This window comes from Ruegeria sp. BE10 (genome assembly GCF_056538905.1).
This window is the reverse complement of the sequence record NZ_JBQFTX010000003.1, coordinates 330,939-429,549: the sequence shown is the minus strand read 5'-3', so window position 1 is coordinate 429,549 and position 98,611 is coordinate 330,939. Positions and strand designations below refer to the sequence as shown.

88 protein-coding genes, 2 tRNA genes and 1 pseudogene (1 of these 91 running past the window's edge) are annotated in these 98,611 nt (G+C 57.1%); 42 read left to right on the top strand and 49 right to left on the bottom strand.

Annotated features, from left to right (window positions below):
• Positions 1-163: 163 nt before the first annotated feature.
• From ACR0M2_RS10325 to pdxR, 4 genes are all read right to left on the bottom strand, one after another.
• Positions 164-1,165, bottom strand: coding sequence for a HupE/UreJ family protein (locus tag ACR0M2_RS10325; RefSeq protein ID WP_480704945.1), 1,002 nt, complete (start codon positions 1,163-1,165; stop codon positions 164-166).
• Entirely contained in the window at positions 1,162-1,983 is an 822-nt protein-coding gene (locus ACR0M2_RS10320; RefSeq protein ID WP_480704944.1) for a peptidyl-prolyl cis-trans isomerase, read from the bottom strand. The genes ACR0M2_RS10325 and ACR0M2_RS10320 overlap by 4 nt, the downstream gene beginning before the upstream one ends.
• Before the next feature lie 126 nt (positions 1,984-2,109).
• Positions 2,110-4,029, bottom strand: coding sequence for a DUF3604 domain-containing protein (locus ACR0M2_RS10315; protein WP_170359372.1), 1,920 nt, complete (start codon positions 4,027-4,029; stop codon positions 2,110-2,112).
• A 140-nt stretch (positions 4,030-4,169) separates the two neighbouring features.
• A complete protein-coding gene (gene pdxR / locus ACR0M2_RS10310; protein ID WP_480704942.1) occupies positions 4,170-5,573 on the bottom strand; it encodes a MocR-like pyridoxine biosynthesis transcription factor PdxR in 1,404 nt (467 codons plus the stop codon).
• A 93-nt stretch (positions 5,574-5,666) separates the two neighbouring features.
• Here pdxR and ACR0M2_RS10305 point away from each other — a divergent pair, with 93 nt between their 5' ends.
• The 3 genes from ACR0M2_RS10305 (at position 5,667) to ACR0M2_RS10295 (ending at position 10,419) form a co-directional block, all read left to right on the top strand.
• On the top strand, positions 5,667-6,317 hold the full coding sequence (locus ACR0M2_RS10305) for a pyridoxamine 5'-phosphate oxidase family protein (RefSeq protein ID WP_480704940.1): 651 nt from the start codon (positions 5,667-5,669) through the stop codon (positions 6,315-6,317).
• Between the two features lie 9 nt (positions 6,318-6,326).
• Positions 6,327-7,097, top strand: a complete 771-nt coding sequence (locus ACR0M2_RS10300; protein ID WP_480704938.1) for a pyridoxine 5'-phosphate synthase — start codon at positions 6,327-6,329, stop codon at positions 7,095-7,097.
• Positions 7,098-7,233: 136 nt separating this feature from the next.
• Positions 7,234-10,419 carry an ATP-binding protein gene (locus ACR0M2_RS10295; protein WP_480704936.1) on the top strand — a complete coding sequence of 1,062 codons (3,186 nt, stop codon included), beginning with the start codon at positions 7,234-7,236 and terminating at the stop codon, positions 10,417-10,419.
• An 18-nt stretch (positions 10,420-10,437) separates the two neighbouring features.
• Here ACR0M2_RS10295 and ACR0M2_RS10290 read toward each other — a convergent pair whose 3' ends face one another.
• Both ACR0M2_RS10290 and ACR0M2_RS10285 read right to left on the bottom strand, forming a co-directional pair.
• The gene (locus tag ACR0M2_RS10290) at positions 10,438-12,672 is read right to left on the bottom strand and encodes a CHASE2 domain-containing protein (protein WP_480647817.1); all 2,235 of its coding nucleotides are present in this window, start codon (positions 12,670-12,672) and stop codon (positions 10,438-10,440) included.
• 106 nt (positions 12,673-12,778) lie between these two features.
• Positions 12,779-13,651, bottom strand: coding sequence for a FecR family protein (locus ACR0M2_RS10285; protein ID WP_170359384.1), 873 nt, complete (start codon positions 13,649-13,651; stop codon positions 12,779-12,781).
• A gap of 474 nt (positions 13,652-14,125) precedes the next feature.
• On the opposite strand from ACR0M2_RS10285, the gene ACR0M2_RS10280 reads away from it, so the two are divergent.
• A tRNA-Ser gene (locus tag ACR0M2_RS10280) sits at positions 14,126-14,215 on the top strand.
• 121 nt (positions 14,216-14,336) lie between these two features.
• Here the strand turns inward: ACR0M2_RS10280 and ACR0M2_RS10275 are convergent.
• From ACR0M2_RS10275 to ACR0M2_RS10180, 20 genes are all read right to left on the bottom strand, one after another.
• A complete protein-coding gene (locus ACR0M2_RS10275) occupies positions 14,337-15,239 on the bottom strand; it encodes an FAD:protein FMN transferase (RefSeq protein WP_170359386.1) in 903 nt (300 codons plus the stop codon).
• Positions 15,236-15,751 carry a nitrous oxide reductase accessory protein NosL gene (locus tag ACR0M2_RS10270; protein ID WP_170359388.1) on the bottom strand — a complete coding sequence of 172 codons (516 nt, stop codon included), beginning with the start codon at positions 15,749-15,751 and terminating at the stop codon, positions 15,236-15,238. Before ACR0M2_RS10270 ends, ACR0M2_RS10275 begins: the two co-directional genes overlap by 4 nt.
• Positions 15,748-16,569: an ABC transporter permease gene (locus ACR0M2_RS10265; RefSeq protein WP_480704934.1), complete on the bottom strand. Its 822-nt coding sequence runs from the start codon at positions 16,567-16,569 to the stop codon at positions 15,748-15,750. Before ACR0M2_RS10265 ends, ACR0M2_RS10270 begins: the two co-directional genes overlap by 4 nt.
• Positions 16,566-17,459, bottom strand: a complete 894-nt coding sequence (locus tag ACR0M2_RS10260) for an ABC transporter ATP-binding protein (RefSeq protein ID WP_480704933.1) — start codon at positions 17,457-17,459, stop codon at positions 16,566-16,568. The genes ACR0M2_RS10265 and ACR0M2_RS10260 overlap by 4 nt, the downstream gene beginning before the upstream one ends.
• Positions 17,449-18,705: a nitrous oxide reductase family maturation protein NosD gene (locus tag ACR0M2_RS10255; protein ID WP_480704931.1), complete on the bottom strand. Its 1,257-nt coding sequence runs from the start codon at positions 18,703-18,705 to the stop codon at positions 17,449-17,451. Before ACR0M2_RS10255 ends, ACR0M2_RS10260 begins: the two co-directional genes overlap by 11 nt.
• 3 nt (positions 18,706-18,708) lie before the next feature.
• Complete coding sequence (gene nosZ, locus ACR0M2_RS10250; RefSeq protein WP_170359395.1) at positions 18,709-20,616, bottom strand: TAT-dependent nitrous-oxide reductase; 1,908 nt, start codon at positions 20,614-20,616, stop codon at positions 18,709-18,711.
• Between the two features lie 16 nt (positions 20,617-20,632).
• Positions 20,633-22,756 carry a 4Fe-4S binding protein gene (locus ACR0M2_RS10245; protein WP_480704961.1) on the bottom strand — a complete coding sequence of 708 codons (2,124 nt, stop codon included), beginning with the start codon at positions 22,754-22,756 and terminating at the stop codon, positions 20,633-20,635.
• A 44-nt stretch (positions 22,757-22,800) separates the two neighbouring features.
• Entirely contained in the window at positions 22,801-23,205 is a 405-nt protein-coding gene (locus ACR0M2_RS10240) for a hypothetical protein (RefSeq protein WP_480647821.1), read from the bottom strand.
• Between the two features lie 148 nt (positions 23,206-23,353).
• On the bottom strand, positions 23,354-23,617 hold the full coding sequence (locus tag ACR0M2_RS10235) for a hypothetical protein (RefSeq protein WP_170350160.1): 264 nt from the start codon (positions 23,615-23,617) through the stop codon (positions 23,354-23,356).
• Positions 23,574-25,127, bottom strand: coding sequence for a cytochrome D1 domain-containing protein (locus tag ACR0M2_RS10230; protein ID WP_425082363.1), 1,554 nt, complete (start codon positions 25,125-25,127; stop codon positions 23,574-23,576). Before ACR0M2_RS10230 ends, ACR0M2_RS10235 begins: the two co-directional genes overlap by 44 nt.
• A complete protein-coding gene (gene nirJ, locus ACR0M2_RS10225; protein ID WP_425082364.1) occupies positions 25,102-26,316 on the bottom strand; it encodes a heme d1 biosynthesis radical SAM protein NirJ in 1,215 nt (404 codons plus the stop codon). The genes ACR0M2_RS10230 and nirJ overlap by 26 nt, the downstream gene beginning before the upstream one ends.
• 3 nt (positions 26,317-26,319) lie before the next feature.
• Entirely contained in the window at positions 26,320-26,802 is a 483-nt protein-coding gene (ahbB, locus tag ACR0M2_RS10220; protein ID WP_425082365.1) for a siroheme decarboxylase subunit beta, read from the bottom strand.
• The gene (locus ACR0M2_RS10215) at positions 26,799-27,248 is read right to left on the bottom strand and encodes an Lrp/AsnC family transcriptional regulator (protein ID WP_480704928.1); all 450 of its coding nucleotides are present in this window, start codon (positions 27,246-27,248) and stop codon (positions 26,799-26,801) included. The genes ahbB (ACR0M2_RS10220) and ACR0M2_RS10215 overlap by 4 nt, the downstream gene beginning before the upstream one ends.
• Entirely contained in the window at positions 27,245-28,234 is a 990-nt protein-coding gene (ahbB, locus tag ACR0M2_RS10210) for a siroheme decarboxylase subunit beta (protein ID WP_170350165.1), read from the bottom strand. Before ahbB (ACR0M2_RS10210) ends, ACR0M2_RS10215 begins: the two co-directional genes overlap by 4 nt.
• Positions 28,235-28,238: 4 nt before the next feature.
• Entirely contained in the window at positions 28,239-29,384 is a 1,146-nt protein-coding gene (locus ACR0M2_RS10205) for a cytochrome D1 domain-containing protein (RefSeq protein WP_480704926.1), read from the bottom strand.
• Complete coding sequence (locus ACR0M2_RS10200; protein WP_254428531.1) at positions 29,381-29,689, bottom strand: c-type cytochrome; 309 nt, start codon at positions 29,687-29,689, stop codon at positions 29,381-29,383. Before ACR0M2_RS10200 ends, ACR0M2_RS10205 begins: the two co-directional genes overlap by 4 nt.
• A gap of 46 nt (positions 29,690-29,735) precedes the next feature.
• Positions 29,736-30,497 (bottom strand): uroporphyrinogen-III C-methyltransferase, encoded by a 762-nt coding sequence (cobA, locus tag ACR0M2_RS10195; protein WP_480704924.1) that lies wholly within the window; start codon positions 30,495-30,497, stop codon positions 29,736-29,738.
• Between the two features lie 187 nt (positions 30,498-30,684).
• Positions 30,685-31,086, bottom strand: a complete 402-nt coding sequence (locus ACR0M2_RS10190; RefSeq protein WP_480704922.1) for a cupredoxin domain-containing protein — start codon at positions 31,084-31,086, stop codon at positions 30,685-30,687.
• Positions 31,087-31,142: 56 nt separating this feature from the next.
• Entirely contained in the window at positions 31,143-32,927 is a 1,785-nt protein-coding gene (locus ACR0M2_RS10185; RefSeq protein WP_480704920.1) for a NapC/NirT family cytochrome c, read from the bottom strand.
• 123 nt (positions 32,928-33,050) lie between these two features.
• A complete protein-coding gene (locus ACR0M2_RS10180; RefSeq protein ID WP_170377212.1) occupies positions 33,051-34,727 on the bottom strand; it encodes a cytochrome D1 domain-containing protein in 1,677 nt (558 codons plus the stop codon).
• Positions 34,728-34,964: 237 nt separating this feature from the next.
• Here ACR0M2_RS10180 and ACR0M2_RS10175 point away from each other — a divergent pair, with 237 nt between their 5' ends.
• The 7 genes from ACR0M2_RS10175 (at position 34,965) to ACR0M2_RS10145 (ending at position 41,625) form a co-directional block, all read left to right on the top strand.
• Positions 34,965-36,146: an NnrS family protein gene (locus ACR0M2_RS10175; RefSeq protein WP_170533324.1), complete on the top strand. Its 1,182-nt coding sequence runs from the start codon at positions 34,965-34,967 to the stop codon at positions 36,144-36,146.
• A gap of 99 nt (positions 36,147-36,245) precedes the next feature.
• Positions 36,246-36,695: a c-type cytochrome gene (locus ACR0M2_RS10170; protein WP_170350172.1), complete on the top strand. Its 450-nt coding sequence runs from the start codon at positions 36,246-36,248 to the stop codon at positions 36,693-36,695.
• 16 nt (positions 36,696-36,711) lie between these two features.
• Entirely contained in the window at positions 36,712-38,079 is a 1,368-nt protein-coding gene (locus tag ACR0M2_RS10165; RefSeq protein WP_170350173.1) for a cbb3-type cytochrome c oxidase subunit I, read from the top strand.
• A 5-nt stretch (positions 38,080-38,084) separates the two neighbouring features.
• Positions 38,085-38,894 carry an AAA family ATPase gene (locus ACR0M2_RS10160; protein ID WP_480704918.1) on the top strand — a complete coding sequence of 270 codons (810 nt, stop codon included), beginning with the start codon at positions 38,085-38,087 and terminating at the stop codon, positions 38,892-38,894.
• 9 nt (positions 38,895-38,903) lie between these two features.
• Entirely contained in the window at positions 38,904-40,826 is a 1,923-nt protein-coding gene (locus ACR0M2_RS10155; protein WP_480704916.1) for a nitric oxide reductase activation protein NorD, read from the top strand.
• The gene (locus ACR0M2_RS10150; RefSeq protein WP_170350176.1) at positions 40,823-41,371 is read left to right on the top strand and encodes a cytochrome c oxidase subunit 3; all 549 of its coding nucleotides are present in this window, start codon (positions 40,823-40,825) and stop codon (positions 41,369-41,371) included. The genes ACR0M2_RS10155 and ACR0M2_RS10150 overlap by 4 nt, the downstream gene beginning before the upstream one ends.
• Before the next feature lie 5 nt (positions 41,372-41,376).
• On the top strand, positions 41,377-41,625 hold the full coding sequence (locus tag ACR0M2_RS10145) for a cytochrome C oxidase subunit IV family protein (protein ID WP_226688857.1): 249 nt from the start codon (positions 41,377-41,379) through the stop codon (positions 41,623-41,625).
• Positions 41,626-41,681: 56 nt separating this feature from the next.
• On the opposite strand, the gene hemA is transcribed toward ACR0M2_RS10145, so the two are convergent.
• A complete protein-coding gene (hemA, locus tag ACR0M2_RS10140; protein ID WP_480704914.1) occupies positions 41,682-42,905 on the bottom strand; it encodes a 5-aminolevulinate synthase in 1,224 nt (407 codons plus the stop codon).
• Between the two features lie 178 nt (positions 42,906-43,083).
• On the opposite strand from hemA, the gene ACR0M2_RS10135 reads away from it, so the two are divergent.
• Complete coding sequence (locus ACR0M2_RS10135; RefSeq protein ID WP_170350179.1) at positions 43,084-43,776, top strand: Crp/Fnr family transcriptional regulator; 693 nt, start codon at positions 43,084-43,086, stop codon at positions 43,774-43,776.
• A gap of 271 nt (positions 43,777-44,047) precedes the next feature.
• Here the strand turns inward: ACR0M2_RS10135 and ACR0M2_RS10130 are convergent, their stop codons facing one another.
• The 4 genes from ACR0M2_RS10130 to ACR0M2_RS10115 all read right to left on the bottom strand — a co-directional run bounded on the left by ACR0M2_RS10130 (position 44,048) and on the right by ACR0M2_RS10115 (position 46,909).
• Positions 44,048-44,545 (bottom strand): GNAT family N-acetyltransferase, encoded by a 498-nt coding sequence (locus ACR0M2_RS10130; protein ID WP_480704913.1) that lies wholly within the window; start codon positions 44,543-44,545, stop codon positions 44,048-44,050.
• Between the two features lie 80 nt (positions 44,546-44,625).
• Positions 44,626-45,129 (bottom strand): outer membrane protein, encoded by a 504-nt coding sequence (locus tag ACR0M2_RS10125; RefSeq protein ID WP_170411797.1) that lies wholly within the window; start codon positions 45,127-45,129, stop codon positions 44,626-44,628.
• 143 nt (positions 45,130-45,272) lie between these two features.
• On the bottom strand, positions 45,273-45,653 hold the full coding sequence (locus tag ACR0M2_RS10120) for a hypothetical protein (protein ID WP_170377225.1): 381 nt from the start codon (positions 45,651-45,653) through the stop codon (positions 45,273-45,275).
• Between the two features lie 113 nt (positions 45,654-45,766).
• Entirely contained in the window at positions 45,767-46,909 is a 1,143-nt protein-coding gene (locus ACR0M2_RS10115; RefSeq protein WP_480704959.1) for an NAD(P)-dependent alcohol dehydrogenase, read from the bottom strand.
• A 453-nt stretch (positions 46,910-47,362) separates the two neighbouring features.
• Between ACR0M2_RS10115 and ACR0M2_RS10110 the strand changes: the two genes are divergently transcribed.
• The 5 genes and pseudogenes from ACR0M2_RS10110 (at position 47,363) to ACR0M2_RS10090 (ending at position 51,974) form a co-directional block, all read left to right on the top strand.
• Positions 47,363-48,088, top strand: coding sequence for a TetR/AcrR family transcriptional regulator (locus tag ACR0M2_RS10110; protein ID WP_480647848.1), 726 nt, complete (start codon positions 47,363-47,365; stop codon positions 48,086-48,088).
• A 35-nt stretch (positions 48,089-48,123) separates the two neighbouring features.
• The gene (locus ACR0M2_RS10105) at positions 48,124-48,693 is read left to right on the top strand and encodes a chloramphenicol phosphotransferase CPT family protein (RefSeq protein WP_480704911.1); all 570 of its coding nucleotides are present in this window, start codon (positions 48,124-48,126) and stop codon (positions 48,691-48,693) included.
• Between the two features lie 941 nt (positions 48,694-49,634).
• Entirely contained in the window at positions 49,635-50,030 is a 396-nt protein-coding gene (locus ACR0M2_RS10100) for a hypothetical protein (protein ID WP_170350186.1), read from the top strand.
• Positions 50,031-50,315: 285 nt separating this feature from the next.
• Positions 50,316-51,503, top strand: a pseudogene (locus tag ACR0M2_RS10095) (AMP-binding protein); the annotation flags it as partial.
• Positions 51,504-51,557: 54 nt separating this feature from the next.
• Positions 51,558-51,974 carry an AMP-binding enzyme gene (locus ACR0M2_RS10090; protein WP_480704958.1) on the top strand — a complete coding sequence of 139 codons (417 nt, stop codon included), beginning with the start codon at positions 51,558-51,560 and terminating at the stop codon, positions 51,972-51,974.
• Between the two features lie 29 nt (positions 51,975-52,003).
• Here the strand turns inward: ACR0M2_RS10090 and ACR0M2_RS10085 are convergent, their stop codons facing one another.
• The gene (locus ACR0M2_RS10085) at positions 52,004-52,204 is read right to left on the bottom strand and encodes a hypothetical protein (RefSeq protein ID WP_170350188.1); all 201 of its coding nucleotides are present in this window, start codon (positions 52,202-52,204) and stop codon (positions 52,004-52,006) included.
• Between the two features lie 128 nt (positions 52,205-52,332).
• Between ACR0M2_RS10085 and ACR0M2_RS10080 the strand changes: the two genes are divergently transcribed.
• The 5 genes from ACR0M2_RS10080 to ACR0M2_RS10060 all read left to right on the top strand — a co-directional run bounded on the left by ACR0M2_RS10080 (position 52,333) and on the right by ACR0M2_RS10060 (position 58,649).
• Positions 52,333-54,063, top strand: coding sequence for a sensor histidine kinase (locus ACR0M2_RS10080; protein WP_170411779.1), 1,731 nt, complete (start codon positions 52,333-52,335; stop codon positions 54,061-54,063).
• Complete coding sequence (locus ACR0M2_RS10075) at positions 54,060-55,400, top strand: sigma-54-dependent transcriptional regulator (protein WP_170411776.1); 1,341 nt, start codon at positions 54,060-54,062, stop codon at positions 55,398-55,400. The genes ACR0M2_RS10080 and ACR0M2_RS10075 overlap by 4 nt, the downstream gene beginning before the upstream one ends.
• Before the next feature lie 125 nt (positions 55,401-55,525).
• The gene (gene dctP / locus ACR0M2_RS10070; protein ID WP_170513056.1) at positions 55,526-56,536 is read left to right on the top strand and encodes a TRAP transporter substrate-binding protein DctP; all 1,011 of its coding nucleotides are present in this window, start codon (positions 55,526-55,528) and stop codon (positions 56,534-56,536) included.
• 68 nt (positions 56,537-56,604) lie between these two features.
• Entirely contained in the window at positions 56,605-57,237 is a 633-nt protein-coding gene (locus ACR0M2_RS10065; RefSeq protein ID WP_480704909.1) for a TRAP transporter small permease subunit, read from the top strand.
• A gap of 11 nt (positions 57,238-57,248) precedes the next feature.
• Positions 57,249-58,649: a TRAP transporter large permease gene (locus ACR0M2_RS10060; protein ID WP_170377243.1), complete on the top strand. Its 1,401-nt coding sequence runs from the start codon at positions 57,249-57,251 to the stop codon at positions 58,647-58,649.
• A 164-nt stretch (positions 58,650-58,813) separates the two neighbouring features.
• Here the strand turns inward: ACR0M2_RS10060 and ACR0M2_RS10055 are convergent, their stop codons facing one another.
• A complete protein-coding gene (locus ACR0M2_RS10055) occupies positions 58,814-59,776 on the bottom strand; it encodes a LysR family transcriptional regulator (protein ID WP_170550587.1) in 963 nt (320 codons plus the stop codon).
• A 116-nt stretch (positions 59,777-59,892) separates the two neighbouring features.
• Between ACR0M2_RS10055 and ACR0M2_RS10050 the strand changes: the two genes are divergently transcribed.
• Positions 59,893-60,786, top strand: a complete 894-nt coding sequence (locus ACR0M2_RS10050; RefSeq protein ID WP_170350195.1) for a dimethylarginine dimethylaminohydrolase family protein — start codon at positions 59,893-59,895, stop codon at positions 60,784-60,786.
• 856 nt (positions 60,787-61,642) lie between these two features.
• On the opposite strand, the gene ACR0M2_RS10045 is transcribed toward ACR0M2_RS10050, so the two are convergent.
• Genes ACR0M2_RS10045 through ACR0M2_RS10035 form a run of 3 tightly spaced genes read right to left on the bottom strand, consistent with a single transcriptional unit; the run spans position 61,643 to position 66,392 of the window.
• Positions 61,643-63,127, bottom strand: a complete 1,485-nt coding sequence (locus ACR0M2_RS10045) for a SpoVR family protein (protein ID WP_480704906.1) — start codon at positions 63,125-63,127, stop codon at positions 61,643-61,645.
• Complete coding sequence (locus tag ACR0M2_RS10040; RefSeq protein WP_480704904.1) at positions 63,120-64,442, bottom strand: YeaH/YhbH family protein; 1,323 nt, start codon at positions 64,440-64,442, stop codon at positions 63,120-63,122. The genes ACR0M2_RS10045 and ACR0M2_RS10040 overlap by 8 nt, the downstream gene beginning before the upstream one ends.
• A 15-nt stretch (positions 64,443-64,457) precedes the next feature.
• On the bottom strand, positions 64,458-66,392 hold the full coding sequence (locus ACR0M2_RS10035; protein WP_170359454.1) for a PrkA family serine protein kinase: 1,935 nt from the start codon (positions 66,390-66,392) through the stop codon (positions 64,458-64,460).
• A gap of 1,112 nt (positions 66,393-67,504) precedes the next feature.
• Between ACR0M2_RS10035 and ACR0M2_RS10030 the strand changes: the two genes are divergently transcribed.
• Positions 67,505-68,353, top strand: coding sequence for a GlxA family transcriptional regulator (locus ACR0M2_RS10030; protein WP_226688868.1), 849 nt, complete (start codon positions 67,505-67,507; stop codon positions 68,351-68,353).
• Here ACR0M2_RS10030 and ACR0M2_RS10025 read toward each other — a convergent pair.
• From ACR0M2_RS10025 to ACR0M2_RS09980, 10 genes are all read right to left on the bottom strand, one after another.
• Entirely contained in the window at positions 68,331-69,263 is a 933-nt protein-coding gene (locus ACR0M2_RS10025) for a 3-hydroxyacyl-CoA dehydrogenase NAD-binding domain-containing protein (RefSeq protein WP_480704902.1), read from the bottom strand. The genes ACR0M2_RS10030 and ACR0M2_RS10025 overlap by 23 nt on opposite strands.
• Entirely contained in the window at positions 69,263-69,997 is a 735-nt protein-coding gene (locus tag ACR0M2_RS10020) for an SDR family NAD(P)-dependent oxidoreductase (protein ID WP_480704900.1), read from the bottom strand. The genes ACR0M2_RS10025 and ACR0M2_RS10020 overlap by 1 nt, the downstream gene beginning before the upstream one ends.
• On the bottom strand, positions 69,997-71,415 hold the full coding sequence (locus tag ACR0M2_RS10015; RefSeq protein ID WP_480704898.1) for an aminobutyraldehyde dehydrogenase: 1,419 nt from the start codon (positions 71,413-71,415) through the stop codon (positions 69,997-69,999). Before ACR0M2_RS10015 ends, ACR0M2_RS10020 begins: the two co-directional genes overlap by 1 nt.
• A 10-nt stretch (positions 71,416-71,425) precedes the next feature.
• Positions 71,426-72,358 carry a 3,5-dioxohexanoate:acetyl-CoA acetone transferase gene (kce, locus tag ACR0M2_RS10010; protein ID WP_170393431.1) on the bottom strand — a complete coding sequence of 311 codons (933 nt, stop codon included), beginning with the start codon at positions 72,356-72,358 and terminating at the stop codon, positions 71,426-71,428.
• Positions 72,358-73,152, bottom strand: a complete 795-nt coding sequence (locus ACR0M2_RS10005; protein WP_480704896.1) for an SDR family NAD(P)-dependent oxidoreductase — start codon at positions 73,150-73,152, stop codon at positions 72,358-72,360. The genes kce and ACR0M2_RS10005 overlap by 1 nt, the downstream gene beginning before the upstream one ends.
• Positions 73,149-74,684 carry a choline-sulfatase gene (gene betC, locus ACR0M2_RS10000; protein ID WP_480704894.1) on the bottom strand — a complete coding sequence of 512 codons (1,536 nt, stop codon included), beginning with the start codon at positions 74,682-74,684 and terminating at the stop codon, positions 73,149-73,151. The genes ACR0M2_RS10005 and betC overlap by 4 nt, the downstream gene beginning before the upstream one ends.
• Positions 74,681-75,802 carry an aromatic ring-hydroxylating oxygenase subunit alpha gene (locus tag ACR0M2_RS09995; RefSeq protein ID WP_480704892.1) on the bottom strand — a complete coding sequence of 374 codons (1,122 nt, stop codon included), beginning with the start codon at positions 75,800-75,802 and terminating at the stop codon, positions 74,681-74,683. Before ACR0M2_RS09995 ends, betC begins: the two co-directional genes overlap by 4 nt.
• Before the next feature lie 443 nt (positions 75,803-76,245).
• Positions 76,246-77,514: an O-antigen ligase domain-containing protein gene (locus tag ACR0M2_RS09990; RefSeq protein ID WP_480704957.1), complete on the bottom strand. Its 1,269-nt coding sequence runs from the start codon at positions 77,512-77,514 to the stop codon at positions 76,246-76,248.
• Between the two features lie 5 nt (positions 77,515-77,519).
• Positions 77,520-79,001 (bottom strand): GumC family protein, encoded by a 1,482-nt coding sequence (locus ACR0M2_RS09985; RefSeq protein ID WP_480704890.1) that lies wholly within the window; start codon positions 78,999-79,001, stop codon positions 77,520-77,522.
• A 114-nt stretch (positions 79,002-79,115) separates the two neighbouring features.
• Positions 79,116-79,730, bottom strand: coding sequence for a response regulator transcription factor (locus tag ACR0M2_RS09980; RefSeq protein WP_170350203.1), 615 nt, complete (start codon positions 79,728-79,730; stop codon positions 79,116-79,118).
• A gap of 252 nt (positions 79,731-79,982) precedes the next feature.
• On the opposite strand from ACR0M2_RS09980, the gene ACR0M2_RS09975 reads away from it, so the two are divergent.
• The 4 genes from ACR0M2_RS09975 (at position 79,983) to ACR0M2_RS09960 (ending at position 85,449) form a co-directional block, all read left to right on the top strand.
• Positions 79,983-81,356, top strand: coding sequence for a WecB/TagA/CpsF family glycosyltransferase (locus tag ACR0M2_RS09975; protein ID WP_480704889.1), 1,374 nt, complete (start codon positions 79,983-79,985; stop codon positions 81,354-81,356).
• A 20-nt stretch (positions 81,357-81,376) separates the two neighbouring features.
• Positions 81,377-82,258 carry a UTP--glucose-1-phosphate uridylyltransferase gene (locus tag ACR0M2_RS09970; protein ID WP_480704887.1) on the top strand — a complete coding sequence of 294 codons (882 nt, stop codon included), beginning with the start codon at positions 81,377-81,379 and terminating at the stop codon, positions 82,256-82,258.
• A 101-nt stretch (positions 82,259-82,359) separates the two neighbouring features.
• Entirely contained in the window at positions 82,360-82,866 is a 507-nt protein-coding gene (locus ACR0M2_RS09965) for a putative pterin-binding protein (RefSeq protein ID WP_480704886.1), read from the top strand.
• A 132-nt stretch (positions 82,867-82,998) separates the two neighbouring features.
• Positions 82,999-85,449, top strand: coding sequence for an ATP-binding protein (locus ACR0M2_RS09960; protein WP_480704955.1), 2,451 nt, complete (start codon positions 82,999-83,001; stop codon positions 85,447-85,449).
• A 1-nt stretch (position 85,450) separates the two neighbouring features.
• Here the strand turns inward: ACR0M2_RS09960 and ACR0M2_RS09955 are convergent, their stop codons facing one another.
• Complete coding sequence (locus ACR0M2_RS09955; RefSeq protein ID WP_480704884.1) at positions 85,451-86,680, bottom strand: polysaccharide biosynthesis/export family protein; 1,230 nt, start codon at positions 86,678-86,680, stop codon at positions 85,451-85,453.
• A gap of 195 nt (positions 86,681-86,875) precedes the next feature.
• Between ACR0M2_RS09955 and ACR0M2_RS09950 the strand changes: the two genes are divergently transcribed.
• From ACR0M2_RS09950 to ACR0M2_RS09935, 4 genes are read left to right on the top strand one after another with little or no spacing between them, the layout of a single operon-like run.
• On the top strand, positions 86,876-88,114 hold the full coding sequence (locus tag ACR0M2_RS09950) for an oligosaccharide flippase family protein (RefSeq protein ID WP_480704882.1): 1,239 nt from the start codon (positions 86,876-86,878) through the stop codon (positions 88,112-88,114).
• Complete coding sequence (locus ACR0M2_RS09945) at positions 88,111-89,025, top strand: glycosyltransferase family 2 protein (RefSeq protein ID WP_480704880.1); 915 nt, start codon at positions 88,111-88,113, stop codon at positions 89,023-89,025. Before ACR0M2_RS09950 ends, ACR0M2_RS09945 begins: the two co-directional genes overlap by 4 nt.
• Positions 89,026-89,045: 20 nt before the next feature.
• Positions 89,046-90,032, top strand: coding sequence for a glycosyltransferase family 2 protein (locus tag ACR0M2_RS09940; protein WP_480658394.1), 987 nt, complete (start codon positions 89,046-89,048; stop codon positions 90,030-90,032).
• A gap of 13 nt (positions 90,033-90,045) precedes the next feature.
• Positions 90,046-90,957, top strand: coding sequence for a glycosyltransferase family 4 protein (locus tag ACR0M2_RS09935; RefSeq protein WP_480704878.1), 912 nt, complete (start codon positions 90,046-90,048; stop codon positions 90,955-90,957).
• 542 nt (positions 90,958-91,499) lie between these two features.
• On the opposite strand, the gene ACR0M2_RS09930 is transcribed toward ACR0M2_RS09935, so the two are convergent.
• A tRNA-Thr gene (locus tag ACR0M2_RS09930) sits at positions 91,500-91,574 on the bottom strand.
• Positions 91,575-91,657: 83 nt separating this feature from the next.
• Here ACR0M2_RS09930 and ACR0M2_RS09925 point away from each other — a divergent pair.
• From ACR0M2_RS09925 to ACR0M2_RS09885, 9 genes are all read left to right on the top strand, one after another.
• Positions 91,658-91,813: a hypothetical protein gene (locus ACR0M2_RS09925; protein WP_170350212.1), complete on the top strand. Its 156-nt coding sequence runs from the start codon at positions 91,658-91,660 to the stop codon at positions 91,811-91,813.
• Positions 91,814-91,819: 6 nt separating this feature from the next.
• Positions 91,820-93,088, top strand: a complete 1,269-nt coding sequence (gene murA / locus ACR0M2_RS09920) for a UDP-N-acetylglucosamine 1-carboxyvinyltransferase (protein ID WP_480704876.1) — start codon at positions 91,820-91,822, stop codon at positions 93,086-93,088.
• Complete coding sequence (locus ACR0M2_RS09915) at positions 93,085-93,561, top strand: DUF2948 family protein (RefSeq protein ID WP_170359514.1); 477 nt, start codon at positions 93,085-93,087, stop codon at positions 93,559-93,561. The genes murA and ACR0M2_RS09915 overlap by 4 nt, the downstream gene beginning before the upstream one ends.
• Positions 93,562-94,080, top strand: coding sequence for a GNAT family N-acetyltransferase (locus ACR0M2_RS09910; protein ID WP_170411645.1), 519 nt, complete (start codon positions 93,562-93,564; stop codon positions 94,078-94,080). It abuts the gene before it with no gap.
• A 60-nt stretch (positions 94,081-94,140) separates the two neighbouring features.
• The gene (hisD, locus tag ACR0M2_RS09905; protein ID WP_480704874.1) at positions 94,141-95,439 is read left to right on the top strand and encodes a histidinol dehydrogenase; all 1,299 of its coding nucleotides are present in this window, start codon (positions 94,141-94,143) and stop codon (positions 95,437-95,439) included.
• 92 nt (positions 95,440-95,531) lie between these two features.
• A complete protein-coding gene (locus tag ACR0M2_RS09900; protein WP_170350217.1) occupies positions 95,532-96,011 on the top strand; it encodes a UPF0262 family protein in 480 nt (159 codons plus the stop codon).
• A gap of 3 nt (positions 96,012-96,014) precedes the next feature.
• Positions 96,015-96,467: an arsenate-mycothiol transferase ArsC gene (locus ACR0M2_RS09895; protein WP_170350218.1), complete on the top strand. Its 453-nt coding sequence runs from the start codon at positions 96,015-96,017 to the stop codon at positions 96,465-96,467.
• Positions 96,468-96,469: 2 nt separating this feature from the next.
• Positions 96,470-96,868 (top strand): ketosteroid isomerase-related protein, encoded by a 399-nt coding sequence (locus ACR0M2_RS09890; protein WP_480704872.1) that lies wholly within the window; start codon positions 96,470-96,472, stop codon positions 96,866-96,868.
• Positions 96,861-97,454 carry a GNAT family N-acetyltransferase gene (locus ACR0M2_RS09885; protein WP_480704870.1) on the top strand — a complete coding sequence of 198 codons (594 nt, stop codon included), beginning with the start codon at positions 96,861-96,863 and terminating at the stop codon, positions 97,452-97,454. The genes ACR0M2_RS09890 and ACR0M2_RS09885 overlap by 8 nt, the downstream gene beginning before the upstream one ends.
• A gap of 93 nt (positions 97,455-97,547) precedes the next feature.
• Here ACR0M2_RS09885 and ACR0M2_RS09880 read toward each other — a convergent pair whose 3' ends face one another.
• Positions 97,548-97,868 carry a hypothetical protein gene (locus ACR0M2_RS09880; protein ID WP_170350221.1) on the bottom strand — a complete coding sequence of 107 codons (321 nt, stop codon included), beginning with the start codon at positions 97,866-97,868 and terminating at the stop codon, positions 97,548-97,550.
• Positions 97,869-98,174: 306 nt separating this feature from the next.
• Here ACR0M2_RS09880 and ACR0M2_RS09875 point away from each other — a divergent pair, with 306 nt between their 5' ends.
• Positions 98,175-98,611, top strand: partial view of a carbon-nitrogen hydrolase family protein gene (locus ACR0M2_RS09875; RefSeq protein ID WP_480704869.1) — the 5' end (the start) only. Its footprint extends 439 nt past the window's final position; only the first 437 of its 876 coding nucleotides appear in the window; its start codon is at positions 98,175-98,177; the stop codon falls past the right edge of the window.

Sequence of the window (98,611 nt, the reverse complement as noted above, 5' to 3'; positions counted from 1 at the left end):
TCAGAACAGCCCGGTCACACTACAATTGATCCCCAAGATCAATCGCTTAACACACTCAACCCGTCAGAACCATAAAACAATGGGGTGAGAGGCAATAACCTCATCCAAAACAAAGCTTCAATGCCGGAAAACCAAATAGACCTCAGCCTCTGGGACCAAAAGCCTAAAACCCACTGACACGCTCGACCAGCCAATAGACCGACACGCTGCCGATGACATAGCCAGTGATTGGTCGGGTAACCCCGCTCAGTCGTAGTGGATTAAAGCGCGCCACCTGACGCCACAGAAACATTCCTACTGACAGGCCCGCAATAAAGGTAAGTTGTCCGGCCTCGACCCCAAGGTTAAAGGCCAGAAGTGCAGCTGGGATATCCTGAGAGGGCAGGCCGATCTCGGACAGGGCACCGGCAAAACCCAGCCCGTGTAGCAGACCAAAACAAAAGCAGACAATCCATGGGTATTGCTCGGACAGTCTGATCTGCCCTTCTTTGTGTTTGAGAATTTCCAGGGCCAGGAAAACGATCGACAGGGCAATCACCGCTTCGACCGGGGCGGCAGGAACGTGCAGCACCCCCAGCGTTGCCAATGCCAGCGTGATCGAATGCGCGACTGTAAAGGCTGTCACTGCGCCGACCAGCCGCCAAGGATTACGCACCAGAATGAACAAGGCGAAAACAAACAGAAGGTGGTCCCACCCTTCCAGGATATGCTCGAAGCCAAGCCAGAAATAGCTGATGAAAACGGACCATGTGGTCGGATCTATTGGCAAAGTCAGGGCCGGCTCTTCAGGTGTGAACCGGAGGGTGGCAATCGCAGATTCCAGTGGCTGAACGCGCAGAAGGACATCGTTGTTTTGTCGTTCGAGGCCCCGGATTGTGACTGTTTGTCCTTCGATCTCAGCCCCGCACTCTGCAACCCAAGAGGACACCCAAGCAACCGAGTCGAAGATCGGCGGTGGACCGTGCGATGGGGTGCAAGCTTCGGGCAGGATCGCGTCAATCCTCATGGGTTGGCCGTTCACATCTGGTATGCGCCACATCACTTGCCAGGTGCCTGGCGTCAATTGGCGAAGGTCCAGATATCCGGGGTCAAGCGCGTGTGCATTGCCGGTCTTTGGGGTGCAGGCCAACCAGATCGCTAATATCAAGCAAAACAGGGCCCTCATTCACCGGACCCCGGTGTTTCAACCCGGTACTGCGCGGCAAGGGTTTCGTATTGCGCCTGCGCCAGTTCCTCGGCCGTGTCCCGACGCCATGCTATCAGAACCGCATCGCGAATGTCCGTAAGAGGCGGCAGATATTCGGGGCGCGTTTCGGTTACACGGACCAGATGCATCCCATATCCCGATTGAATCGGCCCAGCCCAGACGCCCGGTTCTAAAGGGACAAGCGCAGCCGAAAACCCCGGGCCAAATGCGGCATCGACGGCGCCGGGGGGCGACAGCGGCATTGATCGAGGCATCAGGGATCGCACACCAAACTCTGACCATTCCCTGCCCGCTGTTAGTGCGGTAAGCGCGGTGTCCACATCCTCGGGCACCGGCTGATCGCCCAGATACACCTGATCGAATGCAATCTGCCAAGGTTTAGTAAAACGTGCCGAGTTTGCTGCGACATAAGTTTCAAGCACTGCATCTTCGGGGTCTACCGAGGCGGCGATTGCATCCGACAGGAAATCCATCTTTTGTGCCAACCGTGCCCGGATTACCTGATCCCCGCGATCCAACCCCAGGTTGCGCGCCTCGCGCACCAAGATTTCCTCGCGCACCAGGGCGTCGATCAGCACCTGCAACTCTGCGTCATTGGGCGGGCGTTTCCAGGTTGTTTCAAAGCGGGTGACCAAAAGCGTGACATCAGCGTCGTCGATAACAATTGCATCACCCCGTTCAGCGCTTTCGTCCTTTGGGCCCACAATGGCAAACCAGCCAAAGATGGCGGCTCCGATCAGAATAAAGTGGAGCAGGGGTTCTTTCAAAATATGCATGCTTAGTTCCGAAGACGCTTTCAGACCCGCCTTAATAGTAGTGGCGGGTCCTTGGATAAGTCAAACAGACTGCAGAATAATTACGCTTATATTCCAACGCAGTGGTGGTTCTTCGAAAAAGGCCATTCACCCCGGAGTGTACCAAATCGGTGAGGAATAGGCGCGTTCCTGATGTATCAGTTGTGCGTCTTCCGGCAGATCAATGCCAAACCGCAACTTGTCGTATAGCAACCAACGCGGGGTGGGGATTTCCAGAACCCTGACGTAATAAAAGGCCCGTTCATTCGGGTCGAAATCCGGGTCGGACCAAACAGTGATCAACTCGGACGCGCCGATGGTATTGCTCCAGCTCGCGGTTTCCACATCCACAGTATTACCGACCTCGGGTAGGTTGCCATCTGCATCCTGTGACCGATCATCAGACCAGGCGACATTATAAACCTTTTCCTGCATCGCCCCGTCTGCATCCAGCCATCCTTTGACGACCTGAACCCGATCCAGATTTGCACCGATCGGGTCGCGCAAGGCACCAATCAGGAAATTCGGTGCGCCATCCCCTTCGCGCGGGCGTAGGTCACCACCCATGGGTACGCCTTTCGTGTAACCGACATCCGCCAGAAAGCGCGTCTCAAGGTCGCCCTCGTCAAACGCCCAGCCTCCAAAGAAACGCAAACCGATCCGAGGGCCGGTGGTCGCATAGGTTTCGCGGCGCTTGAACGCATCGAAAATGGCTGAGCGTGTGTTGTCGGTGGCCCAAACGGCAGTGTAGCCCGAAGCGACCAGCAGATCGCCCGGTATCTCGCCCAGCTCATTGGCAATAAAGGGATGTTGTATCCGGGTGGGCGACGGTTCCACACTTACAGATTTGCCAAAAAAGTTGTCTTCTTCGGCGGTTGCCAGCGAAGTATGGCTGTCAGTCGCGCCGCCCATGCCGAATTTATAGGGGTTCACGCCGAACTTTTCTTCAAGCATCAGGCCGCGCTTGAGGGCTTCGCGCGCATACTCGCCCGCCAGCATATCCTCGGTTTTCAATTCGGTGATATCGAGGTTGCCAATATCCCAGTTCTCATAGTCGGCAAAGGGATCATCCGGGCTGAGATACGGGTGGGCCTCGCCGTCTCCTTTGATTTGGGTGACCTCGTAGTGAGGCTCCCACCTTGCGCGGTTCTGGACGTATTCTTCGTCAACCTGGCCACCGTGATACGTGTCTTCGGTTGGGAACATCCAGCCGTTTGATAAGTTGCCGTTGTGGGCGAAAGCCACCGCCCGGCCGCCGGTTTTGGCTTCGTAATCCTCCAGCCAAGAGTAAAGCGCCTTGGGATCGGTGTTGCCGTAGGGTGGCTGTGTTACCGGCGGAACAACCTGCAACGCGCGGATTGGTCCGTCGCGCAACATAACATTCCGGTGCAGGTTGAAGCCCTTGGGCACCGAGGTCCATTCGAAACCGATAAACGCGGTGAATTGACCGGGATCGTTGTGCCGTTCCGCGGCCAGGACGATATGTTCCCAGGTGAACGCAAAGGCATCGGCCCCCGGGCTGTAGGACTCCAGCAAAATCTCCGGCAACGTCATCTGAGAAAAATTTGTGATGATATCGAAGGCTGCTTTACCAGCTTCTTCGCCACCGGCCTTGTATCCTTCGTACCATTCCAAGCCCTTCGGGTCTGAGATCACACCGGGTTTGCCCGCCTGCAGATCGGGCGCGAAACCCATCAGGTCAGTATGATCGGTCAGCACCATCCAATCCAGCGGTCTGGCCAGTCTGACTGGTTGCCCGGTGGAGGAAATCACCTGCTCGCCTTTGGCAAATCGCCATGCGTCGTCAGGCAGCAGCGTGTTGCCGAATGCGCCCGCATCTAGTGACAGCCCCGTATGCAGATGCGTGTCGCCCCAAAGCGGGCGCTCTGGGAAAGTGCGGTTGGCGTAGGGTGAAAAGGGACGCTCGGCAAAGGTTCCCTCGGCGGCTTCCTTGGTGGGAACGGCATCGGCAATAGCGCTTGCCGGGACAGAGACTAAAGTAAGTAAGCAGACAGACAGTCGAAGCATGTGAACCTCCCCATTCACAGAGTTCGTGGATTCAGCGTGTGAAATACCGAGAATATATATTCTAATTTGACGATATCATGTTGTGTGCTTCACGTGTGAAAAACTTTTTGACCATTATCCAGTAGGCAGCATGGCTTGCTTCAAAGTGGGAGCTGTATAAGAGAAACCAACCGATCCGCCGCGTCCGAAAGTGTATCTTCGTCAAACGCCGCGTACCCCAGCAGTAAGCCCTGCATCTTTTGCGGCAACACACATTGGTCAGACAGCGCGCTGATGCGCAGTCCGTTTTCCCCGGCCCGCTGGCTGATTTCAATGTCGGACATTCTGTCTGCAAGTGCCGCTCGAAGTGCAACGCAAAGATGCATGCCCGACGAGTCCGGCTGAAGCTCCAGTAGGTCACAGGCGGGGGCGAGCGCGGTGAGCAGATGGCTCTGACGTCGCGCATAAACGCGTCGCATGCGTCGTAAATGCATAGCGAATTCACCACTGTTCATGAATGTCGCCAAGGCGGGTTGCGGGATCAGCGAGGCGCGTGGTCCCACACGATCAAGATAGGTCCGCGTGCTTTGCAGCATGCGTTTGGGCACAACCAGATACCCGATCCTCAGTGCCGGGCTGACGAGTTTTGAAAAGCTGCCAAGGTAGATCGTGTTATTGAGGCCATCCAACCCCGAAAGCGATGGCAGAGGTTGCCCCCGAAAGCGGAATTCGCTGTCGTAGTCGTCCTCGATCACCACCGCACCGGTCTGTCTGGCCCAATCCAGCAAGGTGACCCGGCGGGGCAAGGGCAGGCTGACCCCTGTTGGATAATGCCGCGAAGGCGTGACGATAGTGGCATGGACCTTGTCTGGAAGGCGTGTCACATCCAGCCCGTCCTGATCGATACGCACTGGGCAGGCTAAGTTTCCTGTATCCCTCAGAATCGTGTGAAGTTTCGGCCAGCATGGGTCTTCGATCGCCACCTGTTTGCCCGCACCAAGCAGCCCGTGGAATATCAACTCGAAGGCTTCGCGCGCGCCTGAGGTGATCACAATCTGCCCCGGATCACAGGACAAGTGTCGCCACGCGGCAACGTGGTCCGAGATGGCCGCGCGCAGCGGATACCAACCCAAAGGGTCCGCTCGCGCCAAAAGCTCGGGTGTTGGGTTGCGCCATGCGCGTTCAAGGTGGCGTGCCCATTGTTTGTGCGGCAGCTGGGATTGATCCGGCAGACCGGTTTGAAAGGGCAGCCATTTCTGGGTCTCTGGACCCGCCGGGCGGGGGATGGGCTGCGGTTGCGACAGGTGGGTGATCTCGCTGGCCACAAATGTGCCGCTGCCTTGCCGGGTGACCAGATACCCTTCGCTGATCATCTGGTCATAAACCGCCTGAACCGTTGTTCTGGATATCGACAACTCGGATGCCAGTGTGCGGCTGGCTGGCAGCCGCGTCCCGACCAGGTCAGAGGACTTAGATATGAGACCGCGCAGCGCCTCAAGCAGTTGCGCCTGAAGCGAGGTCTTCAGCGATGCATCCAACGAGATCGCAAAAAGATCTCGATTCAAATTGGCCTTAGGAAAAGTTTTAAAATTGGACATTTGAAAACATCCAATACCCGGGCACTACAGTCATAGCAAGATCAAACCCGAGCTATGACCATGAATGAGACTTTGAACATCACCGACAAATCCCGCCTGCGTCGATCCCATGAGCGGGGGCATTTCGACCGTGCCACCATCAACAGTATCCTGGACGCGCAACCCATGTGCAGCGTGGGTTATGTGATTGATGGCAAGCCCTTTGTCACTCCGACGTTGCAATGGCGAGAGGGCAATCGCATCTATTGGCACGGGTCCTCGGCCAGTCGTGCGCTGCGCAATTCTCGCGATGCGCAGGTTTGTCTCTCGGTCGCAATTCTTGACGGGTTTGTCCTAGCTCGGTCCGGTATGCATCATTCCGTTAATTCGCGGTCGGTCACGTTGTTTGGCACCGCGGTCAAGGTTGAAGACCCGGCAGAAAAGCTGGACAAGCTAGGCAGGTTTGTGAACGGCCTGTTCCCGGGGCGATATGAAAGCCTGCGGCCCGATCACGCGCAGGATCTGAAGGCAACAATGGTGCTGGGCATGGATATATCGGAAGGTAGCGCCAAGGTCCGCACGGGCGGTCCAAATGACGAGGAAGAGGATTATGATCTGCCCATCTGGGCCGGGGTCATTCCCGTTCACACGTCGGTTGGTGATCCTATTCCTGATCCCCGAAACATCGATGGCGTGCCGACGCCCGAACATGTGCAATCCTTTCGGCTGTAGGGCAGGGTGATGACGGACCTTTCGGTAAATCTGAATGTTGCCGCCCTGCTGCGCAACAGGCGTGAGCACCCCTGGCCGGATTTGATAGGTCTGGCAAGGATCGCCTTGAACGCGGGCGCGGCGGGCGTGACGGTGCACCCCCGCCCGGATGAGCGCCACACCCGGCCCGATGATGTGCGCGGGCTACGCTCTATGCTTGACGCGGAATTTCCAGACCGGGAATTGAATGTCGAAGGCTATCCAGATGAACGGTTTCTGTCGCTGGTTCAGCAGGTGCGCGCGGACCAGGTGACGTTGGTTCCCGATGATCCGGGTCAGGCGACAAGTGATCATGGTTGGGATTTCCCGGCACAGGGCGCGATGCTTGCGGATGTGGTTGCCGGGTTACAGGCGAACGGTCACCGCGTGTCGCTGTTCTGCGATCCCGAGGCAGCGCACATGCCCCATGCGGCGATGACCGGAACAGATCGGGTTGAACTTTACACCGGCCCGTTCGGCGGATCTTATGACGACCCAGTGGCCGAGGCGCAGGAACTTGACCGTCTGGCCGCTGCAGCGACCGCGGCTGCGGCGCAAGGGCTCAAGGTCAATGCGGGCCACGATCTGACGGTCAGTGGCACGCGCAAACTGATCGCTCGGATCCCGTCGATTGCCGAAGTGTCCATCGGGCACGCGTTGTTTTGCGATGCTCTGAACTTTGGAATGAGTGAGACGGTTCGTCGGTATCTTGGGGTCTGCAGCATCCCTCAGGCAGATGATCTGTGGGCGGAAACTGTCTGAAACAGACAGGTGTCGCCGACTATGGTCGCACCCGGCTTTGGGCGTGACATTTTCACTGCTATTTGAATAAGCCTTTGCGGCAATTCATCTGCAAATACTGGCGAGCCTGGATTGGCTGTAGTACACCTTTTCAGGTATGGGGAAGATTGCGGATAAACCTAAGCGGGAACAAGCAGATAGCGAGCAACGGCGTCAGGTCACGGTGCTGTTTGCCGATATGGTCGGCTATACTGCGATTGTTGCATCGCTTGGGGAAGAACAGGCGTTGGGCTTTGTTCGGCTGACCTACGATACGCTGGTTCGGGCGGTCGAGGCCCACGGTGGAACGGTGCGCGATTTTGCTGGCGACAGCATAATGGCGCTGTTCGGCATTCCCGACGCGACCGAAGATACAGCACTGCGGGCCTGCCGGGCCGCTATGGCGATCCATGCGGCATTCGAAGCGTCCGCCGCGGATATCGAAGCGCGTTTCGGCGTGCGCCCGAAGGTGCGCGTGGGGATCAGTTCCGGTACGGTTCTGATGGCGGCTGTCCAGGGCGAGAGCGGCCCGACGACTGCTGTGGGCAGCACAGTGAATCTGGCCGCGCGGCTTGAAAATCTTGCTCCGTCGGGTGGAAGCCTGATCTGCGACACCACACGGGGGCTGGTCGAATGGGTGACCGAGCTTGGCTTTTTCGGCGAACATCAGATCAAGGGTTTGTCCGCGCCGCAAAAGCTGTGGCAGTTGCAGGCCGTTCACCCCGACGCAACCCGGTTCGACGCATCAGTGGCGCAAGGGTTGAGCGGCTATGTTGGCCGAACAGATGAACTAAGCATGATCTCCACCGCGCTGGAGCGGGCGAAAGACACCCGGTCCGTGATTGACCTGGTTGCCGAGCCGGGGTTGGGCAAAACGCGGCTGGTTTTCGAGTTTCTTCATCGCCTACCTGCGGACGAGGTGTCGGTCCTGACGGGAAACTGCTTTGCAGATGGCCAGCAGGTTCCGTTTCTGCCCTTCCTGGAAATCACGCGAAATTCATTTCTCATCACCGATGCCGACAACCCGCTGCGGGTTCGGGCCAAGCTTGAGGCCGGGTTAAAAAAATCCGGGCTGTTCACGCAACAGAACCTTGGGTTAATGATGAATTTTCTGGGTCTCACACCGCCCGAGGGGGTTCTGGACGGTCTCGACGGTGTTCTGATCGGTCTGCGTATTCGCGAGTTGCTGACCGAACTGCTGCGTCTGAAATGCGCGCGGGGCCAGGTTGTTTTACTGATCGAAGATGGACATTGGATCGACTGCGCGTCAAAGGATTTGCTGGCGAATATGATCGAGGTTCCGGGCCTGTCGGACCTGCTGATCATCCAGACACGGCGACCCGAATATACGCCGGATTGGCAAAACATGGCCGGGGTGACAACCGTGGTGCTTCGCCCGCTGAGGGTCGAAGACCTTGCCGCTCTAGCACAAAACCGTCTTGGGGTGGACGCTCTGCCCGATGGGTTGGCCGAACAGCTGGCTGACCGTGCCGGCGGTAATCCACTGTTTGGCGAAGAAATCTTGGGCTTTCTGCTGGATCAGGGAGTTTTGCGCGTCGAAAATGGCCGCGCCCATGTCGAAGCGGATATCAGCGACAGCGGGCTGCCCGTCACCATGCGCAGCCTTTTGACAGCCAGAATTGAACGGCTTGATCCCGAAGATCGCGCCTTGCTGCAGGCTGCAGCCGTGATTGGTCGGCGTTTTGATCCCGGTCTGTTGTCCCAGATCACCGAGACGACCAAGTCAACCGGCGCCACCCTACAACGGCTGCAAGCGCAGGATGTGCTGTACCGCGAGCCGAATTCGTCGGATTACATCTTCAAACATGTTCTGCTGCGGGATTCGGTCTATCAAAGCCTGGTTCTGTCCCGCCGGTCCGACCTGCATCTTGCCATTGCCGAGGCGTTAATGATGCGCAACGCCAACCGGTTGCACGAGTCCGCCGAGGTGCTGGCCTTTCACTATAGACAGACGGATCGGGCAGATCAGGCGTTTCACTACAGTGCCATGGCTGGTGATAAATGCCTCGGCGTTTATTCACTGGACGAAGCCAACCGGTACTTTGTGGACGCTCTTGAGCTGTACCAAAACGACCCAAGTTGCGCCACAGATGCAGAATTTGCCGGATTCATGGCCCGTTTCGCGCTGTGTTCCAATATCTCACTGCGGGTCAAAAAGATTATCGAACTGGCCGGGACAGTTCGTCCGATCCTGCAAAAGGCTGGTGACAGTCAGGATCACGCGTTGTTCCTGCACCACTATGTCTCTTGTCTGGTTTGCAACGGCAAGTATCACGAGGCGCATTGGGTTCAGCAGGAGCTGACAGACATGGCCGGTCGTCTGAATGATCCGGCCTCTAAGGCGTATGCCATGGTGAATGAGCTTTCGGTCTCAATCTATCACGCGCCGATCGACAATGACCGTTTCGAGGCGCGAAAACGCGAAGTCGAGGCTGTGCTGGAACAGATCGACGACGCCTATATCCACAATTTTTATCAGGCCACTGTTGGGTGGAACGAACTGACACGGGGGCGGGTGGCGCGGGCGCATGCCGCATCAGATCGGATGATCGCCTTGGGAAAAGCCAAAAGCGACCCGCGTGCGCTGGGCTATGGAACCGCCATGAAGGCGCTGATCGCGATGGTCACCGATGATCACGAACTGGCGCTTCAAATGGCTGAGAAGGCGCGCAAAGCATCAAAGGTCGAATTTGAGTTGGCCATAGCCGAAGCAGCCAGAGTAGGGGCCATGGTGCCGCTGGAAATGCCAGGGGCGACTGAGGTGGTTCAAAACCACATCAAGGCCTGCAACGAAAAGGGTTGGACCCTTTTCACCTTCGGGCCCGCGGCGATGCTGGCGGTGGCCTATGCGCTGAACGGTCGGATCACGGACGGGTTGCGCCAGATTGAATGCGCCATTCAGAAACGTACCGACGAGGGCACTCAGATATCCGCTGACTGGGCCCGTCTGTTTCTGTGTGAGATGTACCTGGCCGTCCTAACTGGTGAAGGCGGCGGTTCGCTGCGGGTTCTGTTTCGAAATTTCCGTTCGATCCTTTGGGTTATGCTGTTTGGCAAAAAACGTCTGATCGCGATGGTCGAGCAGGTGCGCAAGAACCCTCAGTTCGACCAAAAGGGCCACTATATCGCGCGCTGCGATATGATCATGGGGCTGCTGTACAAGGCGAAAAAAAACAAGGCGCAGGCTATCGAGCATCTAAGCCGGGCCCGCGTCATCGTCGAGTCTGCAGGGCGATCTCCGATGCTGACACGCATTGATACGGCGCTGGCGGAATTGGCATAGCCTTTCCATTCAAATTGCTCAGGCTGATGGTTTTCGGGCGCGCCTTTGGTGGCTGAAGATCAACTGATTGGATTGGAAATCCGACCGGAAATCGGCGGCCCTGCCGGACAGCGCGTAATAGAACTTCATCAATCCGGGTTCGATATGGTGGGCTTGTTCGATGCAATCCTCGCATATTCGTTCAATCCGATCCTGAGGGTGCCGGTCCCGAATAGCCGCGATCAGCCTTTGGTGGGTTGTTTCCAATTTCTGAAATTCAGGGGTTTCCAGTACGTCTTGATTGCCAACCAGCACGAAAACGGGTTCCAGGTCAGTTCGTCCCTTAAGGTCGACATACCCGGCCTCAAGCATCGCCATTTCGTGCCGCGTTTTCTCATACACCGAACTTGAGACAACGATGTCATAGTCCACATGGCGGCAGCTTTGTTCGATCCGTGCGGCGACGTTCACCACATCCCCGATGACGGTATAGTTGAACCTGCGCTTTGACCCGATATTACCGACGCAGGCCCGACCCGTGGCGCAACCGGTCGCCAGCGCAATTGGCGGCCGCCCCTGCATGACGTCCGAGGCGTTGAACTCTACCAGCGCCCGTCGCATCAACAACGCCGCCTTTGCGGCACGGCACGGGTGATCTTCGACCGGCAGGGGGGCGTTCCAAAACGCCATTACCGCATCGCCGATGAATTTGTCTATGGTGCCCCGTTCCAGCAAAATCTGGTCGCCGATCTGAGAAAACAGTTGATTCAGCAAGGTGACGAGATCGGTGGCCGAAACTGACTCGGATAAAGGCGTAAAGCCCCGTATATCCGAGAACATGACGGTGATCTCTTGTGTTTCACCGCCCAGTTGAAGCTGATGACCCGACACCTCAATTTCGTCCAGAATCTCGGGCGCGACATAGTGGGAAAAGATCTGTCGGATCACACGTTTTTCGCGCTCGGTCGAGATGAACAGATAGCCCGCCAGCAGGCCGAAATTAGCCATGCCCCCCATCAGCGGAAAGGTAACGTCGAACAGAACCAACTGGTGCTGGAATGCCAGCCAACTGATGCCAAGGACAACCGCCGCAGCAACGCCACCTGCAACAAATGACGCAACCGCCCCGAACCGCGCCATGACGGCCGTGACCACTACGCCAAGAATGACGAAAGACAGCAGTTCGAGCGCCGACGTCACATCCGAGCGACTTAGCATTTCGTCGGTCAGGACCTGTTCAAGAATTTGCGCATGGATCGACACGCCCGGAACAGATTCACCCAAAGGTGTCTGGTGCATGTCAAATAATCCGGCGGCCGACGTGCCGACCAGAATGATCCGCCCTTCGATTTCGGCGCGCAGATCGGGATTGTCCTGTGGCTGCATGATATCATCAGCTGACAGATACAGGTCCGGGTTATCGCGCCTGTACCTGACCCAGACCTCGCCGTTTTCGGTGGTTGGCAGGCGGAATTGACCAATCTCGACCGCCAGCATGATACCGGCCTCATCCGGCATGCCTTCGGCAATGATGACGGGTTCGTCTATGGCAACCCTTAGCGCCTCAATCCCCAGCCCCGGCAGCGCACCATCCGGCCCGCCCCACAAGATAGGCACGCGGCGCACGATGCCCATACCGCCAAGGGGCGAGACATTGACCCCTCCGATGCCTGCTGCCGTTCGATCCAGCGGTGAGGCTGGTGGGGTCCAATAAGGAACAGTAACCAGCCCTGAGGTCGGCGATTCCCCTATTTCGATGATCCCGGCCATCGGCGTGACGTGTCTGCCGTCGCTGGATTGCCGGGCAGCTGCGCCCAATACAACCGGCCAATTGGCGATCTCCATTCCGAACAGCACGTCATGGTCCAGCTTCTCGGCGTGGCGCTCAACTGACAGCACCCCAGAGAGCGAGGGTTCTTCCAGCAACCGCGCAGGCGAGAACCTGTCAGGTTCGACGAACAAAATGTCAAAGGCGATAGCGGCGGCCCCATATTCGCCCAGGTTCTGGACCATCTGTGCCAAAAGGGTTCGGGGCCAGGGCCATTGCCCCCAGTTTGCCAGCGACTGTTCGTCGATATCCACAACGCGGACAGGCAGATCAGGGTTGTATTCGCGTGGTGAGATGCGTTGCAGAATGTCGAAATAGATCAGCCGCGTCATCCGCACCGGATACGGATCGAGAACCCGGATAAAGCACCCGAAAAGGATCAGGCCCAGCCCGACCAGCTGGAAGGCCCGCCGCCGCCCTGTTCGTTCTTTGGGCTTCCCGGTCACGTTTGCCTCCGAATATCGTGGTCAGCCCGGACGGACCTGAACGGGATGTGCGCATTTTTCTGCGGCAACGACTGATCTGATGTCATGCAGCGGGGCCTGTGTTTGCTCAACCGCCGCTATTGCCGCCGTTACCGCCAGTGGTGCCACTGCCGCTACCGCCGCCAAATCCCCCTGTTCCGCCACCACCAATCGTGCCACCGCTGCCTGGCCCGCCGCTGCCGGAACCGCCGCCGATCGAGCCGCCACTGCCATCGCCACTGCCGCTACCGTTTCCGACATTGCCGCCACTGCCGTTGCTGCTGCCAGTGCTGCTGCCGACGCTGCCGCCATTGCCGCTGCCGACGCCGACGCTGTTTGACGGGGACGACCCGGAGGCCCCAGCGCTTTGCACTTCACGCGGCCCCCAGTCAGGGCCGGATGCAGGGACCTCTGATCGTTGCGGCAGAGGTGGCACGGCGTCCCTGCCGCAGCCCGTCACATCTGTTTGCAATGGAATCAGCAATTGCTCTTGTGACTGAACAAAGGGGAACCCTTCTTTCACCGCTTGTTCGTAACTTTCCTGATCGACAGAGCGCCCGATACGTCCACTCTGTGTGGTGGCGAGAAGGTTGCATTTGCGCCCGGTCTCTTGGCAAATGCCGTTCTGACCACACATTTCTACCCGGCCCTGTAAAATCAGCATGGCGCTTTGCGCGCCGGGCGCGACCCATATGTCAAAAGTCGTTCCGCGTACGGCCATGGTCGCAGTGGGCGTTTGAATCGAGTAGGCGCGCTTTTTGCTTTTGCCAGAGATAAAGCGAAAGCTGCCGCCAAGGGCCTGAACCGCGAAGTTCTTGGCCTTTTTGTTGCCGCGCAGCATTGTCACATCCAGTGTCATCCGAGCATTCGGGCCAATCGCGATCTTGGTTTCATCGACGAAAACCAACTGAACCAGACCGCTGCCGTCGGTGGATATGGAATCGCCAGATGCAACTTCCATCCCTGTGCGCAACGGCTGCGATTTCCCTGCGCGTGTTATTTCAGCGCCTTGTTCGACGCCGATGACTTTTCCTATGTTGGCTAAGGCCTGCGAAGGCAGAAGCAAAACACAACAAATAACGAGTAACGATTTCAACCAAGCCAACCTAACGTCCTTCCCCCACAGATAGGTACTGAGCGCATCGCGCCCACCGCTCGGTTTGCCCCTCAATAAATTCGTATTTTTGAATTATACGCTAATAAATCTATACAAATATGCCTTATAGCCCGTGTATTTGGCAAGTTTTCAGTTTAGAGCGCGTCATATTGAGTAGTTTGAAGAATTCCTTCGCGCAATTACGACTGCCTATATCCGTCTTCAAAAGCGTCGAAATTTCGCTGATTGCGTGTGCCTTTGCGACGAATTTGAGAAAAGTGAGCAAGGCATAGAAAATCGCCTTGTATCCGGGTGACAGGCAAGGATATACCCGCCAGCGGAGACGTGGCCGAGTGGTCGAAGGCGCTCCCCTGCTAAGGGAGTAGGCCCGGAAGGGTCTCGAGGGTTCGAATCCCTTCGTCTCCGCCACCCACCATTTTTAGATGCGGTCGGAACAAAGGCTTATGTTGTAAGCCGTTGTGGGCAATTGATGGTTTGGCTTATTGGAAAGCCAATGGCCTCGCTTACTAGGATGACCACCGAAGTTTTTTCAGATGTACATTTCTTTGCGCGCCTCGGGGAATGACCTGATCGCGGCGTCAACGCGCGTTTCAGGCAACGCGCACAAGGCCGTGGACAGCCCGTCGGCGATGGCTGCGCTGGGGGCTGAGACCGATACTATGTGGTTCGTTGCTACCTCGTCTTGCGGGTTCAGGATGTGGCCTTGATCATTGGTCAGCATGAGGTTGCCTGCGTCCGAGGTTGCAACGGCACGATCGCTTAATTCGATGGATTTGAGAACTTCTCTGCTGGGTCCGGCCAGTCCGACTTGCCAGGCTTGCCCGTCTTGGCGATGGCCAAGGGCGGCGATTTCCCCCATATTTACCAATACATCGCGTAGACCGTGCGAGGCCAGCAAAGCCGCGATGCGGTCGGTAATGGCGCCTTGTGCGATACCGTTCAGCGTCAGTGCTGAAACACCGGGTTGGGGCAGGCGGATCATGTCGGACCCGATTAAAACGCGAGACCATCCAATGGATTTTCGGGCGGAATGGACGTCTTGCGCGGTCGCCCCATTGGCCAGCGCGGACCAGAGCGGTTGAATTGAAGGATCGAAAACGCCGTCTGTGGCCTCGTGCAAGGCCGAACACAGGCTGAGGACGTTCAGCAGTTCGGGGGCTGGGGCTGGCAGTTGCCCGTCGCGGTTCAGGCGGCTGAGTTCGGATTGCGGTCGGTAAAGGCTGAAGATGTTCTCAAGCCGGTTCACTTCGGCTTCGACCGCGGTGATGATTGGCGCGGCCTGTGTGTCCGTCAGCCCCTCAAGTCGCAAGCTGGCCGAGGCCCCCAGCGCGACCCCGTGCCAGTGAGCCGTAGGGGCAGACTTAGCACCCGCGGGAAAGGCGGCACAAGCGGCGGACATGGTCAGAAACCGGCGGCGGGAGAGGGCAGTCATGAGGGGGTCTCCAGTTTCAGGTCCAGATCAACGGGGCCCAGAACCTCGGTGTCGGGAATGTCGGACAGAGGCAGCAGATTGCCACCGTACTGGCCAATAAAGGTTTCAGCGGCAGCGGGGTCTGCAAAGGGCACCACCTCGCGCGCGCCCATGCCGCCCGCAACATTGGCTCCGACCACAAAGGTCGCACCCTCGGCGGCGATCCAGTTGGAAACACCCGGCTGTTGCCAGTTGGGCGCGGCGCCCATATCGCTGACATAGACCGCTGCAATGGGTGCATCACGCTCGGGGCTTTTAAGGTAAGCCACCATGTCGCGCACTTGGGCGAAGAACAGAGGTGTAGGGTAGCCTTCCAGATGGATCTGACCCTTGGGGCCACCATGTTCAGCGATGTTCATCTGGCAGAAAAAGCTTAGCGCATCGGGGGTCAGGTCTACTGGGTCAGGGGCCTCTGCTATCTCTTCCTTGCAGGCCGCCAGCGCGACAAACGCGATCAAAGCAAGACGTTTCATGGCTCGACCCTCCGAAACGCGGCGCGGGCGAGGATAAAGCCCAATACCGGCCAGATCAGCAGGGAGGCAGGAGCGGCCCAGAGGGGCAGCGCCTGCGCGGCTCCGGTCATGCCGGATGCCATCGCAACGCCTTCGGTCGCGGCGATGTTCCACAAACGGAATGCGTCGGCCGGGTTGGCTACCATCACCCACGGAAAGACGGATTGGGTGAAGGTGCCGCCCTTGTCCATGACGACGGCTCCCAACAAGCCCAGATCATAAAGGACGACAAAGACCAGCCAGAGCCCGGCCGACAAACCTGCTGCTGCCGTGGCGCCCCTAGCCAGGGCAGACAGCAGGTAACCCAGCGCCAGAAATACGGCGCCCAGCAGGATGGATGTGAGGATTAGGCGTAGCAATGCCATCAGGCTTTCTGGCCCCGCGCCGCCGAACCATGCGGCCACTGCACCAGCGGTGCCAAAGCCGACGGTCATGGCAAAGGCAAGTGCGGCCAGATGGGCGGTGAATTTGCCCAACAAGATTTCTCCACGCCCCGCCGGATAGGATAGCAGCAGCGATAAGCTGCCCCGGTCCACGTCACCTGCGATGGCATCAAAAGCGATCATCAACGCCAGTAAAGGGGCAAGATATACTGACAACGTAGTCATCGAGGCAACCGAGACGGTCAGCATATCGACGCCCAGCGTACCGGTAGGCGCGCTGCCTGCAAAGGTTAGCGCCAAGGCGAACAGCACCATGATCAGGGTGGCCACCAGCAGCCAGCGGTTGCGGCGCAGGATCAGCATCTCCGTGCGGGTAATGGCGAGGAAGCGGGTCATTGCATCTCCTCCTGAGCGTAGTGGCGATAAAGGTCTTCCAGCTTGGGTGCGGTCATTTCCACATCCGCCACGGCATCGCCCATTCCTGCGATCCGGCGCAGGGCCTCCATTTTGTCATCTGGGGAACACAGCAACTCAACGGATGCGCCATTGATCCGGTCGCCACCCAATGCCGCGGCCAGGGCTTCTGGGTTGGTGCTGGCGCGCACGCGCAGGCGGATCGGCAGACCAGCTAGGGCCGACAGGTTGGTCAACGTATCATCAGCCACCATCCGGCCTTTGCGCATGATCGCAATGCGGTCGGTGCGCGCCTCAACTTCGGTCAGGGCGTGGGATGCGATCAGGACGGCGGTACCTTTCGCTGCCAACTCGTCAATGATGGCGTAAAGGTCTTGCCGCGAAATGGGGTCTAGCCCCGAGGTGGGCTCATCCAGCAGCGCCACTTTCGGCTGACCCAACAGAACTTGAGCCAAGCCCAGACGTTGCCGCATCCCTTTGGAATACGTTCCGATCCGGCGATCCAGCGCATCGCTGAGACCGACACGGTTCAGCAGGCCGGGCACATCAGCTTTGGTTCCCGACAATTTCGCAAACAGTGTTAGCTGTTCCCGTCCGGTTAAAGCGGGATGAAACGACACCGCCTCGGGTAGATACGCGGTCTCGCGCCGCGCTTGTTCGCTGCCGGGGGTGGCGTCTCCGATCCGAATGGCTCCGCCATGGATCGGCGTCAGGCCGAGGATGGATTTGATCAGGGTCGACTTGCCCGCGCCGTTATGGCCCAGCAGCGCCACGCGCTGTCCGGGGGCAAGAGACAGGTTGATATCGTCAAGAACGCGAGTTTTTCCGCGGTCCTTGCTGACATGGTCGATAACTAGGGCCTTATCCGTCATGAGGCACCTTTTTCATAGCTGGGGGTTCAGGGGCTTGCATCAATGGATTGCTGTCCATCACGCCGCCCGGCAACAGGGCCGGGAAGGCAGATTGCGACCAGCGCACCAGCTGCACGGCGGGGGAGCCGAGCAGCAGTTTGGCTGAGGGTTGGGTCCACAGCACATGGTCCATCGAGTCGTTGGGGCGATAGGGGGTATCGGCGATGCCGTTGCCATCCACATCATATGCGGCGAAATCGGACCAGTAGTTGCCGCGCCCGTCTTCGGACCACTCAACCCATTTGGTCGAGACGTATTTCACCTGTGTCCGGTTCCCGATGAAAGAGTTGCCAACGATGCGGTTGCGTTCGCTGCCAGCGGTAAAGTGGATGCCGATGCCGCATCCCTGGAACCAGTTGTCGGTGAATTCGTTCTTGTTGGAATTATACAGGAAGGTGCACTTTTCCTTGGCACCTTTTACCACGTTGCCTGTGATGACGCTCTTGTTGGCGTAGTTCAGCATGACGCCATGTTCGCGGTCACCGATGGACACGTTGTTGGCCACGGTCACGTTTGTGGTGAACATAACCGCGTAGCCGAGATCATTACCGATCGAGACATTGTCGCTGACGACCGAATTGTCCGCATACATGTAATGCACGGCGAACCGCAGGTCGCGGAACAGGTTGCCAGTGAAGGTGTTCTTTTTCGACGAGTTCACAAAGATCCCGTCGCGCCCGTACCGGATGTCGTTGTCTTCAACCCGCGCACCCGGCGCGTTCCAGACGTAGACGCCATTGCCGCGGTCATTCATCCGCCGGTCCTGCCGACCTTCGATCCGGTTGCTACGCACGATGCTGTCCTTGGCACCGTGAATGTCGACGCCATAAAGGTTGCCCAACAACACATTGTCTTCGACCACCGGCGCTTTGGCCGTTTTGGTCAGTTGGATGCCGCTGTCGATCCCGTCATGGCTTGAGCCCGAGCCGATCACCGTCAGTCCACGAACGGTCACGCCCGGTCCGGTCACGGTGATGACGCTTCCCGCGCCCTGGCCGTCAATGGTGGCTTGTCCCAGCCCATCGATGGTGACGGGCCGGTTCAGCACAAGCGTTTCGGTGTAAACACCGGGGCTCAGGCGGAGGGTGTCTCCAGCCGCCGCCTGCGCCAATATTTCATTGATGGCCCCCGCCCGGTTGGGCACATCCCAGTCCGCCGCCCAAAGGGGCGAGCCGAGCAGGAGCGGTATGAGCAGAGGCCAACGCATGGGTTATGCTCCCTGCGGTTCGACCAACATCCGACCGCGCATTTCCATGTGCAGTGCGTGGCAGAACCACTGGCAATAGAACCAGTGTACGCCCGGACGGTCGGCTGTGAAGGTGACCGACGCAGTTGCCAGCGGTGCAACTTCCATTGCGATGCCGTAGTTACCTAGGCAGAAGCCGTGGGTCACGTCGTCCACGTCATCCAGGTTGGTGATGTAGACCGTCACCTCGTCTCCCTGTTTGACGGTGAACTTCTCAAGGCTGAAGGTTGGAGCCTGCGATGTCATGTAGACCCGCACCTTGTTGCCGTCCCGGATGGGTTCTTCGGCGCCTTCTTCCAGATCAATGCCATCGGCCTCGGCCTGTTTGCGGGCGTCTTCCCATGTAACATCGGCGCGGTCCCAGACGTTTACCGGGTTGACGATGTCGCTGCGAACGATGATCGAGTCATGCGGCTCGGCAAAGGTCGGACCGTCGTGAACCACTTTCATCTCGTTGGACGAGATGTCGATCAACTGCTCGTTCTCGGGCTTCAGCGGACCCACGTTCAGGAAGCGGTCTTTCGAGAACTTGTTCATCGAAATCAGCCACTTTCCGTCGGCATCCTTGGTTTCACCCATGGAGGTCGAGTTGTGGCCCGGCTGATAGTGCACGTCGACCTTCGAGATGATCGGATCCACATCGGCACCGCCGTAAGCCTCGATTGCCTTTTCGATGTTCCACTTCACGATCTGGCTGTCCAGGAACAGCGTGGTGAACGCGTTGCCCTGGCCGTCATAGGCGGTGTGAAGCGGGCCAAGACCCAGTTGCGGCTCACCCACGATGCAGGACCGCGGGTCGGCATCACTTTCGAACAAGGCGTCCAGTTTGGTGACGTCCATGATCGACACGGTCGGCGACAGCTTACCGTTGATGCAGACGTGCTTGCCGTCGGGCGCGGTGTTGATGCCGTGCGGCGAGTTCGGGATCGGAATGTAACGGGTGTACTTCTTGTTCTGACCCTTACGGCCGTCCAGAACCTTGACGCCTTTCAGTTCCTGATAGTCACCGGCCTCGATACCCGCCTCGATTTCTGCGATGTTGAAAACAACCACGTGGTCCAGCTCGTTCTCGGTCATCTCGGCCAGGTTCATACCCATTTCCGAGTTGTACGAGGTCGAATAGGCGTATTTACCCTGATAGTCGCAGTCGGTGTTGTCGAGGTTGCCCGACACCATCACCTGCCATGCCACTTCCATGGTGTCGCCGTCCAGCGCGGTGAAGATGTTCACGTATTGCGACGGATCGTCCAGCACTGTGCCGTCGTTGACCAGCGGGGTTTCATCCTCACCATTGGCAAAGACATAGCCGGTGCGCGGGAATTTCTGCGGACGCAGACCGTGGATCGCCTTGGCGTTCGGGATCTCGGTGATCTTGTCGCATTTCATCACGTCGCAGCGCACGCGGGCAACGCGGGTGTTGGCCTTGTCGTTCATGAACAGGTAGCGGCCATCGTAGGTGCCATCGGTGAACGACATATGCGGGTGGTGCAGGTCGCCGTTGTCATAGGTTTTCATGCCACGCTTGGCGAGAAACTCTTTGGTTTCAGGCAGCAGGCCGTCGGTCATGATTTTCAACGACTCATTGGTCTGACCCCAGCCGGTGGCCGAGCAGCGGTTGAACACTGGCACGCGCATCAACTCGCGCATGGACGGGAAGCCCAGGATGCGCAGCTCGCCGGTCTGACCCGAGGACCAGAAGCCGTAGTATTCGTCTAGCTCACCGGGTTGCAGGTTGGCGTTGGCAGCAGCACTGGCTTGTTTCGCGGTCATCAGGGTCGAGCCCAGACCGGTCCCGGCCAGCACCGCGCCAGTTGCGGTTGCACCTAGCATCCCACGGCGTGTGATGTTCAGCTTGTTGTCATGTTCCGACATGTTCGTTCCTCCTTTTTTAGGAAACGGATTGCGGTTTGGCGTTCGGATGGTTCGCCGGTGGCTGTCCGAGGGGGGTCTTGAGGTCGACCGACCCTGTCTTGGCCCGCCGTTTCAGTTGGCGGATAACGACGGGACATTTGTCCTCGGACTGGTAGAGCACCTGACAATGCAGGCAGGTGACGCACTCGTTCGGATTGATCTCACCGGTGGGGTGGATGGCCTGAACGGGGCATTCGTTGGCGCAGGTCTGACAGGGGGTGCCGCATTCCTTGTAGCGGCGCAGCCAGTCGAACATGCGAATACGGGCGGGGATCGCCAGCGCTCCGCCCAGCGGGCACAGGTAGCGGCAGTAGAACCGTTCGATGAACAGCCCAATCCCCAATAAGGTCAGCGCAAAGACCACAAACGGCCAGTCGCGCATAAATTTCAGAATGATCGCGGTCTTGAAGGGCTCAATCTCGGCATATGTTTCGGCCAGTGGGATCGAGACGAAGCTGAGGCCGAAAAGACCCAGGAAGATCATGTATTTCGCGGGCCAAAGCCGTTCGTTCAGACCCCAGGGAAGGGTCCATTGCGGCACTTTCAGCGCACGAGCGATCTTGTTGGTCAACTCCTGCAGCGCGCCAAACGGGCACAGCCAGCCGCAATAGGCCCCACGCCCCCAGAACAGCAGCGCGGCGGCGACCGCGAACCATTGGATGAAGACCAGCGGATCCAGCAGGAAGGCGTCCCAGCTGAACCCGGTCCGCAGGCTGCCAGCCAGTGCCATCAGGTTCACCACACTCAGCTGCGCATTGGCGTACCAGCCGATGAAGAACAGGGTCATGGTCAGGTAGCCGATGCGGAACCAATAGAAGACCCTCGCGTTCATCGTCACGTGGAACTGGAAGAAGAACGTCGCTGTCAGGACCAGCAGCATGACGCCAAGGACGCCAATTTCGACTGTGCGGTCCTTCCAGATGCGCTTCCACAGGGTGGCTTTGGCGGCGGCCTCGCCGGTGGCGTCGTCAACAACGGTTGGGGCGGTAACGGGCAGCAGGTACTGCTCGGGTAGTTTGTAACCCAGATCGAAGGTCAGGAAGGTTTTCTCGACCGCGCCCACGGCCCGCTGTACCAGCAGTTGCAGGCGGAACGGCTCGGCGGGATCAAACTCCGCCTCGGCTGGGATTTTAAAGATATCCAGTTCGGTGAAGCTGGGCGCGTCAGCGGCCGCAACCTTGCCTAGGCGCTCTTGTTGCTTGTCAAAGAACCGGACCGAATTGTCGCCTTGGATCAGCTGAATCCGGTCGAAGATCCCACCGCGCACATAGCCTGAGCCTTTGAAGCTGTAAGCCCCGCGCCCCAGTACCAGAATGGCCTGTTCGCCGTCGTTCAGCCACTCGACCAGGTTTTGATACTCGGCTTCACCCAGCAGGGATTTCCCGATCGAGGGAACCGAGACCAACGCCATATGCATATCGATAAACGTGTCATCCGGTTCGCCCGGTTCCGGGCGTTTGATGGCGCGCTGATCTCCGGTAGCTTCAAAAGCGGCGTTGACCTGACCGACATCCAGCGTCAGCCGCCGGATCGAGCCGTCACCAGACAGGGTAGTCCAGTCATAGATGGCGTTCTTAGCCATATCGACTTCGCGTTTCGGCCCGTCGGCCTGTAATGGCGACAGCCCACCTAAACCCAGCGCGCGGGCCACTTTGATACCGCCGCGCACAAGGCTGTCGTCGATCACCATGATGGTCACGGTGGCACCCGAGATGATGTCGAGGTCATGCCCCTCACCACCCGTTGCGGCCTCGTGTTTCAGGTCCAGACCGGTGTAGCCTTCGGTCAGCTCGACCATGCGCGAATTGGGAATGCCGATCAGCACGATGGGTTCCGAGTGTTTGACCAGTTGCACACCGGTCAGCACGGCATCAGCGTTTATTGCGGCAACCACATGGATGGGTTTGCCCGAATAGCCGGTGGTGCCCACGAAATCCGAAGTCAGGAAAGCCCAGGCGACGGTTTCGCCCCCCGTCAGAACCGGAGCAACAGGCACGTCATCGCGCACCGGGCCAAAGGCATCGGCCCCGGGGGCAAGGTCAGAGGGCTCAATCTCGGGCAGGAAACTGGCAAGGCTGTCGGCATGGGCGCTGATCGCCATCAGGCAGGACAGGACAAAGGCCAGCAGGATATGGGTTGCGCGACTTACGACCACGGCGCACCTCCGGTTACTTGGATTGACGCCATGGACGCGCGCGGGGCGCGTTCGGATGTTTCTTGGGGCGCGTGCGGGGGGCCTCTGGTTTCGGGCCATAACCGCCTAACTTGGTAGTAATTGACCAGGTTGCGGTCATCGCAGCGAGCGACCTGAACAATCCCGTCCGATTTCAGTTCCGGCAGGTTTGGCAGGGGTGCCGCAGCGGTGACGGCGCACAAGGCACAGTCGGCGCATTTCGGGCAGGGCGCGGTTGGGTCTTCGGTCCCTTCTTCGAGGTCCACTTGAACCCAGACCGCGCCTGCCTCCGAGCAGATCTCAACCCACATGCTTCGTCCGGGACTCGCCAGCGCCGGACTAAGCAGTTGCAACAGCAAAAGAAGGGTGCCTGCCATGGCGCACGCCGCGCGTAAAGCGCGGACAGACAGTGTGTGCAGTGGGACTGGGGCAGACATGGAGAATCCAACTCGGCGTTCTTTCCTTTGTCCTACGGGATTCTCTCAGACGGATACTTGACTTAGGTCAGGTATCCGAAATTTGTGACTAATCGTCGGCTTCATCCATCAACCCGCGCAACCAGCGCCCGGCCAGCCAGGATGCGGGCAAGCCCAGCGGGATCGACCACAGGATTGCGCTTACAGGTGCGATCACGCCGAGCCCCATGCCATTGGCAACCAGACCCGCCAGAAACAGGTTGATGGCCACGGTTAGTGCCGTGGCGGGGTAGAGCAGGATGGCCAGTTTCCAGACCGGCCATTTGCCCTCAGTGGCTGGTACCTTCCGAGAAGGTGATTTTGTTCCAGACATTATATTTCCCCGAAGGTTTGCGCATGGGCAAGCGGCGAACCTCTTCCAGAGTTTGCGCGTCATAGACGATCACGGCACCATCATCTTCCCAGATCGATACCAGTGCATGGCGCCCATCCTTGGTGAACTCGACATGGGCCACGGTTTTGCCCGGCGCTGGGCGTAAAGTCTTTACGATTTCAAGGCTTTGCTTATCGATTACGTGCATCGCATCCTTGTTGGGCCCAAAGAACACATCGGCCCAGACGTAAGGAGAATTCTCATGACTGCGCATGAAGAAACCCGGCCCTTCGGTCTTGATCCGTTTGACCGTTTCCCATGTCTGCATGTCGATCACAGACACGGTGCCGTCGGTCAGGTGCGGCGTGGCCATCACGGTTGTATCGCCGTACCGCCACGTGATGCCTGATCCCAGATGCGGCATACCTGGCAGGTCTAAATCAGCCACTTTCTGACCGATGACCAGATCAATAACCTGGCCGCCCTTGCCGTCGCGTGAGGCACCCATGACGTATTCATAACTTTGGTCGAAAAAGAAATCGTCCAGATAGTCAGGCGTGGTGATCTTGCGGACCGGGAAAGGATTTGGGTTCTTGAACTGCCCTTCGATACGGAAGTCATGACCCAGTCCGAACTGAGGCGGGTTGTCGCCGTAAAAAACCTCCCAAATCTCGGGAACATCTTTCAGGGCTAGCACAAAGCTTTCGCGTGGCGGGGCCTGATAAACGGCAGAAACGCGGCTGGGATTGCCCTTTTTGCTTTTGATCTCGATGACCTTGGCGACCGAAAGGTCGCTGGTCGACAGCAGGGTCAGGCTGTTGGGCAGGTAATTGGCGACGGCCACCCATTTTCCATCACCTGACATGGCGATGTTGCGGCTGTTCAGCCCCGCGCGCACGCGGCCCACCTGTTTCAGCGCCCAGATATCGTATTTCTGAACCCAACCATCGCGCGACATGATGAAGACATAGCGCCCGTCGGGGCTGAACTTCGGGCCTCCGTGGACGGCGAACGGAGTTTCGAACCGATCCAATACCTCAAACGTATCACCGTCCAACACGCTGACGTGGTGATCGCCGGTTTCGACGGCCAGCGTGATGTTCATCGGGTCGCTGTCCCAGACGGGAGCATCGACCGGGCTGTATTCTGCGTCCAGCGTACGGCTGGCCATGATCTCGGCCTCGCCCCATTCGGGGTTGGTTTCCAGCGGGGATTTCAGCCAACCCGCCAGTTCTTCGATCTGCAAGGCGTCAAGTTCATGCGAAAAGGCGGGCATCTGGGTGGCTGTACGCCCCTCGGCAATCACGGCGGCCACACGCGGGCCGCGCATGCGTTTCAGCGTCTCGGGGATCAGGGCCGGGCCAACACCGCCTAAACGGTTCTCGCCATGGCACGAGGCGCAGTGTTCGGCATAGTCCGACGGGGCGTCGGCCCATGCTGAACCAGCCAGCAGCAGCGAGCAGAGCGTGCCTATTTTCAGCGTGTCAAAAGAACTGATGTGCCGGATCATGACGTTTCCCCCGGAACGGCGTGACCTTAAGGCGTTCGCCTGCGTCATCCACGCCGATTTCTTGATTGGAAAGATAGCAGGCCGGATCTTCGGCCCAGGGATCGCCGGTCACCTGCAAAGCCCGGATACGAGTATTGCCGCCACAGACGTCCTTTAATTGGCAGGCCCCGCAGCGCCCTTTCAGCGGACGTGGTCGGGTGCGCAGCATAGAGAGCATCTGGTCCTCGCTGGCCCACAGCTCTGAGAACGGTTTGGTCTTCACGTTGCCGACCGTGTAGTCGGACCAATACGTATCGGGATGCACGCGCCCCAGATTGTCGATATTGGCCACGCCCAGCCCGCTGGAATTCCCGCCCCACGCGGCGAGATGTTCGCGCACATGAGCGGCCTTGTCGGCATCGAAATGCGTGCGCACCCAGTTCAGGAAATACCCCGCATCTGCATCATTATTGCCGGTCACAATGTCCAGCGGGCGCCCGCCCGAGGCGGCCTCCCACGCGCGCTCCAGCAGCAGGTCCAGCCCGTTACGGGTGCGCAGGTGTTCAGCATCTTCGCCCCGGTTCTTGTCGCCGCGCCCAGCATAGACCAGATGCGACAGGTAGAACTTGTCGACCCCTTCGTCATCGCACAGTTGCAGCAGGTCGGGCAGGTGATGCTGAGTGCCTTCTGTCAGGCAAAATCGCAGGCCCACTTTGATCCCGCGTTTCTTACACTCGCGCACACCGCGCAAAGCGTCGGCAAAGGCGCCTTCAACGCCGCGGAACCAGTCATTTGTGGCCCCGATCCCGTCCAGCGAAATGCCGACATAGTTGAATCCCACATCGGCAATCATATCAGCGGTTTCATCGTAAATCCGCGTGCCGTTGGTCGACAGCGCCAGCATCGGCACCAGATCGCGGGCGCGTTTGGCAATGTCGAAGAAATCAAACCGGTCCAGCGGTTCCCCACCCGAGAGGATCAGGGCCGGGACGCGAAATTGGCCCAGATCCTCAAGGGTTACCATGGCTTGCTCGTGGCTGAGCTCACCGGGGAACGCAACATCCGCCGAGACGGTGTAGCAATGGCGGCATCTCAGATTGCAGCGCCGCGTCAGGTTCCAGATCACCACCGGTTTCACCGGTCCGGGGCGGCGTTTGCGCACCGGGGTCGGGGTGACGAGTTGGTGCATGTATTCGGTCAGGCGGAACATGTTTCAGCCTTTCGCTTTCAGGCGCAGCCCGGTCTTTTTCAGAATGCGCGTGGAATAGAGGATGTCTTTGGCCCGACAGGCACCGCCGAGAATGGCTGTGATCTCGGCGCGCTTTTCTTCGACCTCGTCACGGTCCGCGCCGTGAACCATGGCAAACAAATTGTAAGGCCAGTCGGGCAGGGCGCGGGGGCGTTCATAGCAGTGGGTGACAAAGGGCAGCGCGCCGATCTGGGTGCCCAGTTCAGTCACACGGTCGTTTTGCACATCCCACACGGTCATGCCGTTCGAGGTCATGCCCAGTTTGTAGTGATTAGGAGCAGCGGCAATGCGACGGATAACGCCGCGCGATTTCAGTTCGGCCAGGCGGAACAGCAACGCGTCTTCGTCCATGCCAAGACGCTCGGCCACCCGCGCATAGGGCGCGGGCACCAGGGGCAGGCCGCCTTGCAGCGCCTCGATAATCTCTCTGTCTTTTGCGTCGATCATGCCGCTACCCGGAAGCCGATGAAGAATTCCTGTAATTTGGGGAAACGGAGAACCTCGATCCCCGTTTCCAGTTCGATCGCATCAGCGGTGGCCTCGATCCCCTCGGGCGTTTCGGTGGCCAGTACGAACCACATGTTCAGCCGGTGCGTACGTTCATAATTATGGGCAACCTCCGCATGCGCATTGACTTTGGTCAGGACGGTTTCGAAATTTTCGACCGGCACCGCCATGGCGCACAGACAGAACGCACCCCCCATGGCGGCCGCGTCGAAGAACGGACCGAAGCGGGTGATGATGCGTTCCTCTTTCATGCGGCTGAGGCGGTGCAGCAATTCGCTTTCCGGAATGCCAAGTTCGGTGGCAATCGCGGCATAGGGATGAGGGATCAACGGCAGGTCGTCCTGCATTCGGTTTAGGATTGCACGGTCGGTTTCGTCCAGTCTCATGCGGCGGCCTCTTTCGGTTGGATCAATGCGCCGGTCTGTTTGAAACAGCGGGTCGAAAACAAAACTTTGTGGCGCGCACCGGCCAGTTCCGGCAGGGCAACGGCGCCGGACAGAACTTCTTGCGCCTCGCTGCGCGAGCGGGCGTGAATCATGGAATAAAGGCGGTAAGGCCAGACGTCCTCGACCGGGTTACGTTCATAGCACAGGGTCACGCCGGGATGTGCGGCCAGCGCCGGGCCGGCGGTGTCGATCTGACTGGCGGGCATGTCCCAAACCACCATCGCATTGGCCGACCAACCCAGCGCCCGGTGACGTACGATGACACCGAGGCGTGAGATGATGCCGGCATCGTGCAGCGCCTTGATCCGCGCCAGAACCTCGGGCGTGGATCGGTTCATTGATCGGGCCAGCGCGGTATAGGGTTCCGCGACCAGTTCTAGGCCGGAACTGAGCGCCTGTAGCAGAGCGCGGTCGCCGTCCCGCATGGCCGAGCGATCCACCTTGCGGGGGCCGGGCACATTGCGGGAATTGCCCGACATTCGAAAACCAAGATCGACATTGAATGGGCGTACCAGCCGCAGGTCCAGTACCCGCAGCCCGGTACGTCGGGCGATCCGGGCAAGGGTATCGTTCACATGCACCCGGTCCGGCCCGGTGGCAACGAACCACAGGTTCCACGTATCCTCGCGCTGGTAATTGTGGTTCACTCCGGGTTCTGAGTCGATCAGGGCGGCGATTTCTTCCAACTGTTCCTCGGGGGCGGCAACGGCGGCCAGGGTGCTGGCCGATACTGCCCCCGGTGCAATCGTCGCACCCACCCGCGTGATTCGACCGGTTGCGCGCATCCGGGTCAGGCGATCGATGACCTCGGCCTCGTCCAGACCCAACGCTGCGCCAAGTACCTCAAACGGATGGTCGGTTATGGGAAAATCGCGCTGAAACTCGTCCAGCAAGCGACAGTCGATCGGGTCAGTGATGTGATCCATCGTCTCAAAGCCCCGTTCTGTGCGCACGTGCCGTAAAGAAGATGCCTGATGGGCTGTCCGCTTCAATCTCGCGCAGCTTTTCAAAGGTTTGCGTGTCATAAACCATGACCTTGTTGGCATCGCGCACGCTGATCCAGACCTCGTGCCCACGCGGGGTGAATTCCATATGCAGTACGGCTGGACCGGGTTTGAATTCGTGGATGATGTCCTTGGTGACGCTGTCGATCACTTGAATCGTATCGTTCAGCGGATGGGCGAAATTCACCCAGACTTGCCGCCCGTCGGGCCGGGCCATGGCAAAGACCGGCTGACCGTGGGTCTGTGTGCGTCCGGTTTCGGTCAAAGAGTCGGCATCGATCCAAAGAACCTCGTGATGGCCCACGGCGGGTAGAACGAATTCGCGGCCTGTCAGCGCCCAACCTTCCAGGTGGGGCATCTTGTAGACAGGCATTTCTTCCTGCCCGCGCCCGTAATCCGGTAGGACGCGGATCGGTTCCGGGGCCTCGGCCCAGAGATCCAGCGCGGTCAGCCCATCCTCGCCGAACAGGCCAGTGATATAGGTGCGGCCATTGGCGGTGATCAGCGCGTCATAGGGGTTTTTGCCCATATCGGGGATCTTGGTGATCTCGGGCGTGCCAGTCGCGAAATCGGCAATCCAGGTTTCGCCAGAGTCCCACATGGTGAAGACGAACCTGCGGCCCGGCGCGTCGACCAGACCGATTGTTTTGCTACCCGTGGGGATATCTGCGACCAACTCAAGCGTATTGGCGTCGAACACACGGACGCCGCCGGGTTCGTAGTTCGACACGGCGACTAGCTGTCCGTCGTCTGAAATTGCGCCACCAATTGCGTTACCGGCCTGTACGACGCGGTTCACGATCTGTCGGGTGACGATATCGACTTTGGTCAGCCCGCCATCGCGCCCGAACACATAAGCAAAGCGTTCGTCGGGCGAATAGACCAGCGAGGCATGGGACAGATCGCCCAGCCCTTCGATCCGCGCCAGCGCGGCCCGGTCGGATTGATCTACCAACAGGACCGAACCCTTGGCGCGTTCGATCACAAGACCAAGATCACCAGTGGCGGTTGGTTCAGCATGCGCCGAGGTCATTATCAGGGTGGCGGCAAGGCCAAGAATAAGCTGTTTCATTGTGCCTCCTGTTGCAGCAGGTAACGGGCGATCCATTCGGCCTCTTCCTCGGTAATAAGGGGGCGCCAGGGGGGCATTGCCGTGTCGGGAATCCCATCGAGAATGACGCCGGTCAACACGTCCGGATCATAGTGTTGCAGCGTTTGGGACCGAAGATCGGGACCAAGGCCACCCTTCAGCGACAGCCCATGGCACGACCCGCAATCCTGATGGACAAGCCGTCTCAGGGCGTCGGGGTTCAAGGTGTCGGCGGCAAATGCCGAGGTGGCAATCACAACCGCGCCGGCCAGCAGAACCGAAGTCAACGGTTGGCTGCTCTGCCTGCCAGGCGCAACAGTCCGGTGACCTAGCCTAGCCATGCGCTTGTTCCATCAATTCGGCCACCGAACGTTCGGCATACAGCGAAACCACCTGTCCGATGATGAACAAAGTGGGTGCCTCAAGTGCAGCGCTGCGCACGTCGGTGGCCAGCCTGTCCAACCGGGACACGATGCGACGTTCGGCCCGTGTGGTGGCTTTGCTGACAGCCAGCACGGGGGTCGATCCGGGCAGATTCTCGGTCATCAGCCCCATGGCGATTTGGCCAATGTTGGCTACGCCCATGTAGACCACCAACGTCGAGTCGGGATCGGCCAACCGCTTCCAATCCAGGTCCAGCACCTTGTCTTCCTGCCGGTGGCCAGTGACATATTGGACCGAGGTTGCCAGCCCGCGATGGGTCAGCGGCACGCCGGTCGAACAGGATGCCCCCTGCGCGGCCGTGATGCCGGGTGCGTACTCGACCGTGACGCCAAGGGCCACAAGATACGCCGCTTCTTCCGAGCCACGGCCAAAGATCATCGGGTCGCCGCCTTTCAGCCGTGCAACGGTGTGACCGGCTCGGGCCTCTTCCAACAGAATCTCATTGATGCGATCTTGCGGTACGGTATGGCATTTGGGGGCCTTGCCGACCGGAATCAGCCGCGCCTTTTCGGCATGCAGGGCAAGGATGTCGTCCGAAACCAGCCGGTCATAGACGACCACGTCGGCCTCTTGCAGCATGCGCAAGGCACGCAGGGTCATGAGTTCGGGGTCGCCGGGGCCGGCGCCAATCAGAAAAACCTTACCGCTCATGTGCAAACTCGCTTGGTCTGAATGTCTTCCGAGCCCGGGTTTGCCTGCGAAAAGGGACGTTGCTGGGCGAACCGGGCGTGTCATGAGAACAGGTTGGCGGATTCTGCTCGCGGCTTCCTTGACTAAAGTTAAGGAGCGCGGTTTTGCGCCCGCGCTCCTTTGACTTGCCTGTATTTTTTGCCTCGGCTCAGGGTTCTACGGTGATCATTCCGATCATGTTCTGCGTTTCCCAATGCGGCCCGCACAGGTATTCCTGCGGGCCTGGAGTAAGGAATGTCAGATCAACGGATTCCTCGGGGAACAAACGGTCGCTTTCGGGTTCGCTGCCGTCTTTCAGCAGCACACTGTGACTGGTGCGTTTGTCCACGTTCATCCAGCGCACTGTCGTTCCTGCTTTCACGGTCAACTGACCGGGGCAGAAATTGTATTTGTACATCAGCACCACTTTGGCGTCTTCGACGGCTGACGAAGGTTGCCCGAACAAGTCGACATAGCGTTGCTCGGCCTCGGCGCAAATCTCGGCGGTTTCATCCGCCAAGACGGGTGGGGCGAGAAGTAGAAGTGCAGGAAGAAGGCAGTAGGGTTTCATGATCCATCTCTCCTTTCCAAAAAAGGGCGGGGGCCGGGTTTTCCGGCCCCTATCCGTTATTGTTTGACCACGTTGATGTTGGCGCTGTCGTCGTCCAGCGCCAGGCTGGTGTTCAGCGTAACGTGGTGGAACCGCGCGGCGGCAAAGTCATCATGAATGGCAAAGCCCACCGTATAGGTCTGACCCGGTTCCAGCGGCACGTCGCCGGGCGCACCCGAGTTCAGTGGCCGCGAGAAGACGACGGTCCACACGCCACCGGACAGATTGGCCGAGGCGGCAATTTCCCCGTCATTGACCACGCGCTGTTCCAACAGATAACCGTTGGAGGCGCTGCCATCAGCATAGATACGCATCAGGTCCAGATAAGTGCCATCGTCCAGGTATTGCTGGATCTGCGCTTCGGCCTCCAGCTTGTCCCAGCCACCCAATGCCTTGCCGCGGCGACCTTTAACTTCGACCTCGGTCCGGCTTTCGCTGATGTATTTGGTCACTGTGTCCTGAGTGCTCAGGCGGCCTGCGATATCCCCATTGGCGGCAATCGCGTCAGCGCCCGGATCAAATGGCATATAGCTGTTGTCTGCGTGGCACGAGGCCCAGCAGCCTACCTGATCGCCCAACTCGATCCCGGTGCCGGTGATCATCATTGCAACCTTGATCTGGTTGTCGGGGTCCATCTTGCCGCCATCGACGAAGGGGGCAGGGTTATGGCCTGCATCCGGCCATTGCATGCGGATATAAAGGTTCTCGTCATCATGCGCGGCCTGCACGGTCGCATCGATCACACCACGTTTGCCGGGGATCGGGGTTGGTTCCAGATCACCGCCTGCAACGATCTTGTTGCCGATCGTATCCAGTTCTTTGGCGTGACAGGTCGAGCATTGATCGCCGCCCTTGGTCAGGGGACGGGCCCCGCCGTGGAACTTGCCGTTCTGCACCCACTCAAACGAGGCTTGACCGGGGTAGAACAGTTTCAGATCGGCGCTCGCAACGGCATTCCAGTCGACGCTGCTGCCAACATCACTGCCGCCGCCTGCCGGTGCTGCGGCTTCTTCGCCATTTGCCTTGGCGCGTTCCTCGGCGACGGCTGCGTCTACGGCGGCCGCGATCTGTGCCTGAACGGCCTCTTGCTGGGCGGTTTTGGCTGCTTTTTCAGCCTCGGCTTCGGCAGCTTCCTTGGCTTCGATCTTCGCAAGGCTGGTCAGGTATTCCTGCGGGATTTCACGAATGAAGGCCGGGTTGGGTGCCTCAAGCTTTTCCAGATAGTCCTCATCGGCCCGATCACGGGCGTCCGAGTGGGCAATCCCCTTGTGGCAGTCGATACAGGTCTGGCCGATCTCCATCGCATTCAGGTGCTGCTGACGCGCGCGTGGTTTCTGGAACTCGGGCATCATCGATTCAAAATCGTGGCAGTTGCGGCATTCACGTGAGTCCGTGGATTTCATCCGCTCCCATTCATTCATCGCCAGATGTACGCGCTTGGCTTCAAACTTTTCGCGGGTGTTGATGGTGCCGACCAGCTTGCCATACAGCTCTTTGGACGCCTTGATCTTGCGGATCATCTTGTGGGTCCAGTCCTTGGGAACGTGGCAGTCGGAACAGACCGCGCCCACGCCAGACCGGTTCACGTCATGGATCGTGCCGGTGTATTCCTCATAGACGAAATCACGCATCTCGTGGCACGAGACACAGAATTCCTTTGTGTTGGTGGCTTCCATGGCGGTGTTGAACCCGCCCCAAAAGACGATGCCCGCGACAAAGGCCACGGCTATTCCGGCCACGGGCATTCCCCACAGGAAATACCGGCGCCAAATTGGTTTCTTTTTTTCCGGTTCGGAAGTCATATCCGGGCTCCGTTTGGCTGTCTTATCTGGCCCTGGGTGGCAGGCCGGTGGATTTGGCTGTTTGGTCAAACGAGGAAAGGGCGGGCGAGGGGCCCGCCCTTTCCGGTTTTGGTTGCGAACTCGTCAGGTGACGTGGTTCGAACGGTTGTAGACGTTGAATTTGCCTGTCGGAGCATAAAGCCCTTCGATGCGGCCGATTTCTTCCAGCGTCTTGGCGTCGAAGATCACGATCTGACCGTTAGGTTCTTTCGAGTCCGACAGGTTCCACTTGGAAACCCAGACCTCGGTACCATCCGCGTTGAATTCGAAGTGAACAGCGGCGCTTCCTTCGTCTTCAGTGATCTGGATGGTTTTCACGATCTCGCCGGTCTCTTTCGAGATGACCTGCACCGATTGCTGAACTTCAGGCTCCGGGTGTTTGGTCTGGTCAGCCCAGATGTAGTCCGAATTCGGGTGCGTACGGACAAACAGGCCGGGGCCGTCGGTTTCCACTTCGTAGCAGATCTTCCAGGCATCATCCGGGCGGTTTTCGGGATCGTTACCCCAGACGGTCACGGTACCCACACCAAGGTGTGTCGTACCAGCAACCGGGCCGCAATTTGGGTCGACCCAGTTGGCACCCGGGCCGGGGTGCGGCAACGCGGCTGTGTCGATCATCGCTTCCAGCTTGTGGGTTTCGGTATCGACAACCACCATCTTGTTCGACGCGTTCGCGGCGATCTGGAAGTATCGGCCTGTCGGGTCAAAGAAACCGTCATGCAAGAACTTGGCGCTGTCGATCTTGTCGATCCGCAGATTGTCCAGATCGGTATAATCGACCTGCCACAACTGCCCCAATTCCTTCACGGCAACGATCCAGGTGGGTTCGTTCGGAGTTGTGTAGATAGCGGCCACACGGGCCTCTTCCACGTAATCCCCGTCCACGTTCACACCGCGGGTTGATACGACCTTGACCGGTTCCATGGTCTGGGCGTCGACGATTGCGAAATGCGGCGGCCAATAGCCCCCACCGATGACGTATTTGCCGTCACCAGAAACGGCAACGTCGCGGGCGTCATAGGCAATCTTGACCTCGGAAACCAACATCTTGTCTGGCGTCTGCCAGAGGTCGATCTTAGTCATCTTGCCGTCACGGCCCATAGTGTACCAGAAACGCCCGGGCTGTTCTGGCTCTTCCAGTGCGTGGTGTTCAGATGCTTTCAGAACGTGAACGGCATAGCCGGTCGGGATGTGTGTCAGAACCTCTTTCGTGTCGCCGTCGATCACGGCCACCTTGCCCACATCGCGTTCGATGACAACAAAGAAGTTTTCCCAGTTACGGCCATGCAGCGGCTCGGTTGGATAATCGGCTTCTTCGACATAGACCTTGCGGGTCGCCATCATCTGTTCAAGCGACATTTCAGGCGGCTTTGGCGGCTCCATCATGATGTAGGTCGCCATGTCCTTTATTTCCTGCTCGGTCATGATGTCCGAGAAGTTGTTCATCCCGCCTTCGGTACCCCAGGCGATGATCTTTTCAAGCCGTTCCTGACCTAGTTTTAGGGTGCCGGATTCGGTTACGGTGCCATCGTCGTTTTTGGTTTTGACCATCGGTTCAAGACTTTTACCGGTGGCACCTTTACGTAGAACGCCGTGACAGCCTGCGCATTGCTCGAAATAAAGTTGTTTGGAGGATTCAAAGGCTTCCTCGCTAAGGGTTGGCTCTTCGGCGAAGGTTGGCGCAGCGACGCTGCCCAGCAGCATCGCCAAACCGACCCCAAAGGCGCGGCCAGTTTTGTTGTAGCTGATTCCAAGTGACATGATCACTCTCCATTTGCGTGGTGAGGCAGATCCAAGGGTGAGACATCGCGCCCGACGGCTCCTTGACGAAAGTCAACGCCAGGGGCCCATTTCAAGGGTTCGGCAGGAAAAAATGTCGAAAAAAACCGTCACAAAATCTGTGTTTTAGAGGCATGTTTTTTGTGAGGATTGATTTTTGTTAAGTCCGTTGCGCGGGTGGGCTGCTAGGGCTGAAAAAAACGGTTGAGGAGAGCAGCCATGCCCACAATCATCGCCCGCATTCTTGGTGAAGGATTTCGTGTTTTCTTTCTGTCTGCTGGTCTCTACGGCCTGTTTGTCGGCGTGGTCTGGGGGCTGTGGCTGACAGTGCCTTACATGGCGCCGGATTACGGTATGACGCCGCCGATGTGGCACGCGCATGAGATGATTTTCGGCTATGCGACGGCCGCGCTGGGCGGGTTCTTTCTGACCGCAGTACCGAACTGGACCGGCGCCCCCGAGGCGCGGGCGCACTTTATCACTCTGGCTGCCGGGCTGTGGTTGGCCGGTCGGATGGCCATGTGGTTTTCAGGTGTATTGCCGCCAGTTCTGGTCGCGGTGGTCGATCTGGCCTTTGTGCCGGTTCTGGGGGCCAAAATAGCTACGCAGCTGATCCGCCGTCCCAAGCCGCAGAACATGATTTTCCTGCTGTTGCTGAGCTTGATCTGGGTCGCGGACATGATGACACATCTGCAATGGATTGGGATCACTGAAGGCACTCTGCAAACTGGGCTGCGCGCGGGATTGTTGGCGTTGTGTGCGATGATCGCCATTTTGGGTGGTCGGATTACTCCGGCCTTTACCCGCAATGCCATGAAACGCGCTGGGGTCCCAGAGGCGGACTGGCCGGTTTCGGTCGCCTTGTTCGACAAGGCAGGCATGGTTCTGGCCCTGATCTTGCCGCTGGGTGTTCTGGTGCTCGGTGCAGGGCCGTTGGCCGGGGTTTTGGCGCTTGCCCTTGGGGTGGTTCAGATACTGCGCATGGCCAATTGGCGCAGCCGCTGGGCCGCCCGGCAGCCAATTCTGCTGGCGCTGCATTTGGGTCTAGGCATGTTGGCGATGGGGTTGATCTTGTGGGGGCTGGCAGTGCTGGGTCTGGGCAATGAAATCGCCGCCCTGCACGTATTGGGCATAGGGTGTGTGGGCGGTATGACCCTGGCAGTCATGAGCCGCGCCGCGCTGGGTCACAGCGGCCGTGCACTAATCGCGCCCGCCCCGATGGTCGTAGCCTATGGTCTGATGGCGGTTGCTGCACTGTCACGCTGGATCGGGGCCGAGCTGAACGCAGGCTATATGGTGGCGATGCTGTTGTCGGACGGCCTGTGGGTCTGTGCCTTTGCGCTTTACCTGATCGCCATGTGGCCTGCGCTGACGGGTCCTCGTACGGGCCGGGAGGGATGATTTTCATTTACTTCCGCCAGCCTTGACTTTCGTTAAGGCCCTCCTACGGCCCAGCCGCCATTCTGGCTAGACAAGCTAAACTGCGCAAAGGAGAGCGCAATGCGAGAAGTCATGACCAAGAGCATGGCTCGCAACATATTCTATGGCGGGTCCCTGTTCTTTATCCTAATATTTCTGGCCCTGTCGGCCCATTCCCACTGGTACATCGTGAATTCCGAGAATTCGGCAAAACTCGATGAAAGTGTGGTTCGGGGCAAGCACGTCTGGGAAAAACACGCGTGCATCAACTGTCACACGATCTTGGGTGAAGGGGCCTATTTCGCCCCCGAAGTCGGCAACGTGATGACACGTTGGGGTGTGCTGGACGACCCGGAATCAGCCTTTGAGTCCCTCAAGGGCTGGATGGAGGCACAACCGACCGGCATTCCCGGTCGTCGGCAGATGCCCAATTTCAACCTCAGCGACGAAGAAATTCGCGACCTGACCAACTTCCTGATCTGGACGGACAATATCGACGCTCAGGACTGGCCGCCCAACGAGGCTGGCTGAGAAAGGGAACGGAGCAATGAAATACGAATCCCAAAAAATCGCCTACGCCTACTTTGCGGTGGCCATGGCCCTGTTCGTGATACAGGTTCTGGGTGGCCTTCTGGCTGGCCTGATCTATGTATCACCAAATTTCCTGAGCGAGCTTTTGCCGTTCAACATCGTGCGGATGCTGCACACCAATGCGCTGATCGTCTGGCTGATCCTGGGCTTCTTCGGCGCGGCCTACTTCCTGATCCCGGAAGAGGCTGAACGTGAAATCCATTCACCCAAGCTGGCCTATCTACAACTGATCATTCTGGTTGTGGGGACGTTGGGTGTGGTGCTGACCTATACCTTCAACCTGTTCGAAGGAAACTGGCTGCTGGGCAAAGAGGGGCGCGAGTTCCTTGAGCAACCCAAATGGGTCAAGGCCGGCATTGTCGTGGCCGCGCTGATCTTCCTTTACAACGTGTCGATGACCGTTCTGAAGGGCAAAAAGACCGCGATCACCAACATCCTCTTGTTGGGTTTGTGGGGTCTGGCGCTGTTGTTCCTGTTTGCCTTCTACAACCCCGGCAACCTGGCCTTGGACAAGCAATACTGGTGGTATGTTGTTCACTTGTGGGTCGAAGGTGTGTGGGAACTGATCATGGCCTCGATCCTGGCCTACCTGATGCTGAAGCTGACCGGTGTTGACCGCGAGGTGGTTGAGAAATGGCTGTATGTCATCGTCGCTGCAGCGCTGTTCTCGGGCATCCTTGGGACTGGTCACCACTACTACTGGATCGGTACGCCAGCGTATTGGCAGTGGATCGGTTCGATCTTCTCGAGCCTTGAGGTGATCCCGTTCTTTGCGATGATGGCCTTTGCCTTCGTCATGGTCTGGAAGGGCCGCCGGGACCACCCCAACAAGGCCGCGTTGCTGTGGTCGCTGGGCTGTGCCACGCTGGCCTTCTTTGGTGCCGGTGTCTGGGGCTTCCTGCATACGCTGCACGGGGTGAACTATTACACCCACGGCACGCAGATTACCGCGGCCCACGGTCACCTGGCCTTTTACGGCGCCTATGTCTGCCTCAACCTGGCGATCTTCACCTATGCCATGCCGATCCTGAAAAACCGTGATCCGTATAATCAGGTGCTGAACATGGGTTCGTTCTGGCTGATGACCAGCGGTATGGTCTTCATGACCTTCGTGCTGACCTTCGGCGGAACCGTGCAGACGCACATGCAACGTGTGATCGGTGACTACTTCATGGACGTGCAGGATCAGATCGCGATCTTCTACTGGATGCGCTTTGGGTCTGGTGTAGTCGTGGTCCTTGGTGCGCTGCTGTTCGTCTACTCGATCTGGGTGCCCCGGAAAGAGGTCATCGAACCCGGCGCAGCCGAAACCCCTGCGGAGTAATGCAAATGGATGGCTCCATACAAATGGGAACGGGGGCGGCAAACGCCCCCTTCTACCTGCCCCAGGGCGATGAATGCGATGTGTTCACCGCCGCCTATAACAACGATCTGCCGGTTCTGCTGAAAGGGCCGACAGGTTGCGGCAAGACCCGCTTTGTGGCCCATATGGCCGTGCAGCTTGGCCGCCCGCTTTATACTGTCGCCTGCCATGATGATCTGGCCGCTGCCGACCTGATTGGCCGCTATTTGCTGAAAGGCGGGGAAACCGTCTGGGTCGATGGCCCGCTGACCCGCGCAGTGCGCGAAGGCGCAATCTGTTACCTGGATGAGGTGGTCGAGGCCCGCAAGGACGTGACCGTCGTGCTTCACCCTTTGACTGACGACCGGCGCATCCTGCCGATTGATCGCACCGGCGAAGAACTGGCAGCCGCGCCCGGCTTCATGCTGGTGGCATCCTACAATCCCGGCTACCAGAATATCCTGAAAACCCTGAAACCTTCGACCCGGCAGCGGTTCATTTCGCTGGAATTCGACTTTCCGTCGCCTGAGATGGAGGCCGAGGTTGTCGCCCAGGAAAGTGGCCTGGCGCTTGAGCGCTGCAAACCGCTGATCCGGTTGGCGAACAAACTGCGGGGGCTCAAGGGTCAGGATCTTGAGGAAGGCGTTTCTACCCGACTGGTTGTCTATGCTGCGACGCTGATCGCACAGGGTATGTCGACGGACCGCGCCATTCTTGCCGCAATGATCGAACCTCTGACTGATGACGAGGATATCAAACGCGGGCTCCTCGATCTTGTCACGGCTGTCTTTGGGTGAGGCCGGCCAATGGTCAAGATCGATTTTGAGCCATGGGAACCCGAAGAAACGATCGGGAAACTGTGGCACACCCTTGCCAGCCGCCTCGATGCACCTGAGGTGCATGTTGGAGCCGCGGTCGACCTTTCTGAGGTCGCGGGGCGGCTGGCAGTCCTCTTCCGAGGGCTTGGGGGTAGTCCGGGCGTTGAATTACGCCCGGTCTCACCCGAAATTTCACGCCACCGGTTAAGCTGGCGTCGCCGCTTGGGAACTGAGGCCGAGCTGATGCCGCGTGCTTCGTTCGATGGCGAGGTATTGCGCCTGCCGGACCGTCTGGCCGTTTTCCCGGCGCGCGAAGCCAACGGCGCGCTATATGTCTGGCTGGCAGCCGTTGCGGCCCATGCCGACACCCGAATTGATGAGGATGACCCCCTGCGGGCCGACCTGCATGCGCTGATCGCTGCGCGACAGATGGTCGAGGCCACGCTGGAAAACGCGCCCGGCTTGCTCCCCCTTTATACCGAACTGTGCAAGGGTCTGCTGCACCAACGTGATATCCCTAACCTGCCGCCGGTCGAAGCCGCGCTAGAAGAACTGGTTCGCCATATGCTGGGTGATCCGGCATCGCTGTCTGCCAAGGCGGAAAAGCTGCTGGAGCTGGATGACAGCTTGTCTGCTCCGCGCGGGTATCAGCGTTTTCGCCCGGTCCCCCTGTGGCCCGAACTGCGCGCCGTCGGGTTTTCGGAACATAACGAGGTGGAAAACCCCGATACAGATGGCCCGCCCGAGGAATCGGGTGAGAAAACCCACCGCGCCCGCCGCCGTAAATCTGATCAGGCCGAACGGAAAGACAGCCTGATCCTGCACAAATTCGAGGCGATCCTCAGTTGGGCCGAGTTTCTGAACCTGAACCGCCGGGTCGATGATGACGATCCCGACAATGCCAAAAAGGCGGCCGACGATCAGGAAGAGATCGGGCTGGGCCAAATCTCGAAGGCACCGCCCACCAAGCTGAAGCTGCACCTAGATCTGGCGCCCGAGGATGTGAATCGCGAGCGTCTGTCGGGCCGTATCCTTTATCCCGAATGGGACGTGCGCACCGGTCAGTACTTGCCAGACCACGTGAATGTCCTGTTGTCGGATGCCGATATCCGCGAAGACGCAGCCGAGTTTGGCAAGGACCCGGCCACTGCCCGCCGCATCCGCGCGGTGAAGCGCCAGTTCGAGGCGCTGCGCCCCGGTCGGGTTATGACACGCGGCCATCTGGACGGCGACCAGTTGGATATCGAAGCCGCCGTGCGTGCCGAGACTGAACGTCGGGCTTGTGGGGAAGCCAACGAGCGCATCTGGCAGCAATCCCGTCCCGAAGCTCGCGATCTGGCGGTCTCGATCCTGCTGGATGTCAGCCGATCCACCGAAAGCGCAGTCACAGGCCGCGCCGTGATCGATATTGAACGCGAGGCGCTGGCCGCGTTGGCGTGGGGGTTAAATGCTTGTGGGGATGACTTTGCGATCCACGCCTTCAGTTCTCTGAAACGTCAGCGTGTCTATGTGCAGCGCTGCAAGCGGTTTGATGAGCCAATGGGCGGAACGGTCGAACAGCGCATCGCGTCACTGCGCCCGGGGCATTACACACGGCTTGGGGCGGCAATCCGGCATTGCTCGGCCGATTTGGCGGATCAATCGCGCAAGCGCCGGCTGCTGCTGGTGATCACCGATGGCAAGCCGAACGACCTGGATCACTATGAGGGTCGCCATGGTATCGAAGATACGTGCATGGCCGTCCGCGAAGCGCGTCGCGCCGGGCAATCGGTCTTTGGTGTCACCATCGACAAAACCGGCAAAAGTTGGTTCCCGCGTATGTTCGGGCAAGGCGGTTTTGCGGTGATCCCTGACCCGCACCGCCTGACGATGGCTTTGCCGCAAATCTATCGCCAACTGGTCGGCGCATGAGCGATGCCTCTCTGATCGACGAGCTTCCGGGCGAGTTGCTGATGTGGGTTTTGATCGTCTCGGAACTGCTGGTGTTTGGCGCTGGGATGATCGCCTTTATGGGCGTGCGTCTGACCGACCCGGCGGGTTTTGCCGAGGCGCAGTCACATCTGCATCGCACTGGAGCGGCGTTTAACACAGCGGTTCTGGTCACATCGGGGTATCTGGCCGCACAGGCGCTGCACTGGCGACAGGTCGCGCGGCGCGCGGCGGCGCGCATGGCCTTGATCGGCGCGGCCCTTCTGGGCGTTGTTTTCCTGATCATCAAAGGCACGGAATACGCGGATAAAATGGCGCAGGGGATCAATTATGAAACGCATCCCTTCTTCCTGTTCTACTACCTTCTGACTGGTTTTCACGCGGCCCATGTTCTGGCCGGGGTCGGCATTCTGTTACTGGTGTCCTGGCGGGATGACGCACGCAATATCGAGGCGGGCGCGCAGTTCTGGCACATGGTCGACCTGGTCTGGATTATGCTGTTTCCGGTGATCTATCTGTTGGGATGAGGGCGATGGGGGACAACACTCTGACACGGGCCTGGCTTGCCCTTTTGGGGCTAAGTGTCGGCTCAGCGGTACTGACCTTGTTGCCGGTGCCGGCTGCGGTCATGGGGGGTGGCATTTTGTTGCTTGCGCTGATCAAGACGCGCGTAATCCTTGCGCAGTATCTGGACCTTGCTAGAAGCCCAGCCTGGTTGCGCGGATTCACCATGGTTCTAACCGGGTTTTCGGTGCTGATCTTTGCCCTCTACCTCGTTTGAAGCAGAAAAAAGCCGCCCGATCTGGGCGGCAGTTTTTCAAGCAAGGAGCGCTTTGTTTACTGTGCAGCCATCGGCATCCGCGCGATCTGGCAGCGTTGCCATAGGGCTGACAGCGCGCCGACCAGATGTTTGATATCTTCGTCCGTATGCACCGGAGAAGGGGTGATCCGCAGACGCTCGGTTCCTTTGGGGACAGTGGGGTAGTTGATCGGCTGGATGTAGATACCGAATTCTTCAAGCAGCGTGTCCGAGATGAATTTGCATTTCACCGGATCACCCACCATCACCGGGATGATGTGGCTGGGGTTGGGCAGATGCGGAATGCCTTCTGCATCCAACCGGGCACGCACCTGCGCCACGCGGGACTTCTGCTGATCGCGTTCGGTATTCGACTGTTTCAGGTGCCGGATCGAGGCCGCAGCGCCCGCCGCAATCGACGGGGGCAAGGCGGTGGTAAAGATAAACCCGCTGGCAAAGCTGCGCACAAAATCACAAAGTGCGGCTGAGGCCGCGATATAGCCACCAACCACACCAAAGGCTTTGCCCAACGTGCCCTCGATCACGGTCAGTCGATCCATCAGACCTTCGTGTTCGGCAATGCCGCCACCGCGCGGGCCGTAAAGACCGACGGCATGAACCTCATCCAGATAGGTCATCGCGCCGTATTTGTCGGCCAGATCGCAAATCTCTTGGATCGGCGCGATATCTCCGTCCATCGAATAGACGGATTCAAAGGCGATCATCTTGGGGGCGTCAGGATCGGCAGCAGCCAGCTTCGCCTCGAGGTCTTCAAGGTCGTTGTGCTTCCAGATCACCTTTTGCGCGCGCGAATGACGGATGCCTTCGATCATCGAGGCGTGGTTCAGCGCGTCCGAGAAAACGATAAGGCCGGGGATTTTCGCAGCAAGGGTGCCAAGGGCCGCCCAGTTCGAAACATAGCCAGAGGTGAACAGAAGCGCGGCCTCTTTGCCGTGCAGATCGGCCAGTTCGGCCTCAAGCAGGACGTGATCGTGTGTGGTGCCCGAGATGTTCCGGGTACCGCCAGCACCAGCGCCGCATCGGTCCAGCGCGTCATGCATCGCCCCGGTCACCGCCGGATGCTGCCCCATGCCCAGATAGTCGTTCGAACACCAGATACGTACGTCGCGCTGTACCGCCCCGTCGGTTTGACGTGCGTTTGGGAATGATCCGCAGCGGCGTTGCAGGTCGATAAAAACACGATAGTTTCCTTCGTCCCGCAGATCGTCCAGGCTCTGGGTGAAAAATCGCTCGTAGTCCATTATACTGGCTCCCCGGATTGCTGGCTTTGGGCCAAATTTATGTGCATGGTGACGCCTGCAACATGACAATAGTCAAGTTGAAGCAGGAAAAGGCTGGCGCGCCGGGCAGAGCTTTGGCATAGCCTTGCGAAAAAGGACGTACCGGTCGGACGGTCGACCAGGGAAAAGGGGAAACTCCGTGGCACACGAAGCACAAAAAGCGATCGCGCGGCAATCGCTTTTGCTCAAGAGTTTGCCGGACCAGCATGTCGATACACTGCTGAGCCACGCAATTTGGCGTAGCTATGATCGGGGCGAAACGATCTTTCTACAGGAAGAAGAGGCCAAGGCCGTTCACGTGGTTCTTGCCGGTTGGGTCAAGTTGTTCCGCATGTCCCCGACCGGGGCCGAGGCAGTGGTCAGCGTCTTTACCCGCGGCGAAAGTTTTGGCGAGGCCGTCGCGCTGCGAAACGTCCCTTACCCCGTTTCTGCCGAGGCCGTTTCGGCCTGCGACGTGATGCATATCCCAAGCCCTTTGCTGTTGTCGTTGATGAAAGAAGACCCCGAGATCGGCGTTTCCATTCTGGCGTCCACGTTCACGCATCTGCATTCGCTGGTGGCACAGCTGGAGCAGCTCAAGGCGCAGACGGGTGCGCAGCGGGTAGCAGAGTTTCTTCTGAACCTTTGTGACGCCAAACCCGATGGCTGCGACGTAGAGCTACCTTATGACAAAATGCTGATCGCCGGGCGTCTAGGGATGAAGCCGGAAAGCCTTAGCCGGGCGTTTTCGCGGTTAAAAACGGTTGGTGTGCAAATCAACCGCAACCACGCCGTAATCTCTGATATCGAGCGCCTGCGGGATTATGCTGAAAGTGATCCGTCGGACAAATGATCAGCCCGACGGGCGTTTCGGGTTTTCAGCGGGGGGCTGAGGATGCTGGTCATTGTCTGACTGAGGTTTTGTATCCCCGTATTGCCGCGCATAGGTTGCGACAACCCGGCCCGTGATCCGGTATTTCCAACAGATAAAAGCAGACAGGGCTGCGTTGCGCCCCTTGATAGCGGGACAATCAAAAAGCAAAGGATGTTGGGGATGACGGTCTGATCGGGCGACTGATGAAGGTGACCCTCGCTCGAATGGTCCGTGGAGTTGTTTGCGCAGCTCAATGGTACCTGTAGACGAGATCATTGGGGTCATCTCGCTCGGCATTTGAATCCAAAATTCCTCCAAGCCGCTCTGCAAGGCGGCAGGAGCGGAAGTTGTTCGGATCGATATAACTGACGAGCGACTGGGTTACGTTCCATGTACAGGCCCAATCTCGCAGCGTTCGCGCAGCTTCAAACGCATAGCCTTTTCCTTCGGCATCAGCATAGACAAACCAGCCCAATTCGGGTTCGGGGAAAAGCGGTCCGGAGTTGATGCTAACCTGCCCAAGACACGCTCCTGAAACACGGTCTTCCATCATCAGTGCCCCGTGCCCCATGAGGGTCCACTGAGCTATGTCATGACAGAAAATCCCCCAGGTCATGCGGTCAGAGACCGGGCCTCCCATGAACTTTGAGCGCTCTGATGTCATCAGCGCAAGATAGTCGGGCCAGTCTGCCACTATAGGTGGTCGAAGTAGCAGTCGTTCAGTCTCAAGCGTTGGTATTTCAGTCACCTGGTGGCTCCCGGGAATTGAATTATGAGTGGGGGCAATTGACTGTCCCCCGCTTGTGTCAGGCTCTCAAACGCCTTCTGTCAGAACTTGTAAGACACCCGAAGCGCGACAGAGTCAGCTGTGATGTCGTCAGCTGACGTGTCATATGTGTCTCGCAGGTACTCAAGGCCGACCAGAACTCTGTCCGTTGCGCGATACGTAACGCCAACGCCAGCAGAGTAGCCATCTTCACTGATGGAACCGCCATCGATGTTCGCATATCCAATGACGCCGTACAGATACGTCCGGCCAAATACGTGTCCGCCTTTGAACTTCAGGCGTATCGTATCGACCTTTTCGGTTTTGTTGTCAGACACAAGCTCAGCGCCCGCATCATAAGTCAGTTCACCGCCAACTACATAGCCGTCAAAATTATGAAGATATCCGGCGTGGAGGCCCAACGCTGCGTTTCCGTTATCGTTTTCGTCTTGGGAAACATCAACCGTGGATAGCTGCAAACCAGCATTGAAGCCGGTCCAGCTTTCGTCTGCCAAACACATTGTGGGAGCCATAGCGGCCAGTGTGATCAATGTTATAGTCTTCATTTTTAGTCCGTTTTCTTGTTTGTGTGGACAGGGGTATCTGCCCGCTGAACCTGCACTATGGTTCAACGGGGATGGCTTGCTGTTCGTCGGGGTGTTGGATGTAACGCCGGCCTGTTGCAGGTCGGCGGTGACCCACCCTCAGATCAAAGGATGGGTTTGGGCTTGCTGGTCAGTTGCAGCAGTTTTCCCGCGTCGTCATATCGTGCAGTGACGAGAACCCGCCGCGCATGGGCCACTTCCAAAGGCCCCCCGACAACCTCCCAGAGCCCGAAGGTAAAGAGGTCCAGCGTTCCGTGGCCTGCCGCCCGAGCAAGATTTGGCTTTGTCCGGGGTTCGACGTCATAGACGGCCACCCAATCACCATTGGCTTGTTGCTGTAGCTGCTCAGGCGACCCCAACTGCCGTTCGACATCCATCCGGGTGGCCTCCTGGCTGACTACGCTCAGGTCTGGACCATCACTGCCTTTTGCGGCCATGTTTGCTGCACACCCGCTCAGCGCGACGCCAAGGGTAAACGCGACCACTATTGACCGCACGGGCCAAACGCAGTTCGCTGTGCATTGAGTTGGAGTGCTTTCGTTGCGAGGGGTTTCCGAAGAATTAGGATTTCTCGATCCCGGAAATTTCCAGAGGTTTTTCATATTATTACCGTATCTTGATTGGGTTGTGAGTTTTGCCAGAACAATGACCGATTGAGTTGTGCTTCAGGTCTAAAACCGATTGCAGCCTCGCCTGGTTGTTTTTCGGCCTCAAAATTGATGATGATCCGACCTCTTGTCCGATGGGACGTCAGACTTCTGATTGCGGCCTGGATTTGCGGCAGATCGAATGGAATCTCGACTTCAATGGGAGAGCGTATGTTGTGCTTTGCGATGCTCAGTAATGCTGCATAGGCGTTGTTCCGTGGCAAGGAGGCGCAAAAACGATACCGAGGACCGCGGAACCGAGTTGCGATACTGCGGCAAACATTGTGCCCAACACCCAGAAGAAAATCGGCCCTGGACAGCTTGCGTTTACCAATGTGGCACACTGGGCCAACAATCGTGACGAACCGGCCATTGCGTTTCAGTATTCGGTACGCTGCGGCCTCGATGTCCCGACCGCCTACCAGATCAAAGACCCTGTCGTAGGTGTTTTTGCCCTGCGAACCAAAATTGGTGACGTTGTAGTCGATCGTGTGATCTGCACCCAACGTGTGCACCAGATCGGCATTCGCGCCGCTGCAAACCCCGGTCACGATTGCGCCCTTTGATTTGAGAAACTGAACCATCAAGGATCCGACGGCACCCGGTGCCCCAACAACGAGGCAACGGTCACCTTTTTCGACGCGTGCTGTGTTGATCGCACCCCACGCAACACAACCCGATAGTGTCGCGGCTGCCGCCTCGACATGAGACAAGGCCGGGGGTTTGAGCATCAGATAGTCGTGCGATACGCATCTGTATGTTGCCCAAGACCCGTTTTCGCCAAGCTCGTTGGGAACGACGATCACTTCGTCTCCAACATTGAACCGGGTTGCGTCCTGGCCAGTTGCGACAACGACCCCTGACACCGAAGTCCCCATGACGTAGGGGGAATTTGCCGAAGCGCGTTTAGGCCCGAAGAAACGACCAAGAGCGGTGCCCTGAACCGCATAAATTTCATCGACATGCAGTGATGAAGCGAACAGCTGAAGCGCGACTTGGTGGCGCGAAGGTCTTGGCACGGGCACGTTCACCAATTGCAATGCTTCCGCGACATTCCCAGGCTCAGGCAACTCTGTCAAAGCGATTGCCGTCATGCTTTTGGCTGCGCGGTAAACCTTGGAAAGCGCTCTTACATTGTCCAACATGTTTCTCTCCTGAGAGGTTTGGATCAATTGAGGGAGAACGGATTTACGAGCCAAGTCTGCGGACTTGTTTGAGACAAAGATCGCCTGGCTTCGGCCCAGTCCAGGGAAAGCCTGACCAGAAGTTCAAGCAAATCCCGGATACCAGCCAGCCGAGATGCTTGGCGTAACTCGGATATTGAAATATCCCTGCAGACAAGAGCATTCATGGCATTCGATCCTGTGTAGTAGACACAACTCAACTGGGCGCGCGAAGCGTTGTAGCTTGCGGTCTTGGGCTGCATCAGCGCATCATTTAATTCGGGGCGGCAGGTGAATTTCGTTGTCCTGCCAGATGAGTCGGGATATAAACCGACCGCAGGTCTGTAATTGCAGACCGTCGGTCGGTTTGCAAGGGGAAAATGTATGAAACCTACGAAGCGGAAGAATATGCAGCCAGAGGCGCGGCGCGCGCAGTTACTGGGGTGTGCGCAAATGTTGTTCTTTTCGAAAGGTTTCGAAGATACGACCATTCAGGATGTACTGAATCTGGCCGGTGTTTCGAAAGGTGGCTTTTATCACCACTTCAAATCCAAGGATGAGCTTTTGTTCGGGGTATTGGATGGCATGGCAGAAGGCGTGTTCGCGCAAATGTCTGTTGTTGCCTCTGACGAGAAATCTTCGGCACTCGATCTGTTGCATAACTTCACCCATCTAAGGGCAAACTACCTGCGTGAGCATGACTACCCAGGCCAGGTCGAGATGTTCAAGATCATGAACCAGGACAAAAACCTGTTCCTGCTCGAACAATTCAAGCGCAGGGTCAGAACTGGTGCCATGCCGGTCCTGACCAAAATCATCCAGAAGGGCTGTGACGAAGGAACGTTCACTGTCGCCGATGTCGATACGGCGGCAGAGCTTATACTCTTCCTTATGAACTTCTTTGATTTTGCATTGCTGCGCGCCATCGACGCCCGGGGAACTGACATAGCAGATGAAGCCGCACGCAATTTACAGGCGGCCATCGATATGCAATTTCTAACACTCGACCGAATTCTGGGTCTGCCGGATGGGACAACAGATTTTGGATGGCCGGAAGCGGTGGATGTTACGATGGAAACTGTGCCTTCACCCCCTTCCACAGCCAAATAACGGACCTTGGCAGCGATCATTCAGTCACGAGACCTATGGCGACAGTAATTCTCCTAAACGGAGTAGGGAGCGTTGGTAAAAGTTCTATCGCAAAAGCGCTTCAGGACATTACGACACTACCGTTCCTTCACATCGAAATGGATTCCTTCCTGGCAATGTTGCCAGAGCGGCTTGCTGGTGATCCAGATAGATTGAGTTTTGAAAAGCGTGTGGTGGGCGGGAAAGCAGTGACCTTCGCACGGGTCGGGCCAACAGCCAGTCGCGCACTTTCCGGAATGCGCCGCTCAGTTGCTGCAATGGCGCGCGCCGGGAATAATTTGATTGTTGACGAGGTGTTGTTTGGAAACACGGAAGCCGGGTCTGCGAGCGCGGTAGCTGAATATCAAAGCTTACTGGAGCCGTATGATTTTTACATGGTTGGTTTGTTTGCTTCGCTGGACGTGCTGGAGGCACGGGAACGAAAGCGAGGCGACCGGACGCTCGGGCTTTCCAGATGGCAATTCGAGCGTGTTCATGATGGGATGAAATATGACTTATCGGTGAATACAGAAGATGCCTCGCCAATTGCATGCGCAGAGTTGATAAAGGCAAAATTGAACCTGTAGGTTGCGAAGATACACAATCCCATCGCTGACCACGTCAATATGACCACCAATGCGAACGATTATCCGGCCCTCGCTCAATCAACCCAACGTCTCGGCGCATGTGGTCGGACAATGGCGTTGTAGTATTGGGATTTCCTACTGAGCCATTTCTTTTTCGAACATCTCCTGAGTTTTGCCAAATTCGACGCAACTGACGGGCGCAGAACTCCAAAATACTTCGTGGGGCACGGTGGGAATCAGAGTGCATGTTTCAAGCTTTCGATTTCAGGTACAGCTAATGCGTCCACGAAATGGGTGTCGTGGAGCGACCGGCGTTTTTGTTTTAAGTACTCACGAGGCGAGAGGGCGGGCAGGCTTTAGTGGTTTTCCGAATCCATCAATACAGACCGTTGGTCTGTATATCTAGACCGGCGGTCGGTTTGTAAAGGAAATTCTGCACTCACCAAAACAATCGTCAGCCCCGGAACAAAGATTCCATCTGCACCAGCCGTGGTACAGGCTGCCGCGCTCTAGAGCTTCTCCGACAAGTATTTCATGCGTGACGGGTTGCTTCGCGCGATGCGCGAGTGGGCCGCAGCAAACGCAGATAAGCTGGTCCATCCGAGGTGAAGTTGGTTTGATGTGAACTGGAAATGTCTGCTTTCCGGAAGCTGCACTGCAACACCACAGCCCTTGGCCAACGTCTCTTTTGGGTCGTGCCACGTCGCAGCCTGGGATATTATTGCTTCGGTTGCTGTGCTGAAGTTGAATGTCCGCTACAATGCTCAAACTCTTAACGGATTCAATTAACTTCTAGCCGTTCGATGCCAATGATTTGGGGCAACGTAGTGGTCTGCGGATGCCGGTGTTTCCTTGTCTTTGACCCGCGTTGAGACACGCTTGTTGAGAACAGTGAACCTAAAATGTATTTTAGGTCGGATTGCGAACGAAGGGAAATCTTCATGATCAGGACTTCTGCGCTGGCGCTGTTTGCTTTCTTCTCGGCAACCTCGGCATTCGCAACTGTTGAGTTGTATTGCGAGGCCCCTGATGGATCAGGCGCAGTTGTTGCTGTCGGATTGGGAACTGTCCCTGGACTCGCAGTCGTGAGTGCGACCATTCACGCAGACAGCAAACACTGGAGCTTAACAGAAGTTGATGGTGCGATACCAATCATCGTGGCGCAGGGGGCCGATGTCGATATGCACACTGTCATCGACTTCGCCGATCCTGAATATAGCCGGATCGTTGCCTCGGTTCGATTGATAACAGCCGTCGAAGGTGACGATTTCGTCACCGTGGGCACACTCACGATACCAGAAGTCGGTGCCTTCCCGCTGATCTGCGAAGGGCCGTAGCCGTCCGATATTTCGCAATACTCGGAGGTCAACTCGGCGGAAGCGGTCATCTCAAATTATGCTTTACTCGAATGTCTGAAATGGGCCGTTGGCGTCGCAAACTGAAGTCGAAACTATGCAGATGCTGCGCAACCCCCGATGGTTGCTATGTAACACAAACCGAGCTTTGGTTCGGGACAAATGGACCACTCACGGTGCGCTGATGTTCGCGTAATTTCCAACGTGGAAACACGACTTGTTTAAGTGCAAGGTAATTAAGCGCTGCACTTGGAGGAATACGTTTTGATGGAATCGAGTTCTGACACTGAGACTTCCCCAGAATACTCCAAAACGGTGGAGAAATTTGACCTGGAGCTGGCAAAGTCTTCCTTTTTCGGCAACTTCAGCGACGGGATAAATGCATGCGTAGAATGTTGTGACGCCCATTTGCAGGGCAATCCCCGTGCTTTGAACTGGGTTGCATTGGATGGGCACCATGAGACGCGCAATTTTGCAGAGTTGCGCGAAGAAGCTGCGCGTTTCGCCAACTTGCTGGAAGAACAAGGCATCCAACCCGGTGACATCGTGGCGGGTCTGTTACCTCGCACCCCGGATCTTGTGACAGTTGTTCTCGGCACCCTCCTGGCTGGCGCGGCCTATCAGCCTTTGTTTACAGCCTTTGGGCCCAAGGCCATTCAGGACCGTTTGACCATGAGTGGCGCGAAGTTGGTTGTGACTGACGCCGCGAACCGCATCAAGCTCGACGGAGTGGAAAGTTGTCCGCCTGTCGCGACGATTGTGGAAACAATACAAGGGGTTATTGCGGGAGACATTGATTTCCGCCAGGCGATGGCCGCGCATTCGCCTGAGTTCGTCCCTGTTTTGCGGAACGGCGATGATCTGATGTTCATGATGGCGACATCTGGAACTACAGGTCCCGCCAAAGGAGTGCCCGTGCCCCTAAAGGCTCTGGCTGCCTTTCGATCTTACATGGTCGAAGGGATCGGCCTGCAGCATGAAGATGTTTTCTGGAATATAGCCGATCCAGGCTGGGCCTATGGACTCTACTATGCATTGATCGGCCCGCTACTATTGGGACATGCAACCACTCTGGTCGAAGGGCCTTTCACAGTGGACAGTACATATGACGTGATTTCGAAATAGGGCGTGACTAACTTTGCAGGCGCGCCTACTGCGTTTCGACTAATCATCGCCGCGGGAACCGAGCGCGCGTCACAGCTGCGCGATCAGATCCGTTGCATCAGCAGCGCAGGCGAGCCACTGAACCCCGAAGTCATCCGTTGGTTCGAGACCGAACTGAATGCGCCGATTAAGGATCATTATGGGCAGACGGAAACGGGTATGCTGGTGAATAATCATCACGGGCTCGAACATCCGGTACGCCCGGGATCGGCTGGCTATGTGATGCCAGGATACAGGGTTGAGGTTCTGGCTGAGGACGGCAGCATCGCCGACCTCAATGAGCCAGGTCAATTGGCCGTCAACATTGCGGATTCACCTCTCTTGTTCTTTAGCGGCTACCTAAACATGGGCACCAAATCGATCGAGAACGGATACTATCTTACTGGGGACACAGTGGAGCGGGATGAACACGGATGTATAACGTTCGTTGGTCGGAACGACGACGTTATCACCTCTTCGGGTTATCGCATCGGACCGTTTGGCGTTGAAAGCGCTCTGATCGAACATCCCTCTGTAACGGAAACGGCGGTCGTAGGCGTTCCTGACAAGGAACGGACCGAAATAGTGAAAGCGGTAGTCGTACTGGCGGATGGCACAGAAGGTAATGATGCGTTGGCCGCGGAGTTGAAGGACTATGTCAAACAGCGCCTTTCTGCTCACGCCTATCCTCGGCTTATCGAATTCGTCAAAGAACTGCCGAAGACACCCAGCGGTAAAATTCAGAGATTTCTGCTTCGCCAAGCGAATGTCAGCGGTGCGTAATCAAGCTTCTCGAAGGCAAGCTCCTTCGTTCAACTGCATGCCAATTCTACCAGGCAGAGAACGACGGTTTTTCCCGCGTTGTGTAAGTTCGGTTTGAACAGGATTTTGCGTTCGCGGCGAAAGTCTGCAATGCGGGCTGCGACCGCAGCATCGAAACAAAGGGTTGGATGTCGGCTCTGGGCCGAATCTGCTTGCGGAATGCAAATAGTTGTTTCGGCATGTTCGTTCATTGCTTCGCGTTCTCTAAATACTCGGTCATTCTTGTTTGGCCTAAACATCCAAATGTTAGTTTAGTACTCTTGGGATGGACGGCTAATACCTACTGTGATCCTATGCCGTCGCAGTTCATGGGCATTCGATGCGAGCAGCTTCGTATATTGTAGGTATTTTGATAGCCATTGCCGCCAGCATTGGCCTTTATTTGGTTTCTTACCAGTACTTCGTTTCGGAGGAGCTTTCGAAAGCTCAGGGCCGACTCTCTCTTTACCAAAGCTCGGTAAACAGCGAACTCGAACGATTTTCCCACCTCACATATGTGCTGTCACAGGATTCCTTTGTAATTGGAACAGCTGAAGGAGACGGCACCGGAACTTTGAACCGACGCCTCGAGGATTTTGCGGAACAGGCGGGGCTGGATGCGATCTACTTGATGGACGAAGACGGGATCACGATTTCCGCATCGAACTACCGCGACACTGGGAGCTTTGTTGGCCAGAACTACGCTTTCCGTCCGTATTTCCAAACTGCCATTTCTGGTGAACAGGGCCGCTTTTATGCCATCGGGGCAACGACTGGTCTGCCAGGATACTTCATCGCCAACGCAGTGCTTGACGACCAGGGCGCTTCAACTGGCGTCATAGCGATTAAGATCGATTTCTCCAATCTTCAGGATAGTTGGAAAAACTCGGGCGAACAGGTTCTTTTGGCCAATGAAGACGGCGTTGTTCTGCTTTCTTCGAACTCGAACTGGCAATATCGCGCGTTGACGCCATTGTCAGAACCACAGCAAGAACGGATTCGAGATGCCAGGCAGTTCCCGGGGCAAGACTTAGATGCGTTGGACTGGATTGAGTTGCCGGGAGATCAGGCCAGAATTGCGGGGACGAAGCGCCTGCATCTTGCAGCTACGGATTTACCCCATGGCTGGTCGCTTCACTATTTTGCAAGTGACGATCAGGCCGTAGCGCGCAGTTGGCTTGTAACTGCAGTTTTTGTACTTTTGGCGGGGCTTACATTTATCTTTTTCCAGATACAACGCGCAAGGCGCGTAAGCGCGGCCTTAGTGCGGTCCGAAGAGGAAGAAGCAAAGCTGCGGGTGGCAAATGAAAGGCTCGCTATCGAAATCGACGACCGCAAGACAGCCGAGCGGAGCCTCAAACGCACCCAAGGGGAATTGGAGCGCGCAAGCCGACTGGCGGCTCTGGGGCAACTATCCGCGTCGGTCACGCATGAACTGGGCCAGCCGATCGCTGCGATGCGCAATCACCTGGTGGCAGAAGAGATCTCATCTTCCAGTGGGTCTAAGCTACCACAAAAAATTGGAAGTCTGGTCGACAGAATGGAAGGGATCACGCGCCAATTGCGGTTCTTCGCGCGCTCAGAGAGCGAGGCGTTCGACGACGTAGACTTATGCACCTCGGTCAATGCCGCGTTGGCTCTGGTTGCGCCAAACATCGAGCAGGGCAAGGTAAAAATCTCAGTTGATGCGCCGACCGGTCCGGTTTTTATCCGGGGCAGTGCACTGCGGATCGAACAAGTCATCACTAATCTTTTGCGCAATGCGATTGACGCGATGGACGAAGTGGATGCACCTGAAATCCATATCGCTGTCATAGCTACTGATGATGAAGCGGTGTTGGAAATTCAGGACAACGGTCACGGGTTGGGTGAGGCAACGCTGGCTGAGTTGCAAGAGCCATTTGTAACCACAAGAGAGAGCGGGAGAGGCATGGGCTTGGGACTGGCCATTTCCACCAGCATTGTCAAAGATCACGATGGCAAGATGACGGCCCGAAATCGTGATGGCGGCGGAACAGTTTTTCGTGTCACCTTCCCGATGGCCTCAATTACTAAAGAAACGAACGAATGACCCAGCGGCAACCCTTTAAAGTTCTGGTCGTCGATGATGACAAATCAATGAGACAGTCTCTTTTCGAGTTGCTCGAAGCCGCCGGCTGGACTGTTAGCGCCCTGTCGCGCGCGACCCACGTGATGGAGTATCTGGCCAGCGCGTCGCCCGATGTCATTCTGTCCGATGTGCGTATGCCGGGTATGTCGGGGCTTGAATTGCTGGCCAGTCTGGACAGACAGGTGGCGCCTCCGGTGGTATTGATTTCGGCACATGGTGACATCCCGATGGCGGTTCAGGCCATACAGGACGGGGCGTACGGGTTCATCGAAAAGCCATATGAACCACGGCGATTGCTTACGGTGCTGAGGCACGCAGCCGAACAAAACAGAATGCGAAGAAGCAATGCTCGCCTCAAAGACCGGCTGTTCAAACTGTCAGGCCTTGACCGCATCCTGCTGGGCCAAACAGACGCCATTACAGACTTGCGACAAGAAGTACTTGATCTTGCTGATACATCGGTTGCGGTTTTGTTGCAGGGAGATACGGGCACCGGGAAAGAGCTGGTTGCTCATGCTTTACATGATTTGGGCCGCTCGCCGGAGGCACCGTTTCTGGCATTGAATTGCGCTGCATTGTCGGCCGATACGTTTGAAGCGGAAATGTTCGGCATCGCGGGTAAATCCGACGGAAGGCTTGCGGCGGCGTCGGGAGGGACCTTGTTTCTGGACGAAATCTGCTCGTGCCCACCAGCGGCGCAGGCCAAGCTACTGAGGGTCCTCGAAGATCAGCAGGTGCTGCCGGTGGGGGCTGTGTCACCGGTGCCGGTAAGCTTCAGAGTCGTATCAGCAACCAACGAAGACGTTGTACTGGCAGCAGACGAAGGCCGCTTGCGTCAGGACCTTTTGTTTCGATTGAATACTGTCGTCCTGTCTCTACCTCCGCTACGTCAAAGACGGGATGATCTGGTTCTGTTGGCAACGCATTTCTTGAACGAATACGCAAAGGTTTATGAGATAGACGCGCCAGAACTCGATCAGGACGATTTGGCCGCTCTGCTTTCACATAGCTGGCCCGGCAATGTGCGTGAATTGCGCCATGTCTGCGAACGGCGCATTTTGGCGGCCCGACGCGGAGGAGGGTCGGTGGCGCAGGCCATCCAAAGCGATCAGCACTTCGACGAAGTGCCGGATACCCTACGCGAAGCGGTTGCTGCTTTTGAACGCGAGCTCATCGGCAAAGCCATCAAGGCGCATAAAGGCCGCATGGATGCCGCCGCCGAAGCGCTTGGGATCGGCCGACGGACGCTCAACGAAAAGATCGTCAAACTCGGTCTCGATAAAGAGGCGCTGTTGTAAGCGAAACCACTCTGCGGATATCCGCAGGGAAACAGAAATTCCTCGCGCATTTTCCTTCATAGGCAGGCTGCTGCGCATCCTGAATACTCTGCCCAAACACATTGCGTGATCTGGGAGGAGCCACTATGCGCAAACATCTTAACCGGGCGGCCATTGCAGCTTTGTCGCTGACCGTTGCATCCGAAGCACTGGCTGTCGAATGGAACGTTTCCCTGTGGGGCAAGCGTCGTGCCTTTACCGAACACGTCGAGAAACTTGCGGAGCTGGTGAACGAAAAGACGGGCGGTGAGTTCACGCTCAACATCAGCTATGGTGGCCTGTCGAAGAACAAAGAAAACCTCGATGGGATTTCGATTGGTGCGTTTGAAATGGCCCAGTTCTGCGCTGGCTATCACCGCGATAAGAACCCTTCGATCACTGTCTTGGAACTGCCGTTTTTGGGCGTGACATCCCTTGAACAGGAAGTCGACCTGTCGATGGCCGTTTATCAACATCCGGCCGTTGTCGAAGATCTGGCTCGCTGGGACGCGACTCTGCTGATGCCGTCTCCGCTGCCGCAGTACAACCTTGTTGGTGTCGGTGAAGCACCCAAATCCCTAACCGATTTTGAAGGTCTGAGCGTTCGGGCGACAGGTGGCATCGGCAAGGCGATGGAGACAGTTGGAGCAGTTCCGACCTCGATGTCTGCATCCGAAGTGCGTCAGGCAATGGACAGCGGCATCGTCAAAGCGGTCAGCTTTGCGCCACACGCGCATATGTCCTTCGGCACCATTGAGAATGGCACGTGGTGGACGACGAACCTCAACCCCGGCACCGTCAACTGCCCTGTCGTGGTGAACACGCTGGCACTGGAAGATCTGTCTGACGAACACCGCGAAGCTCTGCTGGGATCGGTGGAAGAGGCACTGGATCACTACGTGAGCCACTACCAGACCAAAACGATGGAAGCGTGGGGCCCTGAACTGGATCAACGCGGCATCGAACGGGTCACTTTCAGCGATGAAGAAATCGCAGCGTTCAAAGAAGCCGCTGCCGCCCCCGCGGCCGAGGCCTGGATTGCAGAAAACACCGAGCGTGGCCTACCAGCACAAGAGCTCTATGATCTTGTGACTGGGAAGATCGCAAACGGCAGCTAATCCACTCACAACCCGGCGTCGGTCAGGCTGGCGTCGGGTGCCTTTTCCCCTGACAGCGGAGCAAAACGATGGCCGGGTCATCCCTGGTGCTGTCTGACGACAGCCGTCTCAGCATTCTCGATCAACATCTCTACAAACTAGAAAGCTTTCTGGCCCTGATCAGCGGTCTTGCGGTTTTCTCGCTGATGGTCATGGCAGTAGTCTCCGTTGGTGGTCGGAATTTCGCCAATGCGCCACTTCCCGGTTACGTGGACTGGATCGAGCAGGCCATGCCGTTAATCGCCTTCATGGGGATTTCCTATGCGCAGCGTGATGGCGGTCATATCCGAATGGACATGGTTGTTGGAGCGCTTAGAGGCCGGACGCTCTATATCGTTGAGTTCGTCACAACCGCTGTCATTTTGGCGCTGATCGTCTTGCTGATCTGGGGGAGCTGGGCGCATTTCGCACGCAGCTTTGACTTTGGTGCTCCACTCTGGAGCCGCGACAGCTCCATCGACATAGGTATCCCGCTGTGGCCCGCAAAGCTGTTGGCCCCCGTTGCCTTTAGCGTGCTTTGCCTCCGGCTTTCTTTACAGCTCTGGGCCTACGGTCGCGCGATCCGGCACCCCGATCAAGCACCTATTGCCGTCCCGCTGATAGCTGACGCAGCCACTCAAGCTGCAATGGAAGCCGAGCACGTCTCGGGCCACGATAACTGAGGTTAAATCTGATGGAACCCATTGATATTGGTCTGATCGTCTCGGGCGGTATGCTTGTTCTTGTGGTGTTGGGGATGCGCGTGGCCTTCGCCGCCGCGACAGCTGGCATGGTTGGTCTGATCTGGATCTTCTGGGCCAAGTTTGGTTATGACCCGGCGCGGTTCGGCAAGGCAGTGACTGTGGCCGTCAAAACAGCGGGGCAGGTGCCGCACTCCAAGATTTCAAGCCAGGCGTTGAGCCTTATCCCGACTTTCATCCTGATTGGCTACCTCGCCTATTACGCGGGCCTGACCAAGGCACTGTTCGAAGCCGCGAAGCGTTGGCTGGCGTGGGTCCCCGGTGGGCTGGCGGTTTCGACCGTTTTCGCAACCGCTGGGTTTGCCGCGGTATCCGGAGCCTCGGTCGCCACTTCCGCTGTGTTCGCCCGTATCGCCATCCCCGAGATGCTGAAGATCGGATACGACAAGCGTTTTGCTGCAGGTGTCGTCGCTGCAGGCGGTACACTCGCTTCGCTCATCCCGCCTTCGGCCATTCTGGTCATCTACGCGATTATTGTCGAGCAGGACGTGGGCAAACTGCTGTTGGCCGGATTCATCCCGGGCATGTTCTCGGCGGTAATTTATGGCTTGCTGATCATTGGCATGGCCGTCGTTATCAAAGGATTTGGTCCCGCAGTCACCGGATTTACATGGAAAGAACGTTTCCTCTCGTTGCCGCCCGCATTGCCCATCGTGATTGTCGTCGTCACCATCATCTTCTTTGTCTACAACCCGTTCGGCGGCGATGCTTGGGGTACGCCAACCGAAGGCGGCGCAATTGGAGCATTTGTGGTGTTCCTGATGGCGCTGTATCAAGGCATGCGCTGGTCCGAGCTCAAAGACGCGCTTTTGGAAACTGCCAAGCTGAGCGTCATGATTTTCACGATCATCTGGGGCGTTTTGGTCTACGTTCGTTTTCTTGGGTTCGCCGAACTGCCAAGTGCGTTCTCCGACTGGATTACCTCGCTTGAGATGTCTCCGATGCTGATCCTGATCTGTATTCTTCTGGCTTACGCTGTACTGGGTATGTTCATGGACGCGATAGGTATGCTGCTGCTGACGTTGCCGGTAGTTTACCCCGCCGTCATGGCGTTGAACGGTGGCGAAACCGTAAGCGCAGCCGAAAGTACCTTCGGTATGTCTGGGCCTATGTGCGCCATCTGGTTTGGCATTCTGGTTGTCAAAATGGCTGAGTTTTGCCTGATCACCCCACCTATTGGGCTGAATTGCTTTGTCGTGGCCGGCGTTCGTGATGACCTAAGCGTTCAGGATGTTTTTAAAGGTGTAACGCCTTTCTTTCTGGCGGATGCTGCAACAATCGCGATGCTCGTTGCCTTCCCTGCTATCGTCCTATGGCTTCCTGGTCAGGTTTGAATGACATGGAATGATTTTGGAGTGCGGTATGCCGGTGCAGCTAAGGTCTGCATCGATCAGCTGCACTGCAGAATACATGAGACTTGTTCAATGGCCGGTTTGGGCCGTTCGATACACGTGAGAGTTCGGGCGGAAAGCGGTCATTCGCTGCGAGCGCAAGACTATCAGCCATTAGGGAGAGTAGCAGACCTTGCCCACAGAGAGGAATCTGAAGACAGATCAGATTTACATGCGCGTACAAGTAGTTCTGTGAAGGTCTTAACCACCAGATTTGGTTCGTCACCACGTTTGAGGACGAGCGTGATATGCGACTTCTGATCGAACCGACCATTTCCGACTGAGCGCATTCGTCCCTGACGTACCCAGATATCAGCCAAGCCTTCGGGAAGATAGCCGATGAAACGACCAGTCAGCACCAACATGGCAACGCCTTCGATCTGATGCGCTTTGGCTGTAGAGCGTAAGCCGCGTGAAACCGGCGCAACTTTTTGTTCGTTCAAATAGGCACGATTGCAAAAGTTTGCCTGAGAAAGAAATTCATCAACGGCGGCCTTCGTTTCTGCTTTGAACAAAGGATGGGTTTGTCCACAATACAGGCCAATTCGTTCCGTTTTCAGCGGCTCATATATCAACCCCGGTTTTTTATTGTGGAACACTCCGATGCCTAAAGCGATATGTCCGTCCTGAACCCCTATCTCGATATCGCCAGGCGCAACTGAATGCAATTCGATGGCCACATCTGGCGCAATACGAGCAAACTCTGACAAAGCTGGTACGATAGGCGCGTTGTCATTGAAAACCCAATTGTCGATTGCTCCGATAGTCAACCGACCGACCAGTTTCCCGCGCGTCCCGTCTACGGTTTCATTAAACAAATCCAATGCTGCAAAAAGCTTGCGAGAGGCTGCATAGACGATTTCTCCTTTGTCGGTTAGGCGGAACCCCTTGCGTCCTCGCTGGCACAGTCTCAGACCCAAACGCGTTTCGAGATCGGATATCTGGCGCGAAATCGTCGAAGCGGACACGTTCAAAACAACTTGTGCTGCCGAGAAACCGCGTGCTTCAACGACGACAGAAAACACGTGCAGCAGATGAATGTCGGCTTTCGATAAGGAAGGAGGCAGCATACATGACTTTTACTTGTACGTTTATGCAAATAGTATCACTTATTTTGTAATTTTATAATTGTAATTGCCGTGCCAAGCTTTGCAATACAAGGAATGAGACCAGAGGAAATGGCACCATGGCGTTGAACGCGGAAAATGCGCCCAATTGGGGAATCAACAACGATTACGCAAAACTCACGGATGTTCTGCTTGGTCGTCCTGAATACTTCAAATGGGTTGAAGCAGGCCCATTGATCGGTCGGACGTTGGCCAATGCGCACAAAACCGGCGCGATCTTTGATCTACAACAGGCGATGTCACAACATGCTGAAATGGTGTCGATTTACGAAGAAAACGGCGTGAACTGTCACTATCTGGACAGTGATCCGGTCCTTCACCGCAATTTCTTCGCCCGTGACAGCTCGGCGATGACCCCCTGGGGCGCTTTGATTTGCCATATGCAGTTGAAGTGTCGGCGTGCGGATTATGCCACCGCGATAAAATTCTATCAGGACAACAATATCCCGATTTGGAAATTTGCGACCGCAGGACACTTTGAAGGCGGTGATTTCAACATCATCGAACCTGGCCGTGTTCTAATTGGCTATTGTGGTGAGCGGTCTGAGCAAGAGGGATCGGAACAAGTAGCCGAATTTGTACGCGCCGAGGGTTGGGAGGCAGTCGTTGCCCCGATCAGTCGCGAGTTTGTCCACATGGACGGGTTAATCGTTCCGTTGGCCGAGAAACTTGCCGTGGCCTGCATTGACGCGATGGAGCCTTGGTTGGTGGATGTTATCAAAGGATGGGGCATTGAAATAGTTGATGTCGAGTTCCGCGAAGCCAAAAACCTCGGGGTTAATCTGGTGGCGCTAGGGGATAGCAAGGTACTGTCTATGGCTGGTGCTACCGACCTAAACGCAAAAATGCGGGCCCTTGGGTTCCAGGTCTATGATCCTGATATGTCGATGTTCACCTTGGGCGGCGGTGGCGTTCACTGCCTGTGTCAGGCCCTGCATCGCGAGGCCGCATGACCAATATCTGGGCATAAAAAATGATCGTCAGCGGCAATGTCCGATGGGCATGACATAAATCGGGGCACAGCCTGTTGGAGATTGCATACGTGTGGCCCAAACCGACGAAAACCGACTGGCGCGCAAGACATTCCGTCATATGTGATGAGGGTGGGTGCAATGTCAGTATGACCGGTCGGCCAATGTACTTGCCCGCGGGCTAGGCCTAAATCCAGATCTGTCGCCCATTGCCCTTGGCGGGCATCTAGACACGCAACAGCATGGAGGCATTCTAATGAGCAACTATTGTGTTTTTACAGGCTTGGAGATTGTGCACTTATTTAAGATCACCATACCTAAACGGACGCTCTGATAGATGTTGCCAACTGGGGTAAGGAAGTTGGATCACTGTTTGCGCCTGCCATGCTGAGTTCAGGCGTTTGCGCAGCGAGCTTTGATCTGGAATTGGCGCTAAGCCGTTCGGATGTGGATGGGCTTCGGGTTGCTAAAGAACTGGCCCCGTTTAGTTATTAGGTTGAAGTGACCTGTGGATCACCCCAGATCGGTGGGTTTCTTGACGCGGTTTTGTTGCATTAACCTTCGGTACAACAGAAGCATCGCTGTCCCAAACGTGAAGATAACAATAACTCGGCGCAATCTTTCCATAGCGCGTCGATATCCGCGCGACATTATCTTGATCAAAATGCTCTGGTACTGTCGCTGTCCGCTGTCGCCCTAAGATTGCCGTGGGGCTTTGGGAAACAGGACTGCAGACGCACCATCTGCGCATGGCTCAGCCAGAGAAGATCAGAAAGGTCACCGCTCATTCTTTGAACGATGAATCACGCCGCAAAGCGGATATCAATGGGTCCCGAACCTAGTTTTCAAACGCCACATCAAAACCCCAGATTTGCTGCAGATAGCCTAAAGTCGCTTCGGACGCCTTTTTGTTCAACGGCACACCATTGCGCACGGAGTGATTTAACCTGAGGTGACGATCGCCCATCAAGTCTACGTCAACGATCTGAATATCGGGATCGTGTTCCGAAACGTCGAAACCGTGCGCCAAGGTATCGCGCACTTGGTGATAACCGCGCTCGTCATGAATTGCGTCGACTGTATAGAAAGGTTTCCCTTCGTCATCGGTCAGTGAAAACATGCGGAATCGGCGCATGACATTGGGGCTGAGGAACTGTTGCACGAAGCTCTCGTCCCGATAGTTGGCCCAGGCATCCTTTAATATATCGCGCCACGCACCGCTTCCCGCTATGTCCGGAAACCATTCCCGGTCCTCCTCGGTCGGGTCGGTGCAGATGCGCTGGATATCCTGCATCATCGCGAAACCCAGCGCATAAGGGTTGATCCCCATCGCGTTCGGAGCGTCAAAGCCGGGCTGCGTCAGCACATTGGTATGACTGTGCAATATTTCCAGCATGGCGCCATCCGTCAGCAGACCGGCGCGGTGCAGCTTGTTGGTGATGTAATAGTGAACGAAGCAGGCGCACCCTTCATTCATCACTTTGGTTTGGCGCTGCGGATAGAAATACTGTGCTATGTTGCGAACGATACGCAAAACTTCACGTTGCCAAGACTCCAGAACCGGGCTGTGGCGTTCAACGAAATAAAGCAGATTTTCTTCTGGCAACCCCATTTCACGCTTGCGTTTCCGCGCCTCTTCATCGGTTTTCGATGACTGTGTGGGATGATCGAAGGCGTCCCACAAATAGTGTACCGCCCGTTCCTCTTCGATACGCCGCTCACGCTGTCTGGTTCTCTCATCCGCGAGTGATGAGTGGGGTGGGCGCCTATGCCGGAAAACGCTGGACGGCATGAGCGCGTGGGCGGCGTCCAGCAATTGCTCAACCTCGCGTTCCCCGTGCTGTTCTTCGCATTGGGCAATAAAGCCGCGCGCGTAGTCGAGGTAGTCGAGAATACCCTGTGCATCACTCCACTGGCGAAACAGGTGATTGTTCTTGAAGAAATGATTGTGCCCAAAGGCCGCGTGGGCAATCACAAGGACCTGAAGCGCCATAGTGTTGTCTTCGAGGCAGTACGAAATACAGGGATCGGAATTGATGACGATCTCATAGGCAAGACCGTTTGCACCTTTGCTGTAGGCTTTTTCTTCGTGAACGAAACGCTTCCCGAAGGACCAGTGCCTATACATGAGCGGCATCCCGGTCGACGAATAGGCATCCAGCATTTGCTGATACGAGATGATTTCTATCTGGTTGGGATAGACGTCAAGTTCGAGATCATCAATCGCCACACATTCGATCGCGTCAAAGCTGCGCTGGATGGTCTCGAAATCCCATTCCGCTCCGTCAAACAGCGGCGCCTTAGCTTCGGCAGGATCAGCCATTGGAAACTCCGTTCGTCTTGCGTGCAAACAGCTCGTGCAGAACCGGGTAGATGTCACTGGCGCGCGCGATCCGTTTCATGGCGAAGTTTGGCCAAGCCTCTGCGACCTGTCGGTACGAGCGCCACAGCTCCATACCATTGTCTTCGCTGTTCATCAGATTGGCTTCGGTCTCGTCGACGATCTCCGTATAGGCGAAATATTGGCACCACTTCATCAGTTCACTGTTCAGCAGGTCGGCGCACAGTTGCGAGTCTCCGCTGAAATTTTCACCATCCGATGCCTGCGCGGCATAGATATTCCACAGTGCGGACGGATAGCGGGCTTCGATAATCTTTTTCATCTCGTTAAGCGCGCTGCTCACGACCGTCCCACCGGTTTGGCGGGAGTGAAAGAAGGTATCTTCATCGACTTCCGCGGCAATCTGCGTGTGGCGGATAAATACTAGTTCGATCTTGTCGTAGCGTTGCTTGAGAAAAAGATGCAGGAGGACGAAGAACTGCTTAGCAAGGCTCTTCTCCCGCTCTCCCATCGAGGCCGAAACGTCCATCAGGCAGAACATCACCGCATTAGCTGCCGGTTCGGGGCGCATCTCGAAATACTTGTAACGTACGTCCAGCGGATCAATGTAGGGAATGATCTTGCGTCGCCGTAGCATCTTGTCGAGCTGCTCACGCAGCAACTGCCTTTCCGCCTTTCGCACCGCATCTGGTTTTTCCAACGCCTCCAATTCTTCAACCTGTTGCGTAAGAGCCTGTATCTCGGTGTTTGTCGGGCGCCGCATTGCGAGACGTCGCCCGAACGCATTGCGCATTGTTCGCGAAACACTGAGGTTGGCGGGCGTCCCAGCGGCAGTATATCCCATGCGGTGCGGTTTGGAGACGGCAACCTCTTTCAGACTGCGTTTTACCATGTCGGGCAGTTCGAGATCCTCGAAGAACATGGAAAGAAACTCGTCCCGCGACAGGACGAACATGAACTCGTCTTCGCCCTCTCCATCGGGTGCCCCCTCACGTCCGCCTTGCCCATCCTGACCCGACGGGGGTTTCTTGAGCCGGTCACCTGCCTTGAACGTCTTGTTTCCTGTTAGAACCCGGTGTCTGGAACCACCTTTGCTGTCATGTTGAAAATGCGGCTCCCCGATCCCTTCTGACGATACCGAGATATTTTCCTGCTGGTCGACATCAGCGATTTTCCGACGCCGCACACTTTCGTCAACCGCCTCTTTGACGGCAGATCGAACCCGACGCAGAAACCGCCTGCGGTTCCCAAGGTTCTTATCCTTGGGGTTTAGCCTTCGATCGATGAAATGGGCCATTTGAGCATAGACTCCTCATCCTGCCTTGTTGACCCGCATGTACCATTCAACCAGGCGCCTGACCTGACGGCGCGTGTAGCCGCGGCCGATCATGCGATCAATGAACTCGTTATGCTTGGCTTCGGTTTCCTTGTCCCGCTTAGCGCCAAAGCTGATGACCGGTAACAGATCCTGAATTTGGCCGAACATGCGCTTTTCGATAACCCTTCTCAGCTTTTCATATTTGCGCCAGTCAGGGTTACGACCGCGGTTGTTGGCCCGCGCGCGCAGCACGAATTTGACCACTTCGTTTCGGAAATCCTTGGGATTGGAAATTCCGGCCGGTTTTTCGATCTTTTCAAGCTCCTGTTCCAGAACGCCACGATTGAGAATCTGGCCGGTATCCGGATCCTTGAAGTCCTGATCCTCGATCCATGCATCTGCAAAAGAGATGTATCTGTCAAAAAGGTTCTGACCAAAGTCAGAATAGGATTCCAGATAGGCTTTTTGGATCTCGTTGCCGATAAATTCCGCGTATCGCGGCGACAGATCGTCTTTCATGAAAGATAGATACCGGCTTTCAATCTCGTCGGGGAATTGCTCGCGTTTCACTGCCTGTTCAAGAACATAAAGCAGATGAACCGGGTCGGCGCCCACTTCCTCGGTGTCGTGATTGAAGGTCTCGGACAGCACTTTGAAGGCAAAGCGGGTCGATGTGCCCGTCATCCCCTCGTCCACCCCGGCCGCATCCCGATATTCCTGCACTGACCGCGCTTTGGGATCGGTATCCTTCAGTGTTTCACCATCATAGACACGGAGCTTAGAAAATGTTGGCGAATTTTCATGCTCTTTTAGCCGAGTCAAAACACTGAACTGGCTCAGGATAGACAGCGTCTCGGGTGCGCAGGGAGATTCACCTAGGCTGCTTTCCTCAAGCAACTTCTCGTAAATCTGGGATTCATCCGAGGCACGTAGGCAATAGGGAACCTTGACCAAACTGATCCGATCCAGAAAGGCCTCGTTGTTCTTGTTGTTTTTGAACTGCTGCCATTCCGCTTCATTCGAATGCGCAACTATCACACCCTGGAAGGGGAAAGCACCGATATTCTCCGTACCAGCATATGACCCCTCTTGCGTGGCGGTCAGCAACGGATGTAAGACCTTGATCGGCGCCTTGAACATCTCAACGAATTCCATCAACCCCTGCGTGGTGCGGTTCAGAGCACCGGAATAGGAATAGGCGTCTGGGTCGTTCTGGCTGAATTCCTCCAGCTTGCGAATATCGAGTTTTCCGACAAGCGAAGAGATGTCCTGGTTGTTTTCATCGCCCGGTTCAGTCTTCGCAACGCAAATCTGGCGCAGTTTCGACGGGTAGAGTTTGACAACCGAAAATCTGGAAATATCGCCGTCAAATTCCTGCAGGCGTTTGACAGCCCAGGGCGAAATCAATCCGTTCAACAACCGTTTGGGGATATTGTATTTGTTCTCCAGCATATCCCCCATCCGCGCACGGTCGAAAAGGCCAAGCGGCGACTCAAAGATTGGGCTGATCTGGTCATCCGCCTTCAGTACATAAATCGGCTGCCGCTCCATCAGGTTCTTAAGGATCTCGGCAAGCGTTGACTTGCCCCCACCGACTGGACCCAACAGATAGAGGATTTGCTTGCGTTCCTCGAGACCCTGGCTGGCATGGCGAAAAAAGCCGACGATGCGCTCGATGGTTTCTTCGACGCCATATATGTCCTGGAAGGGCTTGTATCGCTTGATTGTTCGATTAAGAAATATGCGACTGAGCCGAGCATCCTGACTGGTATCAATAAGCTCGGGCTCGCCAATCGCGGCGATCATCCGCTCGGCTGCGGTAGCCCGCATAGTTGGGTCTTCACGACATTCCAGCAAATAGTCCTGCAATGTCATTTCGATGAGCTTTGTCCGCCCATACTCTTCTGCAAACTGCTCGAAAATCTCCATTTTCAAAAATTCCTCTAGGTTTCGTACTCCTTCGTCCCAGCGCGCTAAGTTCATCCTAGTCTACCACAAAACTGGTCCGTAATTGTCTAATTTCTAATCACAATTTGTTTCCCGTTCGTTGCTCCGTTGAAATTAGTATTGTTTGACGCCTGCAATATCTGCCACTACGCGACCCTTTTTGCCGGCTTGGTCGCGCCGCCGTTAGTGCGAGTAGAAACCTCTCGTGATCGGGCTGCGGAACATTTGCGGCTTAGTTTCGAGCGAACTCGAGTTCGACCTCTCGCGGGACGTCCCTAACGGCGGTGCGCGCGAGGCGGCGTCCCATCTTCACCATCCGATTTCTCAGGTTATTCGATCCGACATAGGTTCTGGTTTTTGACGTGCCTCTGTGCATCGGCCTCCAGCCCCATGCATCCGGCATACGGCCGACCCAGGGCGACGACATCGTTTACAGCGCTTGCCACTACGTTTGCTGGTGGCAGTGCATTGTAGGTGGGGATACTTTGACGGGGAAAACCTAAACACGGTCAATTCACGATCCAACGTGTTGTCTGCGCAAGAACACTACCATATCGCTGGGTGACCAATAAGTATGGTGTCAATAGAACTGACGCCGGTTGGAAAGTGAACAAGTTTAATGCGGATTACTCACCGACCGAGGTAATTCGAGTGCCGATTGCGTTGGACAATCAATGGCAGCTTTGTTCGCAAAGTAGACATTCAAGCAAGTTGCAGCAAACGACCGCTATGCGGACAGAGCGGGCCTTCGTCAAATTTGCGCCAAGGTCTGCTTGTGGTGCTTCTAAACTACTCCAGGACTGCTTTCTGTCCCCGGCAAGCTGTTGGTTTTGGAACTCTAAAAGACACCAAACAAATGAAAGAAAAGAAATCGATTTGATATTTTTGGACCTTACTTTACAAAATCAGCCATGGCGAAATCAATTGATCAAACGTTAGGCATCGTTGTTTTGGTGAGCCCGCATTTTAACGTTTCGGCAACGACATCTTTCATCGATCCTTTTAGAACTGCGAATTACCTGTCAGGATTGGTGCGGTTTTCCTGGACCTATGTTTCGGAGGTTGGTGGTCACATCGAATCCAGCAGCGGCCTGGTGGTTGATACTGCCCCTTTGGCAAACGTGGTCAGGGGCAAGCCTTGGCTCGTTCTCGTAAGTACAAGCTGGACGCCTGAACGCCACGGGACACGCCAGTTCAAGGCGGCTCTTCAAAAATGGGATGCAGGCGGTGCAATAGTTGGTGGGTTGGATACGGGTGCAATTGTGCTCGCGCAGGCTGGATTGCTAAAGGGCAAAACTGCGACAGTCCATTATGAGCATATCGATGCCTTCGCCGAAATTGCACCGGACACGACGGTATCTGAGAACATGTTTGTAACAGATGGCAAGATCTTCACATGTTGTGGAGGATCAGCGGCAACCGACCTTGGCTTGAGATTTGTCCATTCCGTCGCTGGCGAGAGCATCGCAAACGCCTCAGCGCGGTATCTGTTTCACCATGATGTGCGTGGGGAAGGTCAGTCACAAAACCCCAAGGATGTGGAGCCGCTTGGGTATGTCACATCTGGCGTTGTCCGAGATGCGATCGACCTTATGGAAGCGCATTTGGAGACCACGTTGTCAATTCCCGCTATATCTCAACAGTTAGGCGTTTCACAGCGGCAACTGGGCCGATTGTTCCGGCAGTATGTTCAAAAGTCACCCGTCGAATACTACAGAGATATCCGCCTTGATCGAGCGCGTGGCCTCGTCACGCAAACCGAGCTGAAATTCAGCGAGATTGCAGAGGCGTCGGGGTTCAACGGTCAAGTGCATTTCAGCCGCGCTTACCGCAACCGGTTCGGCCTGACGCCCACTGCTGATCGCATTGAAGGTCGTGTGCCGTTCGAGTTTCGCGCCTGGCCAATGTTCAAGCCTGACATTAGGTCCGAAGGTGTCTCGTAGCCTTCTGCATAGCTGTCAGCATCTCATCACGCTGCGCTGAGAGTTCCTCGGTGCTTTGCCCGTGTGCATGCGCTGTCATTTCATCGACCAGTTTTCTGATCACATCATCGTCTAAGCGTGGATCACCCAGATCGTCCCACCAGCTGTTGAACGTGTCTTTGAAGTGGTCACAAAAAGCCTGCAAACCGCCTGCGCCCGCGCCCAAGTGAAAAAGAGTGGTTGGTCCCATTGCGGCCCAACGCAATCCCGGTCCGGCCCACATCGCTTTGTCTATGTCTTTGACGCTGGCAACACCTTCAACGGCCATATGAACGGCCTCTCGCCAAACTGCGGCCTGCAACCGGTTGGCTACATGCCCCGGCATGCCTTTCTTGATGCGGATCGTGACTTTCCCGATGTCATTGTAGAACGCTTCTGTGCGGTCCAGAATGTCTGATCCGGTGGCCTTATTCGCTGTCAGTTCCACCAGCGGGATCAGATGCGGCGGGTTGAAGGGGTGGCCAAGAATAAGTGGCGCGGGATCGCGCCACCCTTCTTGGAGCGCTTCGAGCGTCAGACCCGATGTCGAGCTGGAGACAATTGCGTCAGCAGCCAGCGCGGGCTCAATCTCCGCATAGATTGCATGCTTGATGGGCAACCGCTCAGGCGCGTTTTCCTGAACGAATTGCGCCTCTGTGACGGCCTCGGCAGCGGTCGCCACAAAGGTGATGGCGTCAGGTGTCGCGCGCTCAGTTAAGCCTAGGTCTTCCAGCGCAGGCCATGCGTTTTCAACGTAGGAACGCACGGCGTTCTCAGCGTTTTCGTCAGGATCAAAGACAGTTACGTTCCGGCCCGAGGCGAGGAACAATGCCGCCCAGCTTGCCCCGATCACACCGGCTCCAAGAATGGCGGTTCTTTCAATCTGAGACATCAGAACAACCCCGGATTAAGAGGAGAGGCCGCTGTCATGCCACCGTCAACAGTAAACAATTGGCCCGTTGCAAACGATGCATCGTCAGAGGCCAACCACAAAGCCATTGCTGCTATGTCAGCAGGTTTGCCAAAGCGTTTGACCGCGTGCCGTGCCAATGCGTCGGTCTTCGCTTTCTGAGGGTCTTGGGCAAGCTCAAACCCTGCATCTAGCATGCCGGTTTCAATCCAGCCCGGACAGATCGCATTGCAGCGAATTGCCGGTCCGTGATCAACCGCGATGGACCTGGTGAGCCCGTGCACAAAAGACTTTGACGCATTATAGAGCGCCATCGACGGGTCCGCGACATTGCCCGAGATCGACCCGAGGTTGATAATGGAGCCACCCTCCTGCATTTGCGGAATGAGTGCCCGGCAGACATTGAAAACGCCCTTTGCATTCGCTCCCATAACCAAATCCCAATCGGCGTCAGTGCTGTCCACAACAGTCTTTTCAACCTGGACGCCAGCGTTGTTTACGATGACGTCCAATACACCCAGCTCTTGCGCAGCTTCGCCAACGGCGGCGGCATCTGACACATCCAAAGATATCCAATCAGTACTCAAACCATCCGGCTTTGGTCCCCGACCACAGGTGATAACGTCCGCACCCTCGGCCATGAAGGCCTCTACGATAGCGCGCCCGATGCCCTGCCTGCCGCCTGTAACGAAAGCGCGTTTGCCAGCCAACCGCATCAGTGCGCGACCATCACATGGCGCACGGCGGTATAAGCGTCCAAGGCGTAGACCGACATATCACAACCAGTGCCAGAGCTCTTCATCGCGGCCCAAGGCATTTCAGGCGTGGCAACACCATGCGTGTTCACCCACGTAAAGCCATAGCGCAACTTCGAAGACATCCGCATCGCGCGACCGGTATTGTTGGTCCAGACGGATGAGGCCAAACCAAACGGGCCTGCATTTGCCACCTTGAGCGCCTCTTCTTCGTCGCCAAACCGCGAGATGGTCACGACAGGACCGAAGATCTCGTTGCAGAATACCTCGGCATCATGCGCCACATTGATCAGCACGGTGGGTTCATAAAAGAAACCTGGTCCGTCGATCATGTTGCCTCCCAATACAACGTCGCAGTTATCGCGCGCTCGGTCGACAAACCCCGCTACAGCGTTGCGTTGCGCGGCCGAGATGATCGGCCCCATTTCGGTGCCTTCGGCCTTTTGAGCCCCAACTTTGATCTGGCTGACCTGATCAACAACGGCGGCGACGACCTTGTCATAGACCTCATCAGCGACAAGCAAACGGCAGGGCTGTGCACAGTCCTGACCGGCGTTGAAGAACGAACCATAGCGCACAGTTTCGGCAACCGCATCGATATCAGCATCGTCAAAAACAATGACCGGGGCTTTCCCGCCCAGTTCCAGATGCACATGGCGGATTTGACGAGAGGCTGCAGCCATCGCGGCAGAACCCGTCGCGTTGGAACCCGTGATCGAGATCGCCTCAGTCCGTGGATCGTTGATCATCTGCTCGCCAATCTCACGACCGGGGCCGTGCAGCACGTTTACCACCCCTTTGGGCGCAACACCTGCGATCAGCTCGGCGGCTTTCAGCGTGGAAAGCGGCGTCAGCTGCGAGGGCTTCAGCGTGACCGGGCAGCCAGCTGCCAATGGCGCTGCCAGCTTCCAAGCCGCCATCATCAGCGGATAGTTCCATGGCGCAATCGCGGCTACGGGGCCAACCGGATCCTTGCGGATCATGCTGGTATGACCGGCCACATATTCGCCCGCAGTAACGGCAGACATCGTGCGCGCCGCACCGGCAAAGAACTTGAATGTGTCCAGCGTCAACGGCATTTCGTCATCCAAAGCCGAGGGCCAGGGCTTACCGGCATCCAAGCTTTCCAGCTCCGCCAGTTCCTCGACATGCTCTTCCAAGACAGTTGCGATATTGGTCAAAAGCTCAGAACGTTCTGCAGGGCTGGTCTGGCCAAATGTCTCAAAGGCTTCGTGGGCCCCTGCGGCCGCAGCGCTTGCCTGTTCGGACGTCGCGGAATTGATCTTGCAAATCTCTTCGCCCGTGGCTGGGTTCACGACAAAGATCGGCGCGCCGCCCCCTTCAACCATTTCGCCATTGATTAACATCTTTGTCTGCATGTGGTCCTCTCTAAAACCCAACCCGATCGCCGCCTTTTAGTGCGAGGCGTTCGCGTGCTTCTGCCGGTGTCGCAACTGAAAGGCCCAGATTTTCGATGATTGTGCGAATGCGGCTCACTTGCTCGGCATTCGATGTGGCAAGCTCTCCCTTGCCGATAAAGAGACTGTCTTCGAGCCCGACACGCAGATTGCCACCGCGCATTGCGCTTTGTGTAGCGAAAGGCATTTGGTGCCGTCCTGCTGCCAGTACAGACCATTCATAGTTTTCAGCGCCAAAAAGTTTGTCCGCCGTATTGTGCATATGAGTCAGATGATCAGGGTCAGCGCCAACGCCTCCTAAAATGCCAAAGACCATCTGGATGAAGAACGGCGGTTTGATAAGCCCTTGATCCACGAACCATTTGACGTTGTAGAGATGGCCCAGATCATAGCATTCAAACTCAAACTTGGTGCCATGATCACCCCCCAGTTTCTCAATCGCATATCGAATGGTCTTGAACGTGTTGGGAAAAATGAAGTCTTCCGTCATCTCAAGGAATGGACGTTCCCAATCGTGCTGAAATTCCGTGTATTTCTGAAGCATCGGGAAGATGCCAAAGTTCATGCTGCCCATATTGAGCGAGGCCATTTCCGGGCTCGTCGAAGTCGCGGCCAACAGACGCTCGTCCATCGACATGCCCAATCCGCCGCCGGTTGAGACATTCACCACCGCGTCAGTGGATTGTTTGATCACAGGCAGAAATTGCTGAAACAATTCAGGTCTGGGATCTGGCTTGCCGGTCTCGGGATGTCGCGCGTGCAGATGGATGATAGACGCGCCAGCCTCTGCCGCTTCAATGCTTGCTGTTGCAATTTCGGCAGGTGTGATCGGCAGGTGGGGCGACATTGACGGCGTGTGAATACCGCCCGTTGGCGCACAGGTGATGATGACTGACTTGGGCATTACAATTTCATCTGTTGCACTTGCGCAGACAGCCCCCCGTCCAAAACCCAAAGCTGACCAGAGGCATAGCGCGCCTCGTCGCTGGCCAGCCAATTGACCAGATTGGCAATGTCCGTTGGCGTTCCATAGGTACGCATCGGGTGCACGTCCCGGACAGCTTTTTGAAGTGTTTCGATGTTGCCCCCCCCGCCGCCAGATCCGTCACCGTTGAAGAAACTCTGCAGCATCGGAGTATCAATATAGCCGGGGCAGATCGCATTGACGCGGATACCCTCAGGGCCATGGTCGCAGGCCATTGCACGGGTTAGCGCATGCACCGCCCCCTTGGTTGCACAATAAGCGGCAAGGCCGGGGTCAGCGATGAACCCATCGTAAGACCCAAAGTTGATCAAGCTGGCGCTGTTGCCAGATTTCGCGGCTTCGCGCATCAATGGAATAGCGTATTTTGAGGTTAGAAAAGTACCCGTGGAATTCACCGCAAAGCTTTGGTTCCATTCCTCCAGCGTGGTGTCTTCGACCGTCTTTTCAATCTCGATCCCTGCTGCGTTCACCAAGACGTCAAGCTTGCCATGAGCGTTGCGGACCTGATCCATCGCGGCGATTGCGTCCGCCTCCTGTGTTACGTCGAGCTTTACAAAGTGGCTGCCGTCATTGTCATGCCTGTCCAGTGACCCTTCGAGCGTCAGGTCTGCGGCGTAAACTGTCGCACCTTCTTTGACGAAACGCGCCACAATCGCACGTCCGATTCCACCCCTTGCCCCTGTAACGAGGGCAATTTTTCCGTTCAGCATCATTGGTCTTGGTCCTTCAATGGGGGATAACGGTAACGCTTGGCCGCAATGGTCCAATCCATATCGTTACGCACATATTGCTTGCTCGCGTCGGATGGTGGGTTGTAGTCCCAAGGCACACTTGCGCCTGCTTCCATCGCGGCATGCAGCGCGCGGCGGGATTTTTGGGTTGCAATGATCTTTGTACGCAATGCCTTGCCATCCCACCGCGCGGCTACTTCATCAGCAAAGGCTTGAGCGGCCTCATTGTAACTGAGGTCGGAGGCCAGATTTCTTGTCTCCAACGGATCAACGCTCAGATCATACAGCTGTGGTGGATCGCTATCGCAGTGGATGTATTTCAATGAACCACGCCGGATCATGATGACGGGAAAGCCCGTCATTTCAGCGCAATACTCGCCGATTGCCTCATCAACGGGGTCGTCCTCGCCCCGCGCCAAGGGCATAAGGCTTCGGCCATCTATAGGTTCGCCGATCATGCTTTCACTACCGCCAGCGATCTCAATAAACGTTGGCAACATATCCACGAGCGACACAGCGTTTCGCGCTGTCCCAACCGCCACGCCAGGTCCCGCCATGACCAACGGCACGCGGGCCGAATGTTCAAAGAAATTCATCTTGTACCACAGCCCACGTTCGCCCAGCATGTCGCCGTGATCTGCCGTGACGATCACGATTGTATTGTCCAGCTCTCCAATCTCTTCGAGCGTTTGAACCAGTTCGCCGATCTTGCTGTCAAAGTAGCTGACATTTGCCAGATATGCGCGGCGCGCGCGGCGCACCTCTTCCTCTGTCAGCGGCACATAGGACGCTTCGATCCCATCCATCAGGCGGCGCGAGAACGGGTCCTGATCATCCAAAGCAGGCGTAAAGACCGGCATGTCGATGTCGTCGTCTGAATAGAGGTTCCACCATTCGGGACGGGCGACATATGGATCATGCGGATGAATGAAGCTGGCAACCATCGCAAAGGGCGCATCATGCCCTAGCGCTTTGTCACGTGCCGCATCGAAAAGCCACCGTTTGGCGGCAAAGCCAACCTCATCATCGTAATCAATCTGGAACGTCGCATGCGCCAGACCGCTTTCCTTGACGGTCTGCATGTTATGATACCACTTATCGATCCGCTCATCGGGGGCTTCCCAGTCGGGCGTCCATGCAAAATCCGACGGGTAAATATCGGTCGTCACGCGGTCTTCGAACCCGTGCATCTGATCAGGGCCGACAAAGTGCATCTTACCTGACAGGCACGTGCGATAGCCCAGCGACTTTAGGTAATGCGCGAAGGTCGGAACAGACGCCTTGAATTCTGATGCATTGTCATAGGCCGCGATTCGGGAGATGTGTTGGCCCGACATAAAGGCGAACCGCGACGGCGCGCAAAGCGGCGAATTGCAATAGGCCGCATCAAAGCGCATCCCTCGCGCCGCTAGCGCATCAAGATGCGGGGTCTTGGCAACGCTATGCCCGTAAGCCCCCGTGAAATGTGGGGCCAACTGATCCGCCATGATCACAAGGATGTTTGCCCGCGTCACGTTGCACCCTTGGCGTAGGCATCCAGAACCAGCCCATGAAAGTGATGCACCGCATGCTCAGATTTGCCCGACCCATCCGGGTCATTGACGATCCTGCCTTGGGTGAAAGCAGGTGTGCTCATACCACGCTGCACAGATTCGACAAGACTGATGTCTTCAACCTGCAGCACCTCATCCAAATAGCGAATGGCATCCAGCTCCATCGCGTCGGGCTCAGGCGTTTCGAGGAAAAAGTCATAGGTCTCCAACGTCCGGTCCGGCCCGACAGGTATGACGTTGAGCACGATCATGCTGGACCGACCCGGATACCGCATCAGGCAAGTTGTCGGATAAAGCCACCAAACCGCATGGGTTTTGACCGTGGCGTTCGACACGTCATATGCGGCATTGGGGCTGTTCCCCGCATCGGCCATGTGGCTGGAGTAAATGCCATAGGTTGTGACCTTGTAAGTATCCATGTCAACAAGATCACAGAAATCCTTATGGGCCGTCGGGCAGTGATAACACTCAAGAAAGTTATCAACGACGTTCTTCCAGTTTGATTTGATGTCATAGGTCAATCGGTGCCCGAAGGTCAGTTGATCCACGTCCGGTGCCCAGTGGCGCACTTCAGTTTCCAGATTGCCTGACTGCTGCGCCAAAGAGGGTGCCTTTGGGTCCAGATTGACGAATACAAATCCGCAAAACTCTTCGACTTGCACCGCGTCGAGGCAAATCTCATCCGTGCGAAAATCTTCTAGGTTCTCGGTGTGGGGCGCGCGGGCCAACTGCCCGTCCAACTTGTAAACCCAAGCATGGTAAGGGCACATTATCCGAGTTGTGTTTCCTTCGCCAGAAAGCAGTTCGTGGGCGCGGTGCTTGCAGACGTTGTAGAAAGCACGCAACGTGCCCTCCTTGTCGCGCACGACGGCAATAGGCTTCCCTGCAATCTCGATTGTAACGTAGGACCCTGGCTCGCGGGTTTTTTCCACATGACAGACCCACTGCCAGGTCTTGGAGATGATGGCCTTGAGATCAGCGTCAAACCACTTTTCTTCCGTGTAGGCCTCCGCTCGCAGTGAACTGGAACGCGATGGATCGGGATCATAGCCAAGAGAAATCGTATCAGAATCTGTCATGTGGTTCCTCCAAGGTTGGCATAGAGTATTCCATTTACAAATCTGAGATATGCATAATTGGTCAGAATTTTGATGTTTTTAGATTGAGCCGGACCGCCGAAATCATAGTCAAGACATTGGTTGCATATGCGGATCCAGATTTCACTGGTGACTACGGAGCGGTCATTTGTTCAAAGCGCAGCATCGGTGAGTATGGGCTCGGAGCGGACCTTCGCTGCAACTTAAATGGGTGTCTGCTCTGCGGACAAACCTGCCTTTCAGTGTATTGGGCGAACGTCCGCTTTCCGCGCTTTGCGGCAGCCGCTAAAAAACCAACAGGGCGGATACCCGATGTGAAAGTACTCACTTTACATGGTCAATATGTCCCTAGCAGCAGTGAAGGACCCGACCCAAAAGAGTGACCGCTGACACTACGCTGGCGTCGCAACAATCCTAACGGCACATCAGCTTCCCAGACGCACTGATTTGACCTCTCGCAAATGCAATCCGAGCATGAGTAGAGTCGGCCAGAGGAGATAGGTTTGGATTTCAACGTTCTCTCCAAAGGTCAGCAGGAGAACTGTGAGCAACAGTCCGAGCGGCAGCCTCCCGCGTTCCGACTTTATTGCGTCCAGGGTGACGATTGCTAAATGAACGAGGAAAGGAACGAGAAACGCTGTAAATCCGGTCAGCCCTTTCACGAATAGCAACCCGTACCAGGTGTGATGGCTGCCTATCGGCATGTACTCAACAAGATGCGCTCCGGGTCTGACTGTGCCGTGCCCGAAAACCACCGCATCCGATTGCCAGCGCTCATACGCAATACGCTGCAGAGTTTCGCGTACGCGGGTACTGTCGGCGCGCGCGGATTTGAAGCTGTAAAGGGCTCGGTTGCCGAACTCAACAAAGACTGCGCCCCAAACGGCTACGGCGGTGGTGACTGCAGACAAAAGAATCCACCCCGAGCTGCGGGCGACAAGTGGCAAGAGGCTGGGTGACAGCGAGCAGATCACCAATCCAACAATGCCCATTCGGGACTTGGACATAAGGATCATCAGAATTCCGGCAGCCAAGCCGACGACCTTCCAGCTGCGGTGCTTTTCTTCCAGGGCAAATAGGACCATGCAGACGCCCAACAAGGCCGCGAATGGCGACCAGGGCGCAAAGAACTGCCACCGCGGCGTGCCGCTGGCGGGGTCGATTGTATACAGGTAGACTGAGAAATATTCAGGTCCCGGGCCGCCCACTGCTTTAAGGGGAGATGTAAACAGCAGATGCGGCAAACCGGCATAGGGGGCGGCAATGAGCAACGGCAGAAGGCACAAGGTCCAAAGGCCCACCACGCATTGCCCTCTGACCAAAACCTCGCGCCGTATTGGCAAAACCGCCCCTGCTAGGATAAACAACGGGATCAGCGCCCAACCCTTTGCCCATCCGATACTCGATTTGATCGTATTGGTGGTGCCGAGGTTCCAATCCGCGTGGCCTGCCCATAGTGAGACCAGCATCACCAGCATGCCAACGCTCCAGATCCAGACCAGAGCAGGTACAGGGCCCGTTGCACGCAGATCCAAGCGGATCGCCGGGCCGAGATAAAGTGACACCCCGGCTATCGCAGCCAACATCCAACCTAGCACCGGACCGACAACATACAGCGCGCCAAGCCCGTAAAACGGCCATGTCCAGATCAGCGTACACCAGACGATCTTTTCGGCTGGCGTTTGAGGGGCCACACGCGTCAAACTGCGGCCTCTTTCTGGTCTTTCAGCAGCTTTGAGATCAGCGGGTTTCGGATCCATGCCAGAACCAAACCCATCAGCAGCATAAGGCTTGCAACGATCCCGGCGGCAATCGAGATCTTCTTGTTCGGCGAAGACGGGCGAGTCGGCAGAGACGGGTTCTCCAGCACTTGGATCAAGGGATAGGAGGCATAGACATCGGTCTTTTTCGACTCGGACCGAGCGATGGCAGAGGCGAACACGGCTTCTGCCACGGCGAAATCTCTCTGCCGATCCTCCAATTCAGCGGCGATGGGGGCGAGGTTTGACAGGCGCAGGGTTTCCAGACGAACTTGTGCGCGCTGTGTCGCGACATGCTCTTCCAATCCGGCGCGCAAGGCATCTTCGCGCACCAACTCGCTGAGCAACTGCGCCCGTTGCCCTTCCGGCGCGCGATCCAGTCCACCGAGCTGCTCGACCTCAAGACCAGTCACCTGCGCCGCGCGTTTTAAAGCAACCGAACGCGCCCCTTCATAGTCGTTCTGGGCATTCACATAGATTGGGTGGCGCGATCCGTAGGTCGCGTCGGCTTGCGCCAGCTTTGCAGCCCCCACCGACACATCCTCAAGCAACGATAGGTACTGCGCATCAGCATAGAGTTTCAGCGTTGCCGCCGCTGCGTCAGAGGGCAGATTCAACGCGACTTGAAGCGCGGCGACGCGTTCCGATTGGCGTGCCAGCTCGCTCTCCTGCTTTCGCAGTTCCTGCTTTGCACGGTCATTAGCGGCGACCTGCTCTTGGTATTGCACGACCGATATCAGACCGCTTTGCGACTGCAGCTGTTTGATCTCGGCCCGCGTGGCCTGAATTGCGCGCGTGTAGTCTTCGATCGCACCGGTATTGCTGGCCTCGCGAGTGGTAATTTCATCGGCGCGCAGGGCGTCAATCTCAGCGAAAAAGGCGGCCACCAAGGCGTCACCATATTGCTGAGCGTCTGCCGGAGAGGCCGCCTGAAGCTCGATATGGATCAGGCTGGTTTGATCGACCAGTTGCACCCGCGGCTTTCCAAACGCGTCCCGGTCAGCCTCTACCGCCTTGGCTGCCGCGTCGAGGATACGGTCGGCCGACAACAAACGTTTATACGTCTCGGTCGGGCTGATTGACCCGTTGGCAAAGGCGGAATTCGCGTATGAGGATGCCTGACCGATATTGGCCAGATTGACCGATGCCGAAGCGCCAGATCCTGGCAGGATCAATGATGCGTGAGAGGTGTATTTGACAGGCGCGGTCGCCAAATAACCGCTGATCGGGGCCCAGATGCAACTCGCCCCAAGAAAGTATAATGCCACGTAACGGGGCAGGCGGCCTACATCGCTAAGGCGCCCGCCCTTTACGAAACGACGCCACCCGAGCGTTCTGAAATTGGATCGGGAAATGCGCACCCAATGCAGAAATTGCATGTCGCGCGTGGACTCAGAAGAGTTCGAAATCTGTTGCGGCATGGAAAAACCCTTTCTTACAAGGGTGATACACCGCATCTGATTGCTGATCATTCGCTCAGCAGGCTAGGGGCCGAGGGGATTGGGAGCGTCCCCTATCCCTTCGGATAGTGAGGCCTAGAACAACCCAGCCTCGCGCGCGGCCAAGGCGGCCTGCGTTCGATTGCTGACACCAACTTTACGGTACAAAGTCTTCATATGCAGTTTGATCGTCGGCTCGGACAGATCCAGATCACGAGCGATTTCCTTGTTGGATTTGCCCTCAGTCAGCCCTTTCAGAACTTGCCGCTCACGCTCTGTCAGTTTTTGAGCCATGGGGTGGGAGTCTTCCGGCTGCTCTGCGTTCATGAAACCCGCAGGAAGGTATTGTTCCCCCATCGCCATAAAGCGGATCGCGTTGACCAGAGATTTAGCCGGTAAAGTTTTTGGGACGAAACCGGCTGCACCAAGCTCTAGCGCGCGTTGCGCCAGATCACGCGAGGTGTCGCCGGTAAATAGGGCCACATGCTGGGCACCGTCCAAAGCGATGCAGGTTTCAAGTCCGGCCAACCCGTTCATGCCGGGCATGTTCAGGTCCAGAAGAACCAGATCAAAGGCTCCGTCGTTCTCAATCAAAGTTTTCGCGGCTGGGAAATCCGGCGCGGTCTCCACCTCGATCCCGCCTGCTGCATCTATGAAGGCAACGAGCGTGTCCAAAATAAGCTCGTGGTCGTCAGCAATAAGAACTTTCATTTCAAACCTCCGTCTGCCCCCAACCACACCCAAATGCGTCGATAAATCATTGAACCCATGGCATGAAGCCTTCCTGACGGACAGGTGAATATCCAATCGGATAGGTCAGCGGGCCGTTTTCACCACGCTATGTGCTGCGGGGTCGTTTGAATAGACCTATTCTCCGATCCCTCTCCGGATGCTCGCCTATCGGTTGCAGGGTCTCATTGGCAGTCTAAAGCCTCAGATTGTTATTGTTGATCGGAGAGTTCTATGCAGTTCCTGTCAGTCCAAGATATGTATAAAGGCGCGCAGTTAACACCCATACCAACTCTGGAAAAGACTGAGTTAATGGGTCTGCCAGTTGTGAACGCTCGATCCGGACAGGTGATCTCCAAACTGCTGGATGGGACACGCCGGACTGTGTTTTTCCTGAACGCACATTGCGCAAACATACGAGCCCGCAACCATACCTATCGAGCAGCATTGGCCCGGGCAGATATGATCCTACCTGATGGAATTGGTGTAGACGTCGCGGCAAAGTTGCAAGGCGTCCAGTTGACCGAGAACCTAAACGGCACGGATTTTGTGCCCAAACTGCTGAAACGCGCTGCGCGTTTTGGGCAGTCGGTCTACCTTTTGGGGGGAAGTCCCGGAACAGCTCAGGCGGCGGCGGCGCGGTTGCAGCACATGATCCCCGATTTGGCCGTGGCTGGTACGCGTGATGGCTACGCGGGGGCCGCGCGGGTTGATGAGGCGATTGACGATATCAACCAGTCTGGCGCAGACATCCTGTTGGTCGCGATGGGCGTCCCGCTGCAGGAGCTGTGGATTATGCAGAACCGCCACCGGCTTGCCCCTTGCGTCGCGCTGGGCGTGGGTGCTTTGTTTGACTTCCTGGCTGGCAACGTGCGCCGGGCACCGCGTAGTGTTCGGCGCGTCCGGATGGAGTGGGCATGGCGGTTGGCGATCGAGCCCCGCCGTATGGCCCGCAGATATCTATTGGGCAATTTCGAATTCCTCGGGCGAGCCGTGCACAATTCTGTTCCCAAGGTCTCAGCATGTCGCCTGCTGGACCTCACTTTGGCGGTGGTCGCGCTGTCTCTTCTGGCCCTGCCCATGGCCGCAATCGCCGCATTAGTGCGATTGGACAGTCGCGGCTCCGCCTTTTTTCGGCAGACACGTATCGGTCGAAACGGGGTGCCCTTCACGATGTACAAGTTTCGCTCAATGACCCCGGACGCCGAAGCGCGACGTGCGGATCTGCTCACCCATTCGGATCGAGACGGCGTGTGCTTCAAAGCCAAAAATGACCCACGCATCACCCGCGTTGGGAAGGTTCTGCGCCGGTTCTCGCTGGATGAATTGCCGCAAATCTTCAATGTGCTGAAAGGGGATATGTCGCTGGTTGGCCCGCGCCCGGCTTTGCCCGAAGAGGTTGCTGCCTATCCCGAACAAGCGCTGGAGCGCCTGCAGGTGCGTCCCGGCATCACCGGCCTCTGGCAGGTTTCGGGCCGCGCAGGCATCGGCTTTGACCACATGATCGAGCTGGATACAGCCTATGTCCGCTCCCGTTCGCCCCTTCTAAACCTCATCCTCATCGCAATGACCGCACGTGCCGTCGTGTCAGGTCGCGGCGCTTACTGATCAAACCTAGGAGCATTGAAATGACACGTATTCGCAAAGCTGTTTTTCCGGTCGCGGGTCTCGGCACAAGGTTTCTGCCCGCTACCAAATCGGTGACCAAGGAGATGTTGCCGCTGATTGACCGCCCCTTGATTCAATATGCGGTGGACGAGGCCCGCGCGGCCGGGATTGATGAGTTCATCTTCATCACCTCAACCGGCCAATCCGCGCTGGAGGCGTATTTTGGTCGCAACTCGGGACTGGAGCGTAAACTGAAGGATGGCGGCAAAACCACCCTGCTGAACCGTTTGCGCCGCACGAACCTTGAGGATGAGACATATAGCTTTATCCAACAAGACAGCCCGCGCGGTCTGGGCCATGCAATCTCTCTGGCACGTGACATTGTCGGTGATGAACCCTTTGCCGTGATCCTGCCTGATGATGTGATCTACGCGCAGCGCCCGGTTCTGGCGCAAATGGTCCAGAACTTTGAAGGCAGCCATATGATTGCAACCGAAGCCGTCCCATCCGACCGGATCAGCGCCTATGGCGTGGTCGATATCGAGCATAGGACAGGGCAGGTGCAACATCTGAAAGGGTTGGTCGAAAAGCCCACTGCCGATCAAGCTCCGTCAGAATTTGGCATTGTCGGGCGTTATCTGATGCACCCTTCTATTTTCGATCAGTTGGACGGATTGGCGCCCGGTGCGGGCAATGAAATCCAACTGACCGATGCGATCGCGGCCGACATCGAAGCGACCGGATGCCGCGGTTTCGCTTTTCAAGGAGAGCGCTTCGATTGTGGGTCGGTCGCCGGGTTTCTTGAGGCAACCACCGTCTTTGCATTGGAACGTGCCGAGCTGCGTGACGGGTTCAAAACCATGTTGCGACAGCGCATGAATCTGCTGTCTACCGCCGCATGAGACCGAGGCATCTATCCGTTCGGATAGGTGCATATCCTCATGACCATCTGTCGCTACGGACCCCTTTCTGGTTTCTTAAGGTCACAAAGATGGAGACCGAGATGCGCCTGTTTTTTGCGATTCTCACAGCGGCATTCACCATTTGCCTGACGCCTGCGCAAGCCGAAGACTTGGGAACTCCGAAAGGAGAAGTCGTCCTGACCGCTTCGGGCAACATCGCACAGACCGGCCCCGACGGGACGGCGCAGTTCGATATGGAAATGTTGCAGGCGCTACCGCAGCGCAGCTTTGAAACTTCGACGATCTGGACTGAAGGCGAGACCAGCTTTGTCGGCGTTCCCCTCTCTGTGTTGCTGGAACAGATCGGAGCAGAGGGTGCTACGATCCGGGCAACGGCGATCAACGACTACGCGGTTGAGATACCTTTGGGCTCAATATCGGCGCAGGACCCGATTGTCGCCTATGAGATGGATGGCGTGGCGATGTCCCGGCGGCAGAAAGGTCCGCTATGGATCGTATATCCCTATGACAGTGATACCAAGTACCAGACCGAGGTGATTTACTCTCGCAGCATTTGGCAACTCGACAGGTTGGAAATCGTTAAATAGCGTGGGGTTACAATACAGTATGAAGTGGATGATACGGGCTAGACTTTGACAAGAAATTTCCAATATCACTCGCGGCGCCGGTGGGCTTTCGGGCTCCTCGGTATCGCCGTTTTGGGTGCCCTTGCTTTGGTCGTGTTGCTTTCCGTCAAGGTGATGTCCGACCTGCGCGACCGGCAGTCAGCCCGAACAGATAACGTGCAATGGACGCTGACGCAGGTCGAGGTCGAGTTCCTGTTCTACCTCAACGCGCTTGAGGCGGGTGTATCGGACGCAGAGCCAAGCACAGAAAACCTGGACCTTGTCCGGCGCCGTTTCGATCTTTTTTACAGCCGAATCGATATTCTAGACACCTCGCGTCTGTTCGAAACGCTGCGAAGCGACCCGAAGTTCGCTGAACCTCTGAACGACGTCTCCGCATATCTGGAGGTCTCGGTGCCTACAATCGATGCTGAGGATCCTGGGTTGAAGGCGGGGCTGCCGGTTCTCTATGACGGCGCGCAGGGGATCGCTCAAAAAGTGCGAGAGCTTTCGGTCTCGGCGATCTCGTACTTTGCAAGCCAGTCGGATCAGCGCCGTGAAGAAACCGCGCTCAGCCTGTTTCAACTGGCCGTTTTGTCCGGGGGATTGTTTCTGACGCTGACCGCGGTCAGCGCCTATCTCCTGGTGGTCAATCGCAAGGCAGATCGACGCGGTGGGGCAATCCAGCAGGCCAACCAGCGCATGAATACGATCCTTTCTACCTCATTGGATGCCGTGATCGTGGTGAACGCCGCCGGTGAAGTGCTGGAGTTCAACCCAGCTGCACAGGCGATTTTCGGGTATTCCGAAGATGAGGCCAAAGGGCATTCGATCGGCGACTTGATTGTGCCTGCGCATCTACGCGCGGCGCATGATGAAGGCATGGAGCGGATGCAGAGCGGGGGCGACCGCCACGTGGTTGGCAAGGGTCGCGTTCAGCTTGAGGCGTTGCGCAGGAATGGCGATGTTTTTCCCGTCGAACTCGCTTTGCAATCCGCTCAGGCCGGGGACGAGGAAATTGTTATCGGTTTCGTCCGCGATATCTCACAAAGCGTTGCGGATCAGAAAGAGCTTGTCTCGGCCCGCGACCGTGCCCTTGCCGGGGAAAAGGCCAAGTCGGATTTTCTGACTGTTATGAGTCATGAGATCAGAACCCCGTTGAACGGGTTGCTGGGCAACCTCACCCTTCTCAAGAATACACGCACGACCAAACAGCAGTCTCAGTTTGTCCGCAACATGGAGATCTCGGGCCAGGTTCTGCAAAATCATGTGGATGCGGTGCTGGATATTGCTCGGTTCGAGGCCGGCAAGCTGTCTGTCGCGCACGAGCCAACCGACCTGAACGCGATGCTGCAGGACCTTGTGGATGGTCAAAGCGGCAATGCGGCCTCGCGCGGCAATTCAATCTCGTGGCAATGGGTGGGCGGAGCCTATCCGCATGTCGCGACTGACGCGCAAAGGTTGCGGCAAATTCTGCTGAACCTTGTGGGTAATGCGATCAAGTTTACCGAAAATGGCCGTGTGTCGATCGAGGTCGAAAGATGTGAACCTTCCGGTCAGGGTAAGGCACATGTCTACGAAGTGCGTGTGATCGACAGCGGGGCTGGCATCGCCGAGGATGAGATCGACGCCATTTTTGATGACTTCTACACCAGCGATCCCTCTATCGGTCGCACGGTCGGAGGGACCGGGCTTGGCCTGGGAATTGCCCGCAGGTTCGCGCAGGCCATGGGTGGTGAGGTGGGGGCGGAAAGCACATTGGGCGAAGGAAGCGTTTTTTGGCTGCGGATACCGTTACAGCCGTCAGCGCGCGACCAACTGCTAGAAGCTGCTCAGATCAATACCGAGACCGCTCTCCCGCTGAACTTGTTGGTGGTCGAAGACAACGAGATCAACCTCGAGGTCATCTGCAACATGCTGGCGCTGGACGGTCACCGTGTAACTACGGCGGAGAATGGGCAGGTTGGCGTCGACAAGGCCAGCAGTCAGAGGTTCGACGCGATCCTGATGGATATCAGCATGCCAGTGATGGATGGGCCAACCGCTGCGCGCCATATTCGTGGCGGTCGGGGGCAGTCGACCGATGTGCCGATTATCGCTGTGTCGGCCAATGTCCTGCCAGATGCGGTTGAGACCTTTCGCGCCGCCGGTATGACGGCTTTCATTGGCAAACCGATCTCGCTGAATGCCTTGCGCAGGGCGCTTTCGGTGGTCACGCGCACCGACGGGCAGATTTCGGAACATGCGCAGCCAGATCCGTTAGCGGAGTTGAAAGGCAGCCTCGGCCCTGAAGGCTTTGCCCGCCTGCATGCCAAGTTCATTGCCGAAGGGGATGAATTGGTTGAACAGCTTGAAACCGGGGCATTTGACCAGACAGATCTAAATCAAATTGCTCAGGCCTGTCACAAACTGGCTGGGAGTGCAGCAACCTTCGGCGTGGAAGAGTTTCGAGAGGCGTTAGTTGCGGTAGAGACTGCAGCCAAGGAACACACAGACATCACTAACAAGCTCGCTGCAGTCTCCACTGCTTGGGAGCGGGCGAAATCATCGCCCGCTAGGGATTGACTTAGGGCGCCAGCAGCGCCGCTGCGCCGACGATGCCAACCGCGCGGGCGACTTCGGTCAGGCCGGTCACCTTACTGTCGTAGCATGCAATCGCATCTCCTGGCAGAACATAGGGGTCATAGTCATCGCGATCCCCACGTCGCAGCAGCTTTTCGATATTGCGTTCAATGACGATCGAGTTCCCGGTCATCGGGTTGCGGGTGAACAGGACCGCGCTGCGATTGGCATTGGTGGTTTTGGCCCCACCGACGCAATTGGTATCGACTACGGCCTGCAGGTAGCGCGTCCCATAGGGTACCTCACGCACGTCTCGTCCAATGGCCGACTCTGCGTTGCCGGTGGCAGGTTGCGTGAGGTTGGACATATAAAGCGTTACGCCGGGCGGGCTGATCGGGCTGGGACGCATCAAATCATCCTGGAAACACCCTCGGCTGTTGACCACGATCTGATCCCCGGTCAGCAGCATGATGTCGGTCGGATCCGAGCCTTCGAACACCCCGCGCAGGTCCATCCGGTAGATCGTGCCCTGCCGGTGCAGCTCAACCGCTGACAGATCCGCATCCGGGCGCACACCTCCGGAAGCGCGAATGGCGACCGAGAGGTTGCGCGCCTCGGTCGAGGCACCCAGTACGCCCTGACGCCCTCGATCCAGCGCGTCGCCGGGGATGCCTCCGATCTCGACCGAATGGGGTTCAAACACAGCGCCTTTCACGCCGACAGTGACCGAGGCGAAATCGCTGATGCGCGCCGTGACGCGCGGGGAACTGTCGTAGAACTGTGCGGCTACCAGAACCCGGGCCACGTCTCGCTCGACCTGCTCGGTCGTTCTGCCCTGCGCGCGCACCGGCGGCAGGTATGGCATCTTCAGGTCGCCATCGCGGGACACAACATAGGTGTCGCTGAGAAGCTCATCCCCGTCGATGGTGATCTGCACCATATCATTGCGCGAAAGTTTCTCGCCCAGCAGAGGGCTAAGCGCGGGTTTAGACCATTTGGCAAAGGCGTTTGTGCCCTGATCCCCGGTCGGAGGCAAACAGGCGCGCCCGTTCAAATGTTCCGCTTGCAGCAAGGGCGCATTTGCCCGGCGGCGTGATGGGGCACGGTACTGCGCCTGATAGCTTTCGCCTTTTGCGACGGGTTCGATGTTGCGTGGGGTCTTCATGCTGCTGCATCCCGACAGAGCAATCGCGCTGACGGCCCCTAAAGCCAAAACTTTGAAATGTCGTTTCATTTTGAACTCTCCTGAACTGCATCCACAGCTACAGCAGTGTCTTGATGTGCGTCAGACCGGCATCGGGATTGCCGTTTATCCCAATCGGATAGGTCGCTCGCCCGATGGTTCGTCTGGCTGTCCGCCCGCGTCTGGGACAGGGATGTCGCTGCCAATTAGAACTGTTCCCAATACTGTTTTTGGACACTTGGCGACATGACTCAGCGATTGGCACATTCCAGTTTCCTGCGGCACCTGCTAGCCTATGCGGCGTCCGAAGTGGCGGCAAAAGCCTCACGTCTTGCGGTGGTCGTGGTTGTGGCCCGCACCCTCAGCCCCGAGGCAATAGGGCTGGCTGCCGCTGCCCTCGCGGCAGGGGATATCCTAAAGGCGCTAACCGAGAACGGCGTGGGGCAGAGGATCATCCAAGCCCCGCAGTCCGAGCTGGAACAGCGCTGCAACACCGCGCATCGTATCTTCTGGGTCTGGTGCGGGGCGCTGTTTTTGCTGCAGGTGACTATCGCCATTGCCCTCTATGCGATAGGGCACCAGACCCTGGCGCTGCTGCTCGCTGTTCTGGCCGGAGAGTACCTGTTCATGCCCGCCGGCCTGGTGCAGGCCGCGCTTGCGATGCGTGAGGGCAAGCTACAAAAGACAGCCGCTGTTGCCGGAGGGCAGGTGGTTGGTGCAAATGTTATGGCCGCGCTACTGGCGCTGCTCTGGGCATCGCCGCTGGCTTTGGTTCTGCCCCGATTGCTGGCCGCCCCGATTTGGCTGGTCCTGATGCGCCGTCTACGTCCCTGGGCATCAAACGCGAAGCGCGGGTTTGCCGCCCTTCGCCCGTTTGTTGGCTTCGGCTGGGCCGTTCTGGGGGTTGAGGTTGTCAAAGTTCTGCGTTTGCAGGCCGACAAGCTTGTCGTCGGCGCGATGCTGGGGGCCGAGAGCCTTGGCATCTACTTCATGGCTTTCAACGCTGGACTCGGCTTGGCGACATCGTTCACGCAGGCCTTTTCAGTCGTTCTTTTCCCACATCTTTGCGCAGCCCCGGACAAGACCAAGGCGCTGCGTCATGGGCTCGGTACGTCCCTCCTGGTGCTGTCCCCGCTGGTTTTGCTGCAAGCCGCCCTTGCGCCGGTCTACGTGCCGCTGCTGCTGGGTGCTGAGTGGCAGCAGATTTCACCGGTGGTCTCGGTCTTGTGCCTTGCCGCATTGCCCAGCGTCATCTGGTCCGCCGTGGCCGGCTGGCTGCGGTCCGAGAACCGCGCGATCACCGAGCTACGAGTCAGCACGGCCCTTGCATTCGCATTGATCCTCAACACCGCGATCATGGCCCCGTTCGGGCTGATGCCAGTGGCGATGGGATACCTGATGACCAGTGCTGCCCTCATGTTGATCGCCTCTTGGGTGCTGCTGCCTCGGGATCAAAAGACAACAGAGAGGTTCGGCTTCCAATGACCCGCTTTACCATCATCGTGCCGTTTCACACCGATGCGGACACAATTGCTGATACGCTGACCAGCATTCGCGCGCAAAGCTTCACGGAATGGGAGGCGATCTGCGTCGGCGACCGTCCCTCGAAGGCGTGCCTGTCTATCGTGTTGGATCACATTGCCCAAGACCCCCGTATCCGGGTCGCAAGCAGCCCCTTCGATGGCCCAAGTGCCGCACGCAACTATGGGGCCGAACTGGCCAAGGGAGACATGCTGGCGTTCTGTGATGCAGACGATCTGTGGCACAAGGACAAGCTGGTGCAGCTTAACGAAGCCTTTCAATCCTCTTCGACGGATGCTGTTTTTGGGCAGATCGGGTTCTTCGCCGATCAGCTCGGAGATTCTCAGACATGCTCGACCGTTCCTAGCGCACCACTGAACATTCAGGACCTGTTGGCTGAGAATCCCGTCTGCACCATGTCGAATCTTTCGATCCGTCGCGAGGTCTTCAACGCCATTGGCGGGTTGGACACGAGAACGGTGCATAACGAAGATTTGGAGCTGTTAATCCGCCTCGTAGGCAAGGGGTTTACCGTCAAAGGGGTCAATCAGTTCCAGGTCTGGTATCGCACCAGATCCGGGGGCTTGTCCTCGGACCTGAACGCAATGCGCGCTGGGCGGGCCTATGCGGTGAAAACGGCTGCGTCTTTTGGCGTGTTCCCGTTGCGGTCGTCCGAGGCCGTCTATTTGCGCTATCTTGCCCGCCGGGCGCTGCGGTTGGGGCATCAGGGTCAGGCCCTGTCTTACACACGCAAAGGCTTGAGCCTGCATGCGCGCAGTTTCCTGCTGCCCCTGCGCCGAGGACTGCCTACCGCCGCAGGGGCCGCGCTGGCCCCGATCCTCCCGCAAGCGATCAAACGTGCGTTGTTTTCTTAAGAGTTCTGAAGGAGATCACCATGCCCACAGCATCCATCGTCGTACCCGCCTACAATGCCGAAGCAACCTTGGTCGAAACGCTCGCCTCACTGCAGGCGCAAACCTATGACGATTTCGAAATCATCATTGTCGACGATGGATCGCAGGACGCGACCTCTGAGATTGCCCGCGCGCACCAAGGCGACCCGCGCATACGACTTGTCGGGCAGGCCAATCGTGGGCTGGCGGGGGCCAGAAATACTGGCATCGCTGCCGCGCGGGGTACGTTCATCGGCTTTTGCGACGCCGACGATCTGTGGATGCCCGAGAAGCTGGCGGCTCATATTCACCATCTCAAGGCCGAACCGGATGTGGGAGTTAGTTTCTCCGGCAGTGCCTTGATCGACGAGGCGGGGTTCATGATGGGGATCAAACAAGCACCCCGCCTGAAGGATGTGACCTCAGCCCATGTTCTGAACCGCAATCCAATCGGCAATGGATCGGCGGCCGTTATTCGAAAGACGGTACTGGAGGCTCTGGCCTACCGCCCGAGTTTTGAGATCGAGCGGGATTGGGTCTTCGATGAGACGTTCAGGCAGTCCGAAGATATAGAATGCTGGATGCGGCTGATGTTGACGACCGATTGGCAGATCGAAGGCGTTCCGGGGCTGTTAACCTATTACCGGATCAATGCAGGCGGGCTGTCAGCGGCTTTGGACCGCCAGTTGGAGGCGTGGGAGCGGTTGGTCGCGAAGTTGCGCCCGATTAACCCTGAGTTTTTTGCCCAGCACGAACACTCAGCGCGGGCCTATCAGCTACGCTATTTGGCACGGCGGGCCATCACCAACCTCGACCGGGACACAGCTTGGGAGTTGTTTGCGCGAAGCGTCCAGGAAAGCCTCCGCCCGGTGCTTGAGGAACCTGTGAAGTCGTTCAGCACCTTCGCCGCGGCCCTTGTGTTGAAAACGTTTGGACCCGGCCCGATCACCCGGCTGAGGCAAATGAAATCCAAACTGCAATCGATTTGAGAGAGGCATCATCATGGAACAGAAAAAGGTCCTCCACCTGGTAGACGACACGACAGCGGGCGGCGTGATGCGAATGCTCGACCATCTTTTGGTGCAGTCAGATCTTTCCGGCGCGATCGAGCAAAAGGTGTTGAAGGTCAAACGGACCGCGTTTTCTTGGGGCAAACTGGATGCGGATGTCATCGTGTCCCACGTCGCACCAAGTTGGAGAAGCCTGCCCGCGTTCTCGGCCCTTCGCGCAATGCATGTTAATACTCGACTTGTCCATGTCGAACACAGTTACACCCGGGCATTCACCACCCTGAATGTCCCTCACAAACGTCGGTTTTTTGCGATGCTACGGGTGATCTATTCTTTCTTCGATCAGCTGGTGGCGGTCAGCCATGCGCAGGCGGACTGGATGCAAGAACGACGCCTAGCTGCTTCAGAAAAACTGGCTGTCATTCCTCCGACCGTTGATCTTGAGCAGTTGTCACGAAAGACGATGCCTCCCAAGTCAAAGACCACAATTGGCGCCATCGGGCGGCTCGAGCAGCAGAAAGGCTTCGACATCCTGATCCAAGGCTTTAGGTCAACCCGAACGCCGGGCGCGCGCTTGTTGATCTTTGGCGAAGGCAGTCAACGGTCATACCTTGAGGCGTTGGCAGAGGGTGACCCGCGCATCGAATTTCGGGGTCACGCCAAAGATCCGGCAGAAGCTTATCAAGCCGTCGATATCATTGCGATTCCCTCGCGTTGGGAGGCTTATGGACTTGTGCTGGACGAAGCGCTTGCCGCGAAGCGCAATGTGATCGCCAGTAAAGTTGATGGGTTACGTGACCGTGAAGGAGATACGAGAGTTTCGTTCTGCAACCTTGACCCTTATGATTGGCGACTTGCGATCAATAATTTTCTGCTTTCCGACACTATTGAGAAAAGCAGCTGAGTCAAAATCTGGCACTAGATCTTTGCCTTTTTGCCGAGTCATTCGCGGCAAAATCAATTGTGATTTCAAAGAAATTGCCTAAGGTCAGCTTTGCGTTTTGTACGCGCGTACTTAGCGCAATACATCTTGGTGTCCGCTTTGGACTAAGAGCGGTCATTGCCTTGTGCTAAGTGGATGGAGGCTCTGTCCGCACCTTGGACGTAGCTCCGTCTTGTGTGAACGTCCCCTGTCGGGCTGAAGCGGGCATTCGTCCCGAGCCCCCAATTCGACAGCCTTTAAAGAACACCTAGAGCTTTACTTAACAGAGGACGGTCTTTTGAAAATCATGCCCCGCAAAGTCGGCGAGCCTCAATGGCACACGCAGGGCTGACTGAGGGGGTAGGTCGGGGGGCGGGTTCGTCAGTTAGGTGCAGCCTATCATCGAATGCTCAAGCCAATCGGCGCAACGTAGCCATCGGATGAGGAATCCTGTGCGATGGCCCCCATGTGGTCGCCTGTCCCCTATGGGGGCACGCCGACAATTCTATAAGTCTTTGATTTTATGGTGCTGCTGGAGAGAATTGAACTCTCGACCTCTCCCTTACCAAGGGAGTGCTCTACCTCTGAGCTACAGCAGCGCTGTGGGCGGGTGATTAGACGCAAACGAAACAGGGCGCAAGGGTCTCTGGACGGTTTTTTTCACCTCCTGTAGAGAAAGATTATGGCAGATAGAAATACACCCAAAAAACATGGCAAATCCGCGGACGCTCGGGAAGAGCGGCTGAAGGCGGCGCTGAAGGCGAATATGGCGCGGCGCAAGGCGCAGGCCAAGGCGCGCGCAAGCTCGGATAACGATGCCGAAAAGGACGAGGGATAAGAGCAGATGGATTCGATTCTGGTGACGGGCAATGGGCCGCTGAACGGTCAGATACCGATTGCGGGGGCCAAGAACGCGTGTTTGACGCTGATGCCCGCAACCTTGCTGAGCGAAGAACCGCTGACGCTGACCAATGCGCCGCGGCTGAGCGACATCAAGACCATGACACAATTGCTGCAGTCTTTGGGGGCTGAGGTGTCGTCGCTGCAGGACGGGCAGGTGATCGCGATGTCGAGTCATGATCTGACCAGCCACACTGCGGATTATGAAATCGTGCGCAAGATGCGTGCGTCCAATTTGGTGTTGGGTCCGATGCTGGCGCGGTTGGGGCAGGCGGTGGTTTCGCTGCCTGGCGGTTGTGCGATTGGCGCGCGACCCATGGACCTGCACGTTGAGGGGCTTGAGGCGCTGGGCGCTGAGATCGAGCTGAAGGACGGCTATCTGCACGCCAAAGCATCCGGCGGGTTGAAAGGCGCAGTCCACGAGATGCGTTTTGCATCCGTGGGCGCGACCGAAAACATCGTCATGGCGGCCACCTTGGCCAAGGGCACCACGGTTCTGAAGAATGCCGCGCGCGAGCCTGAGATCGTCGACCTGGTTGAATGCCTGCGCAAGATGGGCGCACAAATCTCGGGCGAGGGGACCTCGACCATCGAGATTCAGGGCGTTGATCGCTTGCACGGTGCAACCCACCAGGTTGTGACCGATCGGATTGAGCTGGGCACCTATATGCTGGCCCCGGCCATTTGCGGTGGTGAAGTAGAGTTGCTGGGCGGTCGCATGTCGCTGGTTAACTCCTTTGCTGCCAAGCTTGACGCGGCGGGTGTCAGCGTCACGCAAACCGAAAAGGGTCTGAAAGTGGCGCGCAAGAACGGGCGCGTGACCTCGGTGGGTGTGGTGACCGAGCCTTTTCCGGGGTTTCCGACTGACCTGCAGGCGCAGATGATGGCGTTGATGTGTACGGCCGAAGGCACCGCGGTATTGGAAGAACGCATCTTCGAGAATCGCTTTATGCACGCCCCTGAACTAGTGCGCATGGGCGCGAATATCGAAGTGCATGGCGGCACGGCCACTGTTACAGGTGTGGATCAGCTGAAAGGTGCGCCGGTGATGGCAACGGATCTGCGGGCCTCAGTCTCGTTGATTCTGGCGGGTCTGGCAGCTGAGGGCGAAACTACGGTCAGCCGGGTCTATCATCTGGACCGCGGATATGAGCATGTGGTGCGCAAGCTGGAAGGCGTGGGTGCAAAAATAGAACGGATCAAGGGCCAATGACAGACGCAAGTTTCCACGACGGGCGCGAGGCCCCTCTGAATCTGGGTGCCGAGGATGCAGAGGATCTGCAGGTGATCTCGACCCTGGCGCAGGATGCGGTATTTCCTGTAACCGAGATAACATGGCAGCCCTCGCAGCGCCGGTTCGGCCTGCTGCTGAACCGTTTTCGGTGGGAAGATAAGGATGCCGCGACACGCCGTGATCGTCCGTTTGAGCGGGTTCAGGCGGTTCTGGTGTTCGATTCGGTGCTGTCGGTGGCCAGTCAGGGCATCGACCGCAGCGACAAGGACATGGTGATGTCCCTGCTGTCGATTGATTTTGAGGCAGGCGAGGACGGGGCGGGTCAGGTTTTGCTGACGCTGGCAGGGGATGGCGCCATCCGGCTCAAGGTCGAAGCACTGGACGCCACGCTCAAGGATGTGACGCGGCCGTACAAGGCCCCTTCGGGTCAGGCGCCGCATCACCCCGAATAAATGCAGAACAAGCGCGGCATTTCACAGGCATTCTCGCAGATTCCAGCTGGAGTATCCCTGCGCCGCGCAACCGTTTTTGATGTGTTCGATCTGAGTCGGGTGTTGATCCGATCGATCACCCAGCTTTGTGTCGCGGATCATCGGGGCGACCCACAGGCCATCGCGCATTGGACCGCAAACAAGGACCCTGCATCCATCCGGGGTTGGATCGTGGCGGGTGCGCACATATGGCTGGCCGAACATGCAGGGCAGGTTGCCGCCGTGGGCGGTTTGCGCGACGACGAAATCACGCTGCTGTACATTGACCCGGATCACACTGGTCATGGCATCGGGACCGTCCTGCTGCACCGGCTTGAGAAAGACCTGATTGCCTCGGGTCAATTCGATGCCAGACTAGAGGCGACAAAAACCGCGCAGGACTTCTACCGGCGGCACGGCTGGCAGGCCACAGGGCAATGTGGTGCGCGTGGCGATGTGTCCTGTTTCGCGATGCGCAAATCGCTGCACCCAAAGGACTAAGGGTTGAGGCCAACTCATCCCGGCGATATGTCCCCATCAAACGCCCCGGAGTGCCTGATCATGCCCGTTTTCCTTGATACCACGTCGTCCGAGTTCGAATCCGCCTTTCAAGCGCTGTTGTCGGCCAAGCGCGAGGACAGCCCGGACGTAGATGCCACCGTAGCGCAAATCATCGATGATGTGCGCAGCCGGGGCGACGCGGCTGTGATAGAGTTGACCGCCAAGTTCGATCGGCTTGACTTGACGCCCGTTACGTTGGCCTTTTCCGCAGAAGAAATCGACACTGCGGTTGCGCAGGTTTCGGATGCGGACCGCGCCGCGCTGGAACTGGCCGCCAAGCGCATCCGCGCCTATCACGAAAAACAGATGCCTGAGGATCATCAATGGACCGACGAAGCCGGGGCGACACTGGGCTGGCGCTGGTCGGCGGTGTCGGCAGCCGGGCTTTATGTGCCGGGCGGGTTGGCCTCGTACCCCTCGTCAGTTCTGATGAATGCAATTCCGGCCAAGGTGGCGGGGGTTCAGCGGTTGGCTATTACGGTGCCAACGCCAGACGGGCAGGTGAATCCACTGGTCCTGTTGGCCGCGCGGCTTTCTGGAGTCGACGAAATCTATCGCATCGGTGGCGCGCAGGCGATTGCAGCGCTGGCCTATGGCACCGCATCCATCGCGCCAGTGGACAAGATCACTGGCCCGGGCAATGCCTTTGTTGCGGCGGCCAAGCGCCGAGTGTTCGGCAAGGTCGGGATCGACATGATTGCCGGGCCATCTGAAATCCTCGTGATCGCGGACAAGGACAATGACCCCGATTGGATCGCGTTGGATCTGCTTAGCCAGGCCGAACATGACGAAAGCGCCCAGTCGATCCTGATCACCGATGATGCGGCCTTTGGGCAGGCAGTGGCGCAAGCGGTTGAGAAGCGACTTGAAACCTTGCAACGCCGCGCCATCGCAGGGGCCAGCTGGCGCGACTTTGGGGCAATAATCACCGTGCGCGATTTGGATGAGGCCGCCGCCCTGTCCAATCGCATTGCGCCCGAGCATCTGGAGCTGTGCATCGCCGATCCGGTCGGGCTGAGTGAAAAAACCATCCATGCGGGTGCGATTTTCCTGGGCCAGTACACGCCCGAGGCCATCGGTGATTATGTTGGTGGCCCAAATCACGTGCTGCCCACCGCGCGCTCGGCCAAGTTCTCATCCGGTCTCAGCGTGATGGATTTTCTAAAACGTACCACGCTCAGCCAGATGACGCCCGACGCGCTGCGCGCCATTGGCCCTGCGGCGGAACAACTGGCGCAATCCGAAAGCCTTGAGGCGCACGGTCTGTCGGTGACGGCCCGCCTCAATGGGCTGAATTGACGCAAAGACCTATGGCACATGGCGTTTCTGTGCGTTGCTCAATGAAAACCATTGCTATAGGTCTGTGCTGAACTGAACGGACCACACGCGACATGACCCGCATTTCACATATCGAACTGGATGATCGAAACCTGCCGCCGCCGACCCCCGAGATCGAGCAAGAGCGCAAGGTCGCCATCTATGATCTGCTGGAAGACAACAGTTTTACCCTTCCTCAACGGGATGGGCGCACGGCGCCGGACGGGCCGTATCACGTGCAACTGTCGATCCGTGAAAAACGTCTGGTCTTTGACATCGCCACCGAGGCCGAGGAAAAAGCCGCCGAGTTCCACCTTTCGCTAGGCCCGTTCAAGCAGGTGGTCAAAGACTATTTTCAGATCTGCGAAAGCTATTTCAATGCGGTCAAGAACCTGCCACCCAGCCAGATCGAAACCATCGATATGGCCCGGCGCGGAATTCACAACGAAGGCAGCCGCGTTTTGCAGGAGCGGCTGGAAGGAAAGGCGGATATTGACACAGACACCGCCCGCCGTCTGTTCACGCTGATTTGCGTGTTGCATTTTGGGGGCTGACGCGTGAAGCCTCTGCCGCAGTCGGTCCTTTTTTGTTGCGACCACAACTCGGTCCGGTCTCCGATGGCCGAAGGTATCATGAAGAAATTCTATGGTACCGGCACCTATGTACAGTCTGCTGGCGTCCATAACGACCTTGAGATTGACGGGTTTTGCATTTCCGTTTGTCACGAGATCGGCGTCGAGCTGTCCCGGCATCGCTCGCGGTCCTTTGATGAGATGCAGGAATGGGGCGACGATCTTAGTTCCTTCGACCTGGTCGTGGCTCTGTCGCCCGCCAGTCAGCGTCAGGCGCTGGAATTGACACGGGTTTTTCATCTGGATGTCGATTATTGGCCAATAATGGACCCTACTGGACTGGGCGAGAATCGCGAACAAAAGCTACATCACTACCGACAGACCCGCGATCAGATCATCAAGCATCTGAAAGACCGCTGGGGCGAACCTACGGAGTGACCATGAACCAGACCGTCCAAACCTATTTCGATGCCTTCAACGCCGGCGATGTAGAGGGCATGTTGGCCTGCCTGTCCGAGAATGTGGCCCATCACGTGAACGAAGGTCAAATTCGCATCGGGAAAGAGAAATTCACGGCTTTTTGCGATCACATGAACCGCTGCTATCGCGAGAACCTGACTGATATCGTGGTTTTCGAGGCCAAGGGCGGCACACGTGCAGCGGCCGAATTCATCGTAAACGGGACCTATCTGGAAACTGACGAGGGCCTGCCCGAGGCCCACGGCCAGACTTACCGCCTGCCAGCGGGGTCGTTCTTTGACCTTGAGGATGGCAAGATCACCCGCGTCACCACCTTCTACAATCTTGCAGATTGGACCAAGCAGGTGTCCGGTGGCTGAGATCACCGCCGTCCGCCCCCTGATCGGAGCGGCGCTAGAGGCCGCTCTGGACGACGTGGCGCGCTTGCGGATCGAAGTGTTTCGGGCGTGGCCCTACCTTTATGATGGCGATCTGGCATATGAGCGGAAATATCTGCAATCCTATCGTGACAGCGACAAAGCAATTGTCGTCGGCGCCTTTGACAGCGATCGCCTGATTGGCGCGTCAACCGGGGCACCGCTGACTGACCACGCCGACGATTTCGCGGCGGCGTTTGAGGGCACCGGTCTGGATCTGTCGCAGATCTTCTACTGCGCGGAATCCGTATTGCTGTCCGATTATCGAGGTCAAGGCGTTGGCCATAAGTTTTTCGATCTGCGTGAGGAGCATGCCCGAGCACTAGGTTTCAGCAAATGCGCCTTTTGCGGCGTACAGCGCCCGGCGGATCACCCGATGCGGCCCGAAAACTACCGGCCGCTGGACGCCTTCTGGCGGGCGCGGGGATATGAGCCGCTGCCCGGAGCAATCGCGCAGTTTTCGTGGAAGGATATTGGCGAAGAGAGCGAGACGCTGAAGCCGCTGCAGTTCTGGATACGGGATATCTAACAGATGGCACTGACCCGTTAGCATGTAGTAATCCCGCAAATTGGCCGGCCTTTCCGATCTTCAGGGGAAACTGATGGTCGCCAGAACGAAGTGCTATGCCTTCTTTTCCCACCCTCGCTTTACGCCAGCCAAAATTGCTGGTCCTGCTTCTGCAGTTGGCACAATTTCCATGATGTCATTGTGAAAAAGCGGCCAGAATTGCGCACAGATCCCGATTACTTCGGCTTTGGAGTCCGCCTCAAGGAGAACATAGCCCTCAGTATTGCTTATCCAACCTGTGAATTTGACTGGGCCTTCCCCTTCCACAAGTTCGCTGGCATCGCCGACCATATCGGTCCACGCAGCGATCTCCCCCTCGCGGTCTTTTGGCCATGCCGCCGCCGAGCAAGTGAAGTGATTAATGTAATGAGGCATGTCAATTTCTCCCGTTATGAAAAACCCTAAGCATCAGTTGAGTGTTGCACAGTCTAACACCGCCAGATTACGCGCCGGTGAGGAGCTTTACAATTTTGCCGACAGCGTCCGATTTGACAGCTTGGTAACGTTGCCGAAATTGGTTAATGCAAATCTGGACAGTAATGCAGATTTATTGGGTCGTCCAAACCAACTCTGTACTGGGTAATTTGCGGGCTGGCGCGCTTACTTTTGGTTCAATTGAGCTGTACAGGCTATCCATTTGCAATCTACTGTCGCATGACCAAAAGATTTGGGTTTCAAAAAATGAAAGTCGCAACCGCTGCCTATAACCTCGATTGGCTCGACAGTTGGGCGCAGTATGAGGACAAGCTAGGCCGCTGGGTCTCAGACGCCGCCGGACAGGGGGCTGAGTTGCTGGTCTTTCCTGAATACGGAGCGATGGAGTTGTCGACATTGGATGGGGTCGACGTCGCGGGCGATCTCGAGCGTTCGATCCGGGCAGTGTCTGATCGGATGGAAGCGGCGCAGGTCCTGCATCAGCGTCTTGCGCAGGAATACAAGATTTACATTCTGGGCGCGTCGGCCCCGATTGTGGATGGGCCGGGCCGACCGGTAAACCGTGCAGCACTCTATGCGCCCGATGGTGGGCAGGGTTATCAAGACAAACAGATCATGACCCGCTTTGAGCGCGAAGACTGGGATATCGCGCCGGGCGGACCGCTGAAACTATTCGATACCGC

Bases quoted from the DNA above. Each gene is read 5' to 3' on its own strand.
- ACR0M2_RS10325 (WP_480704945.1), bottom strand. From the start codon at position 1,165: ATGAGGGCCCTGTTTTGCTTGATATTAGCGATCTGGTTGGCCTGCACC.
- ACR0M2_RS10320 (WP_480704944.1), bottom strand. From the start codon at position 1,983: ATGCATATTTTGAAAGAACCCCTGCTCCACTTTATTCTGATCGGAGCC.
- ACR0M2_RS10315 (WP_170359372.1), bottom strand. From the start codon at position 4,029: ATGCTTCGACTGTCTGTCTGCTTACTTACTTTAGTCTCTGTCCCGGCA.
- ACR0M2_RS10305 (WP_480704940.1), top strand. From the start codon at position 5,667: ATGAATGAGACTTTGAACATCACCGACAAATCCCGCCTGCGTCGATCC.
- ACR0M2_RS10300 (WP_480704938.1), top strand. From the start codon at position 6,327: ATGACGGACCTTTCGGTAAATCTGAATGTTGCCGCCCTGCTGCGCAAC.
- ACR0M2_RS10295 (WP_480704936.1), top strand. From the start codon at position 7,234: ATGGGGAAGATTGCGGATAAACCTAAGCGGGAACAAGCAGATAGCGAG.
- ACR0M2_RS10285 (WP_170359384.1), bottom strand. From the start codon at position 13,651: ATGGAAGTTGCATCTGGCGATTCCATATCCACCGACGGCAGCGGTCTG.
- ACR0M2_RS10275 (WP_170359386.1), bottom strand. From the start codon at position 15,239: ATGACTGCCCTCTCCCGCCGCCGGTTTCTGACCATGTCCGCCGCTTGT.
- ACR0M2_RS10270 (WP_170359388.1), bottom strand. From the start codon at position 15,751: ATGAAACGTCTTGCTTTGATCGCGTTTGTCGCGCTGGCGGCCTGCAAG.
- ACR0M2_RS10265 (WP_480704934.1), bottom strand. From the start codon at position 16,569: ATGACCCGCTTCCTCGCCATTACCCGCACGGAGATGCTGATCCTGCGC.
- ACR0M2_RS10260 (WP_480704933.1), bottom strand. From the start codon at position 17,459: ATGACGGATAAGGCCCTAGTTATCGACCATGTCAGCAAGGACCGCGGA.
- ACR0M2_RS10255 (WP_480704931.1), bottom strand. From the start codon at position 18,705: ATGCGTTGGCCTCTGCTCATACCGCTCCTGCTCGGCTCGCCCCTTTGG.
- nosZ (WP_170359395.1), bottom strand. From the start codon at position 20,616: ATGTCGGAACATGACAACAAGCTGAACATCACACGCCGTGGGATGCTA.
- ACR0M2_RS10245 (WP_480704961.1), bottom strand. From the start codon at position 22,756: ATGGCGATCAGCGCCCATGCCGACAGCCTTGCCAGTTTCCTGCCCGAG.
- ACR0M2_RS10240 (WP_480647821.1), bottom strand. From the start codon at position 23,205: ATGGCAGGCACCCTTCTTTTGCTGTTGCAACTGCTTAGTCCGGCGCTG.
- ACR0M2_RS10235 (WP_170350160.1), bottom strand. From the start codon at position 23,617: ATGTCTGGAACAAAATCACCTTCTCGGAAGGTACCAGCCACTGAGGGC.
- ACR0M2_RS10230 (WP_425082363.1), bottom strand. From the start codon at position 25,127: ATGATCCGGCACATCAGTTCTTTTGACACGCTGAAAATAGGCACGCTC.
- nirJ (WP_425082364.1), bottom strand. From the start codon at position 26,316: ATGTTCCGCCTGACCGAATACATGCACCAACTCGTCACCCCGACCCCG.
- ahbB (WP_425082365.1), bottom strand. From the start codon at position 26,802: ATGATCGACGCAAAAGACAGAGAGATTATCGAGGCGCTGCAAGGCGGC.
- ACR0M2_RS10215 (WP_480704928.1), bottom strand. From the start codon at position 27,248: ATGAGACTGGACGAAACCGACCGTGCAATCCTAAACCGAATGCAGGAC.
- ahbB (WP_170350165.1), bottom strand. From the start codon at position 28,234: ATGGATCACATCACTGACCCGATCGACTGTCGCTTGCTGGACGAGTTT.
- ACR0M2_RS10205 (WP_480704926.1), bottom strand. From the start codon at position 29,384: ATGAAACAGCTTATTCTTGGCCTTGCCGCCACCCTGATAATGACCTCG.
- cobA (WP_480704924.1), bottom strand. From the start codon at position 30,497: ATGAGCGGTAAGGTTTTTCTGATTGGCGCCGGCCCCGGCGACCCCGAA.
- ACR0M2_RS10190 (WP_480704922.1), bottom strand. From the start codon at position 31,086: ATGAAACCCTACTGCCTTCTTCCTGCACTTCTACTTCTCGCCCCACCC.
- ACR0M2_RS10185 (WP_480704920.1), bottom strand. From the start codon at position 32,927: ATGACTTCCGAACCGGAAAAAAAGAAACCAATTTGGCGCCGGTATTTC.
- ACR0M2_RS10180 (WP_170377212.1), bottom strand. From the start codon at position 34,727: ATGTCACTTGGAATCAGCTACAACAAAACTGGCCGCGCCTTTGGGGTC.
- ACR0M2_RS10175 (WP_170533324.1), top strand. From the start codon at position 34,965: ATGCCCACAATCATCGCCCGCATTCTTGGTGAAGGATTTCGTGTTTTC.
- ACR0M2_RS10170 (WP_170350172.1), top strand. From the start codon at position 36,246: ATGCGAGAAGTCATGACCAAGAGCATGGCTCGCAACATATTCTATGGC.
- ACR0M2_RS10165 (WP_170350173.1), top strand. From the start codon at position 36,712: ATGAAATACGAATCCCAAAAAATCGCCTACGCCTACTTTGCGGTGGCC.
- ACR0M2_RS10160 (WP_480704918.1), top strand. From the start codon at position 38,085: ATGGATGGCTCCATACAAATGGGAACGGGGGCGGCAAACGCCCCCTTC.
- ACR0M2_RS10155 (WP_480704916.1), top strand. From the start codon at position 38,904: ATGGTCAAGATCGATTTTGAGCCATGGGAACCCGAAGAAACGATCGGG.
- ACR0M2_RS10150 (WP_170350176.1), top strand. From the start codon at position 40,823: ATGAGCGATGCCTCTCTGATCGACGAGCTTCCGGGCGAGTTGCTGATG.
- ACR0M2_RS10145 (WP_226688857.1), top strand. From the start codon at position 41,377: ATGGGGGACAACACTCTGACACGGGCCTGGCTTGCCCTTTTGGGGCTA.
- hemA (WP_480704914.1), bottom strand. From the start codon at position 42,905: ATGGACTACGAGCGATTTTTCACCCAGAGCCTGGACGATCTGCGGGAC.
- ACR0M2_RS10125 (WP_170411797.1), bottom strand. From the start codon at position 45,129: ATGAAGACTATAACATTGATCACACTGGCCGCTATGGCTCCCACAATG.
- ACR0M2_RS10115 (WP_480704959.1), bottom strand. From the start codon at position 46,909: ATGACGGCAATCGCTTTGACAGAGTTGCCTGAGCCTGGGAATGTCGCG.
- ACR0M2_RS10110 (WP_480647848.1), top strand. From the start codon at position 47,363: ATGAAACCTACGAAGCGGAAGAATATGCAGCCAGAGGCGCGGCGCGCG.
- ACR0M2_RS10105 (WP_480704911.1), top strand. From the start codon at position 48,124: ATGGCGACAGTAATTCTCCTAAACGGAGTAGGGAGCGTTGGTAAAAGT.
- ACR0M2_RS10100 (WP_170350186.1), top strand. From the start codon at position 49,635: ATGATCAGGACTTCTGCGCTGGCGCTGTTTGCTTTCTTCTCGGCAACC.
- ACR0M2_RS10090 (WP_480704958.1), top strand. From the start codon at position 51,558: ATGGGCACCAAATCGATCGAGAACGGATACTATCTTACTGGGGACACA.
- ACR0M2_RS10085 (WP_170350188.1), bottom strand. From the start codon at position 52,204: ATGAACGAACATGCCGAAACAACTATTTGCATTCCGCAAGCAGATTCG.
- ACR0M2_RS10080 (WP_170411779.1), top strand. From the start codon at position 52,333: ATGCGAGCAGCTTCGTATATTGTAGGTATTTTGATAGCCATTGCCGCC.
- ACR0M2_RS10075 (WP_170411776.1), top strand. From the start codon at position 54,060: ATGACCCAGCGGCAACCCTTTAAAGTTCTGGTCGTCGATGATGACAAA.
- dctP (WP_170513056.1), top strand. From the start codon at position 55,526: ATGCGCAAACATCTTAACCGGGCGGCCATTGCAGCTTTGTCGCTGACC.
- ACR0M2_RS10065 (WP_480704909.1), top strand. From the start codon at position 56,605: ATGGCCGGGTCATCCCTGGTGCTGTCTGACGACAGCCGTCTCAGCATT.
- ACR0M2_RS10060 (WP_170377243.1), top strand. From the start codon at position 57,249: ATGGAACCCATTGATATTGGTCTGATCGTCTCGGGCGGTATGCTTGTT.
- ACR0M2_RS10055 (WP_170550587.1), bottom strand. From the start codon at position 59,776: ATGCTGCCTCCTTCCTTATCGAAAGCCGACATTCATCTGCTGCACGTG.
- ACR0M2_RS10050 (WP_170350195.1), top strand. From the start codon at position 59,893: ATGGCGTTGAACGCGGAAAATGCGCCCAATTGGGGAATCAACAACGAT.
- ACR0M2_RS10045 (WP_480704906.1), bottom strand. From the start codon at position 63,127: ATGGCTGATCCTGCCGAAGCTAAGGCGCCGCTGTTTGACGGAGCGGAA.
- ACR0M2_RS10040 (WP_480704904.1), bottom strand. From the start codon at position 64,442: ATGGCCCATTTCATCGATCGAAGGCTAAACCCCAAGGATAAGAACCTT.
- ACR0M2_RS10035 (WP_170359454.1), bottom strand. From the start codon at position 66,392: ATGGAGATTTTCGAGCAGTTTGCAGAAGAGTATGGGCGGACAAAGCTC.
- ACR0M2_RS10025 (WP_480704902.1), bottom strand. From the start codon at position 69,263: ATGTCTCAGATTGAAAGAACCGCCATTCTTGGAGCCGGTGTGATCGGG.
- ACR0M2_RS10020 (WP_480704900.1), bottom strand. From the start codon at position 69,997: ATGCGGTTGGCTGGCAAACGCGCTTTCGTTACAGGCGGCAGGCAGGGC.
- ACR0M2_RS10015 (WP_480704898.1), bottom strand. From the start codon at position 71,415: ATGCAGACAAAGATGTTAATCAATGGCGAAATGGTTGAAGGGGGCGGC.
- kce (WP_170393431.1), bottom strand. From the start codon at position 72,358: ATGCCCAAGTCAGTCATCATCACCTGTGCGCCAACGGGCGGTATTCAC.
- ACR0M2_RS10005 (WP_480704896.1), bottom strand. From the start codon at position 73,152: ATGATGCTGAACGGAAAAATTGCCCTCGTTACAGGGGCAAGGGGTGGA.
- ACR0M2_RS09995 (WP_480704892.1), bottom strand. From the start codon at position 75,802: ATGACAGATTCTGATACGATTTCTCTTGGCTATGATCCCGATCCATCG.
- ACR0M2_RS09985 (WP_480704890.1), bottom strand. From the start codon at position 79,001: ATGCCGCAACAGATTTCGAACTCTTCTGAGTCCACGCGCGACATGCAA.
- ACR0M2_RS09980 (WP_170350203.1), bottom strand. From the start codon at position 79,730: ATGAAAGTTCTTATTGCTGACGACCACGAGCTTATTTTGGACACGCTC.
- ACR0M2_RS09975 (WP_480704889.1), top strand. From the start codon at position 79,983: ATGCAGTTCCTGTCAGTCCAAGATATGTATAAAGGCGCGCAGTTAACA.
- ACR0M2_RS09970 (WP_480704887.1), top strand. From the start codon at position 81,377: ATGACACGTATTCGCAAAGCTGTTTTTCCGGTCGCGGGTCTCGGCACA.
- ACR0M2_RS09965 (WP_480704886.1), top strand. From the start codon at position 82,360: ATGCGCCTGTTTTTTGCGATTCTCACAGCGGCATTCACCATTTGCCTG.
- ACR0M2_RS09955 (WP_480704884.1), bottom strand. From the start codon at position 86,680: ATGAAACGACATTTCAAAGTTTTGGCTTTAGGGGCCGTCAGCGCGATT.
- ACR0M2_RS09950 (WP_480704882.1), top strand. From the start codon at position 86,876: ATGACTCAGCGATTGGCACATTCCAGTTTCCTGCGGCACCTGCTAGCC.
- ACR0M2_RS09945 (WP_480704880.1), top strand. From the start codon at position 88,111: ATGACCCGCTTTACCATCATCGTGCCGTTTCACACCGATGCGGACACA.
- ACR0M2_RS09940 (WP_480658394.1), top strand. From the start codon at position 89,046: ATGCCCACAGCATCCATCGTCGTACCCGCCTACAATGCCGAAGCAACC.
- ACR0M2_RS09935 (WP_480704878.1), top strand. From the start codon at position 90,046: ATGGAACAGAAAAAGGTCCTCCACCTGGTAGACGACACGACAGCGGGC.
- ACR0M2_RS09925 (WP_170350212.1), top strand. From the start codon at position 91,658: ATGGCAGATAGAAATACACCCAAAAAACATGGCAAATCCGCGGACGCT.
- murA (WP_480704876.1), top strand. From the start codon at position 91,820: ATGGATTCGATTCTGGTGACGGGCAATGGGCCGCTGAACGGTCAGATA.
- ACR0M2_RS09915 (WP_170359514.1), top strand. From the start codon at position 93,085: ATGACAGACGCAAGTTTCCACGACGGGCGCGAGGCCCCTCTGAATCTG.
- ACR0M2_RS09910 (WP_170411645.1), top strand. From the start codon at position 93,562: ATGCAGAACAAGCGCGGCATTTCACAGGCATTCTCGCAGATTCCAGCT.
- hisD (WP_480704874.1), top strand. From the start codon at position 94,141: ATGCCCGTTTTCCTTGATACCACGTCGTCCGAGTTCGAATCCGCCTTT.
- ACR0M2_RS09900 (WP_170350217.1), top strand. From the start codon at position 95,532: ATGACCCGCATTTCACATATCGAACTGGATGATCGAAACCTGCCGCCG.
- ACR0M2_RS09890 (WP_480704872.1), top strand. From the start codon at position 96,470: ATGAACCAGACCGTCCAAACCTATTTCGATGCCTTCAACGCCGGCGAT.
- ACR0M2_RS09880 (WP_170350221.1), bottom strand. From the start codon at position 97,868: ATGCCTCATTACATTAATCACTTCACTTGCTCGGCGGCGGCATGGCCA.